The following is a 112,635-nucleotide window of genomic DNA, read 5'->3' on the forward strand; positions in this document are numbered from 1 at the left end:
CCGGAAAGAATGGCAAGTTGATGCCGAGTTCAAAGAACAGCGCGGCATACAGCAGCGAAAAACGCAGGCCAGCAGGCATTCGCCCTCAACAATGATGTCATGAGCATCGGACATCTTTGGTGAGGCTGCCATCCATCTGCGCATTAGTACAGACGGCGAGGTGGCGAACTTGTTGATTGCTGTTCAGAAATTCCATTGATACGCAATGTGTCCGGTAAGAGCCGTCACGTTAAATCCAGGGCGACCGGACGCAGCTATGCCTTCACCTGCAGATCAGGTCTACACCTGCAGATACTGCAGAATTTCGCCGAGGCTCACCACCTGGTTGAGCAACTTGAGCGGCAGCCGTTTCGGCGACATGGGCAGTCCGACAGCCGCTGCCGCCCTGACTTCGCTTGGGGCACAGCCCATTTCGCTTCGAAAGGACCGACTGAATGTCGCAGCGTCTGCGAAACACAGCCTCTCGGCGATCCGAGCGATACTCGTCATCGAATTGGGGTCAGACAGCTCCTTGTAGGCTGCCAACAGCCGCTGGCGCTGGATGTAGCGCGCCACTCCGTGCAGCGGCTCAAAAAGGACGTAGAGTTTTGAACGCGAGAGGCCGAGTTGCCGGCACAGCTTGTCCGGCCCGAGATCGGGAGCTTGAAGCTCGTTGTGGATCATCTGGCGGGCACGCTCGAGCATCGTTGCCGCGATATGGCCGTGAGCTTCGGCGACACGGTCAGCTGTCGGCGCCAGGCAGGCTGAGATCATCGCGCGCATCGCCTCGATGGCCTTGGGCACCTCATGTCCCGGTATGTGTGGCAGCCGGCGTTCGAATGAGATCAGGAAGTCGGCGAGCAGCCCGCCCAGACCGTCCGGGCTGACACTCCCTGGGTGCTTGTCGAGTACGCCTGCCAGAGGCCGCAGCAGGTCGCGCGGGATGTAGACGGTAGACACGCTCGAATCTGCTGCTGCGCCATCATAAGGGCGACCAAGCGAGCGGAAATGGACCTGGCGGCGAGGGACGTTTTGATCCTGTGCGGCATGCATTGCGCTTTCCGGCAGCACGAGGCACCAGTGGTCGAGTGGATCCTTGCCCAGATGATGCCATCTGCGCGGCACTTTGGGACCAGGCATGTACGACGTGGTGAAGGCGAGCTTGCCCAGGTCCCAGATTTGCTGCTCGAAGATGAAACCCTGCCGCGCTTCTGGACTTATGGAGACGTCGATCACCGAAGCATGGAAGGAGCGCCATGCCTCAAACTGGTGCTCGACCGGCAACTCGCGCGTATCGAATTTCAGCGTGGCAAGCAGTCCTGCTTCGTTCATGAAGTCTCCAAGATGCGGGTCGAACAAGCGGTCGCAACTTGAGGTGGAGAATGACTGAGCGCAGGCCGGTCGGCAATAGGACGGCGATCTCTTCGCGGCGATCGATGGCGAGATCAAGCCGGACTACGCACGCCCAAGCGGAAGGAAATGACGGTCGCGGGCGGCTCCGCCTCCCGGTGCGCCGCGCGTTCCTAATTCCAGGTGTCTGCCGGCAGTGCGTTCGAGGCTCCCCATCTCGGCAAACGCACTGCCGGTTCCGGGTTCGAACATCGCTCACGTTTGGGTCACGTCGGTGCAGCCAGCGATGCAAAGTGGATGACCATGACCAGGCAATAAAAGATGCCGGCAATTCGGTCGTGCGTCGTACCTCGCTATCCAGCTAAGAAATCGACAGGATTTCGAGTTCGCGCTGCCCTAGCTGCACAACATCGCCAACGGTTTTGCCAATCAGCGCGATGGCAACCGGCGAGCCATGCGATATTGAAGCTTCAGACGGGTTGGCTTCATCCTCACCGACGATGCGGAAGGTCTGGGTGCGGCCGTCATCACGCTCGAACGTAACGGTGTGACCGAAGGCGACCACTTCATTGGATGCAGGCATCGGCATGAGCTGGGCCGTTCGGACGCGCTCGGCATAATAGCGCATGTCTCGAAGCGGAACCGCCGACTGCCTTCGCCGCTCGTTGACATCTTCCAGCACGTTGGCTGCGTCGAGAGCCTGCTGGGCGCGCGCCAATTCATCTTGCAGCATCTTGAGACCCGCCTCGGTGACGAGGTTGATCCGGTCGGAGATGGGGCGAGCCGGCAGGATGGTTTCCGATGCTGCCTCGGCGCTTTCCTCCTTGGCAAATGCTACGCTCATTGGTCGGGACTCCCCTTCGAACACCCTCAGCAATCGGATAACCTAGAGCCGGCAATAAAGCTCCCACAATTTGACGGCTGGTCTCGGCCCAAAGTGGAGCAGCCAAGAGAGGTGAGGCTGGTGGATAGCCGGACTACAGAGGTCGATATAGGGATCGAAATGCGATCAGCGACCGCTCGGCTCGCCTTCTCCCGGAGTGGCTGGCCAAATCGGCCAACTCCAGCTTAACTCGGCAAGGAGCTCAGGAGTAGACACTCATGGCAAAGCACCGGATCTATACGACCGCCTTCGCAAGCATCTATCCTCTCTACGTCGCGAAAGCAGAGAAAAAGGGACGTACAAAAGCAGAGGTTGATCACGTCATCTCTTGGCTTACGGGCTATGATCAGAAAGATCTAAAGGCTCAACTGGAAAAACAGACTGATTTTGAAACATTCTTCGCAGAGGCCCCCAAAATCAATCCGTCGCGAGCCTTGATCAAGGGCGTTATTTGCGGTGTCCGCGTGGAGGATATCGAGGAGCCAACCATGCGAGAAATTCGCTATCTGGATAAACTGATTGATGAGCTGGCGCAGGGAAAAATGATGGACAAGATCCTGCGAAGAAATTGAACTAGAGAGCCGTCAATCTCCGTCCATTTGAGATTGTCTCAGGTTTCTGGCCGTTGCATGGCGGATGCGATAGGCCTGCCAAATGCAAACCAGGCAGCAGCTCGACATCGGAATGGGCGTCGATACCGGGAGCTTCCCGGATTCGCGCCGAGCCGTGCTGACAGCCGTTCAAACCACCTCGGGTACCATCTCGCGCAGTACACGGCGCAGGATGTTTCGGGTGGCGATTGTGGCGGCTGAGGGCGCGCGGTCGCGGGCGGTGACAAGCCGCACCTCGCGTACGATGGCCGGTTCGACCAAGGGACGCGCTACGATGCTGCGGCCCTTCAGCGCCGCCAGAGAATAAGCAGGCAGGATCGCTATCCCGGCACCGTTTTCGGCCAGCGAAAGAGCCGTATTTATCTGGTGCACTTCCAGTTGGGGCCGCAGTGGCAGCCCGGCCGACTCGAAGCCGAACTCGGTCAGCAACCGAATGCTGCTCTCACGCGTCAGTGTGATGATCTGGTGATCTCGAAGCTCGGCCCAGCGGATCTGCTGGCGTCCGGCGAATTCGTCATCGGGGGTGCAGAAAACCATCAGGCTATCCTGCAGCCCCGGCTGAGAGTCGAGCCCCGCTTCGCCCGGAGAGAAAGTACCGACACCGAGATCGCAGCGGCCGCTTCTTACCTGCTCGACAATGATGTCGGTGCTGACATCCTCGATGCGCAGGACTAGCTCGGAATGTGCAGCCGCAACTTCGCGTAGAACGCGCGGCAGGATCGTGCCGGCGATAAGCGGTGGCGCGGCAATTCGCACGAGGCCGCGTTTCAGGCTGCTGAGGTCGCGCACATATTCGGCTGCGCGATCGATTTCGTTCAGGCCGGCAAGGGCACCGGTTGCGAAGGCACGCCCGGCGTCGGTCATATCGACCCGCCGGGTCGTGCGGTCGAAAAGCCTTGCACCTAGCACCAATTCGAGATCGCGGATCGTATGCGAGAGATTGGCTTGAGAGGTCTGCATACTCTCGGCCGCGCGGGAGAAATTTCCCAACTCGACCACAGCCTTGAAGGATTCGATTTGACGCAAAGTCGGGCGCATCGGCAAACTCACTTATGTCCTATCCTTCATGAATATATACCGAATGTTCGCCTTCACACATGAAAAAAAATGGGGCCCGATGTCACAGGATTTGTCACGGCAGTGATTGAGGGGAGGAGATGTTTTTGGGCGGCCATGAGCACTGCCTGAGCCAAGTTTGCCGCGCCAGAACGGGCCCACTCTTCCTAGACAAGCACGCTACCGTCCGGTGCCGGACGACGATGAGGAACGCATATGAAATACACCCGCAAGGATGCCAAGGCCCATTCCCGCGCCACAATGCGCGGCGTCTGGGCTGCCGCCAACACACCGTTCCATGCTGACGGCTCGATCCACGAGGACCTCTACCGCCGCAATGTAGATCACTGGATAAACGATCTTGGCATCGATGGGCTGTTCATCGCCGGCAAGCAGGGCGAGTTCTTCTCTATGTCCATCGACGAGCGCAAGCGCATGTTCGATCTGTCCGTCGAGATGGCTGGCGACAAGGCGCAGACCATCATGTCCTGCTCGGATCAGAACATGGACGTGGTGATCGACCTTGCAAAGCACGCGCAAGCCTGCGGCGCCGACTACATCGTCGTTCATGCTCCGGTGTTGCATTTCCTGAAGGCACAGGACGAAACGCTAACCCGCTACTATGAAACCATCGCGTCGAAAGTGGACATCGGCATAGCGCTCTGGTCGCATCCCGACAGCGGCTACCTGATGAGCCCGGAACTGTGTAATCGCCTTGCCGATATCGAAACGGTCGTAGCGATCAAATATTCGGTGCCGCGAGACATGTACAAGAATCTGACCGCGCTTGCCGGCGATCGTATCCTTGTGTCGACAGCCTCCGAGGAGGAGTGGCTCGACAATATCCTCGAACTGAACTGGCAGCTTTATCTCTGCTCATCGCCGCCCTACACGCTGCAGACCAAGGCAGATCGGCGGATGCGCGACTACACCGATCTGGCCTTTGCCGGCAAGGCGGAAGAGGCGCGCGCAGTCAGCGCCAGTCTTCAGCCCGTTCGCGATGCGATCCGACGGACCCGTCCGGCAGAGAAGCTGCACTCCCATCAAAAATATTGGCAGGAACTTTTGGGCCAGGCCGGTGGTCCGGTGCGGCAGCCGCTCCTCGAATTGACCGAAGGACAGAAGCGCCAAACCCGCGAGGCTTTCGAGGCCTGCGGACTGAAACTTGCCTAAGCCACCAGGAGAGGATGAGATGAGCAAACTGAGCGCCTTTAATCTGCAGAAATGGATCGACGAGCACAAGCATTTGCTGAAGCCGCCGGTCGGCAATCAGCAGATATGGAAGAATGCCGACCTGATGGTGACCATTGTCGGCGGGCCAAACAAGCGCACCGACTATCACGACGATCCGGTCGAGGAGTTCTTCTATCAGCTGAAGGGCGACATGCTTCTCAAGCTGCACGATACCTCGACCGGCGAATTCTACGACGTGCCGATCCGCGAAGGCGATATTTTCCTCCTGCCGCCCCATGTCCGCCACTCCCCGCAGCGCCCGCAGGAAGGCTCTATCGGCCTCGTGATCGAGCCCTCCCGTCCTGAAGGCGCGCTGGATGCCGTGGAATGGTACTGCTTCGAGTGCACGCATCTCGTGCATCGCGCCGAGGTCGATCTGGAATCGATCGTCGATGACCTGCCCCCGATCTACGCCAACTTCTACAACCACAAGGCGTTGCGCACATGCCCGAACTGCGGGGCGGTGCATCCGGGCAAGGAGCCGCCCGCAGGCTGGGTCCAGCTCTGACTATGACCTCCGACAGCACCGTTTCAATCGGGGCTGATAGGCAAAAGACTGACAATAACAAGCAACAGGGGACCTCGCATCGTGAAGAAGACCATTCTCGCATTCAGCCTCTTCGTGGGCCTTGCAACCTCGGCCCTTGCCCAAGAGCCGGTGAAGATCGGCGTCATCACCACACTTTCCGGCCCGGGTGGCTATCTCGGCAAGGACGTCCGCGACGGCATGCAGCTTGCCATCAACGAGGAAGGCGGCAAGCTCGGCGGCGTGCCGGTCGACCTTATCGTCGAGGATGACGCAGCCAAGCCGGCGAATGGCCGCCAAATTGCCGAAAAATTCATGAACGAGCAGGGCGTCAAGCTGCTGTCCGGCATCATCTTCTCGAACATCGCCGGCGCGACCGTGCCGGACATCGTCGACAATGGCGCCCTCTATATCAGCGCCAATGCCGGCCCTTCGGGTCTCGCCGGCAAGGAGTGCAATGAGAACTACTTCGTCGTCTCGTGGCAGAACGACACGCTGCACGAGGTGTCCGGCATAGCGGCCAAGGATCTCGGCTACAAACGCGCCTTCCTGCTGGCGCCGAACTACCAGGCCGGCAAGGACGCGCTCGAAGGTTTCAAGCGCACATTCAATGGCGAAATCATCGGCGAGATCTACACCCAGCTGGAGCAGACGGACTACTCGGCTGAAATGGCGCAGATCCGCGCCGCGGCACCCGACGTGGTCTATCAGTTCCATCCGGGCGGGCTCGGCATCGCCTTCGTGCGCCAGTACCAGCAGGCCGGTCTTCTGGGCAAATTCCCTATGGTGCTTTCGGAGGCCAACGCCGATGGCGTAATGCTGAAAGCCCTTGGTGACGCGGTGATCGGCCAGGTCGCTACCAGCCATTGGGCCGAGGACCTGGACAACGAGGCGAACAAGGCCTTCGTTTCGGGCTGGAAGGCCGCCTATCCCGACCGTCCGCTGACCACTTACGCATCGCAGGGGTATGACACCGCGAAGCTGATCGCCTCTGCTCTCAAGGCAACCGGCGGCGTCGACGACATCGATGCGGTCCGCACGGCGCTGAGAAAGGCAGATTTCGTCTCTGTCCGGGGCGATTTCGCGTTCGGCCCCAACCAGCATCCGGTGCAGGACTGGCACCTCCTGGAGGTGGTCAAAGGCGAGAATGGCGTGGCGACCACGGTGACCCGCAAGAAATTGGCGGAAGATATTGGCGACAGCTATTCGGCCGCCTGCAAGCTCTGACCTGCACCAGCCACCGAACCGGCCGAACTGGGTGCGCAAGCTGCGCATCCACGGATCGCATTACCCAGCGCAGGGCTTGCCGATATGACACTCATTCTCGAACAGCTTCTGAACGGTTTGCTTTACGGCATCACACTGTTCCTGCTGGCTGCCGGTCTGACCCTGATCTTCGGCATCATGGGCCTGATCAACCTCGCCCATGGCTCGCTTTACATGGTGGGTGCGTTTGTGGGGGCCTGGGTGGCCAGCCAGACAGGAAGCTTCTGGCTGGGCCTGCCTGCGGCGCTGGCCGGCGCCATGCTGGCCGGTTTTGCGATTGAACTGGGTGTCATGCGACGGCTGTATGCGCGCGACCACCTGGATCAGGTGCTAGCGACCTTTGCGCTGATCCTGATCTTCAACGAGCTCACCGTCCTGCTTTTCGGCCGTGAGCCGATGTTCGTCGAGCTTCCCGCCTCGATCGCAACGCCGATCGAGCTGCTGCCCGGCCTGGTTTATCCGCCCTTCCGTCTTTTGATCATCGCAGCCGGCCTTGGAGTGGCCCTGGGCTTGTATTTCCTGATCAATCGGACGCGCATCGGCATGCTCGTGCGCGCCGGCTCGACCAATCGCGACATGGTCCGCGCGCTCGGTGTTGATATCCGGCTGCTCTACACGATGATCTTCGGCCTTGGCGCGCTGCTCGCGGGACTGGCGGGTTTCATGACCAGTCCGGTGCTGGCGGTCCAGGTCGGCATGGGCGAGCAGATCCTGCTGGCAACCTTTGTCGTGGTGGTCATCGGCGGCGTTGGTTCGATCAAGGGCGCCTTCGTGGCCGGCATCCTGCTCGGCATCGTCGACACATGTCTGCGTGCATTCCTCCCAGGAGTGTTGCGCGAGATCATGGCCGGTCCGGAGGCTGACGCTCTGGGAGTCGGCATCGCATCCATGGGAATTTATCTGATGATGGGTATCGTGCTTCTGTTCCGGCCCCAGGGCCTGTTTCAGGCAGGCGGCTGAGCATGCGGCAACATCTTATCTTCATCGCAGCGGCGATCGTGTGCCTGTCCGTCCTGCCCTTGGTGGCAGAGGCGACGGGCCAGCTGGCGCTGGTCGGCCTGACGTCGCGCATCATGATCTATGCGATTGCAGCAGCCAGCCTGAACTTCATCCTCGGCTATGGCGGGATGGTTTCGTTTGGCCATGCGGCCTTCTTCGGTATCGGCAATTACGTGGTTGGCATCCTGTATTTCCACCATGCCGAGGGCGTGCCGCTCTGGGGCTTCATCCCCGGTTCCAACCAGCTTTTGATAACGCTGCCAACAGCGGTCCTCGTGGCTGGGTTCGCGGCGCTGGTCATTGGCTCGCTGGCGCTGCGCACCAGGGGCGTGCAATTCATCATGATCACGCTGGCGTTTGCGCAGATGCTCTATTTCTTTTTCGTCTCGCTCAAGACCTATGGCGGCGAGGACGGTGTCATCGTGCGGGGCGCCAATGATCTCTTTGCGCTGAGCCTGCGCGACAAGACAGCGATGTATTACGTCATCCTTGTCGTGATGGTGTTGTTCTTCGCATTTCTTTGGCGGGTCGTGCACTCCTCGTTCGGCACGGTCCTGTCGGGCATAAGGCAAAACGAACGACGGATGACCGCGATGGGCATCAGCTCCTATCGCTACAAGCTTTACGGCTTCGTCCTGGCCGGAATGGGCGCAGGCCTCGCCGGAGCTTTGATGGCGGTGTTCATGCGCTTTGCCAGCCCGGACACGCTCCATTGGACCAAGTCCGGCGAACTGCTGATCATGGTCATCCTCGGCGGTGTCGGCACTTTCTTCGGCCCAATCTTGGGCGCGGCGGCCTTCCTGATCCTGCAAACCTACCTCGCTGCCTGGACTGAGCACTGGCAGCTTGCCATGGGTCTGATCCTGCTGGGGATCGTGCTTGGCACCAAGGGTGGCGCCAAGGGGCTGTTCGACTCCATTGCCCGTAAGCTTCGGACGGAGCCAAGATGAACACCATCCTGGCAATCGACGATCTGGTGAAACGTTTCGCAGGTCTGACCGCGACAGATCATGTGTCGTTGAACGTGGCGACCGGGCATATCCATGCCTTGATCGGCCCCAACGGGGCCGGCAAGTCCACGCTGATCAACCTCCTCTGTGGCGAGCTGATCCCCAACGAGGGGCGGATAACGCTTCTGGGTGAAGACATTACCGCGTGTCCCGCCGCGGAGCGGATGAAGCGCGGCCTTGCGCGGACATTCCAGATCACGAACCTGCTGAACGATTTCACCGTGCAGCAAAACATCAGCCTGGCGGTGCAAGCGAGGCAGGGAAACAACTTTCGCATCCTCGATACCGCGCGAGGGCGTGTTTCCATCCTGACCGAAGTGGATGAACTTCTAGCTGCCAGCCGCCTCGAGCCGCGTCGCGATGTGGTGGCGGGCAACCTTTCGAGCGGCGAACGCAAGCAGCTCGAGCTAATGATGGCGCTTGCTGGCCGGCCGAAGCTCCTGCTTCTCGATGAGCCGATGGCGGGGCTCGGCCGTTTGGAAAGCCAGCAGATGATCGAGACCCTGCGAGGTCTCCGCGGCAAGGTCTCCATGCTCCTGATCGAGCACGACATGGAAGCGGTCTATGCGCTGGCCGACCGTATCTCGGTCCTGGTCTATGGGCGGGTGATCCTGACCGGGACCGCCGACGATATCCGGGCCAGCGATGAAGTGCGGGACGCCTATCTGGGGTTGGAGGACGAACTGTGTTGAAGGTGCAGGGGCTCCAGGCTGCCTATGACCATGGCCAGGTGCTGTTCGATGTAAGCTTCGAGGTCAATGAAGGCGAACTCGTCACATTGATGGGCCGCAACGGGATGGGCAAGACCACCACGATCCGCGCCATCATGGGCCTTGTTCCGCCTGCGGGCGGACGGATCGAGATCGGGGGTCACGAGACTACCGGATTTTCCCCGGAGCGGGTGGCGCGGCTTGGCGTTGGCCTCGTGCCCGAAGGAAGGCAGGTGTTCCCGACGCTCACCGTGCGCGAGAATCTGGTCGCGACCGCTGCCAACCGCTCGGGGCGTTCGGACCCTTGGACTCTCGAGAAAGTCTATGGACTTTTCCCTCGTCTGCGGGAGCGGACGAGCCAGATTGCAGGGACGCTCTCTGGCGGCGAACAGCAGATGTTGGCGGTTGGGCGTGCGCTGATGACCAATCCGCATCTTCTCATCCTCGACGAGGCGACCGAGGGGTTGGCCCCGGTGATCCGGCTGGAGATCTGGAACTGCATCACCCGATTGCGCGCGCTTGGCCAGTCGATCCTGTTGATCGACAAGAACTTGGCAGTGCTGAAGAAACTCGCGGACCGGCATTACATCATAGAAAAAGGCCACGTCGTCTGGTCCGGCACCGGCACCGATCTCACGCGCGACCATGACAAGGTGCATTCCTATGTCGGTGTCTGAGGATATCTGCCTCATCGGATGGGGCGCGATCGGTGCCCGGGTGGCAGCGCTCCTGGCCGAGCGACGGAGCCCGGTTCGTATCGTTGCCGTGGCGGTGCGTGATGCGAGCCGCAGTCGTCGGGACCTGCCCAAGGAAGCGGCTTTGATTTCCCATCCGGCGGAGCTGGCGGGTGTCAAAGCGAAACTCGCCGTCGAGGTCGCGGGGCGTGACAGCGTCCTGCCCTGGGGTCGCGTGGTGCTTGAGGCCGGGATGGATTTCGCCATTTCCTCGACCTCGGCCTTTGTCGATGATCGCGTGCTGGCCGAGCTGACAAAACTGGCCCAGGCTCGTGATGCAAAGCTTCTGGTGCCGCCGGGCGCCTTGGGCGGGATCGATGCGCTGGCTGCGGCTGCGCGGCTGGGCCTTGCCTCGGTAGAACACCGGATCATCAAACCGGCGCGAGCATGGGCCGGCACCATAGCCGAGAACCGCTGCGACCTTGAGGCGCTAACCGAACCGACGGTGTTCTATGCGGACACTGCACGGGCAGCGGCCGATGCCTTTCCACAGAATGCGAACGTGGCGGTGATCACCTCGCTGGCGGGGATAGGTCTCGACCGGACACGGGTCTCGCTTGTTGCTGATCCGACCGCGCTTTTCAACACACATGAGATACACGCTGAAGGCGATTTCGGGCGGATGGAAATCCGACTGGAAAACCGCCCGCTGGCGACCAACCCGAAATCCTCGGAGATGACCGCGCTGAACCTGGTGAGGCTGATCGAGAACCGGGTGCTGCCGCTGCTGATCTGACCACACCTTGATATGGGGTCTGCTGCGGATCCGGTCACCGAGACATGGCAGTGCTTTCCATGTCCATGAATGCGGACCGCAGCGCCCCCATTCACCTAGCGCCGCTCACGGCAAGATCATGAGCTAGCGGCGGCTGCGATGTGGCCCGTGCGATACCCCCCCACCTACTGGCGCCGCCCCCTGCGCTCTGCCCGACATTGGCTCCTCAGTGGCGGCTGAAAGCGGCACGCCGATCGAACGTGCCTCATCGCACCGCCTGTTACCCGCGTGCAGGTCTTAGGCTGGCGCTGTTCCGTAAGGCGCATGGGAAAGAAGGGCGTGATGCAATGCATCTCCCATCCCGGTTCGCCACAACCAATTCATGTGAAAAATGACATAGATTTATATGAGTCTTGAGAATTGTCTCATGAGTGGGAAAGGGCGACTATTCTGCACGAACTGAAGCATCCATGGCTCGGGTTCATCGATTTCGAAAGCCGTCGAGTACATTAGGGACTATTTTCATGCAGATTTCCGATGTCCGTCTCTTCATCGGCGGCGAGTGGCGCAAGACCAAAGAAACGCTTCCCGTCATCAACCCCGCCGACGAGCAAATGATCGGCACGGTCGCTGTGGCCGAGACCTCCGATCTCGAAGCCGCGGTAAGCGCCGCTGCCGAAGGCTTCCGTGTCTGGTCCCGCACCTCGCCGGCCGAGCGCGCCCGCATCATGCTGAAGGCTGCGGCGCTGATGCGCGAGCGGATCGAAGAGATCGCCCTCTCGATTACCCTGGAGAACGGCAAGACCCTCAACGAAGCACGGCTTGAGGTAATCCGCGGCTGTGAATTCTTCGAATGGGACGCCGGCGAAGCGGTACGCTTCTACGGCAGGGTAATCCCGAGTGCGCCTGGCATCCGCTACATCGTGCTGCACGAGCCAATCGGCCCGGTAGCAGGTTTTGCGCCCTGGAATTTCCCGATGAGCCAACCGGCGCGCAAGATTGCCGGGGCGTTGGCAGCGGGCTGCTCGATCATCCTGAAATCCTCGGAAGAGACGCCGACCGGCGCTACCCATATCGCCAGAGCGTTTGTCGATGCAGGACTTCCTGCCGGCGTTCTGAACCTGGTCTATGGCATCCCGTCGCGGATATCGGAGTTTCTGATTCCGCGTCCCGAAATCCGTGCCATCGCGTTTACTGGCTCGACGCCGGTCGGCAAGCATCTCACCGAGTTGGCGGCGCGCTACATGAAACCCGCGCTGATGGAACTGGGCGGCCATGCTCCGGTAGTCGTCTGCGAGGATGCCGATCCGGTCGCTGCCGGCATTGCTTCCGCCAGTCGAAAATATCGCAACGCTGGTCAGGTTTGCACGTCGCCGACGCGGTTCTTTGTGCATGAGGCGCTTTATGATCGCTTCGTCACCGCCTTCACCGAAACCGCTGCCAAGGTACGTGTTGGCAATGGGCTGGATCCCGAGACCACGATGGGGCCGGTTGCAAACAACCGCCGCATCGCTGCGCTGGAAGAACTGGTGGCGGACGCGCAGTCGCGCGGCGCACGCTTGCTCTTCGGTGGCAGCCGGCTCAAGAACAATGGATATTTCTTCCCACCGACGGCACTCGCCGACTTGCCCGACGATGCTCGGGTGATGCGTGAAGAACCCTTCGGCCCGCTGGCAGTGATCAATCCGGTTGTGTCGATCGACGAGGCCATCGACAAGGCGAACAGCCTGCCCTTCGGGCTTGCCGCCTACGGCTTCACCAACTCGGTCGCAAATGCCGACAGGCTGATGAGTGGGCTCGAGGCCGGCAATATTTCGATCAACACGCTTGAGGCTTCGGTGGCCGAGACGCCCTTCGGGGGGGTCAAGGAAAGCGGCCTCGGGCGGGAGGGCGGTACCGAGGGACTGCATCATTATACGGTGGTCAAGAACGTCTCGTGCCGGATCCTTTGATTGGCGTGCAAGGCACGGGCCCTTTAGCGCGGATTAATCGGAAGAAGTTATGGAGCCGCGCTGCCTACTGATTGAGGGCCGCAACGAGGCCGGACAGGTGGAGTACGCCGAGAACCGGCGCGACAGGGAGAATAAAATGATCGACCGACCAGAAAGCGACGTGGATTTGTTCACGACCGAGGTCATGAAGGATCCTTATCCGGTCTATCGTATGTTGCGGGACCTTGGACCGGCGGTTTGGCTGGCCAAGCACCAAGTCTGGTGCATCACCCGATATGAGGGGGTTAAGCGTGTGCTGGGCGACTACCGCACCTTCACCACTTCGAAGGGCGTGGCGATGGACCCTGCGGTGAACGAAGCGACCTCCGGTCCCGGCCGCGCCAATTCGCTGACCAGCGATCCCCCGTTGCATGACGAAATTCGCCGCGTCACAGGCGCGCCGCTGACGCCGCGGGCGCTGGCGGAGATCAAAGAGCAGATCGAGACCACCGCGCGTAATCTGGTCGACGATCTATGCAAACGGCGCACGGTGGACGGTATGGTCGATGTGGCGCAAGTACTGCCGCTGACCATCGTCTCAGAAATGGTTGGCCTTCCAGAAGAGGGCAAGAAGTCGATGCTGCGTTGGGCGGCGGCGACCTTCAACGCTATGGGGCCCATGAACGAGCTTGGTTCGGAGGCGCTGCCACAGATTCGCGAACTGCATCAGTTCTGTATCAACGATGCGGTACCGGGTAAGCTCAAGGCCGACGGCTGGGCCGATCGGATCTACCAAGCTGCGGCGCGGGGCGAGATTCCGGCACAACAATGCCCCGGCATGATGCGGGAATACATCGGCCCGAGCCTGGATACGACAATCTTTGCCACCGGCCATCTGCTGCGCCACCTGGGCGACAATCCGGATCAGTGGCAGCTTCTTAGAAACAATCGGTCGTTGCTGCCAGGTGCCATTAACGAGGCACTGCGGATGGAGGCTCCAATCCGGCTGTTTAGCCGCTATGTTCGCGCCGAATCGACGTTCGACGAAATCGTCATTCCGGAAGGCGCACGGCTTCTGGTGCTTTATGCCTCGGCCAACCGCGACGAGCGGAAATGGCAGGATCCGGACAGGTTCGACATCACGCGCAAGAACGGCGACCATGTGGCGTTCGGCTTCGGCATTCACACTTGCGCTGGCATGCACCTAGCCAAGCTGGAAATCACCTCGCTGCTGAACGCCATGCTCGACCGCATCGCGAGGTTTGAGGTCGGCGAACCAGTGATCTCGATGAACAACACACTGCGCGGATACGATCGTCTGCCGCTGACAATCTATCCGGCTGAAGTTGCGGTGTGAGGTAGTTGGCATGATCGAGGAAAATATCATGCAGCGCGCCGATCCCGAATGGCAGCGCGTCCGCATCGCCGGCCGGGTCAAGGAATCGGAACGGATCATCTCCCTGGAACTGGTGGCTGCAAGCGGTGGCGATCTTGCGCCGTTCGAGGCTGGCGCGCATGTCGACGTGCGGATCAGCCCAACAACTACGCGGCAATATTCGCTTCTGAACAATCCTTCCGAGCGGCATCGGTACCGGATAGGAATCTTGCGCGAACGCGAGTCCCGTGGGGGGTCGGAAACGATCCACGGTTCCTTCTTGCCGGGGCTGGAAATCGAGGTCTCACCACCGCGAAACCATTTTCCGCTCAACCCGGATGCCAGCGAGGTTCTGTTGCTCGCTGGCGGTGTTGGTGTGACGCCGATCATGTCGATGGCACAGAAGCTTGCCGAAGATCGCGTACCCTTCACCATGCATTATTGTGTGCGGAGCGAAACGTGCACCGCTTTTGCCCGTGAACTGTTGGACGGACCATTCGGCGATCGGGTGGTCCTTCATATCGATACGGGACCCGAAGCGCAGCGGTTCTCCGCCATGGATGCTCTCAAGGGAGTGCAGCCGGGCTCGCATCTCTATGTCTGCGGTCCTGGAGGTTTCATCGATCATGTAGTGAAGATGGCGGCGTTCGCTGGATGGGAAGGGCACCAGATCCATCTTGAGCGCTTTACCGCCGCTCCTTTGGTCTCTGAGGCCTTTACAGTCGTGGCGCAGCGTAGCGGCATTGAGGTTCAGGTCTCTGTTGGCCAGCGCATTTCGGAGGCCCTGCGCGAGGCTGGCGTCGAGATCGAAATGTCTTGCGAGGCAGGTGTGTGCGGCACCTGTTACACGCGGGTGCTGGAAGGGGAGCCCGACCACAAGGACAGTTTCCAAACCAATGCCGAATTGGCTGCGAACGAGGGAATAGCAATCTGCTGCTCGGGCTCGAAGTCGCCTCGGCTGGTGCTTGATGTCTAAACATCGGCGAAGGTAGGGACGATCTCGCAGCAATGACATTTTGACGGCGGATCGCAACAACTTCTAGCTTACGAAGTTCGGGGCGGAGATCGAAGCGGTGATGGAGGCTGTTGGGCCTGATGCCGGTTTTGTGGAACGCAGTTAACCGAGACTAATTCTCGGCCCTGGTGCACCTCTGGCGAGTGAGCCATCGGAAGCCGATCGCCTTAGACTCCGGCTTCCACATTCCAGCGAACCTGAAGACGTTCTTCAGGAGCTCTTTCCGATCGCGTGGATCATCCCACGCAATTCTGCCATTGCCTTGACCAGTCCGATAGGCGTGTATCCCGGTACGAAGTCCGCTCTTTCCTGATCGTAGAGGATTCGACAGGCGTGGTCTGCGCGGTAGGGGATCTCCCAGTCGGCAATGCCTTGCCTGCGCCTGCGTGCCTCTTCCGCCATCAGAAGCGTGAGAACATCGTGGAGGTCGAACGCGCCTGTGCCGCCCAGATGCTCAGCCTCGGTGAAGCTTCCGAATTCGTCACGGAAACGTATGCGCCGGGGATGGGCATAAAAGATGCGCTGACCGAACCTGTCGATGAAATCCGTCAGCACATTGTCGCGCCTGCTGGCGAGAGAACCCGAGCAGAAGATCATGCCGGCGCGCGGCGACGACACGCCATCGAAGATTCTCGCAAAATCTTCCAGGGTGCTGGCGATGCGCGGCAGGCCGCACAATGGAATCGGCGGATCGTCGGGATGGATGGCAAACACCGCTCCCTCCGCCTCGCACGTGCGCGCCACCTCGCCGAGGAACTCGATCAGGTTTTGCCGATAGGCTTCGGTTCCCACCTTTTGATAGGCACCGAGCAATGAATGGAACTCGCCGCTGCCATATTGCCCGGGACCGCCTGGCAGGCCGCGCGTAAGCATGGTCAGCAACTCCTGCCACCGTTGCGCTGGTGTTTCGTGATGGCGCCGGCGGGCCGCCACGGCGAGTTCCGGATCGATCTCCTCCTCGGCGCCGGGCCGCTTCAGCAGATGGATGTCGAACACCGCAAAATCGACAGCATCGAAGCCCAACGCCTCGGCGCCGCTTTCAAGCCTTGTGTCCAGCCCGGTCCGAACCCAATCGAGCAGCGGCATCACGGTAAAGTTGATACGGCGTACGCCCGCTTGCGCCAGCCGCCGCACCGTTTCCTGGAAATTTGCGGTCAGCCTCGCGCTGCTCTGGCGGCCCAGCTTGATGTCGTCGTGAATGGCGATGCCGCCGAGCGTATCCCATTCCAGCGGTGTTTGCCCGGTGGGAGCGGTCTGGACAAGTCTCTTCAACTCGTCGATAGCATCTGCCTCCCACAGGCATCCAGGGGGCAGGTGGGACAGGCTGGCTTCGATGCTGGTCGCACCCGACTGGCGTATCCAGTCGATCGTCATCGGATCCTGTGGACCGAACCACCGCCATGTTGCGCGCATCGAGTTGTTTCCTCCCTTACTGAAATGAATTTTTGGACCGCTGAAAGAAAAATTTGCACCATGGCGCGCACGCCCGAAGTAATCCCTGCCGAGGCTCCATGCTGAGCCTGCGCGAAATACTGGATTGGGAAATCCTCTCCGGCCACACGGTCATAGCCGGCACAGGCTCTCTGGCCGTCGATGTCCGGTCGGTCACCGTCATCGACGCTCCTGATGCGGTGAACTGGGTAAAGCCGCACGAATTCGTCGTGACCAGCACCTATCCGGTCCAGCAAAGCCCGGATGCGCTGGTTGTCCTGATCGAACAGCTCGCCGCGCGCAATGCCGCGGGTCTTGGCGTCAAGCTGACGAGGTACCTGCGCGAATTTCCCGACAACGCGTACCGCCGCGCCGAGGAGCTTGGATTTCCGATCATTTCCCTGCCGGGGCCGCTGGCGTGGAGCGATCTGATCGGCAGGGTGTTTTCCCATGGCGGTCAGCAACAGGGCAAGGAAGCGGCTTATCTCAGCGCCATCTACCGCGCCTTTTCGCAGCATCGGACGGGCATTGGCTCGCTGCGCGAGCTGTTCGAACTGGTGGCCGGCTTCATCAATCTGCCGGTGGTCCTTGCCCTTGAAAATGAAGCGGGCTTGCAGATCGAAAGTCGGGGGGTCACGGCGGCGGAGGCTGAAATGCTGGCGGAAGCCCTCATCGAGGGTGCGGCGACGGGCGCCCAGCCGGACGACGTACCTCTGCGCATGACGGTCGCTGGCACGAAGGTCGTGGTGGCGCGTTCGGGAATGGGGGCGAACGGCGGCGGCATGGTGGCTGTCATCGAGCGCGAACTGAGCGCTTCCGAGCCCGACCTCGAGTGCTTGCGCCTCTCCGTACACCTCCTGCTGACGCTGGTGGACGCCAATGCTGGCACGCGCGCCAATCTTGCGAGCAATGCAAAACTGCTCGGCGATCTGCTTGATCCCATGCTTTCGCGCGAAGCCAGGAATGTTCTCATTGCCAAGGCTCTGCCTCCGGCAAATGGATGGCATGCGGTGGTTGCCCGCATTTTTGATGCCGATACGCTCGATGGCGCACTGTTCAGGCTGCGCCTGCGCCAGTTTTCGCGGCGCCACAAGGCGTTGTTGCTCGAGGAAGAGGATGGCAGCGAGTACGTCATTGCCGTGCCGGTGCCAGGAGCCGATCCCCGTTCCAGCGAAGCCGTGCTGCGCGAACTGCATCAGGTTTTCGAGCGGCAACTCGAACACGCCGATGGCCTTCTCTATGGTCTTGGCCAGTCCGGACCGGCGGACCTGTCCGAGGTAGCTATCCTGCGGCGTGAGGCCAGGGAAGCAATGACTTTCGGCATCAGGCTGAACGGCTTCAATCGCATCAGCCGGCATGAGGACATGCTGCTGCTGCGGCTGCTCGCGCATCCGTCCGTCATCGAGGAAAGCCGCCCTGGCTTCCTGCGACTTCTCGAACCGCTGCTGGCCATGGGCGACCAGGGAGCGACGCTCATGGAAACGATGAAGGTATGGCTGCGGGAGGATGAAAGCATGCCTCGCACCGCCGAGCTTCTGGGCCTCCATGTCAACACGGTCCGCCAGAGGCTGGAGCGATGCCGCTCGGTGCTCGGCCTGACCGATTTCAGGACCGATACGCGGCTTCGCCTTTACGCGGCACTGCAGCTTCTTCCCATGCTGACGAACGCAGAGGGCTGAAGCAGAAACGTTCCTGCCAGCCCTCCGCGCTGTGCTCATTGGACGATGTTTTCCAGCGTCCCGATGCCCGAGATCTCGACCTCGATCCGGTCGCCAGACTGCATCGGGCTCACACCCGAAGGGGTTCCGGTGATGATGACGTCGCCCGGCTCGAGCGTCATGATCGAGCTGACGAACTCGATGATGAAGGACGTCGGGAAAATCATGTCTGCCGTGGTCGAGTCCTGCCGGACTACCCCGTTCTGGAGGAGACGGATGCTCTGGGCATCAGGGTTCAGATCCGTTTCGATCCATGGTCCCATGGGCTTGTAGGTGTCGAACGACTTGGCCCGCGTGAATTGCTTGTCCTTGAGCTGGAGGTTGCGGTTCGAAACGTCGTTGGCGCAGGTGTAACCCAAAACGACCGATGCAGCCTCGGCTGCCGGAACGTTGCGGGCGCGTTTCTTGATGACAATGGCAAGCTCGGCCTCGAACTCGACGCGCTGCTCGTGACTGTCCAGAACGATTGCCTCGCCGGGGCCGATGATCGCCTGCGGCGAGCACATGAACAGCATCGGTTCGTCGGGGAGCGGCAGGCCGGATTCACGGGCGTGCAGGACGTAGTTGAGCCCGACGCAGACCAGTTTGCCCGGCTTCACCGGAGCAAGAAGCTTGACCGCGGCAAGCGGCAGGGCATCCGCCGACGGCACAATCTCGCCGAAAGGACCGTCGGGCAGGGTGCGCACCCCATCGTTGTCGAGCAGGCCCCAATGCTCGGCGCTGTTATGGGCAAAGCGTACGATCTTCATAACTATGTCCTGTGTGGGTCAGTGCTTGTCGTAATGTCGATTCAGCCAGCGGATGGACTGCGCCATCGCCGCTTCGGCGTCGGGAACCTGGAAATGCTCGGCGGTGATCCAGCCGTCGTAGCCGATCGCGTCGAGGTCGTTCAGGGCGGCGGCGATATCCCAGTCGCCATGGCCGACGGCCCGGCGGTCGCTGTCGCAGACATGGTAGTGCCAGAACAGGTCGCCAGCCTTCCGAAGGCTGTCGCGATGCACTTCCCCTTGGATGGTGATGTGGGCCAGATCGAGCATCAGGCCGATGTTCGCCCGCTCAAGGCCTCGCACGAAACGCAGGGCTTCGGCCGTGCCCATCAGGAAGTTTGCATATTGATGGTTGACGGGCTCCAGAACGATGGACGTATCGGGGCGCGCGTCCGCGGCCGCCTGCATCCCCTCGATGACCCACGCTTCGGTCTGGTCGCGCGCGATCCCGTCGAGATAGCGACCGCGCATGCGCCCGACATTGACCATGGCACCGAAGCGTGCCGCCAGGTCCATGGCCGCGATCATTCGCTCCAGCGTCTCGGCCCGGCGTGCCGGATCGGGGTCGGCAAGGGAGAGCTTGTCCTCGCCGTAGACTTCACCCGTGCAGATGGCTGGCATGGCGAGGCCCGCATCTGCAAGCTGACGCTCGATCAGGCCATGATCGAGGGCGCGGGGATCGCGCACGAGGAGCTCGACGCCGTCATAACCCAGTTCGCGGATTCGGGCGAAACAGGCCGAAGCGTCGCCCTGTATCGCGGTGACCCGTGCCGGCGCCACTTCCGGAGTGGCGTACATGTAAGCGAGCTTCATTGCATGAAACTCAGGTCGTTGCGCTTGACCATCTCCGCATGGATCACTTCCTTGCGCAGCACGCTGACATTGGGGATGGCGAACTCCTGTATGTGGAAATATTCGGCCTTGCCTTTTTCGCCGCGCGCGGTGCGCATCACGAGATCGACCAGTTCCTCCCCGACCTGGCGCAGCGATTTCGTGCCCTCCAGAATGTCGCCTGCGCTGATGTCGATGTCGTCGGGCATCTCGCGGAAGACGCGGTTGTTGGAGCTTACCTTCAGAACGGGGGCGATGGCCGAACCCGAAGGCGTGCCCTTTCCAGTGGTGAAGAGCACCATGTGGGCGCCACCGATGATCTTGCCGGTCACCGACGATATGTCATAGCCGGGCGTGTCCATGATGATGACGCCCTTCTCGTGAGGTTGCTGGCCGTAGTCGACGACCTCGGTGATCGGGCGCGTGCCTGCCTTGTAGATGCAGCCGAGCGACTTTTCCTCGATCGTCGTCAGCCCTCCCTCGATGTTTCCGGGCGAGATGAACACGCCGCTGTCGTCCTCGGTGCTCATCGACAGCTCGATCTCGTAGGCCTTGATGCGGCGCATGAGTTCGTCGCGCACCTCGGGCGTCTTGCCGCGGCGATAAAGGACGCTTTCGGCGCCGACCATTTCGGTGAGCTCCGACAGGATGACCGTTCCGCCTGCGTCGACGATGATGTCGGCGGCCTCGCCCACGGCTGGGTTGGCCGTGAGCCCGGAGAAGGCATCCGAAGAGCCACATTCGAGGGCAATGATGAGTTCGGATAGATCGCCTTCGTCCGTCGGCTGTACCGCCAGCTCGGCCGTCATGCGTTCCACGATCTCTACCCCGGCGTCCGAGGTCGTGCGCGAGCCGCCGGCTTTCTGGACGACCAGCCGCTCGACCGGTCGCCCCGATGCCTTGATGGCATCGAACACTTTCGAGCCGGATGCGGTTTCGCAGCCGAGGCTCACCACCAGCACCGCACCGACATTCGGGTGCACGCCATGGCCGATGAAGGCCTCTTCGGTGGTGCGGTTCTCTTCCGCGTCGAAGGTGCAGCCATAGGGATGCATGAATGTCGCGGCACCGGTGCGGTTGGAAATGTCCATCGCGACACGGTTGACGCAGGCCACTGTGGGGATGACCAGCACATGGTTTCGGATGCCGATGCGGCCGTCTGGCCGACGATAGCCTTGGAACTTCATGACAGCGCTCCTTTCAGCCTATGAATGGCGCCGGGCCTTGACGCCCCAGCAGTTGTGCGTGTGAACATGACCGCCCTCGGCTATGTCCGCGGTCGCTTCGCCGATGACCTCGCCGTATTTCAGGATTTGCTCGTGTTCCTGGATCGGCCGGATTGCGAGCTTGTGGCCCGCCGGCATGTCGTTGCGCGCGATGATCTCGCGGGTTTTCCCCTGTCCGGTGATCAAGACGGCATCGCCGGCCGCGACTGGCCCGGTCAGCGTCGCGACATGATCCTGCGCACGTATAAGAATTGCCGTTACGGGCATCTCAGGACATCTCCATTGAAGCTTCGTTGAAAAGGGTCGGGATCGCGGCCAGAAGCTGCTTGGTGTAGTCGTGACGCGGGGAGGACAGTACCTGCGATCCCGTTCCGGTCTCGACGATCTGGCCGTGCTGCATCACCGCGATGCGATCGCACATCCGCGCTGCGACCCTGAGGTCATGGGTGATGAAGAGCATGGCGAAATCGAGTTTCTTCTGAAGCTCCTCGAACAGGTCGAGCACCTGCGCCTGAACCGACACATCGAGCGCCGACACGGGTTCGTCCGCGACGATGAGGACCGGGTCCATCGCCAGCGCCCTGGCGATGCCGACGCGCTGGCGTTGTCCGCCGGAAAATTCATGCGGATAGCGGTTGGCCGCATCTGGCTTGATGCCGACCAGTTCCAGCAGTTCGCGGGCACGGCGCCAGGCTGCGTCGCGTGCAACGCCCTGCGTCATGGGACCGATGGCGATCGACTGCCCGATGCTCATCTTCGGATTGAGCGACGAGAAGGGGTCCTGGAAGATCATCTGCACACGTCCGCCACGCTTGCCCTTCATCGCGCGGTGCCGGTTCAGCTCCTCGTCGGCAAAGACGAGGCTGCCGCCGTCGGGGGCTTCCAGCCCGACCACGCATCGTCCCAGCGTGGATTTGCCGGAGCCGGATTCGCCGACGATCCCGAGTGTCGAGCCCCGTTCGAGCGTGAAGCTGACACCCTTCAGGGCTTCCAGCTTGCGTTGCGCCTTGAACAGCCCCGACGACAGGAAGTAGGTCCGCTGGAGGTCCTTGGCTTCAAGCAGCGGCCTGGCCGCATTCTCGGGGCGAGGCGTCGCCGTTCCGGTGGGAATGGCCTCGATGAGTTGGCGGGTGTAGGCGGAGGCGGGGTTGCTCAGCACCTCGCGCGCCGGACCCTGTTCCTCGATGACGCCATTGCGCATGACGATGACGTCGTCGGCGATCTCGGAGACCACGCCGAAATCATGGGTGATGAAGAGCACGCCCGTTCCACGCCGCTCGCGCAGCGAAGCGATCAGCTTGAGGATCTGCGCCTGGGTTGTGACATCCAGCGCGGTGGTCGGCTCGTCGCAGATCAGCAGGCGCGGCTCGAGCATCATCGCGCAGGCGATCACCACGCGCTGGCGCTGCCCGCCCGAGAGACGGAAAGGGTAGCTCTCATAGAGCTCCTCCACCCGCGGCAGTCCGACGTCACTCAAGGCGGCAAGGGCACGGCGGCGACGTTCGACGGCGGGCAGGGACAAGTGGACTTCCAGCACCTCTTCGAGCTGCGCCCCGATCTTCATCAGCGGGTTCAAGGCGGCCATCGGCTCCTGGAAGACCATGCCGATCTCGCGGCCGCGCAAGGCGCGCATTCCCGCCTCGTCGAGTTTGAGAAGATCGAGCTCGCCGAAATGGATCGATCCGGCTTTCGCCTCCAGATGCGGACGTGGCAGCAGACCCATGATGGCATCGGCAACGGTGGATTTGCCGGAGCCGGACTCACCCACGATGCAGACCGTGCGGCCCGGCATGAGGTTGAAGGATGCGCCGGAGACCGCGAGCTGGCGATCCGAGCCCTTGGGCAGCGAGATGTCGAGCCCCTGGACCCTGAGCAATGGAGTGGCGTCGGTCGACATGGCCATCACCTGTTGCGCGAATGGATGTTGAGAGCGTCATTGAGCGCTTCGCCTAATACGTTCAGCGCCAGCACGGTTATGGCGATGGCAAGCCCCGGGAAGGTTGCCATCCACCATGCCTGGCGCAGAACCGTGCGCGAGGCGCCGATCATGAAGCCCCAGCTCATCTGGTTGGGATCGCCAAGGCCGAGGAAGCTGAGGCTCGACTCCAGCAGGATGGCGGTCGCCACCATCAGAGAGCCCATGACGATGATGGGAGAGGCCACGTTGGGCAGAATCTGCCGGAACATGATGGCGAGCGCGCTTTGGCCCTGAAGCTTGGCCGCCAGCACGAAATCGCGGCTGCGCAGCGACAGGAACTCCGCCCGCACGAGGCGCGCGACCGGCGGCCAGGAGACGATGCCGATCGCCATGACGATGGAGCCCACGGAAGGTTGCAGGACAGCGACAAGAACCAGCGCCAGCGCGAAGCTTGGCACGACCTGGAATATCTCGGTGAAGCGCATCAGCGCGCTGTCGACGTGGCCGCCGCCATAGCCGGCGATTGCGCCTATGACGACACCAATGAACACCGAAACAACCGTCGAAACCAGCCCGATCAGCAGCGAAACCCGGCCGCCCCACACCAGGCCCGCGAGAATGTCGCGGCCGGTGGTGTCGGTTCCCAGCGGAAAACGCATGTCCGACATTGGGGGCAGAAAGGGGCGTCCGCCCATTGCCCATGGCCCGCGCGGGAACAGCAGCGGCGCCAGCAACGATATTGCGACGATGCCGAAGATAACGATCACGCCGATCCACACTTCCGTGCGGGTGAACATGCGGCGAAGGACGGAGTTCGCGATCACAGTGCAATCCTCGGATCGATCACGGTGTAGATGAGGTCCGTGATGATGTTGAAGACGATGGCCAGCGCCGCCGCGACCAGGAAGGCGCCGAGCAGCAGGTTGTAGTCGCGTTGCAGCAGTGCATCGAACATGAGCCTGCCGATGCCGGGCCAGGCGAAGACGGTTTCGGTCATGATCGCGCCACCGACCATGTTGCCGGCCTGCAGCCCGGCAAGCGTCACCACCGGCAAAAGGGCATTGCGCAAGACGTGGCGGAACTGGATCCGCGTTTCGCCGGCACCTTTTGCGCGTGCGGTCTTGACGAAGGCCATCTGCGCCATTGCCATCATGTTGGCGCGTGTCATGCGGGTGTAGACGGCGATGTAGAAGAAGGAGAGGGCCAGCGTCGGCAGGATGAGATGCTTGGCGACATCCAGTGCGGCGGCCATGCCGGTAAGGTTGGCGCCGACGGAGCTGTAGCCGAATGCGGGCAGCCAGCCGAGCTGAATCGAAAAGACCAGAACCGCCATCAATGCCAGCCAGTACATGGGCGCGGCGTAGAAGATCAGCGCGGCAAAGCCGATCGCCCGGTCCACCCAGCCGCCGGGTCGGCGGCTGGCGAGCACGCCCAGCCCCACCCCGACAACCAGCGAAAACACGAAGGCGCAGACCGTCAGCAACAGCGTTGCAGGCAGCCGGTCGGCAATCAGTTGCGCAACCGTTTCCTGCTGGCGGTAGGAAAAGCCGAGGTCGAGCGTGCCAATGCGCGAGATGTAGGTCCACCACTGCACGAGAAGCGGCTGGTCGAGCCCGTACTGGATGCGCAATGCGTCCAGGAACCGCTTGTCGACCGCGCCCGCTTCGCCCGCCATCACGGCGACGGGATCGCCCGGCGCGGCGCGGATCAACAGGAAATTCAGGGTGGCAATGACAAAGAGCGCAACCACGCCCTGCACGATGCGCCCCAACAGAAATTTCAGACGGTTCACACTCTTCGCCCCTGAACAAAACCTCATGGCAGCCCGGGAATGCCGGGCTGCCAACTGACGCTGTTTGCGCGTCCTATTCGACCCGGGCGCGCCCGAGGCTATCGTTGAGGCCGACTGCCGACGAGATCAGGTTCTTGATGTTCGAGCGGTGGATCGTCGGCCAGATCATCTCGAACAGCCAGGCGAGGGGGACTTCCTCGGCGATAAGCGCCTGGGCGTCCTGATAGATTTTCGCACGCTTTTCCGGATCGATCTCGATCGCACCCGCGTCGAACAGCTTGTCGAGTTCAGGGTTGGAGAAGGCCGAAACGTTGTTCCAGGGCGAACCCTCGATGATGTTGGATGTCGTGTAGAGACGTGCGACACCCAGCGCCGGGTCGCCATACTGCGACATGTACGAGAAGGCGATGTCGTAGTCCTTCTCGCCCAGGCGCTGGTTCCAGCCAGCGACGTCGGTGGCGGTGAGCTCCACCTGGATGCCGGCCTCGATGAGGTTCTCTCGCGCGATTTCCGCAAGCCGCTGCCAGGTTTCGCCATAGGGCAGGGGCAGCAGGCGGATCGGGCTGCCGTCATATCCGGCTTCGGCGAGCAGTGCCTTGGCCTTCTCGACGTCGCGCGGGTACTGCTTGATGTTTTCCGAATAGAACCTGGTCGAGCTGTTCCATGGGCTCGGCGCGACCTTGGCATAGCCGAAGAAGGCGATGTCGCGCATGTTCTCGCGGTCGAGCGCATACATGATCGCCTGACGGATGCGCTTGTCCTGGATCCACTTGGACCCGTTGTTGAGCCACAGGAAGCATTGCGACCCCTGGAATTCCCAGCCCTTGGTCGTCAGTTCCGAGTTCGGCAATTCGGCGAGACGCTGCACGTCGAAATATTCGACAGCGCCGCCCGGCAGAACGTCGACCTTGCCGGTTTCATAGGCGGTCGCGCGGCTGGCGCCATCGGGGATGACGTGGAAATAGACCGCGTCGATCGTCGGCACGCCTTCCTCGTGATAGGTCTCGTTGGCGACCAACTTGAGGTACGAGCCCCTCTGCCATTCACCGAACTTGAGCGGACCGGTTCCGATGGGAGCGTTGTTGACCGGATTGGTGTTGTAGTCCGTGCCTTCGTAAAGATGCTTCGGAAGCATCGGCATCGAGCCGACCTCGAAGGACTGGATGAAGGGCGCGAAGGGGGTCTTCATCTTGAAGTCCACCTTGTAGGGCCCGTCTGCGGTGATGCTCTCCACTGCCTTGAGGAAATTACGGACGCGCGGATGGGTCTCGCGCAGCATCTTGTCGACGCTGAAGACCACGTCTTCCGAGGTGAAGGGCTTGCCGTCGTGCCACAGCACATTTTCCTTCAGCTTGAAGGAATAGAACATGCCATCGGCTGCTTCTTCCCAGCTTTCGGCCAGCAGCGGGTGCGGTTTCAGGTCGGCGTCGAAACGCAGCAGACCTTCGAAGATGTTGCCGCCGACCATCTGCGAGGGCACGTTCTGATAGATGCCGATCATGATGCCGGGCGGCTCGGGCTGGACCACCACATTGAGCACGCCGCCCTTGGCTTGCGCCTGGGCCATGAGGGGAATGCCGCTGAGCACCCCGGCGCTGACGGTGGCAGCGGAAATCTGCAGGAATTGACGACGATCGAGTGACATTGAAACTCCTCCTGGAAAAAATCGTTGGTCCCTCTTGGCGGGAACTTGGATGTTGGGCGCCGGCCCTGACGCTCAGGATCGGCGCGGGACGTCTCCCCCGTTATTCGGGCGAGCGCAGAAAGCGGCGGGCCATTCCCGTGTAGATGCGGCGGGAGGCCAGAAAATCCGAAAGGTCGAGGCTCTCGTCCGTCTGGTGCGCCTCTCCGGGGTCGCCGGGGCCCAGTATCAGGATGTCGGCGCCGAGAGATTGCAGAACCGAGCCGTCGGTGAAGTAGCTGGCGCCACCAGCTTCGCCGGCAGGCGCGCCCAGTTCATGCCTGATGTCCAGAGCCGTGCGAACGATCGCACTGCCGGCTGGAGTGTCGAGCGCCGGCAGGGAGTTGATCGTCTCGACGACGATCCTTCCGCCCTCGTATTCGGTTTCGATTTCACGCGCGATCGTTCGTATCGCCGCGAGGATGTCGTCGTGGCTCTGCCCCGGAAGGGTGCGCATGTCGAATTCGGCGACCGCGCGGTCGGGGATGACGTTGACCTGCGTGCCGCCCTGCAGGCGGGTGAGGCAGATGGTCGGCCGGCCCAGAAGCGGGTCGGATGCGGCGAGAGCGTCGAGTTCGAGCAGCCTTTGGCGAAACCGGACCACCATTTCCAGCGCATTGAGACCCATCTGCGGCATCGAGCCGTGGCTCGTGCGCCCGGTTGCCGTGAAGCTCAGCCACAGCGCGCCCTTGTGGCTGCGCACCGCCCGGTTGGAGGTCGGTTCGGCAATGATCATGGCGTCGAACGGGGCGAGGCTGCCGTCGCTGGCCATCAGCCTCGCGCCTTCGGAGCCGGTTTCCTCGCCATAGGTCACGGCCAGCGAAAGCCGGCCCGACCAGTCATCACGGGCGTGCAGGTCGAGGAAGCTGGCGATGAGGGCGGCAAGGCCGCCCTTCATGTCCGCGCTGCCGCGCCCATAGATGCGGCCACCCGCGACCGTCCCTCCGAATGGCGACTTTTTCCATTCGCGGTCGCCGAGGGGCACGGTGTCGCAATGCCCGCAAAAGACCAGGTGCGGGCCCGCACGGCCGCTGTCGAGGCTCGTGACCAGATTGGCGCGTCCGTCATCCCCCTGGATCGTTGTCGATGCGACGCCACGCTCGGCAAGATAGCTGTCCAACTCGGCCACAAAGCCTTGTTCACGGCCCTGCAATGCCGTCGTGTTGTGCTGCAACATCCACTGCAGGAGAGATATGCAATCGTCATCCGACAGGATGCCCGACTGGATAGTCGAAAGCGAACTGTCTTGTCTGGCAGGTTCTGGACGGGATTGAAGCACGTTTGTTACCTCGTTGGATAACAAACAGCGTAGTCACTCTCGTCATATGCTGTCCATTGTGCTTTTATACATTGAGGATATTCTTAAATGTATAAATGTACATAACAAGATTGGAATTAGGTCGAGGGATTTGACTGGTCGCACTTGGCATTGCCGCCAGTAGCCTCCGAGCGAAAATTGGGAAATAGCCCGAGGGCGGGCTGAAGCAACAGGGGTACGAAAGGGTCTTGTCGTCCTCCCAGGGCCAGGTTGACGCAGTCAATTGACGTCCTGCAGGCCCCTGATCTTTTCATCGAAAACGCCGCTTGACCTTCCAGTGCTGGAAGGGTGCAAGGTCCAATTCACGGAGAGAGTAACTCGGGGGGAGAATTACATGTGCTCTAATCATCAGCATCACGACGACGTCGCGGCGGACGCTTCGGTCAAAGGCGTGACCTTCAAGGTCGACGACATGACCTGCGGTCATTGCGCCGGCATGATCAAGAAGGCGCTCGAGCACACCTTGCCGGGTGCTGCGTTTTCGATCGATCTTGCAAGCAAGCAGGTGACAGTCGCCGGCGATGCAGCGATTGCCGAAAAGGCCATCCAGACAGCCGGCTACCAGCCCGAGCGCCTCGCTCACTGATCTATTCGGTGCCGGGCTGCCCGGCACCCGACCACTGACACACGGGGACGTCCGCGCGCCACAGGCGTGCGGCGAACGTTTTCGGCTACCCTGCGAGATGTGCAAGCGCAGCAGCGGGCCCATGGAATGAACTCCGGCAAGAGGCCAAAATGCGCGACGAAACCCGTCTCCTTCACACCGCTGTCGACGAACAGCCCTTCAACGCGTTGACGCCAGCGGTCCACCGCGGCTCGACCATCGTGTTCCCGACGGTTGAGAGTTTCCTCGCCCGCCACACGCAGTTCTACGACGGCTATTCCTATGGGCTTTATGGCCACCCGGCCTCCAGAAACCTGGCGACCCAGATCGCCGCGCTCGAAGGCGGCGCCCGCAGCCTCATCGTGCCGTCGGGCATGGCGGCGATCATGGTCACCAATCTGGCGCTGCTTCGCGCCGGCGATCATGTTCTCTTGCCGGACGCCGTCTATGGACCGTCGCGTTCGTCAGCCGAAAAGTTCATGTCGGGTCTCGGGGTCGACGCAACGTTCTATGATCCGCTGATCGGCGCCGGCATCACCGCCCTGATGCGCCCGAACACCAAGCTGGTGTGGGTGGAATTGCCGGCCTCGTTTACGATGGAGGTCCAGGATCTCCCGGCGATAGCCAAGGCCGCCCATGCCCACGGCGCGCTTGTCGCCGCCGACGGCACCTGGGCCTCGCCGCTGGGTTTCAAGGCGCTGCACCATGGCGCCGACATTGCGGTGCAGGCACTGTCGAAACATATCGGCGGCCACTCGGACCTGCTGCTGGGCAGCGCCACGGTCGCCTCGGAGGAGTTGTACCGGCGCATCAAGGACGCCAGCCGCTTCCTCGGGCTGGGCGTTTCACCCGACGATTGCTTCCTGGCGCTGCGCGGCCTGGGCACGCTAGCCGCCCGGCTGGAGCGCCAAAGTACTGCCGCCTTGAAGATCGCCGAGCGTATTGCCGAACATCCGAGCGTTGCTCGCGTGCTCTATCCACCGCTGCCCGGCGATCCGGGGCATGCGATCTGGCAGCGTGACTTCCGAGGCGCGAGCGGCGTCTTTTCCGTGGTTCTGCAGCCGCGTGACGATCGCCATCTGTCGACCTTCATCGAACAATTGCGCCTGTTCCGTATCGGCGCGAGTTGGGGCGGCCTCCACAGCCTGGTCGCGCCCGTGCAACTCGAAGGCGCCCGCACAGTATCACCCTGGCGCGAAGAGGGGCCGCTCGTTCGCTTCAGCATCGGCCTCGAGCATCCCGACGACCTGTTGGAGGACATCGAACTCGGGCTCGACCGCTACGGCTTCCACCGGGAGGCGGCAGCCGAATGACCAAGGCTCTGGGCGCGCTGCGCTCCGGGAAACAGACGCGAAAATAAGATCACTGGGAGGAGGAGAACTGTCATGAAAAGACATGCGTTTTGGGGACTCGTCGGACTGGGCATCCTGGCCACGCCGGCTCTCGCCGGCGAAGGCGACAGGGTCAATGCGATCAAGTCGCGCGGTGAACTCGTTTGCGGCACCAGCACCGGCACGACCATCGGGCTGAGCACGCTCGACGCGTCGGGCAAGTGGGCCGGCCTTGAGATCGACTATTGCCGCGCGGTCGCTGCGGCGATGTTCGGCGATGCCACCAAGGTCAAGTTCGCACCGCTGGAATTCAAGAACGCGTTCGCCGCCCTGCAATCGGGCAGCGTCGACATGCTGGCACGCGCGGCGGCCTGGACCTACTCGCGCGACACGGAAATGAAGTTCGACTATGCCGGCGTCTATATGTATGACGGCCAGGGTTTCCTGGTGAAAAAGAGCCTCGGCGTCAGCAAGCTCGCAGAACTCGGCGGCGCCTCGGTCTGCGTCTCTGCCGGCACCACGTCAGAGCTCAACCTGTCCGATTATTTCAGGTCGAACGGCCTCGAATACACGCCGATCGTTGCCAACAGCCGCGAGCAGAACCTCGCCAATCTCGAGGCCGGGCGCTGCGACGCCTACACCAACGAGCGTGGTGGACTGGCCGCAAGCCGCCTCGGACTTGGCGCTCCCGACGACTATGTGATCCTGGAAGAGATCATCTCCAAGGAGCCGCTGGGCCCAATCGTCCAGCAGGACGACCCGGCATTCCGCGACATTGCCAGTTGGACCCTGTTCACCCTGATCGCCGCCGAGGAAAAGGGCATCACGTCAGCCAACGTAGCGGAGATGGCCGCTTCATCCGAGAACCCCGAGATACAGCGCATGCTCGGCAAGACCGGCGATTTCGGTGCCAAGCTCGGCCTGGCCAACGACTGGGTGGTGAAGGTGATCTCGTCCGTCGGCAACTACGGCGAGATCTTCGACCGAAACCTCGGCAATGGCAGCCCCGTCAAGCTGGCGCGCGGCCAGAACGAATTGTGGTCCAACGGGGGTCTCCTTTACGCTCCCCCAGTGCGCTGAGGTCACCCATGGCTGCCTCGGACCAGGACATGGCTTCAGGCCTGTGGAGCGGCGCGGACGGCAGCGATGCCGATGCGCGTCCCCAACTCGGCCCGAGGCAGCGGTGGGCGCGACGCAAGGCGATCCTGCAGCAGGCGGCGGTGCTGTTGCTCGTCGCCACCCTGGCGGTCCTCTTGGTCCGCAACACCGTTGCCAACCTTCAAGCCCGCGGCCTGGCCTCGGGCTTCGATTTCCTCTGGCAGGAAGCCGGCTTCAAGATGGCGTTCAGCCTGATTGCGGTCGAGCCGACTTCCACCTACGGCCGGGTGTTCCTCGCCGGTCTGCTGAACTCCCTGCTGGTCGCGGCGATCTCCATCGTCGCCACCACCATCCTGGGATTCATCATCGGGCTTGCGAGGGTCTCCCCCAGCACCCCCGTGCGCCTTGTCGCCAGGGGCTATGTCGAGGTCGTGCGGAACCTGCCTCTTCTGCTGCATCTGCTGCTTTGGCAGACGGTAATCCTGCGTTCGCTGCCAACCGTGCGGGAGGCGATCGGATTTGGCGACGTCGCCTTCCTCAGCAACCGCGGTCTCTACCTGCCGGCGCCGGTCGCCGGCGGTGCCGCCGCGATCCTGACGGCGGCCGTCATGGCGGGCCTGGCTGCGATCGTCGTGGGATGCGTGGTCCGGCGGCGCGCCCGGGCGCGCGGCGAGACCCCGCCGCGCTTCGGTCTGGCGCTCGTCGCCGGCGGCCTTGTCGGCAATGCCGCCGCGATCTCTACCCTCGATTGGCAGATCCCCATGCTCGCCGGCTTCGACTACCGCGGCGGGCTCAAGTTGATGCCGGAGTTCGTATCACTGGTTGCAGCGCTTATCATCTACAACGCCGCCTTCATCGCCGAGATCGTCCGGGCGGGCGTGCAGTCGGTCGGACGGGGACAGAAGGAGGCGGCACTGGCACTTGGCCTGTCGTCGAAGCTGATCCTGCGGCTGGTCATTGTCCCCCAGGCGCTGCGGGTCATGATACCGCCGCTGGCCAACCAGTATACCCACCTCATCAAGGCGTCGGCGCTTGCCACCGTGGTGGGTTTCCCTGATCTGGTGAACGTCTTCCTCGGCACGTCGCTCAACCAGACCGGCCGGGCCGTTGAGATCGTCCTCATCACAGCTTTCGTCTATCTCACTCTCAGCGCCTCCGTCGCGCTGGCGACGAGCGCCTATGCACGTCGCGTCAAGCTGGTGGAGCGCTGATCAATGGCCACGTCTTCGCTTGTTCGCTCCCCGGTTTCGCAATCGCCGGTGACGGCCGCACGTCGACTGCTTGCGGTCGTCGTTGCCAATCCCTTCGGCACGGCGGTCAGTCTCGGCCTGGCCTACCTCGCCTGGACGCTGGGCGGGCGGATCGTCGACTGGGCCTTCGTCGAGGCCACGTGGGTCGCCTCAAGCCGGGCCGAATGCAGCCCGGACGGCGCTTGCTGGGCCTTCATCGTCAACCGGCTTCCGCAGTTCGCCTTCGGCTTCTATCCCGAGGCAGAACGCTGGCGGGCCTGGATCGTGCTGCTTGCCCCGCCGCTGCTGCTGGCACTTGCGATGGCGCCCGACTTCAAGGGTCGGCGCAAGGTCCTGATCGGGGGATTCTGCCTCTATCCGGTCGCTGCCTTCGTGATGCTTTCCGGTGGCGTGCCGGGTCTCCAGCCGGTTGCCTCGGACAAATGGGGCGGCCTGCTGCTGACGATGGTGGTCGGCATCGGCGCCTTCGTGTTCTCGTTCCCGATCGCGATACTTTTGGCGCTGGGACGAACCTCGCAACTTCCCGCGGTGCGCCTGCTCGCCACCGGCTTCATCGAGTTCTGGCGCGGCATGCCGCTCATCGCCATCCTGTTCATGTCGGTGATCATGCTGCCGCTGTTTCTGCCACCGGGCGTCGAGTTTCCGCGCCTGACGCTCGCCATGACCGGCATCACGCTCTATTCCGCCGCCTATCTCGCCGAAGTCGCGCGGGGCGGCCTGCAGGCCGTCGGGCGCGGCCAGAGCGAAGCGGCAAACGCGCTCGGCTTCGGCTTCTGGGCGACCCAGGGCTACATCATCATGCCCCAGGCCCTGCGCGCTGTGCTGCCTGGCATCGTCAATTCGGCAATCTCGCTTCTCAAGGACACGACCTATGTCATGGTCGTGGGTCTGTTCGACCTGCTCAACATCGTCACGGCGGCCCTGTCGGATCCGAACTGGCTGGGTCTCGCCACCGAAGGCTACGTGTTTGTCGGCCTCGTGTTCTGGTCGCTGTGTTTTGGGCTGTCGCAGGTAAGCGCCCGGCTGGAACGTGATTCCGAGCGCGCCCACTCCCGCGCGCCAAGCGGCGAAAGGAAACCGCAATGAGCGTCAATGCCACCATAGCGGTGCGTTCGTTGTCCAAATGGTACGGTTCGTGGCGTGCTCTTCGCGACATTTCCCTGGATATCGCAGGCGGCACCTGCACCGTCCTCTGCGGTCCCTCGGGCTCCGGAAAATCGACGCTGCTCAGGTGTCTCAACGGGCTTGAGGAATGGCAGCAAGGCGAGGTCGCGATCGGCGGCGTCGCTGTCGGCTACAAGGCCCGTGAATTGCGCCGTCTGCGCCGCGACGTCGGCATGGTGTTCCAGCATTTCAATCTGTTTCCGCATCTGACGGTGCTGGACAATGTCACGCTGGCGCCCCGGATCGTTCGCGGCAGGAGGCGTGGGGAATCTGAAGATCATGCCATGCATCTTCTCGAACGCGTTGGCGTTGCCGAGCATGCCGGCAAGCTTTCTTCCGCCCTTTCCGGAGGCCAGCAACAACGCGTCGCCATCGCCCGCGCTCTCGCCATGCAGCCCCATGTCCTGCTGTTCGACGAACCGACATCGGCGCTCGACCCGGAATCCGTGAAAGAGGTGCTGGACGTGATGATCGACCTCGCCAGGTCCGGCACCACCATGGTGGTCGTGACGCACGAGATGGGGTTTGCCCGTCGGGTCGCCGGGCGCGTGATCTTCATGGACAAGGGAAGCATCGTCGAGACCGGTGCGCCTGACGAATTCTTCGATTGCCCGTGCACCGATCGCGCCAAGGCGTTCCTCGGCGACATCGTCAACCGTTGACGACCTGGCGGCTGACGGGACCGGTCTTTGCGGCGATCTGGACTGTAGCAAGAGGCCTGCCATGCAACCGTCCTGCCACAGCCGCGTTGAGGTTCATGGATTTCATGCCGAATGTCTGGATCAAGAAGGGAGACTTCTCGCTGCGCGAGGTTGTCTCGGTCCCCGATGCGGCCGAATTTCTCGAGGCGTGGCCGCACGACAAGCGCAATCCGTTCTTCTACCTGGCCGAGAACGCCATGCAGGCCGCCATCAACGGCTCCATCCCGGTCGAGGAAGCAAGAGACGCGTTCGAGACGTTTTGCACTGAGGCAGGAATACTGGCCGACGAACCGCCGAAGGGCTGAATTGGGCCTGCCTCCATTCTTGACGGGAAAGGCTGCCGTCGCCATTTCTTTGTCAGCTTGTCGCGGCCATCGCGGCAATGTCCGCTTGCTCGAGAAGACGGTCGAGGACCGAGGAGGAAGTGATGACCGCAAAAGCCTTTTCCCGCCCGATCTTCGTCAAGAACGAGGATCAAACCATCCGCGAAATCGCCTGTATCACCGATGCGCTCGAATTCCTGACGAAGTGGCCGGAAAACCGGCGCGGCCCGATCCACAACACAGCCGTCCGCGCATGCCAAGCAGCGCGCGAGGGCCGGCTGACCGTTGACGGCGCGCGCAACGCGTTTGCCGGTTTTGCCCGTTCAGTGCGCATTCGCGAGGCCGGCCCGGTGTCTGTCGAGCCGTGGATGATCACGCCAAAGCGTGGCCGCATGCCGATCTAGATTGGCGATGTCGAGGACAGGTTTCGCAGGCCGTAAACCGGCGTACCCGGCCTCAGCAATTGTGGATGCCCGGGCGCTGTCACGGCATAGCGAAGCCGTTCAACGAGCGGCAAAGCGCCTGTGCAAGATGGCGGTCATGTCCCGGGCAAGTTCCGCCACGATGCCGCCTCCCTCCCAGGAATAGAGCGACACGACCATCGACGGTTCGGAGCCGAAAGCGGCGGACTGGCGGACCCGGCGGCCGGTCGTGGTGCCGACCGGAAGCAAGGAGAGGCCGAGACCGGCCTCCACGGCTGACAGGACGCTGCTCAGGCTGCTGCTCGTGAACGCGACGTACCAGCGCAGGCGTTCGCGGTCGATCCGCTCGAACATCGCATCGCGATACAGCCCGCCCGGCGGAAAGGTGACGAGCGGCAAGGGTTCGGGCCAATTGGGACTTGCATCGGCGCTTTCGAACCAGGCGATGGCCTCTGGGAATGCGGCGCGATGATCGGCGCTTGGCGTAGCTTCCTTGACCACGACGATGTCGAATTCTCCGCCGCGATAGCGCTTCGTCAGGTCGAGGCTGAGGCCCGCGGTGACATCGAGGCGTACTTCGCGGTGCCTTTTTGCAAATTCCGCGAATGCGTTCGTCATGGTGCCGGTCGCTATGTCGTCGGGCAAGCCGATGCGGATCGATGCGGTTCCGGCCGTGTCTGCAAGCAGGAGTTCGGCTTCACCCTGGAGCAACAGGATGCGCCGCGCGTGCCCGATCAGGCGTTCGCCGGATGCTGTGGTCCTGACCGGCCGCGCAGCCCGATCGATCAGCTCCCGGCCCACAGCATCCTCGAGCCGGGCCAGTTGCTGGCTGATCGTCGATTGCGTCATGTGCAGGCGGTCGGCGGCAAGCGTGAAGCTTCCCGTGTCGGCGATGGTCACAAAGGCGCGCAGCAGCCGAGGATCCAGCATATCAGTTCATTATCATCGTGCATGATTATCATTCATATATCCCATTTGCGCATGAAATACCAAGGCGCTAGGCAAGGACGAGCCTTCACGGCTCGCTCCATTGCTCTCATCGCTTTCGCGCAGTGGCCCAAGAGGCCGCGCCGTTACAGGTTTTTCCGTGCTGGCATTCAGGCAAAAGCAGCTTTCGGCCCCCGGCGATGGCCTTCACGGCCGGCAACGCACCATCGCAACCTGCGCCGTGCTGCTGAACGTATGCATGGCCAACCTCGATACGGCCATCGCCAATACGGCCCTGCCGACGATCGCTCGCGACCTGAACACGACCGAGGCCCAATCGATCTGGATCGTCGGCGCCTACCAACTGGCGATGGTCGCTTCGCTGCTGCCCGCCGCCGCACTTGGCGAAATCGTCGGTCTCCGGCGCATCTCGATGGGGGGGCTGGTGCTGTTCACGCTGGCCTCGCTGGTCTGCGGCCTTGCGCCCTCGCTCGAATGGCTGGTGGCGGGGCGCGTCGTCCAGGGCGTGAGTGCTGCCGGCATCCTGGGTACCGGGGTGGCGATGATGCGCTTCATCTATCCGCACGCCCTGCTGGGGCGCGGCATGGGCCTGAATGCCCTGGTGGTGGGGCTTTCGTTCGCGGCAGGGCCGTCGGTCGCCTCTGCCGTTCTCAGCCTGACCAGTTGGCACTGGCTGTTCCTGATGAAGGTGCCGCTTGGCCTGATCGGCATCGTGATGGGGTTGTATGCGCTGCCGCCGACGATCCGCAGCGCCCGGCGTTTCGACGGCTGGGCGGCAGCCTTGTGCGCGCTGTTCCTGGCGACGACGGTGTTTGCGCTGAACACGGCCGCACAGGGGGCGTCGTGGGGAACTGTGGCGACCAACGCCACGATCGCCATTACCAGCCTCGCGGTTCTCTTGAAACGTCAGGCCAACCGCCCGGCACCGATCCTGGCCATCGACCTGCTGCGAAAACCGATCTTCGCCCTGTCGTCCGTCGCCTCCTTCTTCACCATGATCACCCAGGCGCTGGCGTTCGTATCCTTACCGTTCCTCTTCCAACTGCTCGGCTATACGCAGGTCGAGACAGGCTTCCTGATCACGCCATGGCCCGCCTTGCTTGCATTTTCGGCCCCGCTGGCCGGCCGCTTGTCCGACCGCATTCCCGCCGGCTTGCTGGGCGGCGTCGGCCTCGCCGTGCTGAGCCTGGGCATGCTCCTGCTGGCAGCGATGCCGCCCGAGCCGGATGCACTGGATGTCGCCTGGCGCATGGCTGTCTGTGGCGCAGGCTTCGGCTTTTTCCAATCGCCCAACATGCGCACCATGATCACGTCCGTGCCACCCGAACGCAGCGGCGGCGCTGGCGGCATGTCCAGCGTCATCGGCAATCTGGGCCAGGCCTGCGGTGTCGCAATCGTGGCCGCACTCTTCAATCTGTTCGGCGCACACGGAGCGGTCATCGCCCTGTGGCTGGGCGCAGCATTTGCATTGTTGGGCAGCGGCGCCAGCTTCGTGCGGCTGCGCTACCGGCCCGCCATGGGTCTCGAACCGCTCAAGACACTGCAGGATCGAGCATTCTCCTGAAAGGGTGCGCATTCAGCAAATCACTGCAAATTATCCAAACATTTAATTTCAGAATGCTGGTGGCTGCGCCATATAGACAAGATCATGACTGCAAGGTCGGAGGCCGCCATTGGCGGCTCGTTTGCGGGGTCAAAAAGAATGCAGCGATAGTCTGCAGCGCAAATGGAAGAAGAAGGAAGTCGCATGGCGGACTTAAGATTTCGCGCGGGTTGGAGTGCAGCGTATAGCCTGCTCGCCCTGTTGTTCATGTTGTTCAATTCCATTCCCTCGTCTGCTTCAGGAGAGAACATGACCGAGTTTCAATTGCATGCGGCGGCGGCCAGCGACGATGTTGCGGCCATCGGGCAGCTTCTGTCGAACGGTGCCGAGATCGACACCCGCGACAAGGATGGGCGCAGCGCGCTGCTGGTCGCGACGCATGGCAACAAGGTGAACGCCGCCAAGGCGCTGATCGAGGCCGGCGCCGACGTCAACCTCAAGGACAACATCAATGACAGCCCCTACCTCTATGCGGGCGCGCGCGGACATATCGAGATCCTGAAGCTGACGCTGCAGCATGGGGCCGACCTCAAGAGCACCAACCGCTATGGCGGAACGGCGATCATTCCAGCCTCCGAACGGGGACATGTCGATACGGTGCGCACGCTGATCGAGGCGGGCACCGACGTCGACCACGTCAACAATCTCGGCTGGACCGCGCTGCTGGAAGCCATCATCCTTGGCGACGGCGGGCAACGCCATGTCGACATCGTCAAGCTGCTGGTCGACGCCGGTGCCGACGTCAACCTCGCCGACAAGGACGGTGTGACGCCGCTCAGCCATGCGCGCTCCAGCGGTTATGACGCCATGGTTGGACTGCTTGAAAAGGCCGGCGCCAAGTGAGCGAAATCGACAGCTTCCTTGGCGAGGCGATCGCCCTGGCATTCGACAATGTCGAGCAGGGCGGGCGGCCGTTTGGCGCTGTCGTCGTCAAGGACGGCGCAATCGTCGCCCGCGCGGTGAACCGCATGCTGGCCGACAACGACCCGACGGCGCATGCCGAGCTTCTGGCCCTGCGCGCCGCGGGCAAGGCACTTGGATCGCCACGGCTCGACGGCTTGTCCGTCTATGCAAGCGGGCAACCCTGTCCAATGTGCCTAGCCGCGATGCGCATGTCCGGCATCAAGGACATCGCGTTCGCCTATTCGAATGAAGACGCCGAAGCCTTCGGCCTGTCGACCGCCGCATATGCTGCCGAGCTGTCGAAGCCGCTCGACCAGCAATCCGGGATCAGGCACTGTCCTCCGAAGGCCGAGGACGGGCGCAATCTCTATCAAGCCTGGCAGGCGCGCGCCGAGTCGAAGTCGTAGGCCAATGCCGGCGCTGCGCCATCAGTGTCGCACTGATGGCGCCTTCATCGACGTCCGCCGCATCATCACCGAAAACACACGCCGCGGGGCTACGCTTCGATGGCGACGATGGCCTCGATCTCGACGGTGATGTTGTCGGGCAACGAGCCAAACCCGACGGCGGAGCGGGCATGGCGGCCACGCTCGCCGAACACCTCGAGCAGCAGATCCGAACAGCCGTTGATGACCTTGGGGTGCGCAGCGAAGTCCGGCGTCGCGTTGACCATGCCGAGCAGCTTGATGACCCGGCGAACCCTGGACAGGTCGCCTGTTGCCGCGTGGAGGATGGAGAGCAGGTTGAGGCCTGTCAGGCGGGCATCGTCATAGGCCTGTTCGATGCCGATCTCGGCGCCGACCTTGCCCGTCCGCAAGGTGCCGTCGGCGAGCTTCGGCCCTTGACCGGAGAGGTAGAGAATGTCGCCCTCGCGGACGAACGGGACATAAGTGGCAATGGGCGAGGGCGGCGGCGGCAGGGTGAGGCCGAGCGCGGCAAGCCTGTCATAAGGGGTCATCGATCAGTCCTGGTATGTTTCTGCAAGTTCCGCCTGGCGGATGCAGGCGACGCTGTGGCCGGGGCCGACCGTCTCGCGTGTCGGGACGGTTTCGGCGCAGGCTGCTATCGCATGCGGGCAGCGCGTGCGGAAGACGCAGCCGGATGGCGGGTCGAGCGGACTTGGGATGTCGCCCTGCAGGATGACCCGCTCGCGCCTGACGTTGGGATCGGGCACCGGTGCGGTTGCCAGCAGCGCCCGCGTATAGGGATGTCTGGGTTTGGCATAGACGGAGCGCGCCGGCCCCTGTTCCATGATGCGGCCGAGATAGAGCACGACGATCTCGTCGCAGAGATACTCCACCACCGTCAGGTCGTGGGAGATGAAGATCATGGTCAGGCCGAGTTCGCGCTGCAGCTCCTGGATCAGGTTCAGCACCTGCGCCTGCACCGAAACGTCGAGCGCCGACACCGGCTCGTCGGCGATGATCAGTTCCGGCTCGACCGCGAGCGCGCGGGCAATACCGACGCGCTGGCGCTGGCCGCCGGAAAACTCGTTGGGATAGCGGCTTGCATGCTCTGGGGACAGGCCGACGCGCGTCAGAAGCTCCTCGATCCGGGCCTGGCGGGCAGCCCCCTTGGCGAGGCCGTGGGTGTCGATCGCCTCGCCGATGATGTCGCGGACCCGCATGCGCGGGTTGAGGCTCGAATAGGGGTCCTGGAAGATGATCTGAAGGCGGCGCCGGTAGGCGCGCAGGGCCTTCTCTGGCAGGCTGAAAAGGTCGACGCCGTCGAAGATGGCTTTGCCCGACGAGGGCTCGACCAGCCGCAGCAGGCAGCGCCCGGCAGTGGTCTTGCCCGAGCCGGATTCGCCGACGATGCCGACGATCTGGCCGCGCCGGACATCGAAGGAGATGTCTTCGACCGCCTTCACCGGGCCGCTGCCGGTCAAGAACTGCTTGCTGAGCCCGCGCACCGACAGCAGGATGTCGGCATCGTCAGGCGCTTGCGTCGTGTGCGTCGTGTCGGTCACAGAAGTTCGTGCCTCCAGCAGCGGGTCAGGTGTTCGGGCGAGGCGTTGAGCAGGTCCGGCGGGACCGATTCGCAGTGCGCCTCGGCAAGCGGGCAGCGCGGGGCGTATGCGCAGCCGGCCGGCAGCGCCAGTACGCTCGGCACGCTGCCGGGGATCGGGTTGAGCATCTTGCGCGTGCCGTCCTCGGCGCGGTCGCGCTTGGCGTCGGGGATGCAGGCGAGCAGGCCCTTGGTGTAGGGATGGCGCGGCCTGGCGAACAGGTCGTGCACCGGCGCCTGCTCGACGACGCGGCCGGCATACATGACCGCCACCTCATGGGCGATCTCGGCGACGACGCCGAGATTGTGGGTGACGAACAGGATGCTCATGCCGATCTCGCGCTGCAGCCGGCGCATCAGGTCGAGGATCTGCGCCTGGATTGTGACGTCGAGCGCGGTGGTCGGCTCGTCGGCGATGAGCAGGGCAGGATTGCAGGCGAGTGCCAGGGCGATCATCACCCGCTGGCGCATGCCGCCGGACATTTCGTGCGGGTACTGGTCGAGGCGCTTGTCGGGCGCCGGGATCTCGACAAGTTCGAGCATCCGCCGGGCGCGAATGCGCGCCTCGTGGCGGCTGATCGGCTCGTGCAGGCGGATCATCTCCATGATCTGGTCGCCAACGGTGTAGAGCGGGTTCAGGCTCGTCATCGGCTCCTGGAAGATCATGGCGATCTCCTTGCCGCGGATCGCCCGCATCCGCTTGTCGCTCAGCGTGGCGAGATCGACGACGCCGCCGTCGCGCATGCGGTAGAGCAGGCGGCCGCCGACGATGCGGCCGGGATGCGACAGCAGGCGCATGATCGACAGGCTGGTCACCGACTTGCCCGAGCCGGACTCGCCGACGACGGCGAGCGTCTGGCCACGACGGACGGTGAGGGTGACGCCGTCGACCGACTTGGCGGTGCGTGTACCCATGATGAAGTGCGTGCGCAGGTCTTCGGCCCGCAGCACGATGTCGTCGGCGAGCGCGTCTGGATGATTGTCTGCGTTGGGTGTGGACATGGCCATGTCAGAGATCCTTGCGCAGGCGCGGATCGAGCAGGTCGCGCAGGCCGTCGCCGACAAGTTGAAGCGAAAGCACGGTGAGGATGATGGCGAAGCCGGGGAAGATCGTCATCCAGTCGGCCTGGCCGACATATTGGCGGCCGGCCGCGATCATCGTGCCCCAGGTCGGGATTTCCGGGCTGACGCCGACGCCGAGGAAGGACAGGCCGGCTTCGGCCAGCATCGCGTAGGCGAAGATGAAGGTCGCCTGCACCAGGATCGGCGAGACGAGGTTGCGCAGGACATGTCGCGTCATGATGCGCCATGTCGGCACACCGAGGGCGCGTGCGGCCTCGACATAAGGGAGTTCGCGGATCACCAGCGTCGAGGCCCGTACGACGCGCGCCAGGCGCGGGGCATAGACCACGCCGAGCGCGATGATGACGGTTGCCAGCGATGGCCCGAGTGCTGCGACAAGGGCGATGGCCAGCAGGATGTCGGGGAAGGCCATCATCGCATCGATGATACGCGAGACGATCCCGTCCGCCTTGCGGAAGAAGCCGGCGACCAGGCCGAGCGTGATGCCGACGGTCGCGGCAAGTGCAGTGGCTGCCGCGCCGACGAGCAGCGACAACTGCCCGGCATAGATGGTGCGGCTGAAGACATCGCGGCCGAACTCGTCGGTGCCGAAGAACCATGTCGAGCTCGGCGGCTTGAGCCGGTTGACGATGGACAGCTTGCTTGGCGAATAGGGCGCGATCAGCGGTGCGAGTACGGCAAGCAGGGTGATCGCCACGATGATGGCGAGGCCGATCGCAAGCGTCTTGCGCTGCAGGATGAGCGTCGAGATGCGTGGGGTGTCCACGCTGGGGGCGGATGCGGCGGCCATCAGTAACGTACCCGGGGATCGATCATGAGGTAGAGCAGGTCGATGCCGAAATTGATCAGCACGTAGATCGCTGCGATGACGAGCAGGGCGCCCTGGATGACGGGATAGTCGCGCCGCAGCACGGCCGACACCACCAGGTTGCCGACACCAGGCAGGCTGAACACGGTCTCGGTGACGACGGCGCCGGAAACCAGCAGGGCGGCGGTCAGGCCGATGACGGTCAGCACCGGGATCAGCGCGTTCTTGAAGGCGTGCTTCATGATCACCCGGAATTCGCCCATGCCCTTGGAGCGGGCCGTCCGGACATAGTCGTCATTGAGAACGTCCAGCATCGAGGCGCGGGTAAAGCGGGTGATCAGCGCCGACGAGACGACACCGAGCGCGACTGCCGGCAGTACGAGGTGGCTCATGCGCGTCAGGAACGAGGCATCGGGGCCGCCATAGCCGGCGACCGGGAACCAGCCGAAGCGGACGGCGAAGACCTGGATCAGGATCAGGCCGAGCCAGAAGCTCGGGATGCTGGCGGCGAGCATGGTGAGGGTGGTCACCGCCTGGTCGAAGAAGCTGCCGCGCTTGTAGGCCGACATGATGCCGACGGGCAGTGCTATGGCGCTGGCGATCAGGATCGCGAAGATGGTGAGGAAGAAAGTCGGCTCGGCGCGATCGAGCAGGGCGCTGGCGACGGGCATGTCGAGGAAGATCGAATGGCCGAGGTCGCCGCGGGCGAGCTGGGCGAGGAAGTAGACATATTGTATGGGCAGCGGCTGGTCGAGGCCGAGGCGCACCCTGAGCACCTCGATATCGGCAGGCGTTGCGTCCGGGCCGAGCATGACTGCAGCCGGATCGCCGGGCGCGACGCGGACGATGACGAAGACGATCGTGACGACCGTGAACATCACGGTCAGCATGCCGAACAGGCGTTGCAGGACGTATCGTGTCATCGATCGGCTCCCATTGACCCGCCGGCGCGACCTTGGCCGCGCCGGCGGAGATTGTTCTTGTTACTTGGCGATATAGGCGTTCCAGAAGTACGGCCAGGCCGACGGCGTGAAGCCCGCGAGCTTCGGCGACTTCGCCGACAGCGCGTTGAAGTCGCCGACCTTGTAGAAGGGGGCCTCTTCATAGATGAGCTTCTGGATGTCGGCGAAGATCGCGACGCGCTTCTGCGGGTCCATCTCGGTGTTGAGGGCGACGACGAGCTTGTCCTTGGCCTCGCTGGCCCACCAGCCCGGATAGGACGAAGGCAGCGGTGCGATCAGCGCCGGATCCGGCAGGAACGGGCTGTGGGTGATGAAGATGTCCCACAGCGCCGGCTCGGCACGGCGTTGCACCAGCGTCGCCCAGTCGACGACGTCGAGCTGCACCGCAAGGCCAGCGGCCTTGAGGTATTCGGCCGCGACCTGCGCCATCTTGTAGTGGAATTCATACTGACGGCTGGTCAGGATGCGGACCGGCTTGCCATCGTAACCGGCTTCGGTGGCAAGCGTCTTGGCCTTTTCGGGATCGGCCTGGTTGTAGCCTTCGATGCCGGCGTCCGAACGCCACTGGTAACCGTCGGGGTAGAGCGCGCCGTCAAGGGCGAAGAACTCGGGCTTGCCGAACGCGGCTGCCATCATGTCCTCGGCGTTGAGGGCTGCCTGCACGGCCTTGCGCAGGCCGGGCTTGGTCATCATGCCTTCCTTGTTGTTCATGATGAACATCGGCCAGCCGAAGGACTTGAGCACCAGCGGCTCGGTCTTCTGCTGACCGTTCAGGCGGTCGAACGCCTCGACCGGCAACAGGTCGGCATAGTCGTATTGACCGGCGATAGCACCTTCGACGCGGGTATTGGCGTCCGGCACTGGCACGAAGCGGATCTCGTCGAGATACTGCTTGCGGGCGCCGCCGAAGCCGTCGGGCTCGCCTTCGCGGGCCTTGTAGCCGTCGAAGCGGACGAGCTGGAGATACTGGTCGGCCTTGCGCTCCTTGATCATGTAGGGACCGGTGCCGACATATTCGGCGAGCGTCTCGGCGATCTTCTCCGACGGCAGCACCACGGCGGCCGAATTGTTGAAGGCCAGCAGTGCGGTCAGCGGCGCGAAAGGCTGCTTGAGCGTGACCTGGACGGTGTAGTCGTCGACGGCTTCGAGCTTATCGACATTGGCGGCGACCAGCTTGCCGCGCGAGGCAACCTCGAGCCAGCGCTTGAGCGATGCGACCACGTCCTCGGCGGTCATCGCCGAGCCGTCGTGGAAGACGATGCCCTGGCGCAGCTTGATGGTGTGGACCTTGCCGTCGGCCGACACCTCGGGCAGCGCCTCGGCCAGCAGCGGCGCGACGTTCCAGTCCTTGTCGAAGGTGTAGAGCGTCTCGAAGAAGTGCTGGGTGACCATGCCGAGCAGGTCGCCCGTTGCGGTCATCGGATCGAGCGTGGTGAGTTCGCCGATCGTCGCGACGTTGACGACGCCGCCGCGTTCCTGTGCAAAGCCTTGTGTCGCAACAAGCATGCTTACGCTTGCCAGCCCTGCGATAGTCAATTTCTTCAGCATGGTTCCCTCCCTATATCCAATTAAAAGTTGCCGGTAATTCTCAATTCGCCTTTGTCAGCGACCTCACCACGCGCTCCAGTTCGGTCACGACCGCGTCGGTGATCAGTTCGCCCTTGCGGGCGCTCGCCGTGGACGGATCGCCGACCACGCCGGTTCCGCCGGACATCTGATGCATGGTGCGGAAGAGCGCTCCACGGCTTGCCCGGATCATGTCGGCGTTGGCCCAGTCGTAGGTCTCGACATAGGACATGTCGCCGATCAGCTCGCGCCGCACGTTTTCGGGGGCGGCGAGCAGCATCAGTGAAGTCTCGAATTCACAGGCGTGGTTGACGCCGGCAAAGCCGCTCTCGCGGATCGCTTCAAGTTCGGGCGCCACCAGCCGCCACCAGGTGAGCATGGCGATGGTGCACTCGCGATGGCTCGAACCGAAGCTCTCGAGCAACACCTGCCCGACGGCCTGGTTGCCGCCATGGCTGTTGAAGATGACGAGATTGGTGAAGCCATGGCGCACGACGCTTTCCAGGATGTCGCCGACATAAGCGAGGAAAGTCTCGTGGCGCACGGTCAGCGTGCCGGCAAAGTCCATGTGGTGCTCGGAGCAGCACACCTTGACCTGCGGCAGGATGAGCACCTTGTCGCCCATGCGCTGTTCGAGCCGGTCGAGGAAGTGGCCGCCGATGGCGACGTCGGTGTCGATCGCCAGATGCGGGCCGTGCTGCTCGATGGCGGCGACGTTGATGATGACCGGAATGGAGCGATCCAGTCCGGCAAACTCGTTGGTGGTGAGCTTTTCCCAGCGCATCTGCTGTCCCTCAGGCGATCGTGCGTTCGGAGGTGCGGAAGCGGGCGAGGGCGGCCTCGTCGAGCTTCACGCCAAGTCCCGGACCGTCGGCCGGAATGCCGACATGGGGCGGCTCGAAGGCGAGCGGGGTTTCCAGCAGGTCATGCGTACGGATCATGCGGCCGAAGATGTCGCCCGGCCACACACAGCTCTTCGCCGCCGCCGACTGGTGGACATACATCGCCTCGAGGATGCCGAGATCGATTTCCGATCCGTGCCAGCAATAGAGGCCGGCGGTTGCGGCGATGTGATCGAGCACCTGGAACTTGGCGAGGCCGCCGTTGAAGTTGAAGCCGTCGACGGCATTGTGGGCGATGGCGTTGATGGCGTCGTGCGGCCGCTGGCCCTGGAAGACGTAGGGCAATGAAACGTGCAGCACGATCGGGATCGAGGAGAAGCGGCGCAGTTCGGCGAAGTCGAGCTGCATCCAGCGCGGCAGCGGGTCCTCAAGCAGAAGCACGTTGCCGACGGCTTCGAGCTCGCGGATGATGCGGCGGGCGTTGCCGGCGTTCTCCCAGCGCTGGTTGGGATCGAAGATGACCTTCATGCCCGGCGCGTGCTGCTTGATCTCGGCGCACCAGCCGGCGACGTCGTCTTCGAGGTCGCACTTGAACTTGATGACCTTGTAGCCCTGCTCGTGGTAGCGCTTGACCCAGGGGCCGACTTCTTCCTGCGTGCGGTGGCTCGACCATGCGCTGACAGGCACGCGGTCGCGGATGGCGCCGCCCAGCAGGCGGTGCATCGGCACGCCGAGCGACTTGGCATAGGCGTCCCAGATCGCGCATTCGAAGCCGTCATATTCGCGGCACAGCGGCAGCGGCAGGTCCTGCAGCGGCAGGTCCATGATCGACTGGCCGAGCAGGTTGGCGCAGATCGCCTCGATGCGCGGCCATTCGTGGTCGCGGTAGAACTCGCCAAGGCCGACGGTGCCGTCGGCTAGCGTCATGCGCAGGACAAGCTTGGGCAGTTCGTCGAACTGCATGCTCCAGGCCGCCTTGCCGCCGACGGGCAGCATGTGAAGCGGTTTTGCCAGGCTGTCCGAGTTGATGACACCCTTGTGCGCCGGCACGATGACCTCGTCGAAGCGGAAGGAAACAATGGTTTTGTCGGCTATCGGCATGGTCGGCTTTCGGATGGGCTGAGGTGTTGTTTCATCGAAGGATGTAGTTTTATTACTCACATGTCAACGCATGCGGAGTAAAATTTCACACCCTGTGCAAAGCGCGGGAGCGTCCGCCATCCGTGGGATGCGGAAAGCTCGTTATCTATTTGTCTTTGCTGAATAAAACTATCTCACGCCGAGATGCTGCGGCTCTCGCTGCGGTGTCCGGAATTGCGGTGCGGGCCGACCGATTAGTCGCCGATGGGCTGGTTGTCGGTGCTGCCGTGCAGTGCGACGAGCGTTGAACGCGCCCGCCACAGCTTCTTGCCGACCGTGCTGCGGCGGCGTGCACCGATCAGCGTCGAGATGCAGTCGAGCACGAACAATTGCCCGTAGCGTCCACGGTTCGGCATGTAGAAGAATTTCTCCTCGTCGAAGGCGACGAGGGGCACGTTGACGGTGGCGTGGCTGGCCAGGGGGCTGCCGGGATGGGTGACGGTGACCACCTTGGCATTGAGTGAGGTGGCGAGTTTGGCGCTGTCGATCAGCGAGAGCGGCTTGCCGGTGACCGAGAAGATGAAAAGCACGTCGTCGGCTTCTACGGTCGAGGCGATAATGCGTTGCTTGTAGGGGTCGGCGGTCGCCGAAACTGCCAGGTCCAGGCGAAAGAGCCGGTTTTCCGCTTCGCGTGCGACGTTTGCCGAACTGCCGCCGACGCCGAAGCAGAAGATGCGGCGCGCCTTGTGGAGCAGTTCCGATGCCTGCTCCAGCGCAGCCGGGTCGCGCTGCGAGAAGGCCACGGCGAGGGCCTGGATCGTCGCCTCGTAGACGTTTTCGGCGACGTCGGGGCCCGTTTCCGCCGCCCAATTGCGCTCGCCGACGATGTACATGCGGCCGACCGCATAATCCTGCGCCAGCCTGATCTTGAAATCGGTGAAGCCGTCGCAGCCGATGCGCCGGGTGAAACGGATGATGGTCGGTTCGCTGACCTTTGCCCTGGCCGCAAGTTCCTTGATCGGTAGCCGCGTCGCCGCTTCGATGTCGTCGAGAATTGCGTTGGCGATCGCACGGTCGGCCGGGTTCATGTCATCGTTTTCGATGCGGAGCCGGTCGATCAGGTTGGCTTGATTTCCCATATGGCCTTCATCGATTTGACGAGTCTGTTTGTCTCATCGTTACCATAAGCGGCTCTTGGAACAACCATCCGGCCGAACAGGGAGGGGCGGGAGGCGGTTTGCCGGGCCCGGCAGCCACGGTCGCGGGGGGCGAGCGCCGAGCCGCCCGTGTTCAAGCTTTCGGAGTGCAGACCGTCGAACGCGTCAGGAAGCGCTTCTCGCGGCCATTGTCGAGCGAGAACATGCCGCCGCGGCCGGCAACGACGTCGATGATCAGGTCGGTGTGTTTCCAGGCTTCGAACTGCGAGGCACCGATGTAGACGGGGGTCTCGCCGACCGTTCCGAGCAGCACGTCGTTGTCGCCAACGATGAAATCGCTGCGCGGATAACACATCGGCGAGGAGCCGTCGCAGCAGCCGCCGGACTGGTGGAACAGCACCGGCCCGTGGTCGGCGATGATTTCGGCCAGCAGGGCGAAGGCCTCAGGCGTGGCGGAGACCTTGTCGAGGGACATCTTTTCAGGCATCGCAGGAACTCCCGCACTTCAGGCGCAGTCGGCGCGGCATTTCTGCCGCGCCGCGCCCTGGGAGGCGATCAAAAGAAGCCGAGCTTCTTCGGGCTGTAGCTGACCAGCATGTTCTTGGTCTGCTGGTAGTGGTCGAGCATCATCTTGTGCGTCTCGCGGCCGATGCCCGACTGCTTGTAGCCGCCGAAGGCCGCGTGCGCCGGATAGGCGTGGTAGCAGTTGGTCCATACGCGGCCGGCCTGGATGGCGCGGCCGAAGCGGTAGAGCCGGTTGGCGTCGCGGCTCCAGATGCCGGCACCGAGGCCGTAGAGCGTGTCGTTGGCGATAGACAGCGCGTCGTCGTCGTCCTTGAAGGTGGTGACCGACACCACCGGGCCGAAGATTTCCTCCTGGAAGATGCGCATCTTGTTGTGGCCCTTGAACACGGTCGGCTTGACGTAGTAGCCGCCGGCAAGGTCGCCGGGCAGATGCGCGCGCTCGCCGCCGGTCAGCACCTCGGCACCTTCCTGACGGCCGATGTCCATGTAGGACAGGATCTTCTCCAACTGCTCGGACGATGCCTGCGCGCCGATCATCGTCGCCGGGTCGAGCGGGTCGCCCTGGACGATCGCCTCGACGCGCTTCAGCGCCCGCTCCATGAACTTGTCGTAAATCTTCTCGTGCACGAGAGCGCGGCTCGGGCAGGTGCAGACCTCGCCCTGGTTGAGCGCGAACATGACGAAGCCTTCGATCGCCTTGTCGAAGAAGTCGTCGTCTTCCGACGTCACGTCCTGGAAGAAGATGTTGGGCGACTTGCCGCCGAGTTCGAGCGTCACCGGGATCAGGTTCTGGCTGGCATATTGCATGATCAGCCGGCCGGTCGTCGTCTCGCCGGTGAAGGCTATCTTGGCGATGCGCGGGCTCGAGGCCAGCGGCTTGCCGGCTTCGAGACCGAAGCCGTTGACGATGTTCAATACGCCGTCGGGCAACAGGTCGCCAATCAGGTCGGCCCACAGCATGATGGAGGCGGGGGTCTGTTCGGCCGGTTTCAGCACCACGCAATTGCCGGCGGCAATTGCCGGCGCCAGCTTCCAGCAGGCCATCAGCAGCGGGAAGTTCCATGGGATGATCTGGCCGACGACGCCGAGCGGCTCGTGGAAATGGTAGGCGACGGTGTCGTCGTCGATCTGCGACAGGCTGCCTTCCTGGCTGCGCAGGACGCCGGCGAAATAGCGGAAATGGTCGATGGCCAGCGGCACGTCGGCGGCAGTCGTCTCGCGGATCGGCTTGCCGTTATCCCAGGTCTCGGCGAGCGCCAGCAGGTCGAGATTTTCCTCCATGCGGTCGGCGATGCGGTTGAGGATCAACGCGCGGGCGGCTGGGCTGGTCCTGCCCCAGGCGTCCTTGGCCTTGTGGGCGGCGTCGAGCGCTGCCTCGATGTCGGCGGCGTCGGAGCGGGCGATTTCGCCGAGCGGCCGGCCGGTGACCGGCGAGATGTTCTCGAAATAGCGGCCGGATTTCGGCGCGACCCACTGACCGCCGATGTAGTTGTCGTAGCGCTTGGCGAAGGGCACCTTGGCGGTGCGCGAAAACTCGACCTTGTTCATGAACTTCCTCCCGAGAAGCAACGCTGCGGGATGCAGCGCGTCGGGAGGAGCGTCGGAGAATATCCGGGCCGTGTCAGCCGGGGCAGGAGAGATCGCCGGTGCCAACTGTCGCAGAACTGCGACAGTTCCGGGCAGCAAGGTCAATGCGTGCGGCGGATGCCGAGGCGATTGAGCTTGCGGTGTAGGGTGGCGCGCGAAATGCCGAGCTTCAGGGCCGCGGCGGAGACGTTGCCGTCGGCGCGGGCAAGCGCCCGGTGAAGTGCTGCGCGTTCGGCTTCGTCGAGGTCTTCGGCGGCCCGCATGCTGCCACCGACGATGTCGGCGACCGGCAGCCGCCGCTCGAGCCTGTCCTTCGTGATCCCATAGGTCAGGCGCGCCTGCCTCGTCGCGCCGATGAGCAAATCGTCGGCATCGACGGCAATCATGCCGCCGGGACTGCGGTCGACCTCAGGCGTCAGGATGATGCGAGCATGAGGGAAGGCGAGGCGGAAATTGTCGGCCTCGATGCGGCGCGCGGCGTCGCCGACTGCAAGGGCGATCAGATTGACGAAACCTTCGGTCAGGTCGGCCCGGCAGGACGATACGTCGAGGGCCGCGGCGACATTGCCCTGATGGTCGTAGATCGGGGCCGTCGTGCAGGAAAGTGCCGTGTTGCGCGAGAGGAAATGCTGGCCTCGATGGATGGTCAGCGGCCGCTGCTCGACCAGGCTGGTGCCGATGGCGTTGGTGCCCTCGCTTTCCTCGCTCCAGACCGTGCCCGTCCAAAGACCCCAGTCATGGAAGGTCTCGTCATCGGCGACGGCGCCGCGGCGCTCGACCGGGATACCGTTGCGGTCGGCCAGAAGCACGCAGCAGCCGACGCCGCCGACGGCGAGATAAAGCCGGTCGAGGCTGGCCTGGGCTGCTGATATCAGCGGCTCGATGCGCTGCCGGGCGAGCGACAGCTCGACCTCGGTCAGCCGCTCGGGCGGGCTTCGGTGCGTCGGGTCGAGACGGTGCTGCGACGAACGTTGCCACGAAGCGACAAGCGCCGAGCGCGCAGCGTCGCTCGACTTCAGTGCCGCCTGGACCTTGTCGGCATGCTCGACGATTGCGGTGCCTCTCATCCTCTCCTCCGACGGTGGTCTGCACCCTTCCTTGCCGTTCCCGCACAGTCGTTGCCCGCTTCCGCGCCCCGGTCAATTGGCCCTTAGACGCATACGGCCATGCTGGCCGGCGGAGCCAGTGCCTCGCCGGCCAGGTGGTTGGGCTGGACGTCAGGACTTGTGATGGACGTCCTGCAGCCCGTAGACCTCAGTGGCGATCCCTTCCTGGCGCGCCTTGATCTGCAGGGAGAGATACTGCGAGTAGTGCCTGGACTGGTGCAGGTTGCCGCCGTGGAACCACAGCGCTTCCTGCTGGGTCGGCTTCCACATGTTGCGCTGCTCGCCCTCCCAGGGGCCGGGGTCCTTGGTCGTGCTGGAGCCGAGTCCCCAGCACTTGCCGACCTTGTCGGCGACATCCTGGTTGATCAGGTCGGCCGCCCATCCGTTCATCGAGCCGTAGCCGGTGGCATAGACGATGAGGTCGGCCTCCAGTTCGCGCCCGTCTTCGAGAACGATCGAGGTTTCCGTCAGTTTCTCGACGCCGACGCCGCTGACCAGCTTGATCCGGCCGTCGGCCACCAGGTCGCAGGCGCCGACGTCGATGTAGTAGCCGGAGCCGCGCCGGAGATATTTCATGAACAGCCCGGACTCGTCGTCGCCGAAGTCGAGCATGAAGCCGGCATCTTCGAGCCGCTGGTAGAAGGCTGCGTCCTTCTCCCGGATCTTGTCGTAAATCGGCACCTGGAACTCGTGCATGATGCGATAGGGCAGCGAGGCGAAGATCAGGTCGGCCTTGCGCGTCGTCATGCCCGAAGCGACGGCGCGCTCCGAATAGAGGTCGCCGAGCCCGATCTCCATCAGCGAGTCCGACTTGACGATGTGGGTGGAGGAGCGCTGCAGCATGGTGACGTCGGCGCCGCCTTCCCAAAGGGCTGCGCAGATGTCATGCGCGGAATTGTTGGAGCCGACGACCACGACCTTCTTGCCCTTGTAGGCGTCGGGTCCGGGGTGCTGCGAGGAGTGCTGCTGCTCGCCCTTGAAGACGTCCTGGCCCTTGAATTTCGGGACGTTGGCCTTGCCCGACATGCCGGTGGCCAGCACCAGCTGTTTCGGCTTCAGCGCGATCTCCTGGCCGTCGCGCTCGACCACGACGGTCCATTCCCCGGCAGCCTCGTCATAGCTGGCGGACTTGCAGGTGGTCGAGCTCCAGTAGTTGAGCTCCATGACCTTGGTGTACATTTCCAGCCAATCGCCGATCTTGTCCTTCGGCGCAAAGACCGGCCAGTTCTCCGGGAACGGGATGTAGGGCAGGTGGTCGTACCAGACCGGATCGTGCAGGCAGAGCGACTTGTAGCGCTTGCGCCAGCTGTCGCCGGGCCGCTCGTTCTTTTCGATGATGATGGTCGGCACGCCCAGCTGCCGCAGCCGGGCGCCGAGCGCGATGCCGCCCTGGCCGCCGCCGATGATGACGGTGTAGGGCTGGGTGGTGAAGCCGAGTTCGGCGGCTTCGGCCTCGCGCTTTTCCTTCCACGTCCGGCGGCCGGCGTCGCTGCCATGTTCGGCGCCCATCGGGCGCAACAGGCCCTTGGGTTCCTCGTGGCCCTTCAACTCGCTCATGGTGGTCAGCAGCGTCCATATCAGGCCGTTCTTCAGCCTGATGTGGCCATAGCCGCGCGCCACCGCGGTCTCGAACTCGAACCAGCCGTCGGTGACGCCGTCGTTCTGGCTGGCCAGTTCCTTCTCATCCTGGCGGAACCGGCCCGGCTTGATCGAAGCGAGCTGGCTCTTCAGCATGTCGCGGACCTGGTCGTGGCCCTCCATGGTCTTGAGGTTCCAGGTGAACGTCACGAGGTCGCGCCAGTAGCAGTCCGCCTGGAACAGGTTCACGGCGGCGTCGATGTCGCCGCTTGCGAGGGCCTTTTCCAGCTTGCCGAGAATGCTGTCGATCTTGGTCTGGGGGCTGTCGTCGAGCATTTTGTCTTCCTCCGAATTGCCAATGATTGTTTGCTGGGGAGCGGCGCTTGGCGTCGCGCGATCCCGGGGCGGGGACTGGCGAGATCAGGATCTCGCAAGTGTTCCCGAAGGGGCCAGCAGGGCGTGGATGCCCGAACTGTTCGACATGGCGTTCCTCCGATTCCAGTCGCTCCATGCACAGCAAGTGCCGTGCCAAGTCGCGGATGGCGGGAAAGCCCGGTATTCCGGGGGGAGGTGGGGCAACACCTGTTGCAGCGCGCCTGGCGCACGCCACAGCTGTTGCAGCAGTCGCTGCAACAGCTCAGTGGAGCGCGGTCAGCCCGTAGCGCTTGATCTGGCGGTGGACGGTGGAACGGTCGAGGCCCATGCGGCGGGCGGTTTCGGAGACGTTCCAGTTGCACGCGGCAAGCATCGCCTGCAGTGCGGCCGGGCCGGAGTCCGCATCGTCCAGGCGGTCGGTCACCTCGGTCGCCGGCGCCATGGTCTCGGGCAGATCGCAAAGCTCGATCACGCCGTCCTGGCAGAGCGCTGCCGCAACCGCGATGACGTTGTCGAGTTCGCGGATGTTGCCCGGCCAGCCATGGGCGCGCAGGGCGAGCAGTGCCGCGGGCGCCATTGTCAGCGTTTCGCCGTCCAGGCGATGGCGGGCGATGACCGTGTCGAGCAGCCAGTCGAAGTCGCGGCGCTCACGCAGCGGCGGGATGGAAAGTGTCGCGGCGTTCAGGCGATAGTAGAGGTCCTCGCGGAAACGCCCTTCCTGCACGAGCGAACTAAGGTCGCGGTGAGATGCCGAGATGACCCTGAGGTTGACCGGCTTCGGCCGCGATGCGCCGACGGGAAGCACCTCCCTTTCTGCCAGTACGCGCAGGAAGCGGCTTTGCAGCGGAAGCGGCATGTCGCCTATCTCGTCGAGGAACAGCGTGCCGCCGTCCGCCTCTTCGATCAGCCCCTTGCGGCCCTTGGCCGAGGCGCCGGTGAAGGCGCCCGGCAAATGGCCGAACAGCTCGCTTTCGATCAGTTGCTCGGGGATGGCGGCGCAGTTGATGGCGACGAACTTGCCCTTGGCGGCAGCGCCGTCGTGGATCGCCTTGGCGAGATATTCTTTGCCGGTGCCGGTTTCGCCCTGGAGCAGGATGGGCAGCGGCCTGCCGGCGAGCTTCGCCGCCTTGGCCTGGAGTGCCGCCATCTGTGGATCGCCGCCGCTCAGGCCGCGCAGCGAAACCGGGATCTGGTCGCGCGCCATTGTTGGCGCCTGGACCTTGTGGTGCGGCTCGATGGCGTGGGCAAACAGCGCGTTGCCGTCGCGGGCGAAGACCAGCCGGTCCTGCGTCGGCCGCCGCCGGGTGAGATCCGGCAGGTCGTCGATCTCCATGTCGAAGAAGCGCGCGATCGGCTGGCCGATCAGGCCGTCCGGCTGGCGCCAGTCGAGCCCGACCGAACGCGCCAGGATCTTGGCGCCGCCATGGGTCATGCCGATGATGCGTCCCGCGCCGTCGATGGAAATCGCGGCCTCCGGGTCGACGTCGAGGAATTCCGGCGACCGGGCAAAACGCAGCACCCATTCGTCGCGGGTCTGGGCCATCAGGTTGGCGAGTTCGATGCGGCGCACGGTGGCAGCTACCAGATGCAGCGCCAGATTCTGGCTGGTCTTGCGGATCGGCGAACTCAGCAGCGAAATGTCGAGCACCGCGGCAAGGTCGCCGCGGATGTCGTAGACCGGTGCCGCCGTGCAGGACAAAGGCGTATGGGTGTTGTCGAAATGGTCGGTCTGGTGGATGGTCAGGGCCTCGCCCGCCTCCAGGCAGGCGCCGACGGCACAGGTCCCGGCGCGCGCTTCCGACCATTCCGAGCCAAGGTAGAGGCCGGCCTTGCGCAGGTTGTTGTCGAACAGCGGGTCGCCGAGAAACTCGACGGTCACGCCCTTGCGGTCGGACAGCAGCAGCACGTAGTTCTGGCCGGCGACCTGCCGGAACAGGTTTTCGAGGCCGGAGCGGGCGATGGCGATCAGCTCCTCCGACTGCTGGCGATGCTCGCGCAGTTCGCCGTCGGGCAGGATATAGGCTTCGCAGGCCTGCGTCGGGTCGAGACGATGCTGCTCGATGCAGCGCAGCCACGACTTGACCACCTGCTCGTCGCGCCCGGTCGAAGCTCCAAGGCTGACGCTTTCGATCTCGCGAATATGGTCGGAATGCGAAAACATCGGCAATTGCGGCGCGCCTCCCAACGCACCGCCCTCCCATTTTCTCCTGATGCCACATGACTGCATGGCCTCAGGGCATTGTAAAGGAGACTAAAGACCGAGGGGGTGCGGTGCGGGCGGAGAGCCGCGATGCCGGGGCAGGCGGCACGTTATCGGAACAGTTGCAGGATCGATTGGGGGTTGGCGTTGGCGATCTGCAGCGACTGGATCGCCAATTGCTGCTGGGTCTGCAGCGCGGTGAGCCTGGTCGACGCCTTGTCCATGTTCGCATCGACGAGCTGACCGACCCCGCGACTGAGCGAATCCGAAAGGCTTTTTGCGAAATCGGCCTGCAGGTTCAGGCTCTTTTTCAGGGCGCCCAGTTCGCTGGCAGCGGTCATGACCTTCTTCAGCATGCCGTCGAGACCGGAGATGTAATTGTCCAGATTTGCCGACGGAGCGGAGACGTCGACGTCCATCAGGTCGAAGTCAGGCAATATCCCGACATTGTCGGCGACATCCCTCAAGGCGATCGTGGATCGCGCGCCGGCGTTCGGATGCACCGTGTCGTCGATGAGCAATCTTACAAAGTTGCTGGTTGCGACGACGTTGATGCCCTGGCCGTCGAGTGCGTGGTCGAGCAGGACAGCAAGCTGGTCGGGATCGGCCACGATGCCGTCGGTGGTTCCGAGAGCCACGTCGACCATGGCACGGTCGATGGTGATCCTGACCGGCGTGTTGCCGCTGACTTCGATCTCGAAGCTGAATTCCACATCGTTGTGGACGCGGAAGGGGCCGGCGAAGAGAAGGCCTGTTGTCGCGTAACTGTCGCGGATGTTTCCAGCCAGCGGATTTTCCAGACCCGCAGCCTGTCCGCCGATGGTCTCGGTCAGCGCCACTGAGACGCTTGAACCCGACTCTCCCGTCAATTCCTCGCTCCGGATTGCGAACCTGCTCCCTGCGATACTGACGACAGCGGGCGCACCGGCGTCGTTGAGCGCCGCCTCGAGTACTCTCTGCATCTCGGCGATGGTGTTGATCTGGCCATCGGTGGTTCCGAGTTCGGCGCTGACCAGCGCCTTGTCGATCACGACATCGAAAGTCTGCCCGGCCGCATGGAGGCCTTCGTCCAGCGTCAAGGTAAAGCGTATCGCCTCGGTGTCGCCAATGGCGACAGCACCGGTGAAGCCGAAGTCCTGGAAGCCCATGGCCCCATTGGTGTTCAGGCTCTGGCCGCGCTATCCGCCGATGTCTCCCAGGCTCCTGGGATCCGCCTGCAGCGCACCGCCGCCACCGACATTGAACAGGCTCGTGCGGAGGAGGTTCACGTCAGTCTTGCCGATCGAAGCATGGCCTTCCGGTGACCTGACGAACGAAGACACGATTGCCGTCTTGTAGTCCGAGAGTTCGGCCAGATTGCCGGGATGTTCGGTGTTCAGCCAGTTCGCTCCGTTGAAATTGGCGGAGGTTGCGATACTTGCGATCTGCTGTTTCAGGTTTTCCAACTCGGTCTGTATCTTGGCCCGGTTGTCCGGTTGATCCTTGGCGAGGATGACCTTGGCGCTGAAATCCGAAAGCAGTCCTACGGTCGAATCGAGGGCGGTGTAGGCAATGTCGGCGCGCGCGATGCCGAGGCCAAGGGCGTCGGAAACGGTCGACAGCGCCATGTTGTCGGAACGCATGGTGGTGGCGATCGACCAGTAGGCTGCATTGTGCGACGCTTCGGAAATGCGAAGGCCGGTGCTGACCTGGCCTTGCGTCGCCTCAAGGCTCGAGCTTGCGGCCTTCAATGCCTGCAGGGCGGTCATTGAAGAGGAATTCGTCAATATGCTTGTCATGCTGATCTGCAAAGTTATGAAATAGTATTTTCGAGTAAATGCAAAGTTTATTTCGTCAACAAATGGATATGGTATGGTTAATAAATCGTAAACGACGGCCGAAGTCTTGATGGAATTTGCCCGCCGTCGCTCCTGGCGGCGCGCCTGCACATTGCACTTCCGTCCAGGCCATGGCGGCGCCTGCTGCGACCCCATCGCTGCTTCGTACAAGCAGAATCGCCTGCCGGCAGAGTTGCAAAGATGATCTGTTGGAGTAACCTTCCCGTCGCGAATGCACTTTCCTGTCCAAGGCACATGAGGGGATCATGACCCAGGACCAAGGAAACTCCGGCACCGTTCGGCCTGGTGTTTCCACGCGCCGCAAAGAGCTCTTGGCGTTCCTCGTTCTGGCCTTCGGAATCTGGCCCATCGTCGCTGTGGGCGTCGTCGGCGGCTACGGCTTCATGGTCTGGATGTGGCAGATCATCTTCGGGCCGCCCGGGCCTCCGGGAGGTTGAGCCGATGGCGGTGCCGGCCAGCATCAGCCGCAGGTCGTTCCTGACCGGGCGCGACGAACAGCCGGTGCGAAGAATCCTGCCTCCCGGCATGCTTGAAGATGGGCTTGCCTCCTGCACCGGTTGCGGTGCCTGTGTCGAAGCCTGCCCGACCGCCATCATCGCGCTGGTCGAAGGCAAGCCGTCGCTAAATTTCCAGGCCGGCGAGTGCCTGCTTTGCGGCGACTGCGCCACGGTTTGCCCGGAACCCGTTTTCGACCGCGCTGCGCCGCCCGCCTTTTCGCATGTCGTGGCCATTTCAGACGCCTGCCTGGCCCGCAGCGAGGTGTCCTGCATGACTTGCCGCGACGCCTGCCCGGAAGCGGCGATTGCATTTCGGCCGCGCATCGGCGGACCATTCGTGCCGGAGTTGAACGAGAGTGCCTGCACCGGCTGCGGTGCCTGTATTGGGCTATGCCCGTCGCAGGCGATTGCGGTCGCGTCACGCATGCCGGAGGCCGTCGATGGCTGACGAAAGACGCTACCACCACATATCGAGCGCGGTGATCGCCGTCATGCCCGGGCGGCTGGCCGAAGTGGCCGATGCGATCGTCGCCATGGGCGGCCCGGAAATCAGGGCGCAGGAAAACAACCGCATCGTGGTCGTGATGGAAGGCAAAAGCGCCGGCGAGCTGGGCGCGCAGCTCACAGCGCTTGGCGCCCTCGACGGCGTGGTCGCGGCCAACATGGTCTTTGAACATATCGAGGAACTGGAGGGCTCGGCACCATGACCGCAGAATTGAACCGACGCGAGCTCCTGAAGGCGCAGGCGGCTGCCGTTGCGGCTGCAACGGCAGGCATTGCACTGCCGGCGTCGGCGCAGCCCATCCCCGGCGGGGTCGGCTCGCTGGAGATCAAGTGGTCGAAGGCGCCGTGCCGCTTCTGCGGCACCGGCTGCGGCGTCATGGTCGGCGTCAAGGACGGCCAGGTGGTCGCCAGCCATGGCGACACCCAGGCCGAGGTCAACCGCGGCCTCAACTGCGTGAAGGGCTATTTCCTGTCCAAGATCATGTATGGCGCCGACCGGCTGACGACGCCTTTGATGCGCAAGCGCAACGGCGTCTACGACAAGGACGGCGAGTTCGAGCCGGTGAGCTGGGACGAGGCCTTCGGCCTGATGGCCGAGCGGGTCAAGGCGGTGCTCAAGGAGAAGGGACCAACGGCACTAGGCATGTTCGGCTCCGGCCAGTGGACCATCTTCGAAGGTTACGCCGCGACCAAGCTGATGCGCGCCGGCTTCCGCTCCAACAATCTCGATCCCAACGCCCGCCACTGCATGGCATCCGCCGCCTACGCCTTCATACGCACCTTCGGCATGGACGAGCCGATGGGCTGCTACGACGATTTCGAGGCTGCCGACGCCTTCGTGCTGTGGGGCTCGAACATGGCCGAGATGCATCCGATCCTGTGGACGCGTCTGGCCGACCGGCGATTGGGACATGAGCACGTCAAGGTGGCGGTGCTGTCGACCTTCACCCATCGCAGCATGGACCTTGCAGACATTCCTGTCGTGTTCAAGCCCGGAACCGACCTCGCCATCCTCAACTACATCGCCAACCACATCATCACGACGGGCCGGGTCAACGAGGACTTCGTCAAGAACCATACCGTGTTCATGCGCGGCGAGACCGACATCGGTTACGGCCTGAGGCCGGAAGATCCGCGCGAGGTTGCCGCCAAGGGCGCGGCCAATGCCGCAAACATGGAGCCGACGGACTTCGAGGCGTTCAAGAAGCTGGTTTCGGAATACACGCTGGACAAGGTCGCCGAACTGACCGGCGTCGAGAAGGGATTTCTCGAAGAGCTTGCCGAACTCTACGCTGATCCCGGCCGCAAGGTGATGTCGCTGTGGACGATGGGCTTCAACCAGCATGTGCGCGGGGTCTGGGCCAACCAGATGGTCTACAACCTGCATCTGCTGACAGGCAAAATCTCCGAGCCGGGCAACAGCCCGTTCTCGCTGACCGGCCAGCCCTCGGCCTGCGGCACGGCGCGCGAGGTCGGTACCTTCGCCCATCGCCTGCCGGCCGACATGGTGGTCACCAATCCCGAGCACCGCAAGCACGCCGAGGAAATCTGGAAGCTGCCGCCCGGTCTCTTGCCCGACAAGCCGGGCTTCCACGCGGTCGAGCAGGACCGGATGCTCAAGGACGGCAAGCTCAATTTCTACTGGGTGCAGGTCAACAACAACATCCAGGCTTCGCCCAACAGCAGCAACGAGGCCTATCCCGGCTATCGCAACCCGGACAATTTCATTGTCGTCTCCGACGCCTACCCGACCGTGACGACGATGTCGGCCGACATCATCCTGCCCGCCGCGATGTGGGTCGAGAAGGAGGGCGCCTACGGCAATGCCGAGCGCCGCACCCATGTCTGGCATCAACTGGTCCAGGCCCCCGGCGAGGCGCGCTCGGACCTTTGGCAACTGGCCGAGTTCTCGAAGCATTTCACCACCGACGAGGTCTGGCCGAAGGAAATCCTCGACGCCAATCCGGACTATCGCGGCAAGACGCTGTTCGACGTGCTGTTCGGCAACGGCAATGTCGACAAGTTCCCGCGTAGCGAGATCAACCCGGACTACGCCAACAACGAGGCCACCGAGTTCGGCTTTTACATCCAGAAGGGCCTGTTCGAGGAATATGCCACCTTCGGCCGCGGTCACGGCCACGACCTGGCGCCCTACGACACCTATCACGAGGTGCGCGGGCTGCGCTGGCCGGTGGTCGACGGCAAGGAAACGCGCTGGCGCTACCGGGAGGGCCTCGACCCTTATGTGAAGCCGGGCGAGGGGGTCAAGTTCTACGGCCGCCCCGACGGCAGGGCGGTGATCCTTGCCGTGCCCTACGAGCCGCCGGCGGAATCGCCCGACGAGGAGTTCGACATCTGGCTGGTCACCGGGCGCGTGCTCGAGCACTGGCACTCCGGCTCGATGACGCTGCGCGTGCCCGAGCTCTACAAGGCATTCCCCGGCGCGCGCTGCTTCATGAATGCCGACGACGCGCGCAAGCGCGGCATCAACCAGGGCGCAGAGGTGCGGGTGATCTCGCGGCGCGGCGAAATCCGCTCGCGCATCGAGACGCGCGGGCGCAACCGGATGCCGAGCGGGGTGATCTTCGTGCCGTGGTTCGACGCCAGCCAGCTCATCAACAAGGTCACCCTCGACGCCACCGATCCCATCTCCAAGCAGACGGATTTCAAGAAATGCGCAGTCAAGATCGTTCCGGTCGCATGAGCTTGCGGCGCAGCGTCCCTGCGCTTGTCTTCGTCACGCTGTTCTGCGCGGGCACGGCTGCTCTGGCCCAGATGGCCGCCGACAAGTCCCCCGAACTGACGGGGCCACCGTCGCCGATGGAGACGATCCCGGCGGCGCCGGTTCCCAAATGGGTGACCGACGACGTTCGCAAGATGCGCGCCTATCCCGAGCAGCCGCCAGTCATCCCGCATTCGATCGAGGGCTATCAGCTCTCGGTCAACACCAACCGCTGCCTGTCCTGCCACAAGCGCGAGTTCACCCAGAGTTCGGGCGCGCCGATGATCAGCGTCACTCACTACATGACGCGCGAGGGTCAGATGTTGGCCGACGTCTCGCCGCGGCGCTATTTCTGCACCGAATGCCACGTGCCGCAGGCGGATGTGCGGCCACTGGTCGAGAACCGTTTCAAGGACATGAGCGAACTGGGCTTCAAGCCCGCCGGCAGCGAGTAGGCCCATGCAACGATTGAAAGAGTGGCTGCTATGGGCGTGGCAGATCGTCAGTACACCGGCCGGCACGCTGAGCCTCGGCTTCCTGACGCTCGGCGGCTTTGTCGGCGGCGTCATGTTCTGGGGCGCGTTCAACACCGCGCTGGAGGTCACCAACACGGAGAAATTCTGCACCTCGTGCCATGAGATGCGCGACAACGTCTACCAGGAACTGACCCATACGATCCACTTCGCCAACCGGTCAGGCGTGCGTGCGTCCTGTCCGGATTGTCATGTGCCGCACCAATGGACAGACAAGATCGCCCGCAAGATGCAGGCCTCGAAGGAGGTCTGGGGCAAGATTTTCGGGACGATCGACACCCGGCGCAAGTTCCTCGACAAGCGACTGGAGCTTGCCCAGCACGAATGGGCGCGGCTGAAGGCCAATGACAGCCTCGAATGCCGCAACTGCCACTCGTCGGTGGCGATGGACCTGACGCGCCAGACCCAGCGCGCCGCCGAAATCCACACGCGCTACCTGCTTTCCGGCAAGGCGACCTGCATCGACTGCCACAAGGGCATCGCCCACGAACTGCCCAACATGAAGGGCATCGCACCCGGCTGGCAGGTGCCGCCGGAACTGCAGGGCAACCAGTTGCCGCAATCCTCGGCCGTCGATGCCCTCGACCGCTACGTCAAGGCTTCCCATGCCGGCTTGCCCATGGAAGCCATGGCGCTGGACTGAGGCCGGCGCAATCCGCGTTCTGTTTGTCCGCGCGCAATGATCGCGAGGCCGGAAACGTCCATTGTCGTGGCTTCACAAGCGGCGAGCGACGATGAAGCCACGTTTCAACGACGACATGAGCATGGACGCGATCATGCGCCAATGGCCGGGAACCATACGCGTGATGCTCGGCCACGGCCTGATCTGCGTCGGCTGCCCGATCGCCTCGTTCCACACCGTTGCAGATGCCGCGCGGGAGCATCACCTGGACGAGGACGTGCTGGTTCGCGACCTGACGAGCGCGATGAAGTGAGGACGCAGACTGCCCGTCAGCCCTTGTCGGCGCGCCCTTCGGCCAGCGCGAACAGCCGGTGCGGCTCGACCACGGTGACCTTTTGGCGTCCGCTTTTGACCAGCCCCTTTTCCTCCCAGGCGGTGAGCAGCCGGCTGACGGTGTGCAGCGTCGTGCCCGTCATCTCGGCGATGTCCTGGCGCGAAATCGGGAAGTCGATGAGGATGCCTTCCTCGGTCTTGCGTCCCGTCTGCTTGACCAGCCGCAACAGCGCGTGGGCGACGCGCTGCTCGACCTGCTCGGTGGCCAGCTCGACGACGCGGGCCTGGGCCTCCTGGAGCCGGGTGCCGACAGTCTTGTAGGTGCCCGTGGCAAAGCTCGGAAAGGACCCGGCCAGGTCGGGCCACAGATTGCCCGGCCAGGCGAGCACGACGCAGTCGACGGCGGCAACGGCGCTGGCGGGGTAGGTGGTGCGTCCCAGCGCATGAGCGATGCCCATCAGCTCACCCGGGCTGATGTAGCGGACGATGACCTGCTGGCCGTCCGGCGTCGTCTTGACGACGCGAACGTGGCCGTCGAGCAGGAGGAAGAAGGAGTGCGCGTCACCTTCCTGCTCGAAGACCGTCTGGTCCTTGGCGATGCGCAGCGAACGCGCCTGCTGGAGGACACGGTCGAGATCCGCCGGGGTCATGCCCTGGAAGACGGGCAAGCCGGCGATTAGCGAGCGGTCAAGACGGCTCATTTCAGTTGCTCCTGCGAGTGCCCGATCCTGCTCTCCGAAACCACAGATCATCTCGCTGCGGTTTGCGCTGGATCAAAGTGTCCCCAGCAAAAACGACATAGGCAAGGCCCAACGGCTGGAGCCGTCGTGAAAGGAAAGAAAAGATCATGAAATACGCCATTGCCACCGCAGCCGCGTTCGCAGCCATGCTTCTGGCCGGTGTCGCGCAGGCCGCCGAAATCGAGATCCAGATGCTCAACAAGGGCGAAAAGGGCGCGATGGTGTTCCAGCCCGATTTCGTCGTTGCCGCACCCGGCGATACCATCACCTTCGTGCCGACCGACAAGTCTCACGACGCCGAAAGCATCAAGGGCATGATCCCGGAGGGGGCGACGCCCTTCAAGGGCAAGATGAATGAGAAGATTTCCGTCACCCTCGACAAGGAAGGCGTCTACGGCGTCAAGTGCACGCCGCACTACGGCATGGGCATGGTGGCACTGATCGTGGTCGGCAAGCCGACCAATCTCGAGCAGGCCAAGGCCGTCAAGCAGATGGGCAAGGCCAAGAAGTCGTTCGAAGTGCTTCTCGCGCAGGTGCCCGCAGGCAACTGAGTGCGGGGCATTCAAATCTGTCTCTAAGCCAGCCGGGTGGAGTGGTTCCACCCGGCATTTCCCGTTGGAGGGGCTGTCATGGCTATTCCACGCGTTCGGCCGGGAAACTATCCCGCCGTGCTTTCCTACGGCTTTAGGCCGTTCTTCCTGCTCGGCTCGCTCTATGCGGGCCTGACCATCCTGGCGTGGTTGCCGATGCTCTACGGGCGGCTGGAGACGGCGAGCGTCTTCACCCCGGTCGACTGGCATATCCATGAAATGATCTTCGGCTATGTCGCGGCCATCGTCACCGGGTTCCTGCTCACCGCCATCCCCAACTGGACGGGCCGGCTGCCCGTGCAGGGGCTGCCGCTGGCGGTACTGGTGGCGATCTGGCTGGCCGGCCGTTTCGCGGTGTTCTTCTCGGCCGACATCGGCTGGCTCGCCGCCGCCGTGATCGACAGTTCGTTCCTGCTGGCGGTCGCCGTGGCAGCCGCCGTCGAGATCATCGCCGGCCGCAACTGGCGCAATCTCAAGGTGCTTGTGCCGGTCGGCGTCCTGTTTGCCGCCAATGTCGCCTACCATCTCGAAGTGCATTTCAACGGCGAGGCCGACATCGCCCGGCGGCTCGGGATCGGCGCGACCGTGGTGCTGATCATGATCATCGGCGGCCGCATCATCCCGAGCTTCACCCGCAACTGGCTGGCGCGCCAGGCTCCGGGGCGGTTGCCGGTGCCATTCAACCGCTTCGATGCTGTCACGATCTTGGGCTCGGCAGCCGCGCTTCTGGCCTGGACCTGCTTCCCGGATCATGTGGCGGGCGGCGCAGCACTGCTCGCGGCAGGGGCGCTCAACGTGGCAAGGCTCAGTCGCTGGGCCGGCGAGCGCACCTGGCACGATCCGCTGGTGGTCATCCTGCACGTGGCTTATGCCTTCGTGCCGGTCGGGTTCGTGCTGGCAGCGCTTGCGGTCCTCCTGCCCGAAGTCGTGGCACCGCCCGCAGGCCTACATGCCTTCGGCACCGGCGCAATCGGCGCGATGACGCTTGCGGTGATGTCGCGGGCTACGCTTGGGCATACGGGACACGCGCTGCATGCCGGCAACGCCACCTGCATGGTCTTCGTTGCAGTCGTCGCGTCGGCAATCCTCAGAATCGCCTACGCTTTCCTGCCCGGCATGACACCGCTGCTGCATGTCTCGGCTGCTGCTTGGACGCTCGCTTTCCTGGGCTATGCGGCAGTCTATGGCGGCATGCTGCTGCGTCCCAAGCTGCGCGCGCGGCAAGCCAACCCTGCACCGTCGTGACAAGGTTGGCCTGAACTGCCGGAAACTAAGAAGGCCCGGATCTCCATCGGAGGTCCGGGCCTTTGCCATCGGATCGCCTAGCCGGTGGCGCCGCGCCAGAGCGCCTTGAAGGCCGACAGCATCGACGGACGCTCCCTGACGAGGCGGATGCCGAGGTTGTCGGGCGGCAGGCCTGCCGCACAGCCGCCGCTCTTGCCGTCGCGGATGAAGAACGACATGTAGCCGCGATGCTTGCCGGCGACGACCCGCACGCCGCAATTGTCTGTGCTGGTGTCGACGCGCCCGTTCCTGTCGAGCGCCACCCGGCGGTAGCAGGTCGTCGTCCATTCCCAGACATTGCCGCCGACATCGTGTAGGCCGTTGGAATTGGTGCCGAAATGTCCCTGCGGCTTGGGCTCGGGATCACGGCCTTTCGCTGCCTCGGATTCGCTGCGGTAGCGCGCCAGCCAGCGGGCAATGGCGTCGCTGCCGCCGTCGGGGTCGATACCCTCGTCGCTGAAACGTTCGGCTGCCGCGAACGCCCACTCTTCGTCGGTCGGCAGCCGCCAGCCTTCTCCCGTCTTGTGCGACAGCCACTGGGCGTAGGCGTTGGCATCGCGGAAGCTCACGCCCGTCGCGGGCAGGTTTTGCCGGTGCTGGACGGCGCCATCCGCCTGATCACATGCGCCATCGGCGACGCAGAGGGCATAGTCGGCAGCGCTGACCTGATAGGCCATGATGTCGAAGGAACGGCGGAAGCGGACGCGATCCTCCGGCGCATCGACCGGGCGCTCGGCGGTCTGGAACTCGCCGGGCAGCCTGTAGGCCAGCCGCCCGGGGGCAATGGCGACCGTCTGCGGCGAGGCCATTGCCGGCGGGGCGGCGGGCCCGGCTGGATCACGGGTCAGGTAGACGGCCAGCGCGATGGCGGGGATCACGAGCGCTGTGGTCAGGAGAAAGCCGGGTTTCATCGATCTCATCCTTAAAAAAACGGCCCGCAGGCATGCCGGCGGGCCGAGTTGGACAGTGAAAGGAGCCTGCCGGTCAGTTGGTCGGGATCGGACCGGGTGCCTGCACCTGCTTCATCAGGTCGTCGTCCCATTCACCCTCGACCATCACGTGGGCGGTTGCGCCGAGTTCGGCAGCCTCGATCAGGTTGTGGTTGACGTAGGCGTAGATGCCCGGCTGCAGGAAGGTGTAGAGCGCCGCGCCCGCAGATCCGCCGCGGATGAACCAGGTCTCCAGGTCCTTGGCCGGGGCATTGACGAACTTGCCTTCTTCCCAGACATGATCGCCGTGGCCGCCGATCAGGTGGGGCCGGCTGTCCCGGTTGGCCTGGGCGTGGACGAACAGCACCGTTTCACCGACCTTGGCCTTCAGCGCGTTGTCGCCGGTCAGCGAACCGACCTTGCCGTTGAAGACGACGTGGGTCGGGATCAGCCCGCGCATCACCTTCAACGTCTCGTCATAGCTGTCGCCGAGGCTCTCGTACTTCTTGTACTTGCCGTTCTCGTCGCGCGGCACATAGAGGTCGTGCTCGCCGATGTAGAAGATACGATCGTACTTCAGCGGCTTGCCGGCCCCGTCCTTCAGCCCGTCGCGCGGCAGGACCATGACGGCGCCGCTCATGCCGGAGACGACGTGCCAGGGGATCATGCCTGTCGGCGCGCAGTGGTAGACAAAGGTGCCGGTGCGGGTCGCCTTCCAGCGCAGCACGGCCTGTTCGCCCGGGTTGACGTGGGTCAGCGCACCACCGCCCAGCGCGCCGGTGGCGGCATGGAAGTCGATGTTGTGCGGCATCTCGTTGGTTTCGGGATTGACCAGCGTCAGTTCGACATAGTCGCCCTCGTGGACGATCATCAACGGGCCGGGCATGGAGCCTTCGTAGGTCATCGCCTGGAGCGTCGTGCCTTCGTCATCGATCACCATCGGCAGTTCCTTGATGGTCATCCGGTATTCGATGACCTTCGGGCCGCCCTTGGCGATCTGGTCGTGAGGGTGGGCGAAGGGCGGGGCAACAAGGTCGACGCTGACACGCGGCAGGCCGGCAATGTCGGCCACCTTTGCCTGTGCCAGCGCCGGGGTTGCGATGACCGAGCCCAGGAGCGCGGCCGCTGCCGCACCTGTGGCCGTTCCCAAGAGTGCTTCGCGTCGCGTCAACATTTCAGTTCTCCTTCGTTATTGGCGTTGCCTGTTATTACGGTCAGGAGGATAGGCGGCTTGCGGCAAGCGATCTTTGTTGCAGCGCAAACAATTGTTGCAGTGCCGCAACTTGGTCTGCCCTTGCGGAAAATGGCGGGTCGGCAGTAGAGCGCCGCCGCAATGCTTGGCCGGGCGGCCAGGGCAGCTTCCCGCGTGGGATGCCGCGTCAGTCGGGGCAAGGGGGCGTGCGCAGGGCGGCGAGCAGGTTCTGCTCGCATGCCACATGGCGGCGAACGGCCAGGAAATAGGCGCGCAGCATGTAGCCGATCGCATCCCAGGAGCGCTTGCCGCCGCCGCGCGAAAGGGTGACGAGGATCCGGACGATTTCGTCGGCGGCAGCATGGTCCTGTGCATGTTCCCGGCGCAGCCGCTCGATCGTCGCCCCGGTGCCGGCAGCCGGCAGGCGACCAAGGGCGGCGGGAAAGAGGATTTCCTCCTCCAGCCTGTTTGCCGCCGCGATGGCCGGCTTGAGCTCGGCGGCAATCTGCCGGCAGAGCCTGCGGTCGGGACGGGGAAGGGAATCGGCGACGGCTTCTAGCCTGTCGCAGATTTGCAGTGTCGCGCGATAAAGCCCGTTCAACTCGGTGAAACCAGCCGTCGAATTGGGATCGTTCATCGCCACCGGCCCTGCAACGTCTACTGGTTGAAGAACAGCACCGCCGCGATGGCGATCGATGCGAGCACCGCGGACGCAGCTCCCGTGCGCTGCAGGACGCCCATGCGATAAAGCAGCAGCGCGAAGCCGACGATGATCGGCGTGGCGACCGAAAGGCCGAATTGGGCGTTGCTCATCGCGGGCTCCATTGCTCGATGCCGATGCCGCGATGTCGCAGATTTTCGCGCCCGTCACCTTGCGCAAACGCAAAGAAGCCCTGCCGCCGCCTGCCTAAGAAGCAGCATGGACATGACCGTTTCGACGCATGTGCAGGAAGGCGAAGCGCTGGACGTCGGCGATTTCCTGCTCTGGATCCTGGTGTGGAGCGAGCTCGCCGCCTTCGGCATCCTGCTTGTTGCCTTCATGGTCGCCGGCATCGTGCAGGCGGACCAGTTCGCCGCAGCGCGCGTGCACCTCAACGTGCCGCTCGCCGCGCTGAACACCGCCGTGCTGCTCACCAGCGGTTGGCAGGCGGCGCGCGCGGCGCGGCCTGGAGCGACGCGCGGCCAGGCCAGGGGCGCGCTTGTCGTGGCTGCACTGTTCGGCTTGCTGTTCGTTGCCATCAAGCTGTTCGAATACAGCGGCGAGATCGGCCATGCCGGAGATGAAGCCTATGGCGTGTTCTTCGAGCTCTACTTCCTGCTGACGGGTTTCCACCTGCTGCACGTCGCCTTCGGCGCGCTGGTGTTGCTCCTCGTCAGCTGGCGGACCAGCCGTGCCAACGTCATCCTCATCACCACGCTGTGGCATGTCTTCGATCTGATCTGGATCGTCATGTTCCCGCTCGTCTATCTCGTGTGAGCGGCATGGCGGACGGCTCTTCCCGGCGGCTTGCCCGCTCCTGGCTTATCCTTCTCGCCCTGACCGGGGCGAGCGTGCTGGCCGTGCGCTTTGGCGGCGCGGCGGGCGGGACCGCGTTCGTTCTCGGTCTCTCCATGCTCAAGGTCCGCCTCGTCATCTTGGATTTCATGGGCCTGCGCGGCCAGGCGGCGATGTCGCGTGCGCTGCTGGGCTGGTGCCTGGTGCTGGCGCTGGGCGGTGCGGCAAAGGCGATCGCTGTCGTGATGTCGGCCGGCTGAGCCGCGGGCGACTTGTTTGCCAAAACGCAAAGAAGCTCTTCCCCAAACCCATAGAAGGTTCCGGTCCGGGTAACCGGAGACCGCCGGGCTTTGCCTGTCGGGAGGGAAAACGATCGGGCCGAACCGCTGGCGCGGCCTCTGTCTGGAAAGGATCACGTGATGGCAGAACGCCTCACAAAAACGGGGGCTCGAAACGTCTTCTACGGCGGCTCGATCTTCTTCTTCGCAATCTTCGTCGGGCTGACGGCCCACAGCCATTTCTACATCCGCACGACCTCCACGGACGAGAAGACGCTGACGGACTCCGTCGCGCGCGGCAAGCATGTGTGGGAGAAGAACTCCTGCATCAACTGCCACACCATCCTGGGCGAGGGCGCCTATTTCGCGCCCGAACTCGGCAATGTCTGGAAGCGCTACGGCGGCGAGAGCGACCCCGAGGGCGCGCGCGAAACGCTCAAGGCCTGGATGGCGGCGCAGCCGTCCGGGATCGAGGGCCGGCGCCAGATGCCGCAGTTCAACCTCAACGACGAGGAACTGAACGATCTCGCCGATTTCCTCGAATGGACCAGCCGTATCAACACCCAGAAGTGGCCCCCGAACGAGGCAGGCTGAGGCGCCTAGGAGAGAGACATGAAATATGAAACGCAAAAGGTCGCGATGACCTATTTCTACGGCGCCCTGGTCCTGTTCCTGGCCCAGGTCGCCTTCGGCGTGCTTGCCGGCCTCGTCTATGTCGTGCCCAACACGCTGTCGGAGCTGTTGCCGTTCAACATCATCCGCATGATCCACACCAATGCGCTGGTGGTCTGGCTGCTGATGGGTTTCATGGGCGCAACTTATTACCTATTGCCCGAGGAAACCGAGACCGAGCTCTACAGCCCGAAGCTGGCGATCCTCCAGTTCTGGATGTTCTTCATCGCCGCGGGCATCGCCGTGGTCGGCTACCTGTTCCGGATCCACGAGGGCCGCGAGTTCCTCGAACAGCCCTTCGTCATCAAGGTGGGCATCGTCGTCGTCGTGCTGATGTTCCTGTTCAACATCACCATGACGGCGCTGAAGGGGCGCAAGACCGCCGTCACCAACATCCTGCTGTTCGGGCTCTGGGCGCTGGCGATCTTCTTCCTGTTCTCGTTCTACAACCCGTCAAACCTGGCGCTCGACAAGATGTACTGGTGGTACGTCATCCATCTCTGGGTCGAAGGTGTGTGGGAGCTGATCATGGCATCGGTGCTCGCCTTCCTGATGATTAAGCTCAACGGCGTCGACCGCGAGGTCGTGGAGAAGTGGCTCTATGTCATCGTCGGCTTGGCGCTGTTTTCCGGCATCCTCGGCACCGGCCACCACTATTACTGGATCGGAGCGCCCGGCTACTGGCAGTGGATCGGCTCGCTGTTCTCGACGCTCGAAGTGGCGCCGTTCTTCTCCATGGTGCTGTTCACCTTCCACATGACCTGGAAGGCTGGCCGCAACCACCCCAACAAGGCAGCGCTGCTGTGGTCCATCGGCTGCTCGGTCATGGCCTTCTTCGGCGCCGGCGTCTGGGGCTTTCTGCACACGCTGTCGTCGGTGAACTACTACACCCACGGCACGCAGGTGACGGCGGCGCATGGGCATCTCGCCTTCTTCGGCGCCTATGTGATGCTCAATCTCGCCATGATGGCTTATGCCATTCCCGAGATCAAAGGTCGCGCGCCCTACAATCAGTGGCTGAACATCACCAGCTTCTGGATGATGGTCACGGCGATGTCGGTGATGACCTTCGCGCTGACCTTCGCCGGCGTCGTCCAGGTGCATCTCCAGCGCGTTCTGGGCGAGAGCTACATGGACGTGCAGGACCAGCTCGCCCTGTTCTACTGGGTGCGCCTTGGCTCCGGCGTCGTCGTGGTCGTCTCGGCGCTGATGTTCATGTGGGCCGTGCTGGTGCCCGGACGCCAACGCAGCGAGAAGCCCGCCCGCTCCCTGCAACCCGCCGAATGACACCGACCTCCGGCCCCGGTTCGTCCGGGGCCGGACATCCCGCACCTGCGACCGCTTCCCACGGAGTTCCCCCGATGACCATCGCCCCCATGACGGCCAAGTTGCCGAATGTCCGCCCCGCCGCCGACAGCCCGGCCTATTACAGTCCCTCCGGCAATGAATGCAGCCTGTTCGAGCGCGCCTGGGCGCGGCGGCTGCCGCTGTTGCTCAAGGGCCCGACCGGATGTGGCAAGACCCGCTTCGTCAGCCATATGGCGGCGAAGCTCGGCCTGCCGCTGTCGACGGTCTCCTGCCATGACGACCTTGCCGCCGCCGACCTCACCGGCCGTTACCTCTTGATGGGCGGCGATACCGTCTGGGTCGACGGGCCGCTGACCCGCGCCGTGCGCGAGGGCGGCATCTGCTACCTCGACGAGATCGTCGAGGCGCGCAAGGATGTCGCCGTGGTGCTGCATCCGCTGACCGACGACCGCCGCATCCTGCCGCTCGAGCGCACCGGCGAGCAGTTGGTCGCGCCGGCGAGCTTCATACTCGTCGTCTCCTACAATCCTGGCTACCAGAACCTGCTGAAAAGCCTGAAGCCGAGCACCCGCCAGCGTTTCGTCGCCATCGAGTTCGACTTCCTGCCCAAGGCCGAGGAGATCGCCGTCGTGTCGGCCGAAAGCGGGCTTGCCGAAGGCCAGGTCGCGCCGCTGGTCGAACTCGCCCGGCGCATCCGCGCGCTCAAGGGCCACGACCTGGAGGAGGGCGCATCGACCCGCCTGCTGGTCTATTGCGCCACGCTCATCGACGCCGGCGTGCCGGCGCGCGAAGCGGTGCTTGCCGCGATGATCGAACCGCTGACCGACGAGCCCGACGTCAAGGCGGCTCTGGTCGAGCTTGCCGATTCCTTGATCCGCTGAGGCCGGCCATGCTTGATTTCCTCGAGCTGGAAGAGACGGTCGGCCGCGCCTGGCATCGCCTGATCGGCCACGTCCAGACCTGGCCGCGCCATCCCGAACATGCGGTGCATCTGGCCGCCATGCAGCCGGTGCTTGCCGTCTGCTTTCGCGGATTCGGCGGCGAGGGTGCCGTCCAGATCGCTGCCGTGCGCGGCAAGACCTCGGGCCATCGCCTCGGCTGGCGCCAGCGCATGGGGCTCGGCGAGGAAAAGCTCGCCCAGCCGGCGCGCGACGGCTCGTCGCTGATGCTGCCGGCAGTGATCGACCTGTTCCCCGATAAGGGGTTCAACCGCGATCTCTATGTCTGGCTTTCCGCCTATATGGCCCTGATGCCGCTCGATCCCATCGTCGAGATCGATCCGCTGCTGCGCGACCTAGAAGCCTTGCGGCGCGCGGAGGCGACGGTTGCCAGCGTGACAGAAATCTTTCCGGGGCTTTGGCGCCGCTATCGGCGACTGGCGGCGGCCACGCTTGCCGCCCGCCATCGCGGCCCGCTGCCCTCGGTCGAGGCGCAGGTCGAAGGGCGCGTGGCCAGCCTGCTCAGGCACCAAGCCGGCCTGCCGGACGATACCCTGCCGGCGATCTTCCCGCACCGCGCTCCGGCGGGATACCTGCCGATGCTACCCGTACCCTTGTGGCCCGACGCGCTGCTTCGGCCGGAGACCTCGCCCCGCCGCGGGGAGGACGAGCCCGTCACCGGCGGCCGCGATGCCAGTGGTGTCGAGATCGAGCGCCAGGTCGCGGTGCGCGAGAACCAGGAGGCGCGCAAGGACGACCGCAGCCCGTTCATCCTGAACCGCTTCGAGAAGATCCTCGCCATGGCCGAGATGGTCAATGTCGACCGGCCCTCCGACGACAGCGACGACGATGCCAAGGCCGCCGAAGACCTCGACGACATGACGCTCGGCGAGCGCAAGGGGCGCCCGGCCTCGCGCTTCCGCTTCGATCTCGACCTGCCGCCGGAAGCGCTGGACCGCAGCCCGTTGACTGCGGAACGTACCTATCCTGAATGGGATTTCCGGACCGGCACCTATCTCCCCGATCACTGCCGGGTTCTGGCCGCGCCTGCTGCGGAAACCGGGATGGCCGGCGAGCCCGATCTCGAGACCCGGCGCCTCATAAGACGCGTGCGCCGCCAGTTCGAGGTGCTGAGGCCGCGCCATGAGGTCCTGCGCGCCCAACTCGACGGCGTCGACCTCGACCTTGATGCCGTGGTGCGAGCCCGTTGCGATCTCGCCGCCGGCGGCCAGGGCAGCGACCGCATCCACCTGATGAGCCGGCCCCAGGTACACGATCTTGCGGTCACCATCCTGGTCGACGTGTCGCTCTCGACCGACGCCTGGTTCGACAATCGCCGGGTTCTCGACGTCGAGAAGGAAGCGCTGCTGATCCTTGCCAACGGCCTCGCCGCCTGCGGCGACAACCACTCGATCCTGACCTTCACGTCGCGGCGGCGCGACTGGGTTCGCATCGAGGTGGTCAAGGCCTTCGACGAGTCGATGAGTTCAACCATCGAGGCGCGTATCGCGGCCCTTAAGCCGGGCTATTACACCAGGATCGGGGCGGCCATCCGGCACGCCACGGCGGAGCTGGCAAAGCAGCCCAATCGCAAGAAACTGCTTCTGGTGCTGACCGACGGCAAGCCCAACGACCTCGACCATTATGAAGGCCGTTTCGCGCTGGAGGACAGCCGCCGCGCCGTCATCGAGGCCCGCCGCAGCGGGCTTGGTGTCTTCGGCGTGACTGTCGACCGCGAGGCGAAATCCTACGTTCCGGCGCTTTTCGGCCAGAACGGCTACGCCATGGTCGGCAACATCGCCAAGCTGCCGGCCGCACTTCCCGCCATCTATCGCAGCCTTGCAGGCTAGGGGGACAAGGCCGCGATGGCGAAAGGCCCGGCGCGCCAGAGCCGGGCCTTTTTTGCTTTTGATGCAAAGTAAACGTCAGGCGCCGCGTTCTGTCGCGCCCCGCACGCGAGCGTTGAGCCGACCTAAGCCGCCTTGCTGTGCGTGCGCGCCGACTGGTCGAGATAGGCGTCGAAGGCCGCCGCGACCGCGCGGATGACGAAGCGGTGCTCCCGGCTGACGCGAACCACGCCATCGGCAATCGTTACCACCCCGTCGGCGGCCAGTTCCTTCAGCCTGATATTGCCGGCAAGCAGCGCCGATGGGTCAACGCCATGCGTCCTGCAGATCGCGCCGACGTCGGCGTTGAAATCGCACATCAGCCGTTCGATGATCTCGGCCCGCCACCGGTCTTCTGCTGTCAGGCGATATCCCTTGGCGGTCGCGAGCTGTCCCGAAGCGATGTGCTGGGCATAGAGGCCGGGCGCTACTTCATTCTGCACGTAGCCGTCCTTCATGCGGCCGATCGCCGACGCGCCGAAGCCGATCAGCGTTTGGCAGTTGTCCGTCGTGTAGCCCTGGAAATTGCGCCTCAGCTTGCCCGCTTCCTGTACCTGGACGAGATCGTCGCCCGGCAGGGCGAAATGGTCGAGGCCGATCTGCCGGTAGCCGGCGGCGGTCAGCGTCTCGGCAATGGCTTCTGCCTGGGCGTTGCGGGCGGCACCGTCGGGCAGGGCGGCCTCGTCGATCATGCGCTGGTGCTTCTTGAAAGAAGGGATATGTGCATAGCCGAACACCGCAAAACGGTCGGGCAGCATGGCCATGGCTGCATGGGCGGTGTCGATGCAGGACTGCACCGTCTGGTGCGGCAGGCCGTAGATCAGGTCGAAATTGATGCCGCTGATGCCGGCGCGGCGCAGGTTGTCGGTGGCTTCCGCCGTCTGCTTCTGGGTCTGGATGCGGTTGATCGCCTTCTGCACCACGGGATCGAAGCTCTGCACGCCCAAGCTGGCGCGGGTGACGCCCGCCGTGCCGAGCGCCAGCGCCATTTCAGCCGTCAGGCGGCGCGGGTCGATCTCGACGGCGATGCCGGTCGTGTCGGAGAAGTCGTAGTGGTCGCGCAGCAGCGCCGCCAGCGCCAGGAACTCCGCCGGCGAGACGATGGTCGGCGTGCCGCCGCCGAAATGCACTTCGCCGACCGGCAGCCGGTGCGGGATGCGCGCCGCCACCATGCGGATTTCGTCGCTCAGGACGGCCAGGTAATCCAGGATCGGCCGGTCCTGCCTGGTGATGGTGGTGTGGCAGCCGCAGTACCAGCACATCGAGCGGCAGAACGGGATGTGCAGGTAGAGCGACACCGGGTCGTTGCCTGGCAACTGTTGCAGCCAGTCGCCATAGGCGCCCGTGCCGATGGCCGGCGAGAAGCGCGGCGCGGTGGGGTAGCTCGTGTAGCGGGGCAGGCGGGCCTCGCCATATTTCTCCAGTATGGTTGCGGTCATGGCTTTTCCAGTTCTGTCGCTGTTGCTTCCGACTGATCTAGGCCGCCGGCTGCCCGGTCTCTTTGCGAAATGCCAAGCTGGGGCCATTTCCCCGAATTGTTTGCGTTTCGGCAATCTCGGCCTTCGCCTTCCGCTCTAGGGTTTCCCGCATCCGGGGGCAGGGCGGCCGCTTCTCCCGGCATTTCCTGTTGCGGGCCGGAGGACAGAACAACATGGCAATCGCAGAAGCCGGAAGCATCCCCGTGATCGATGTCAGGACCATTCCGAGGATGGAACGCCATCCCAGGATTTTCGCCATGGTCGATGGGCTGGCGCCTGGCGCAACGTTCGTGCTGGCCAGCGATCACGATCCGCGCCCGCTGCATTACCAGCTCGAAATGGCGTTCCCGACGGAACTCACCTGGGAGTATCTGGAGCAGGGCCCCGATCTCTGGCGCGTCGAGATCGGCCGCAATGACGGGCAAGGATGCGATTGCTGCTGCGGCAGCCACTGAACCAGAGCGGCTGGCAAGCCGCTAGCCCTGACGCCATCGCTGCTTTGGCAAATAATCGGAGAATGCTCGGACTTGGGCGCGGGCGTTTTCTGGCACAGGGACGGGTTTTGAACTAGTATCCGCGGTCGGCGCCGTCGCGTGTCGCGGCTGCCGGCGGAGGATGGCAATGCGCAAGCTCCAGTCTCAAGGCGTTCACCACATCACACTGGTCGGCGCCGACAGGAAGACGTCGATCGACTTCTGGGAAGGCGTGCTCGGCATGCCTTTCATCTTCGAACAGCCCAATCTCGACAGGGCCAGCGAAAGCCACCTCTATTTCGACCCTGGCGACGGACGCCTGATCACCATCTTCACCGACGAGAACCGCAAGCCGGCACCGGAACGGACCCCGACGGACATCGGCTGCGTCCACCACATCGCGTTTGCGGTCTCGCGCGTGACCTTCCTGCAGGCCGTCGCCCGTCTCGACGAGCGCGGCATCAGGCACAGCGGCGTCAAGGATCGCGGTTTCATGGATTCGATCTATTTTGAGGATCCGCTCGGCCTGCTGATCGAACTCGCCTCCTATCGTTTCGAGCCGCCCCACGGTCACACGCATGCCGACGTGCTCATGGAGGCGCACAAGGTGAGGGTTGCCCGCGGCGACTACAACATTGCCGAGATCCACCTGGCCGACGCTATCGAAGCGCTGGTCGAGGGGAGCCGCGCGACCCTGTCGTCCGACCGGACGCCGAAGGATCCCTACACCAAGAGCTGACACACAAGCAGGGAGCGATGACATGCCCGACATCAAGCTCAACGTGATCAAGCCCAGCGTCAACAACATGGCCGCGCGCGTGTTCGTCCGTGCCGCCGGCCTCGACTTCGCCGAGAACGACGTGTTCGGCCAGACCAGGTCGCCTGAATACCTGGCCATTTGTCCCGCGCATCTGACGCCGATGATCGAGACGGCGGAGCTTCCGAACGGTGCGCTCTGGGAGAGCTGCGCGATCATGCAGTATCTCAGCAACAAGCACGGGCTGGAGGGGCTTTATCCGAGCAGCCCGGAAAAGCGGGCGATGATCGACAGCGCCATGTTCTACCTGATCGGCACGTTCTACCCGTATCTCGCACGGGCGACCTATCCGGCGCTGAATTTTCCGCAATATCCGGGCGAGGTCGGCCACAGCGATGCCGATCCCGACACCAAGGAGAAGGCGCGCAAGGCGGCCGTCGAGGCACTCGCCGAACCGCTCGATGTCTTCCGCACGTTCTACATCAAGGACAAAAGATTCATCGGCGGCGACAAGCCGTCGATCGCCGACATCCGGTTCGCAGCGACGCTGGAATTCCTGGCGGTCATCGACTATCCGCTGCCGGCCTGGGCGAAGGACTATGTCGCGGCGATGGAGGATGCGCTCGGCCAGGCCTATGCCGAGCCGGCCGCCGACGTCCGTGGCTACATCGGCTATGTGAGATCGCAGGCCAGCTGACGCAGCAGTTCCAAGACCTCGATTGCCGCATTGCACAATTAACGGCGGCGCGCAAAATAGGGCATGGCCGCCAAACCTCTCGCCGTGCTCGTCATTGACGAAAACCGCATCCGCGCCTCGATCATCGAGGCGGGGCTGCGCGAGGCCGGCCATGACGAGGTGACGCTCGTCCACGATGTCGCCGGCATCGCCCGGCGCATCGCCGAGATCAATCCCGACGTCATCGTCATCGACCTGGAAAATCCCAACCGCGACATGCTGGAGAACATGTTCCAGCTGTCGCGCGCGGTGAAGCGGCCGATCGCCATGTTCGTCGACCGCTCCGACAGCGCCTCGATCGAGGCGGCGGTCGATGCAGGCGTGTCGGCCTATGTCGTCGACGGCCTGAAGCGCGAGCGGGTCAAGCCGATCCTCGACATGGCAGTCAGCCGCTTCAACGCATTTTCGCGCCTGTCGCGGGAACTGGAAGAAGCGCGCAGCGAACTCGAGGACCGCAAGGTGGTCGACCGGGCCAAGGGCATCCTGATGAAGTCGCGCGGGGTCTCCGAGACGGAGGCCTATGCGCTGCTGCGCAAGGCGGCGATGAACCAGAACCGCAAGCTGTCGGAGATTGCGCAGAGCCTTGTGACTGCGGCCGGGCTGTTGGGAGACGACGCATGACCGATGCCCGTTTCGAGATTTCTGCCGGCTTCCTGCCGTTGCTCGACAGCGCCCTTCTGGTCGCGGCCAGGGAAAAGGGGTTTGCCGCAGCCGAGGGCATCGCGCTCACCCTGGTGCGCGAGACCTCATGGGCCAATATCCGCGACCGGCTCGCCGTCGGGCATTTCCAGGTGGCGCATATGCTGGCGCCGATGCCGATTGCCTGCAATCTCGGCCTGACGCCGCTGGCCGCGACCACCGTCGTGCCTATGGCGCTGGGGCTCGGCGGCAACGCCATTACCGTTTCGAATGCGTTGTGGCGCGACATGGTCGGGCATGGCACCAGCGCCGATCTTTCGCCGCGCGCTGCCGGCGACGCGCTCAGGGGCGTCGTTGCCGATCGTGTCCGCGCAGGTGCCGCACCGCTGCGTTTCGCTGTCGTGCACCCGCATTCGGGCCATAACTACGAACTGCGCTACTGGCTCGCCGCCTGCGGCATTGACCCCGATCGCGACATCGAGATTGTGATCCTGCCGCCGCCGCTGATGGCCGATGCGCTGGGATCCGGTTCCCTCGACGGCTTCTGTGCCGGCGAGCCCTGGAATACCGCCGCCGTCATGCTCGGCCATGGCCGCATTGCCACGGTGAAGGCCAAGATCTGGCGTTCCAGCCCGGAAAAGGTGCTGGGGGCAGATGCGCGCTGGGCCGAGGCCAACTCCGATGCGCTGGCGGCATTGCTGCGCGCCATCCATCACGCAGCGCAGTGGTGTGCCTCGCCAGCCAATCACGCCGAACTGGCAGGCATCATGGCAGCTCCCGCCTATGTCGGACGACCGGCGGACTGGATGTTGCCGGCGCTCTCGGGCCAACTCCGGACGTCGGCGGACAGTTCCGTCGAGGTCGACGACTTCTTCATGCCGCAGGCGAGGGCGGCGACGTTTCCGTGGAAGAGCCACGCATTGTGGTTCTATAGCCAGATGGTGCGTTGGGGGCAGGCCGGGCATTCGACCGAGAATGCCGCGATCGCCCGTGACACCTACCGGCCCGACCTTTATCGCGCCGCGCTCAAGCCGCTGGGCGCGGCCTTGCCGGGCGCCAACGCCAAGGTCGAGGGCGCGCTGCCCACGCCAACTCCGGTCGGCTCGGCTGGGGCCAGTCTCGTGCTCGGCCCCGACGGCTTCTTCGACGGCGGCTTGTTCGATCCCGACGATCTCGACGGCTACATCGCGGCTCAGCGAATGGCAGGCGGCGGCTGAACTTTTTTGTGCACTGCACATAAAACAGGCAGATGTCGGTGCCGGTTGATCATCGTTTGACCGCCGGCATTTTGACGGCTGAGATCCGTCGATCATGTAAGCATCTGAAAATGAATGGAAACGCCTCGCGCTGCCAAACTGGCACGGTTTGTGCGTTGCAATAGGCGAGGCCGAAAGGCCAGACATATCGGCGTCCAATGGCGGGCGTCTCAGGCAAAGCTGCCGACCAGACGACCGCGATCCCGGATGTACGGACGCGCGACCCTGGCCGGCAGCTTTTTTGTTTTCGCGATCCAGAGAAGCGCGGCGCCTCCCACGCCGCACAACGGAGCCGACAATGACTGCAACCCTCCAAGCCGCGCCCAGCCAGGACAATGCTCCGGTCAGGGCGCTTGCCATCTCCACCCTCGCTTTCACCGTCTGCTTTGCCGTGTGGACAATCTTTTCGATCATCGGCGTGCGCATCAAGCAGGAGCTGGGCCTCTCCGAAACCCAGTTCGGCCTCCTCATCGGCACCCCGATCCTGACCGGCTCGCTGGTGCGCATCGTGCTCGGCGTCTGGACCGACCGTTTCGGCGGGCGCCTCGTTTACACCGCAACCATGCTGGCGGCGGCCATCGCCACCTTCCTGCTCGCCTTTGCCCAGACTTACACGCAGATGCTGATAGCCGCCCTCGGCGTCGGCCTCGCCGGCGGTTCCTTCGCCGTCGGCGTCGCCTATGTCTCGCGCTTCTTTCCCGCGGGAAAGCAGGGCACCGCGCTCGGCATCTTCGGCGTCGGCAATGTCGGCGCCGCCGTCACCAAGTTCCTGGCGCCGTTCGTCCTGCTTGCCGGCGGCTGGCAGGAGGTGGCGCTGATCTGGGCCGCTTGCCTCGGCTTCATGGCCTTCATCTTCTGGTTCGCCAGCGAGGACGACCCGGTCATCCGCCAGCGCCGTATCCATGGCGCAGAGCCAAAGAGCTTCTGGAACGAATTCGCACCGCTCAGGAATGTCCAGGTCTGGCGCTTCGGCCTCTATTATTTCTTCTCGTTCGGCGCCTTCGTCGCGCTGGCGCTGTGGCTGCCGCGCTATCTGATCGGCGTCTACGGCTTCGACATCGTCACTGCGGGCATGATCGGCGCCGCCTATTCCATCCCGGCCAGCATCTTCCGCGCCTATGGCGGCGTGCTGTCCGACCGGATCGGCGCCCGCACGGTGATGTACTGGACGTTCGGTGTCTCGGCGAACGCCACGCTGATCCTGTCGCTGCCGACGGCCGACTATGTCGTGCATGGTATCAGCGGGCCGATGTCGTTCCATTTCGAGGTCGGGCCGGTGGCCTTCATGGTCGTCGCCTTCGTCCTCGGCTTCTTCATGAGCCTGGGCAAGGCCGCCGTCTATAAGCACATCCCGGCCTATTATCCGGAGAATGTCGGCGCAGTCGGCGGCCTTGTCGGCATGATCGGCGGCCTCGGCGGCTTCATCCTGCCCATCGCCTTCGGCGCGCTCAACGACCTCACCGGCTTATGGTCGAGCTGCTTCATGCTGTTGTTCGCCCTCGTCGTCGCTTCGCTCGTCTGGATGCACCTGTCGGTCCGCAGGATGTCGCGTGACACCGCCGACGAGCCGCTGACCTTCGCTGCCCAGTGAAACCGTCAAGGAGCACCGTTATGACCGAGAGACTTGTCATCATCGGCAACGGCATGGCCCCCGGGCGCATGCTGGAGTACCTGCTGGAGGCGGCACCCGGCCGCTACCAGGTCACCATCTTTAACGCCGAGCCGCGCGTGAACTACGACCGCATCATGCTGTCGCCGGTTCTGTCGGGCGAGAAGGGCTATGAAGAGATCATCATCCACGGCGACGGCTGGTACATCAAGCACGGCATCACCCTCTACAAGGGCCACAGGATCGTCGCCATCGACCGCGCGGCCAAGACCGTCACGTCAGATCATGGCGTGACCGAGCCATATGACAAGCTGGTCATCGCCACCGGCTCGGTGCCCTTCATCATCCCGGTGCCAGGCAACGACATGGCCGGCGTGCTGAGCTACCGCGACCTCGACGACGTCAACGCCATGCTGCTTGCCGCCCAGTCGCGGGCCAAGGCGATCGTCATCGGCGGCGGCCTGCTCGGCCTCGAAGCCGCCGCCGGCCTGCAATCGCGCGGCATGGATGTGACAGTGCTGCACGTCATGCCGACGCTGATGGAGCGCCAGCTCGATCCGGCCGCCGGCTACCTCCTGCAGAAGGCGGTCGAGGCACGCGGCATCAAGGTCATGACCAAGGCCAACACCAAGGCCATCGTCGGCCACGGCAAGGTCGAGGGCGTCGAGCTTGACGACGGCACCATCATCCCGGCGACGCTGGTGGTGATGGCGGTCGGCATCCGTCCCAATGCGGCGATCGCCAAGGACGCAGGCATCGACACCAATCGCGGCATCGTCGTCGATCACGGCATGCGGACCTCGGACCCCGACATCCTGGCACTCGGCGAATGCGCCGAGGTCGGCGGCCAGGTCTACGGGCTTGTCGCGCCGCTCTACGAGATGGCACGCGTGGCAGCCGCCCACCTCGCCGGCGACGAGACGGCCGGCTTCGTCCACTCCGACACGCCGACCAAGCTCAAGGTCACAGGCATCGACCTCTATTCGCTCGGCGACTTCGCCGATGGCGACGACCGCGAGGAGATCGTGCTGCGCGACGCCGCGGCCGGCATCTACAAGCGGCTGGTGCTTAGGGACAACCGCGTCATCGGCACGGTGCTCTACGGCGAGACCGGCGACGGCGCCTGGTTCAACGACCTGAAGAAGAAGCAGACCGACATCTCGGAGATGCGCGATACGCTGATCTTCGGCCAGGCCTATCAGGGAGGATCGCCGCTGGACCCTATGGCGGCCGTTGCGGCACTGGCGGATGATGCGGAAATCTGCGGCTGCAACGGCGTCTGCAAGGGCAAGATCACCGACACCATCGCGGAAAGGGGGCTGACCTCGCTCGACGACGTGCGGGCGCATACCAAGGCGTCCGCCTCCTGCGGCTCCTGCACCGGGCTGGTCGAGCAACTGATGACGCTGACGCTGGGCGACAGCTACAACCCCGCCGCCGTGCAGCCGATGTGCAAGTGCACCGACCTTGGCCATGACGACGTGCGCAGGCTGATCAAGGCCAAGGGGCTGAAGACCATCCCCGAGGTGATGCAGGAGCTGCAGTGGAAGACGTCCTGCGGCTGCGCCAAGTGCCGGCCGGCACTCAATTACTACCTCGTCTGCGACTGGCCGGACGAATATGCCGACGACTACCAGTCGCGCTTCATCAACGAGCGTGTCCACGCCAACATCCAGAAGGACGGCACCTATTCGGTGGTGCCGCGCATGTGGGGCGGGGTGACCAACGCCAACGAACTGCGTGCCATCGCCGATGTCGTCGACAAGTTCGAGATCCCGCTCGTCAAGGTCACCGGCGGCCAGCGCATCGACATGCTCGGCATCAGGAAGGAAGACCTACCTGCGGTCTGGTCCGATCTCGGCAAGGCAGGTTTCGTCTCGGGGCATGCCTATGCCAAGGGGCTGCGCACGGTGAAGACCTGCGTCGGCTCGGACTGGTGTCGGTTCGGCACGCAGGACTCGACCGGCCTCGGCATCCGCATCGAAAAGTTCATGTGGGGCTCGTGGACGCCGGCCAAGCTCAAGATGGCGGTGTCGGGTTGCCCGCGCAACTGCGCCGAGGCGACCTGCAAGGACGTCGGCGTCATCTGCGTCGACAGCGGTTTCGAGATCCACTTCGCCGGTGCCGCCGGCCTCGACATCAAGGGCACCGAGGTGCTCGGCCTAGTGAAATCAGAAGATGAGGCGCTCGAGGTGATCGTCGCGCTGACACAGATGTATCGCGAGCAGGGCCGCTATCTCGAGCGCATCTACAAATGGGCCAAGCGCGTCGGGGTGGCCGAGATCAAACGCCAGGTCCTCGACGATGCCGAGAAGCGCAAGGCCTACTACGAGCGTTTCGTTTTCAGCCAGAAGTTCGCCCAGGTCGATCCATGGTCGGAGCGGGTCTCCGGCAAGGACAAGCACGAGTTCCGGCCGATGGCGTCCGTCGGCTTTGCGGAGGCAGCGGAATGAGCGGGATGGATTGGATCGCGATCGGCACGTTGGCCGACATACCGTTGCGCGGCGCGCGCTGCGTGAACACGCCCCAGGGCAGGATCGGCGTGTTCCGTACCGCCGAAGAGCAGGTCTTCGCCATCGAGGACCACTGTCCGCACAAGGGCGGGCCGCTGAGCCAGGGCATCGTGCATGGCGCGTCGGTGACCTGCCCGCTGCACAATTGGGTGTTTTCGCTGGAGACTGGCAAGGCCCAAGGCGCCGACGAAGGATCGGTCAGGACCATCCCGCTCAAGGTCGAGGACGGGCGACTGTTCATTGCCCTCGACGTCCTGGCTTCGAAGGCTGCCTGACCATGACGGATGCACGCGAGGTGAGGACCGCCTGCCCCTATTGCGGGGTGGGTTGCGGCGTGCAGGCGCGGGTCGCCGCGGACGGCACGACGTCCGTGCGTGGCGACCCCGGCCATCCCGCCAATTTCGGCAAGCTCTGTTCCAAGGGGTCGGCGCTCGGCGAAACGCTGGGCCTCGACGGACGCGTGCTCCATCCCGAGGTCGCCGGTCGTCGTGCCTCCTGGGAAGACGCGCTCGATCTGGTGGCCCAACGGTTCTCCGAGACCATCGCGCAACACGGCCCGGATTCGGTCGCCTTCTATGTCTCGGGCCAATTGCTCACCGAGGACTATTACGTCGCCAACAAGCTGATGAAGGGGTTTATCGGATCGGCCAATATCGACACCAATTCGCGCCTGTGCATGGCCTCCAGCGTCGCCGGCCACAAGCGGGCCTTCGGCGAAGACATCGTGCCGGGCGTCTACGAGGATTTCGAACAGGCCGATCTCGTCGTGCTGGTCGGTTCCAACACCGCCTGGTGCCATCCGATCCTCTACCAGCGCCTGCTCGCGGCGCGGGCCGAACGCGGGACGAGGATCGTTGTCATCGATCCACGACGCACGGCGACCGCAATGGAATGCGACCTGCATCTGCAGCTCAAGCCCGGCACCGACGTGCTGCTGTTCAACGGCCTGCTGGCGCATCTCGCGAATACCGGCGCCGCCGACCAAGCCTATGTCACTGCCCATACGTTGGGCTTCGAAGCGGCACTCAGTCTTGCAGCGGCCGACGCTCCCTCGGTGAAGCGCGTCGCCGAGGGCTGCGACCTTGCACCTGCGGAGGTCGCCGCCTTCTACGACCGGTTCGCGGCGACCGAGCGCACGGTCACAGTCTACAGCCAGGGCGTCAACCAGTCGGCACACGGCACCGACAAGGTCAACGCCATCATCAATTGCCATCTCGCCACAGGCCGTATCGGCAGGCCGGGCATGGGGCCGTTTTCGGTCACCGGCCAGCCCAACGCCATGGGCGGCCGCGAGGTCGGCGGGCTCGCCAACCAGTTGGCGGCGCATATGGGATTCGACGATCCATCGGCGCCCGATCGCGTCGGCCGTTTCTGGGCAACACCCGCAATCGCCCGCAAGCCGGGCCTCAAGGCCGTCGACATGTTCGAGGCGACAGGCGACGGACGCATCAAGGCGCTGTGGATCATGGGCACCAACCCGGCCGTCAGCATGCCGGATGCCGGCAAGGTTCGCGCGGCCTTGAAGTCCTGCGACTTCGTCGTGGTGTCGGATGTCACCCGCACCGATACCAGCCATTTCGCCAACGTGCTTTTGCCAGCGGCAGCCTGGGGCGAGAAGGACGGCACGGTCACCAATTCCGAGCGCCGCATATCGCGCCAGAAATCGTTCCTGCCGATGCCCGGCGAGGTCCGTCCCGACTGGTGGATCGTCGCCGAGACCGCCCGGCGCATGGGGTTTGCCGCCGCCTTCGATTATGCGAACCCTGCCGCGATCTTTCGCGAGCATGCAGCGCTTTCCGCCTTCGAGAACGACGGTGGGCGCCTGTTCGACATCGGCGGCCTCGCCGATCTCACCGACGCCGAATACGAGGCGCTCGCGCCGCTGCATTGGCCGCTACCCTCGGATGCTTCGGCCGGCGTGCAACGGTTGCTCGGCGACGGCAGGTTCCCCACCGCGGACGGCCGTGCCCGTTTCGTGCCGGTCCGCCAGGAAGGCGCGGCACTGCCGGTCGACGCCGCTTTCCCGCTTGTCCTCAACACCGGCCGGTTGCGCGACCAGTGGCACACAATGACGCGCACGGGCCGCGTTCCCAGGCTGATGGCCAATGCGCCGGAACCGGCGATCGAGCTGAACGCTGCCGACGCCGTCGCGCTGGGGATCGCCGATGGCGACCTCGTCCGCATCGAAAGCCGCTATGGCGGCGCTCGGGCCAAGGCTGTCACCAGCCCCGGCCAGCGCAAGGGCGAAGCCTTCCTGCCGATGCACTGGAGCGGCCGCTTTGCCGCCAATGCCTCGGCCGGATCACTGTCGGCGCCTGTCACCGACCCGTTTTCGGGCCAGCCGGAGCTCAAGCACGTGCCGGTGCGGATCTCGCGCGAGCCTGTCGCCTGGGCCGGCGTGCTGATGACCCGCCGCGACCTCAGGCCGACAGGTTTTGTCCACTGGAGCCGCGCAGCCGTCCAGGGTGGCTGGGTCTACGAACTGTCCGGCACCGAGCCGCCGGAGCAGGGCATCCTGCTCGCTCGCCGTTTGGTCGACGTGGTGCCGGCCGACCAACTGCTCGAATATACCGACAGGCGCAGCTCGACATTCCGCGCCGCCGCGACCGATGCCGAGGGCAGGCTCACCGAGGCGCTGCTGGTGGCGCCGCACGGCCACCTGCCGGAGCGGGGCTGGCTGCAGTCGCTGCTCGCTTCGTGCCAGCCGCTGTCGCCGCTCGACCGCCGCGCGTTGCTGTCGGGGCGTGCGCCGATGCCGGTGCCGTCGGTCGGCCGCATCGTCTGCTCGTGCTTCAATGTCGGAGTGAACCAGTTGGCCACCGCGATCTCGGGCGGCAGTACAAGCGTCGACGAGATCGGCAAGCTGCTGAAAGCCGGCACCAATTGCGGTTCGTGCCGCTCGGAGATCCGGGCGATGCTCGATGCAAGCCGGCTTCAGGCCGCTGAGTGAGCTTCTTCAGCCGCTTGCATGGGTTATATGCTGGAAACGGCGGAACATGCGCCAGCCGGTGGCCGCCAGCCTGTCGGCGGGCGGCGCGACCGGCAGGACCGGCTGGGTCAGCAGGCGGCGCAAATCCGCCGGCCCGACCTCGCTGGTCATGACGATGCGCGACAGCGTGAACGGGTCCTCTGTCGTCGAGGTCAAGGCATGGCGCACGCGGCAGGCCGACTGGAAACCCGCGCCGCGGACCAGTGCGCGCGTGGTGCGGCTGGAATAGCCATGGGGATAGGCAAAGCTGTGCACCTGCCGCTTCAGCCCGTGTTCGAGGGCGAGCTTGCTGTCGAGGATTTCGCGCGCGGCCTCGACCGCCGACAGGATGTCGAGCTGCGGGTGGTTGACGGTATGGGCGCCGATCTCGATGCCTTCGCAGGCGAGACCGCGAAGTTCGTTCCAGTCGAGCATGCGGCGCTCGCCCTCGCCACAGGCGGCTAGCCATTCGCTGGTCTTTCCGACGAAGCCGGAGACGACATAGAGCGTGGCGGCGAAGCCGTATCGCTCGAGGACCGGCATGGCGCCGGTGAGAAAATCGCACAGGCCGTCGTCGAAGGTGATGGCTACGGTGCGCGGCGGCACGGGCCTGTGCTCGCGGAAGATGGTCGCTAGCGCCGAGATCGTCACCGGGCGGAAGCCGCCCTCGACGAGAACCTTCATGTGCTGGTCGAGTTCCTCGGGCGTCATCATCCAGCGCCGGTAGGCCGGCGCGCAGTCGGTGTCGACGCTGTGATAGAGCAGGATGGGCACGGTTGGGCGCATGGCGGTCGACCCTCCTTTGGCGTAGACGTCTTGGCCGTTTTCCGGACGGGTGACACCGGATGTCGGGCGCCGCGAAGCGGCGTAGCGGCTGCGCAGATAATTTGGAACGCCGGCCGCGATGCCCAGGCGCTCGCGCCAGATTAGGGTGCCGGGATAGTCGCCCGGCAGGCGCTGGTTCTTGGGCGAGGTCGGCCCGGCCATGTGGGCAATGCCCGCGGGCATGGCGCGCGCCAGTTGCAAGGCTGCCGGCGGATCGTCGACGACGACCTTGGTCAGGTAGGCGCCGAGGCCCATGCCATAGCCGAAGGCCTGGCGGCGCATACCGTCCTCGCCGCGGCGATGATGATGCCAGACAAGCGCGCGCGGTTCATAGACCAGCTGGAAGCCAGCCTGGACGACGGCGTAGAATGAGGCGAGGTCGTCGCCGCCGCGGGCAAGGGTGCCGGCGCCAAGGGCGGAATCGAAGCCGCCGATCTGGCGCAGCGCCTCGGTCCGGAACGCCATGTTGGCGCCCGATCCGAACTGGCCGGCGGTGAAGGGAAACAGCGAACCGGAAGGCCGGTTCCCGGCAAGGTCGAAGACCTTGCGCGCAAAACCCTTGCCGAAGCCGCCGTGCCGCTCCGTCCAGAACTGCGCCCGGGTATCGAGTTCCGCGGGCAGGATCAGGCCGGTGACGCAGCCGACCCGGCCGGCGCGGTCGAAATTCGCCGCCATCGCCGCCACCCAGTTGGGATCGACGATGACGTCGTCGTCGGTGAACAGCGCAAGCTCGGAGGAGATGTCGGCGAGGCCGGCATTGTGGGCGCGCCCGAGACCGGGCACATCCTCCCTGACATAGCGTACCGCCTTGCCCCTGGCATAGCGCGTGGCGATCAGGTCGGCGGTCTGGCGATCTGACGGTGCATTGTCGACGACGACGATGTCGAAGGGCTCATAGGTCTGGACAAGCAGCGAATCCAGGCAGCGCGCCAGGCTTTCGGCGCGGTTGCGGGTGGCGATGACGACGCTGGCGAACGGCCCTTCCTTCTTCGGCAGCGGCGCATCGTGCTGCAGCGCGCTGTTCTGGACCGCCTTGTGCTCGGCGATCCGCGCGCGCAGGTCAATAGTGGTCAGCACGTCGCCGTCGAAGGCAAACTCCATGGTCGAGACCGGGCGCCCCATCCGCCGGACGAGGCAGAATACGCCGCCGTAGCGCTCGCCGCTGATGGGGTCGAGCATCTGCACGTCGTTCATCGGCCGGCAGACATCGATATCGAGGACCTTGATCGGGCGGAACTGCGCTTCGCTCATGCCTGCCTCCATGCCCGGTTCAGCCGCGCGCCGAAATACCCCCAGACGGTGTAGCCCAATCCGAAAACGATGCCGCCGGCCCGCGCCAGCGCCCATGGGTCAAGCTTGAGAACGCTATCGCCCAGTGCGCGCAGGATCCCTGCGGGCAGCACGCGCATGACGTAGCGATGCTCGCTGGCGAGCCCGTCCTGGGCGCCCACCGCCTTGACGACCTGGGTCTTGGAGCGGCCCTCGGCGAGGCAACGCTTACGGAAGTAGCGCCAGCCGGCGCGCTCGGCTGTGACCTGATGGTGCACGCTCATCTGGGGGTCGTAGAGGATGAGGGCGCCCGGCATGGCCTGCGTGGCGCGGATGCAAAGCTCTGTCTCTTCGCAGCCGGCAGCATCGGCGGCGGTACGGCCGATGCCCTCGCGAAAGCCGCCGGTCAGGTCGAAAACGGTCCGGCGGAATGACATGTTGCAGCCGATGGGATTGCGCACCGGCTCGATCCGGTCCGGCTGGCCACGATAACTGCAGCCGACAACCCACTGGAATTCTTCGGGAAACCAGCGCGGCCGGTCGACCTGCCACAACGGCAGCACACGGCCGCCGACGCCAATGACCGAGGGGTTGTCGTAGTGAGGCAGCATGCGTGCCAGCCAGTAAGGATCGGCGATGGCATCGTCGTCGAGGAAGGCCAGGATGTCGCCGCTGGCGCGCCGGAGGCCGGTATTACGGGCGCCGGAAAGGCCGCGCGCGCCTTCATTGACGATCACGGTCAGCCTCGGATAGGCGGCAAACACGTCCAGCCACAGCGGCGTGTTGTGGTCGATGACCACGATGACCTCGGTCGGCTTGCTGCGCTGGGCGAGTACGGAGGCGATGGCGCGGTGAAGCTGCTCCCGGCGATCGTCGGAATAGGCACAAATGATGACGGATACCTTGTCCCCCGAAGCCGCCATGACCGCCCGCCTAGATGCTGGGTTGTTGCAGTCCGGCTGCTGCGCGGCGGCGCGCCGGCACCTTGGGCAGTGGTGAGATGCCCAGCCTGACAATCGTCTTGAGCACGCGCCAACCATCGGGGAAGGTGCGCAGGTTGCTGGTTCCGTGGATGCGCGGGAATTCCTTGCTTGCGACCTCGAATACATTGAGCTCGGCGCGAAGCGCCTGCACGTTCATCTGGGTCTCGATCTCGAAACCGGTCGCCTGTTCGAGGTTGAGGCAGGGCAGCACGTCGCGCCAGAAGGCGTTATAGCCGTAGCAGAGGTCGGTGAACTTGCCGCCGAAGCGCAGGCGCACAAGGCGGAGCAGGCCCCAGTTGCCGAGCTTGCGATACCATTCCATGTCGGTGGTGTCGCCACCCTGCATGAAGCGCGAGCCCTTGACGAAGTCGGCGCCGGCAAGCAGGGCGCCGACGAAGGCCGGGATTTCGCCGGGATCGGCGGAGCCGTCGGCGTCCAGAGTGATGATGATGTCGCCCTTGGCTGCGCTGAAGCCGGTGTACAGCGCTGCACCCTTGCCGCGCTTCTCCTGCTGCAGGACAATGATGTCAGGCAGCAGTTCGCGTGCAACGGCGATGGTGTCGTCAGTGGAATTTCCATCCACAAGGATGACTTCGTCGACCCAGGCAGGAATGTGAGGAAGAACGTGCGGCAAGTTCTTTGCCTCGTTCATGGCGGGGACCACCACGCTGATCCGTGCAGTGCCGCCGAGAGGCATTCCTGCTGCCTTGAAGATTTCCATAGCAGGTCGCTGCGGGAATGCTGCCGCCGTCATAACGCTTACTCCAACCCAAAGGTGGCGGCATTACCTGACGACTACGCGAACCAAACAGACCGGACGCAGAATAGCACCCTGGTGAAAACGACAATTTCGCAACCAGGTTGTTCCCGTGGAAAATCTGGACGCAAGTGCTTGTAAGCCCCACTCGCCAACTGAACTTTACCAATTTGTTTACCTTTTGTAAACCATGGTTAATATTCGTATCTATAGAAGGAAAATCAATATACATCTTAAAATATCGTACTTGTATGAGCGTGTTAGATTTATGATTTGTGCGAGGTTATCTTTGGTCTAGATTGATTTATGCGGATCGAAGTTCCAAATTTACGCTTATGTTCGGTTGGGTTGCAATTCGTCACTTTTATATTATGCATCGCTTTAATAACGTTTCTATCAGCCGATACCTCGCAAAATGCATTCCGGCCGCTCGAATGCGTCGTAAAACCCGTGCTGGTTGCATTTTTTGGGAACGTTCACTCGGCTGGTCGCAATATTGTGATCGGTGGCAAAAAGAGTGCGCCAAGGCCGCGTCGTGCTGCGTGGTGTGGCCCGGCAGCTACTTTCCACAGCTCATTGTAGCCGCGGCGCATATAGTGCGCGCTAGCGAATGACGCTCGACAGTCCGCATGGTAGGTTGTCGTTAGATGACATGCGGCGGGGTTAGTCCAAATACGGCATATGATTGCAGTGCCGCTTTCCATTCCGCGTAATGCGGATTGTTCGAGGGTTCAATTTGCCTAGTTCGCACCAGCCTGCAGATCCCAGCAAACACGACGCCGTCGATGCCTGGGTTGTCCTGATGAAAAAGTGGGACGCCGCCTACAAGGATTATCTATCCGCGCGTAATGCGCGAGCTGCGGGCGAGGCCAAATCGGGTGATCCGAGCCCGGAATTGAAGCACCGCGAGGCCCAGGCGCTGGCATTGCTTGCCGAAATCAAGGCGGAGATGGACAAGGTTGTCGCCGACACGCGACAGCGTCGCGAGCCGATTGGCGAGTCCATTGTCGTGGGAACCATCACCACCGGCGAGGTCGAGAGCGAAAACCCTGGCGAACCGGGGACAAACCCATCCGAACGCTGACTCCGTTTCGGCCGGCCGGAAAGTTCCGTCCCGGCCGCTTGCACGCGTCGCCGATCTCGCTTGTCACTCCGGCCGCAGGAAGCGGCCGTTGACCCAGCCCTCCTGACCGCGGTAGCGCACCTTGCACCAGCTCTGGCCGTCCTGGCAGCCGAGATTGCGCAGGCCGCCGGCGTCGAACGGTATCTCGGCAACGACGAAGCCGCGCGGTGAGGGCGTCGTGCGCATGTTGAGCACATCATCGGGCGTTACGCCGACGACGCGCCAGGAGCGCGGTCCCGGCAACGGCTCCGGACCGGGGCCAGGTGCTTCGCCGCGTCCGGCAATGCGGACATCGAGCGAAAACGGTGCCGGGCGGTTGCGCCGCGCTTCGGCGCGCACGAGATAGATCTGGATCGTATAGACGCCGGAGGCCGGCAGCCGGCCGTCCCATTGGGTCTGTTCGCGGGCGATGGTCCGGCCGCGCGGATCGAGCACGTTGAAATAGAGGAAGGTGTTGCGCGAATTGAGGTCGAGGCTCATGCGCTGGCCGGCGCGCGCCTCGAGCCTGTAGGAGGCGCTGATGCGGCCGATGACGATGCCGCGCACCGTCGTCTGCGTCGCGCCAGGGCGCATGCGCAGCGTTTCCACGCGCTCCTGCGCCGCCGCAACCTGCGGGAGGGCCGGCGCAAAAGCCAGCATGAGTGCCAGAAATAGACTGCTACGTCGCATCATCTCGGTCCCCGAAAGAGAATCTGCTGCGATCCTAGCGCAATGGTTGCAGGAAGAAAGCCTGGCTGCTGCAGTCTGTCGTCGCTGCAGTGCCTGCGGTCCGGGTCAGCCGCCGCTGATGGCGGTGAGCACGAACACCTCGACGCCGGGCCTGAGCTTCGTCTTCAGCGTCGCGCGCTCGCCTTCGACGAAGACGTTCATGTGCTTGCGGATGGCAGGGCGGCTGTCGCAGATGCGGTCGCGCATGCCAGGCCAGCTTTTGTCGAGTTGGTCGACCATCTCCTTGACCGTTGAGGCCGTCATTTCCACCCGTCGCGGCGCACCTGGGAACAGGTCGACGAGCACGCCGGGAAGCCGCACCACGATGGGCGCGGCTTCAGCCTGATGTTTCCCGGTGCGGGATGGGGCGTCGCCGAGCATCTGCCTTTTCCCGTCAGTCCACCACAAGCGTTTCCACCGACAGGATCGAGGGCAAGTGCTGGGTGACGTTCACCCAGCTTTCGCCCTCGTCGGCGCTGGCGAACAGCGCGCCCGAACTGGTGCCGAAATAGACGCCGGCCGGTTCCAGCCGGTCGGTCGCCATCGCCTGGCGCAGCACGCCGATATAGGCGTTTTCCTGCGGTAGGCCGCTGCGCATCGCCTGCCACTCGCGGCCGGCGTCGCGCGTCCGCCACACGGCTGCCTTGGCGTCGGGGACATAGCGGCCGGCGGAATCGCCGTTGAGCGGCACAAGGTACAGCGTTTCGGGATCGCGCGGGTGGGTGGCGGCCGGAAAACCGAAGGTCGACGGCAGGCCCTTTTCGATGCTGACCCAGCGCTTGCCGCCATCGTCGGAGCGGTACATGCCGCAATGGTTCTGCTGGTAGAGCCGGTCGGGCATACCTGGCGCCATCACCAGATTGTGCACGCACTGGCCGAATTCGGGGTAGTTCTCGCCCTCTGGCATGAAGTCGGCACGGGTGCCGAGATTGCGCGGCTCCCAGCTCTTGCCGCCGTCGCCGGTATAGAACACGCCGGCGGCCGAGATGCCGATCCAGATGCGGTCGTGATCGTTGGGGTCGATGACCAGCGAATGCAGGATCAGGCCGGCGCCGCCGGGGTTCCAGTGCGGCCGGGAAGGGTGCTTCTGCAGGCCCTTGACATGTTCCCAGCTCTGGCCGCCGTCGTCGCTGCGGAACAGGCCGGCGGGTTGTACGCCGGCAAAGAGGCTGCCATTGCCTTTGGCGAGGCTCCACACCGCCTTGATCGGCTCTTCGCCCTCGGCATAAGCGAGCCCGTCGCTCGAATGCGTCCAGGTTTCGCCAAGGTCGGTCGATTTCCACACCGCGGGGCCGAACCATTCGTTGCCGCCCGCGCCCCAGATGGTGCCGGTCTTCGGGTCGGCGACGACATGGTTCATCGGCCAAGTCTCGCAGAACGGCCCGCGCAGCTTCCACGAACGCCTTTCGGCATCGCTTTCGGCGATGAAGGCGCCTTTCTTGGTGCCCAGCAGGACAAGGACCTTTGCAGCCATCGTTCTCCTCCTACGGATGCGCGAACCTCAGAAATTGAATCCGGATCGGCGGCTATCGCATTCGAATATATGGCGTTCCCATCCGCCTGTGGCTTGCTTGCCGGCGCACCGGCTCCTCTCCGGTGCTTCCCGTCCATCAGGCGGAAGAGAGGAGTTTAGCGGCATTGCCGCAGGCCGAACAGCTTGCGGTCAGCGATCTGCTGACAAACGGCGCTGGGCCATCGCACGGCGGGCAGGGACATTCAGGTTGACACCCGGCCATAATTCAATACCGGTCGAGCGTTAGATACATATGCTTCGCTTCTTCGGGAGATCAATCAGATGACCATCAACGTCGCTCCGGTGGGCTTGACGCGCGATCTCGTCGAGCGCGAAAAGTCGGGCAAGCCGATCCGCATCGGGCTGATCGGCTGCGGCGAGATGGGCACCGATATCGTGTCGCAGGTGGCGCATATGCCCGGCATCGCGGTTGGCGCCATTTCCGAATTCCACCCCGAGCGTGCATTCAAGGCGGCCGAGATCGCCTATCAGGAAAGCGGGCATGCGCGCGAGGCGACGAGCACCTCGGCACTCGCCGATGCGATGGAAAGCGGCAAGATCGCCGTGACCAACGATGCCGACCTCATCCTCAACAGCGGCCTGATCGACGTCGTCATCGATGCGACAGGCGTTCCGGCAGTCGGCGCCGAGATCGGCCTGCGCGCGATGGAACACGGCAAGCACCTGGTGATGATGAATGTCGAGGCCGACGTCACCATCGGCGCCTATCTCAAGAGCGAGGCAGCAAGGCTCGGCGTCACCTATTCGCTCGGCGCCGGCGACGAACCATCGTCCTGCATGGAACTGATCGAGTTCGTCTCGGCGATGGGCCACACCATCGTCGCCGCCGGCAAGGGCAAGAACAATCCGCTCAACATCGACGCCATCCCCGACGACTATGCCGAGGAGGCCAAGCGCCGCAACATGAACGTGCGCATGCTGGTCGAGTTCGTCGACGGCTCGAAGACGATGGTCGAGATGGCGGCGATCGCCAACGCCACGGGCCTGGTACCCGACAAGGCTGGCATGCACGGACCTTCGGCCACTTTGCGCGAACTCAACAAGGTGCTGGTGCCGCAAAAGGACGGCGGCGTGCTGACAAAAGTCGGCGTCGTCGACTATTCGATCGGCAAGGGCGTCGCCCCCGGCGTCTTCGTCATCGCCGAGATGTCGCATCCGCGCATCCGCGAGCGCATGGAAGACCTCAAGGTCGGCGAGGGGCCTTACTTCACCTTCCATCGTCCCTATCACCTGACCTCGCTCGAGGTGCCGCTGACCTGTGCCCGCGTCGTGCTGCATGGCAAGGCCGACATGGTGCCGCTGTCGAAGCCGGTGGCCGACGTCTGCGCAGTGGCCAAGAAGGACATGCAGCCGGGCGACAAGCTCGATGCCATCGGCGAATATTGCTACCGGTCGTGGATCATGACCGCGCCGGAAGCCCGCACGGCCAAGGCCATCCCCTGCGGCCTGCTGCAGGGCGGCACCGTGACGGCGCCGATCAGGAAGGGCGAGTTGATCACCACAGCCAACGCCGCCGTCGCACCCGGCTCGAAGATCGCGGAGCTGCGCGCAAGGCAGGACAGGCTGGTGTACGGGGCCGAGGGCTGACGGCAAGCGCGAGACGGGCGTCCCCATACCTGCCGTCGTTCGCCGTTCACAACCCGTATCGACTCTTTGCCGTTGTCGCCGCAGGATGCCCCTTGGTGAACTTGTGGGGACGGGTTCGGCATGGCGGGAACATTCGACAGGCCAAGGGTCGTGGATCGCCGTGGCTTGCTGTGGCTGCTCGGTGCGGCCGCAGCGCTGTCGGTGACTCCAGGCTGCGCGCGCTGGCGCCCCGAGCCCGGGCGCTGTGCGCTGACATCTGCCGATCCTGTGATCGACGTCCACTGTCACTTCTTCAATGCCTCGGACGTGCCGGTGCGAGGCTTCGTCGAATATGTCGCGCTCGGCGAGTTGCGCGATGAGTTCTTACCGCGGGCCGACGTCCAGACGAAAGGGCTCTTCAATGGCCTGATCGCGTTTCTGGTCGATATCCTGAGCCGCGGCGCGAAGGACGCGCCCACCGAAGCTGCCCGGTTGCGGTCCGGGACACCGCTCGAGCCTGCTTCCGTGGTGCAGCAACGCAAGACCCAGATACTTGCTGACGCAATCCAGGAAATGGACCGCCGGGCAAGAGGCATCGAAACCTTCGGCAGGGGTGTCGAAGGTCTTGACGTCGAACCCGATTATCCGGCGCTGATGGAGCAGTTGGCCAAGGATGCCGCCAGGCCGCAGGCGTTCAGTCGATCCCGGGCGTTGTCCCGCGTAGGCGCGATCGGGCTAGCCAACGACCTGCAGCGCCAGCCAAGCGAAATGCAGCGCTACATCTATTTCGCGCTTTTGCTGCTCGACGATCGGGAAGCCATTGCACGCGAATACCTTCGCGTCTTTGCCCCGTCGGGTTGCGTTTCCTTGGTGACGCCAAGCTTCCTCGACATGGAGAACTGGCTCGGAAACAGCCGTGCACGGTCATCCATCGCCGAGCAAATAGAGGTCATGGACCTGCTTCAGGTCCAGATCGCGCGCACAACCGAGCTGCACATGCACAGCTTCGTCGGTTTCGATCCATGGCGTGAGGCCGAGGGCGGCGGCTCGCTGAAGCTGGTCAAGCGGGCAATTCTCGACTGCGGCTTTGTCGGGGTAAAGCTCTACCCGCCAATGGGTTTCCAGGCGTTCGGTAATGGAGAGATCAAGTTTCCCAAGGGCGCGCCGAGAGGGATGGAGACCGCGCTTCGCAGGCTGTACGCATGGTGTGAATCGAACGACGTGCCAATCATGGCGCATTCGGAAAACAGCCTCGGCTCGCTTTGCGGCTACGGCCATCGGGCCAGCCCGTCCTGGTGGCGAGAGGCATTGCGCGAATTTCCGAAATTGCGCGTCAATCTGGCTCATTTCGGCAGCTTCGACGAATTGCGCACCCAGCCGACGCCAAAGAGATGTTCCAAGGACGCTTTTGGGAAGGACGCCTGGGAGTTCATCGTCGGTAAGACGATATCAGAGGACGGCAGGGAACATCTCTTTGCCGATCTCGGCTACCTCTACGAACTGACCAGTCCGCAGTTCGATGACCGGACGCGCTCCGAGATCAGGGGTTATCTCAAGCAGTTCCAGTCACGCTACGACCCTGATGTCCGGCATCTGCTCTACGGTACCGATTGGACGATGATCGCCAAGGAACTGGACAACAACAACTACATGTCTAGGCTCGGTGCGCAGCTGAAGGCTGCTGGTTACACGCCCGAGCAACAGCAGAACATCTACTGGCGCAACGCAGCGCGCTATCTCGGGCTCGGAAAGACCGACAAGACGCGCAACCGTCTGCGCGACTACTGCCTGAACCGCAAGATCGATGCGGACTGGCTGTCGGCATTCGACCAGTAGCCGAAAAACTGCCCTCCAGCGGGGCTGAACGCGTCGAGTAGCGACCAGCCCCTTTCTCGATCAACCCACTAGCCACGCCTGCATGCGGCGAGGATCGCTTCCCGCAGGTCCTCGCCGGTGATCGGCTTGTGGAGAATGCGAGCCCCGCTGGCGCTGACCTCCTTGAGCCGTGCCGGCGAGGTATCGCCGGTGACGATGATGGCGGGGACGGAGCGTCCGACATGGGCGCGAAGAGCCTGGATCGCATCGAAGCCGGTGACGCCGTCCGCGAGGCGGTAGTCGGCGACGATCAGGTCGACAGGAGCTTCGCCGGCGGCCAATGCCTTGACATGGGCGCCTTGCGCTTCGGCGGCGGAGCGGCCGGCATAGACCCGATGCCCTTCCAGGCTGAGCAGCTGCACCATCGCGTCGAGAACGTCGTCCTCGTCCTCGACGACCATGATGCCGGCGGCAATGCCGGCAGGAGGCATCGCCTCGATCAGCCGAGGTGCTGCCGTCGTGCGGATATTGGGAACCGCGATCGAGAACATGGAGCCGCGGCCCGGCGTTGAGACCAGCCTGAGCGGATGCTTCAGCAGTTGGGCCGTGCGGCGGACGATCGCGAGCCCCAGGCCCAGGCCTTGCGTCCTGTCGCGGGCCGGATTCTGCAATTGCACGAATTCTTCGAAGACCATTGTCTGCTGATCCCCGGGAATTCCCGGGCCTGTGTCCAGAACCTGTATTTCCACGAGGTCGCCGCGCCTGCGGCAGCCGAGCAGGACGCTGCCTTCCGTGGTGTAGCGAAACGCGTTCGACACGAGGTTGTTGAGGATCCGCCTGAGCATCATCGGGTCGCTTTCGACCCTCAAGCTGCTGTCGGCCACGCGCCATGCGAGGCCGCGCTGTTTCGCTTCCCCGGCAAATTCGTCGTGGAGGTCGCGGAAAAGCTGGCGCAACGGCACCGTCTCGGGGGTGACGGTGACAATGCCAGCGTCGAGCTTGGAGATGTCGAGCAATGCGTTCAGCAGCCCGCTGAGGTTGCCGACGACCGACTTCGCCCGGCTTGCCAGGTTGCGGGCGTCGCCCGAAGGCACGTCGCCGCGCTGCCCCAGCATGGCGAGCGTCGAGACCAGCAGGCTCAAAGCATGGATCGGCTGGCGCAGGTCGTGGCTGGCCGCCGCGAGGAAACGCGTCTTGGCACGATCGGCCGTTTGTGCGCGGTCGCGTTCTTCCTCCAGGTGCACGACCAGGCTTTCGTTCTCCAGGCGCAGGCTGATGGTTTCGCGCAACATGCGATAGGTGATGCGGCAATAGTAGAAATTGATGGCCACAAGCGACGCGAGCAGGAACAGGAAGGCGCCGGAGAAGTCGCTTTCGGCTGTGATGCAGCGAATGGCGACGGGGATGACGGTTGCGAGGATCGAACCGATGAGAGCCGGCGGGAAGGCCGACAGCGACGGCACCGTGCCACAGACGAGGCCAGTCAGCACGATGACGGTGAAGGACAGCACGGCCGGTTCCTCGGGCAGGAAGCCGGCCCAACCGAGCGCGCCCCATAGCAGGCCCGATACCCACGAAAAACCTGCTGCGAGCCATGCCCAGGGCATGAGCGAGCCGGAATCCAACCTGCGCCGAAAGAAGCTGCGCGACGCAAGGACGCGTGTTGCGGTAAGCAGATACAGCGCACCTAACCAGGTGGCCAGCCAAGTCGTGGAAACGGCATTGCTGAGCACGTATACGGCTGCCAGCGAAATGACGATGTTGGAGATGACCACGCCATAGGAATTGCGATACAGAAGCTCGATGAGGGCATGGCGTATCTTGGCTTCTTGCATCGTATGTCTCCGGCTTCCGGATGGATATTGACCCGACGGTCGCACCCGTGACGATTGATCTATCTGCAACTTGTTTCCCATAGGTTGGCGACCGGACAGATAAGCCTGCTATGGTCGCCGCATGAATCGCCCACTCACCGCCATCCTCGCCGACGACCATGCCATTGTCCGCGAGGGCCTCAAGCTGCTCATTTCGGCAATGGACAACGTCTCCATCGTTGCCGAGGCAGCAGATGGCGAGGCCTTGTTGAGGCATGTCCGGGAAGCGCGCGCGGACCTGCTGATCCTCGATCTCGGCATGCCGGGCGTGGCCGGCATACAGTTCATCTCCGACATCAGCGCCTTGGCGCCCCGCATGAAGATCCTGGTCCTGACCGCAAACATCGAGCCGCGGACGGTGCGTGCCGCGATCGAGGCGGGCGCCAGCGCCTATCTGACCAAGGACGGCGATCCCGAGGAACTGGGGGCGGCGATCGAGGCGGTGAAGAAGGGCGGAACATATCTGGCGCGAACCGTCCGCTTCGCGATCAGCGAGCCGAGCCGAAACGGCGGGCCCACGCAGGAAATCGTGTCGCCGATCCCGCTGACGCGACGCGAGCGTCAGATCCTGGGGCTGGTGGCGCATGGCATGACCGCGCGCGAGGTGGCCGAACGGTTGGGCATCAGTCCCTTGACCGCCCGCAAGCACCGGGAAAACCTGATGCGCAAACTCGATCTCCATAGCGCCGCCGAACTGACCACCTATGCGGTTCGCCTGGGGTTGCCCGCGGGCTGAACCCGGCAGTCCTGGTAGTATTGCCTTAACCATCTCCACATTGGTCGAAAGCGCGGGCGAACCAAATACGGCACCTGCCGTATGTTTTCGCGCCGGGGCCACGCCTATTCCTCCCAGCGGCTTAATCGTCGGGGGAGGAGCCGTGATGTTGTCGCTGGAGCTTTTGGTTCCGTTCGCTGTCGCAACGCTTGCCTTCGCCTGCATGCCGGGTCCCGCGATCCTCTACATGACCGCGCAGACCCTGGCGCATGGCCGCCAGGCCGGGCTGATGGCCGCGCTCGGCATTCACCTCGGCTGCTACGCGCACATCGTGGCGGCGACCGCCGGCCTTGCCTCGCTCATCACCCATGCGCCCGTCGTCTACGAGGCCATCAAGCTTGCGGGCGCTGCCTATCTGGTGTGGCTCGGTGTCACCATGTTCCTCGGCTGGAACAAGACCTCGGAAGACAATGGCGATGCAGGGTCGAGCACGCTGCGCGACAGCATCGTGGTCGAGGTGCTCAATCCGAAGACCGTGCTGTTCTTCCTGACCTTCCTGCCGCAATTCGTCGATCCGGCGGCGACCATGCCGCTGTGGCTCCAGTTCATGATCCTCGGCATGATCGTCAATCTCGTATTCTCGATGGCCGACGTGGCGGCCGTCGGCATCGCCTCGCTGGCACTTGGCCGGGTCAGCAAAGGCAAGGCGGAGTGGATGGTTCCCAAGGCCTGCGGCTCGATCCTGATCGGGCTCGGCGTGGTGCTGGTCAGCCAGCACCAGTGACAACGCTTGCAGGGCACGCCTGTGAAGACCGGCAGGGGCGGGCCGCATGGTGCGAGCCTTGTCCCATGACGATGCGGGGCCAGGGTAGGCCAGGACCAGCCATCATTGCGCCCAGCCGCCGCCTTGGGTGGATAGTTCAGCGCCGCCATGCCAAAGTCGTGGCAAGATTACAGCCATGAAGGGCGCTCACTGTCTTCAGTTGGCAGTGTCGTTTGACAAGAGCCAATCGATAGGGGCTGCTTCCTTCTTCCCATCCGCAACCGATGTTGAGGATCTACAAGATGACGGGCATACGAACCTACCTGCTGAGCTTCCTCCTCCTTGTTCCCGCTCTCCTTGCCGGCCTTGGTGGCGCCAGTCTGGCGCATGACTACCCCGTCGCGGCGCCGGCCGAGCCTCTCGTCGCGCCGACAGGTACCGTCCTGTTCGAAAACGTCAGGATATTCGACGGCAAGGCAAGCACGCTGTCGCCGACGTCGAATGTGCTGGTCAACGGCAACCTCATCGAGCGCATCTCGACCGCCCCCATCGAGGCGGCGGGCGCAAAGGTGATAGCGGGCGGCGGCCGCGTGCTGATGCCCGGCCTGATCGATGCGCACTGGCACGCGATGCTGATCGCGTCGACCCCGGCAGAGGCAATGAGCGACATCGGCTTTGCCAATCTCGCCGCAGGCGACGAGGCAACGCATACGTTGATGCGTGGCTTCACGACGGTGCGCGACGTGGGCGGTCCGGTGTTCGGTCTCAAGCGCGCGATAGACAGCGGAATCGTCGTGGGACCGCGCATCTATCCATCCGGCGCCATGATCACGGTGACCAGCGGACATGGCGACTTCCGGCAATTCAGCGACCTGCCGCGGACGATCGGCGGCCCGTTCACGCCCATGGAGAGAAACGGAGGCAGCATAGTCGTGGACAGCCCGGATGAGGTGCGCTTGCGTGTCCGCGAGCAGTTCATGCAAGGGGCCGCCCACGTCAAGCTAACAGCCGGCGGCGGCGTGTCCTCGCCATTCAGCCCGCTCGATGTCACCACCTTCACCGAACCCGAATTGCGGGCCGCGGTCGAGATCGCCGAGAATTGGGGCACTTACGTCATTGCGCACGCCTTCACGACGGACGCGATCAAAATGGCAATCGCGGCCGGCGTGAAATGCATCGAACACGGCTTCCTCATGGACGAGGAAACCGCCAAGCTGATCGCCGAGAAGGATATCTGGCTGAGCTTGCAGCCGCTTCCGGAGATGATGAGGCTGGGTCTTCGGGAAGGCTCGGTCGAGCGGGCCAAGGCGGAAGAGGTGTGGCCGGGCATCGGCCGGACATACGAACTGGCGAAGAAGTACAAGATCAAGACGGCATGGGGGACGGACGTATTGTTCTCCCGCGATCTGGCGCGGCAGCAGGGCGCAATCCTCGCTTCGCTCATCCGCTGGTACACACCTGCCGAAGCCCTCGTGATGGCGACCGGGACCAATGCCGAATTGCTGACACTTTCCGGGAAGCGCAACCCTTATCCCGGAAAGCTGGGCGTGGTGGAGGAAGGCGCGCTGGCCGATCTGCTCCTTGTCGACGGCAATCCGCTCGAGGATCTCCAGCTGGTCGCCAACCCCGAGACGAGTTTCCTGGTCATCATGAAGGATGGCCGTATCTTCAAGGATACCCTGCCGAACTGATGGCTCGTCCGCCCGAACCAGTTCAAGCCCGCTATCTGGGCGGTCGTCAACGTGTTTTCGGCGACCGCGAGGAACTGTCGGGACCGAGCCTGACTCTGATAATTCACTGGAGAGCCTGAGGACCTTCAGGCAGCTCGGCAAGTTCCGCGCAGAGTGTCAGCGCCGCCATCACGACATGGGTCCTGTTCCATCCTGCCATTTCCGCAATGCTCAGGAGCTTGACCAGCGAGGGTTCGAGCGCGAACTGGCATTGGGCCAGATACTCCCCGTCCTCCGGTTCCAACGTCGGGCTGTTGATGCGCAGGGGCTTGGTCATTGGCGTCACTTCAGGAATTCCAGTCCAGCAATAGATGCGAAGTCGGATCGCTATGTCTCCCGCGCAAGCCGATCGACTGTGGGGCAATGATCTAGAGCATTGACATAGGTGAAGATAATGAATTCCAGTCTACTCACTTGAGTGGAATTCATGTGTCATGACGAAAAAGCGGTCGATGCCCCATTTACGGGCGCTTCAGTCCTTTGAAGCCGTTGCACGGCATCTTTCCGTTTCCCATGCGGCCCAGGAGCTTGGCGTGACGCAAAGTGCTGTCAGTCACCAGATCCGGCGCCTGAGCGAAGAACTTGGCGAGAGGCTGGTGGAGCGGCAGGGTCGCGGCCTCGTGCTGACCGAGGCCGGGCGTCGCCTGGCGCTGGAACTCGATCGTGCCTTCGATCTCATCGAGCGCTCGACATCGCAGATTGTCGGAGCTGCCAATGGAACGGTACGTCTCGCCGCCTACGGGACCTTCGCCAGCGGTTGGCTCGTCGGGCGGCTGCCTGAGTTTTACGCCCAACACCGTGACATCGATCTGCAGCTTATCACGGTCAGCGAGGAAGATGAGCTAAGCGACAGGGTGGCCGATGCTTTCATTACGTCCATCCCTTCGCAGCGCGGATATCGAAGCATTCTGCTCAAACAAGACCAACTGATCGCGGTCGCTCGCCGAGATCTGGGTCCCTGGCCGTGCCCCTTGATCACGACCGAAGTTTCGCCGTCTGCGGTAGGCGCCGATTGGATCGATTACTGTCGCCACAACGGCCTCGAGCTTTCGACCTTCCAGAAGGAGAGCTGGAAGCTGTGCACGCATTACCAGCTGGCGTTCGATATGGCCCGAGCCGGCATTGGTGCTGCGCTGGTTCCCGACTTCCTTGGCGAACGGGCGATCGCCGAAGGAACCTTGCAAAGAGTGCTCGGCGAGCCGATGCCGACCGGGTCGAGCTACTACCTGTCCATCAAGTTCAGCCGCAGCCAGGAGCGGGCGCTGGCGAGTCTGACGCAATGGCTCCGCGCGGCCGCGCGATAGCGCCGGGGAATGATGAACTCATGTCATGGCCGGAGCATGCATGGGTGCCGGCGCTCCCGGGCAATTCGCCTAAGCCTCGAGCGCGCCTGACCGGGCGTCGTTGCTCGGCCGCGTGCCGACCAGCTTGACCAGGTCGTCGCCGGCGCGGGTGGCGCGGTGCGAGCGGCGGGTCAGGATGTAGCCGTCCTGCGGCGCCAGCACCTCCACCCTGCCGCCATCCTCGCCGGGCGCGCGCACGATGGTGGCGAGGCGCGTGCCCGCCTTGACCCGGTCGCCCGGCTTGACGTCGTAGAGGATGGCGCCGGCGCAAGGTGCCGGCACCATCTCGATATGCTCGATCGGCGCCACCACGCCGTCGAATGCCTTCCTGGTTTCGACCGACGTGTCCTCGATCACCCCGCGCGCCACCAAGAGCCGGTAAAGGCCTTCGCCATCGGCCTCGGCGATGCCGGGATAGACGTCGGAGGTGCCGCGATATTCGACCGTGGTGACGACCCGGCTTTCGAGCCTGGCTTGCCGGCGCGGCATCTTGAGGTAAGGGTGCAGCGACGCTTCGTCGAAGGACGAACCCGACTTCCCGCCCCACAGGATCACCGCGTCGACGCCCATGTTCGCCGCGCAATCTTCCATCGCCGGCCACAGCTCCTCCGGCACGTAGAGATAGGCGACGCCTTCGTCGTCACAGTGCAGGTCGAGCACGATGTCATGGCCGACCGAAAGCTTGAGCAGCCGCGCCTTGAGGCGCTTGTCGGCCGACATCGCCACATCGTCGCCGGGCAGAAGCGACACGTCCGGCCTGTCGAGCAGCGGGAAATCGCGGTTGTAGTTGGTGCGCGTGCCCAAATCGAAGCGCCCCTGCGCGGCATGGAACAACAGCTGGTTGGCGCCGATCGGGTTGGCCCGCGGCACGATGGTCAGGTTGCCGCGAATGCGCCCTTCGGCGGCTGCCCTGCGCAATTTCGGCATCAGCGCGTCGATGGCAACGACACCGGGCAGTTCGTCGCCATGGAGTGCCGCCTGGATATAGGCCGAGGGCGCCTCGGTCGACGATCCCGAGATGCGGTAGACCGGCATTTCGTAGGCGATGCCTTCGCTGTCGCCACGGATCGTCTCGACGCTCTTCTTCATTTTTGTCCCCGAATCTTCTGGTCCGAACGATAGATCATCGCGCAGCGACGCCGTCCTGATCCAGCAGAGAGCGTCCGCCACGCCAGACCCTGGGTAAGTTCACGTGGTTGCCGCGCCCCACTGCTTCATCAGCGCCACGGAGCGCGCGAGCTGCGGGGCGGCGTGGAACTCGTGGCCAAGTGTCGCCGCCGCGCGCCAGGGCCAGCGTGGATCGGCAAGCAATGCGCGACCCAGCGCCACCATGTCGGCGCGGCCTTCGCGCACGATCGCATCGGCCTGGGCCGGCTGGTCGATCATCCCCACCGCACGCACCGGAATGCCGGTCGCCTGCTTCACGGCTTCGGCGAGATGAACCTGGTAGCCGGGGCCGGTGCGCAGGCTCTGGTGCGGGGAGTTGCCGCCGCTGGAGCAGCAGATATAGGCGATTCCCGCATCGCGGTAGGCCTTGGCCACCTCGATCGCCTCGTCGAGCGTGAAGCCACCCTCGACCCAGTCGGTCAGCGACATGCGCGCGCCCAGCATCAGGTTGGGTACGGCATCGGCTACGCGGCGGGCGATCTCGATGGCAAAGCGCATGCGGTTTTCCAGCGAACCGCCCCATTTGTCGGTGCGATGGTTGGACAGCGGCGACAGGAACTGGTGCAGCAGGTAGCCATGGGCCGAATGCAGCTCGATGAAGTCGAATCCGGCGCGCTCGGCCCGCTTCGCTGCCTCGACGAAATGTCCGACGGTCTGCTCGATCTCGGCCTCGCTCAGCGCATGCGGCACCTGCCAGCCGTCGGCATAGGCAATCGCCGAGGCAGAGACCACCGGCCAGGCATCCTCGTTTGGCGCCAGCGGGCCCGAGCCTTCCCATGGACGGCGGTTGGAGGCCTTGCGTCCGGCATGGGCCAGTTGCACGCCGAATTTCGCACCGGGCGTTGCCACGCGCCTGGCGGCGTCCAGCGTCCGCTTCGCCGCCGCCTCGTTGGCATCGGAGTAGAGCCCCATGCAGCCATGGCTGATGCGGCCGCGGCGCTCGACGTCGGTCATCTCGACGGTGATCATGCCGGCGCCGGACATCGCCAGGTTCATCCAGTGCTGCAGGTGCCAGTCCGTGGCGGAACCATCGTCGGCCGAATACTGGCACATCGGGGCAACGGCGATGCGGTTGGGGAGTTCGAGCTGGCCGAGGGTGATCGGCGAGAACAGATGGGCGGTCATGGCGGCTCCGATTATCAAGCCGTGCGAATGTAAGGCGTTGGCGATTTCCGACAACCGTATTGCATGGGGCCAGCGCGTGTTATCAGTCGCCGCGACGATAGCGCTTGCCAGCAATGGGTGACCGAATGACGACACGCGACCGGCTTGAAGCGATCCTTGGGCGGCTTGCCGCCCGCGCCGGTGACGAGCGCGTGTTCATGAAGCTTTATGCCGAGGCCGCGCGCGCGGCTGCCGACGCTGCCGATGCGCGCGCCAGGGCAGGGCTATCGCTCGGACCGCTCGACGGTGCCATCGTTTCGATCAAGGACCTGCTCGACGTCGCCGGCGAGCCGACGCTTGCCGGTTCGCTGATGCGTCGGGATGCTGCGCCCGCGCAAGCGGACGCGCTGGTGGTCCGGCGCCTGCGCCGTGCAGGGGCGGTCATCATCGGCAAGACGGCAATGACCGAATTCGCCTTCACCGCGCTCGGCATCAACCCGCATTACGGCACGCCGGGTAATGCCGCCGATCCGGCGCTGATCCCCGGCGGTTCGTCGTCGGGCGCCGGCGTTTCCGCCGCCGAAGGCTCCTCCGACATATCGATCGGCTCGGATACCGGCGGTTCGGTGCGCATCCCGGCCGCGCTCAACGGCGTCGTCGGCTTCAAGCCGACGGCGCGGCGCGTGCCGCTCGACGGAGCGTTTCCCTTGTCGCCGTCGCTCGATTCGCTCGGGCCCCTGGCAAGGACGGTCGGGGCTTGCATCGCTGCCGACGCCGTCATGGCCGGCAAGGAGTTTTCCGCGCTTGCGCCGCTGTCCCTGTCTGGCCTGCGCATCGGCGTGCCGCGCGGGCGGCTGATGGAGCATTGCGACGCCACCGTTTCCGCCGCCTTCGAGCTGTCGCTCAAGCGGCTTGCCGCAGCCGGCGCACGGGTCGAGGACCTTGCCATTGACGACCTGCTGCTGGCCCTGCGCGAGTCGACGCGCACGGCCTCGATCGCCGCCATCGAGGGCGCCGAGATCCATGCCGACTGGCTGTCGGTGGGCGCCAAGGTCGCTGTCGACCAGCATGTCAGCGGCGGGCTCGGCCGGGCGCTGCAGGTGCCGGCGGTCGCCTACATCAGGACCATGCGCCGCCGCGCCGAACTGGTGGCCGCCATGGACGCACGGCTGTCCGTCGTCGACCTCATGGTCCTGCCGACCACGCCGGTCGTCGCCCAGCCGATCGCCGAGATGCTGGCCGACGAGCGCCATGGCGACCGGATCGAAGGGCTTCTGCTGCGCAACACGCAGGTCGCCAACCAGTTCGACCTCTGTGCCCTGTCGCTGCCGATGCCGGGCACTGCCCTGCCATCCGGACTGATGCTTGTCGGCCGCCACGGCCACGACCGTCGCGTGCTTTCTGCCGGGTTGGCAGTCGAGGCTTTGCTGAACGCCTAGGCGATGACCGTGCCGATCACCGACGACGGCATTTTCATCCGCTGGCGCGCCGGGGACCAGTGAAACGGCCTGCCGCTGGCTCTTGCGGAGCCGGCCCGAATAGTGGTCATCTTGGCGCTGCACCAGTGCGTGCCGGAATCGGACGAGGAGTTTTGAGAGATGCCGTCGACAATGAAGGGACCAGCGATATTCCTCGCCCAGTTCGCCGGCGATGCGGCGCCGTTCAATTCACTGAAATCGATTACATCGTGGGCCGGCGGGCTCGGCTACAAGGGCGTGCAGATCCCGACGCCCGATGCGCGGCTATTCGATCTCGAGAAGGCGGCGACGTCGAAAACCTATTGCGACGAGATCAAGGGCGTCTGCGCCGAGGCCGGCGTCGAGATCACCGAACTGTCGACCCATCTCCAGGGGCAGCTGGTGGCGGTGCACCCCGCCTATGACGCGCAGTTCGACGGATTTGCGCCGGCGGCCTTGCACGGCAAACCGAAGGAGCGGCAGCAGTGGGCGGTCGAGCAGATGAAGCTTGGTGCTAAGGCTTCGCAGAATCTCGGTCTCGCGGCCTGCGTGTCCTTCACCGGCGCACTGGCGTTTCCCTATCTATATCCGTGGCCGCAGCGGCCGGCGGGCCTGATCGAGGAGGCGTTTTCCGAGCTGGGCAAGCGCTGGACGCCGATCCTCGACGCCTATGACGAGGCCGGCGTCGACCTTTGCTTCGAACTGCATCCGGGCGAGGATACCTTCGACGGCGCCACCTTCGAGATGTTCCTCGACGCGGTCGGCGGCCACAAGCGCTGCAACATCAACTACGACCCGTCGCATTTCCTGCTGCAGCAGCTCGACTATCTCGCCTTCATCGACATCTACCACGAGCGCATCAAGGCATTTCACGTCAAGGACGCCGAGTTCAACCCGACGGGGCGCCAGGGCGTCTATTCCGGCTACCAGGGCTGGCTCGGCCGTGCCGGCCGCTTCCGCTCGCTCGGCGACGGCCAGGTTGATTTCTCCGGCATCTTCTCGAAGCTCGCCCAATATGGCTACGACAGCTGGGCGGTGCTTGAATGGGAATGCTGCCTCAAGCATCCCGAGGACGGTGCCGCCGAAGGCGCGCCTTTCATCGAAAGCCACATCATCCGGGTGACCGACAAGGCCTTCGACGATTTTGCCGGCGGGACGAGCGATCGGGCGATGCTGCGGGCGATGATGGGGATCGAGTAGGACGTACGTCCCGCGGCCACCTTCTCCCTGTCGGGGAGAAGTGGCAAGTGCGCCGCATCAGACCTCCTCTCTAGGTCGGCCGAGCGAAGCGGAGGCCGGGTGAGGGGCAACATATCAAGGGGAGAACACGACATGGTCGGTGCATCGAAATCCGGGAATGGCAGCGGCCCGATCCGCTACGGCATGGTCGGCGGTGGGCAGGGCGCCTTCATCGGCGGCGTGCACCGCATCGCCGCGCGCATGGACGGCGATTTCCAGCTCGTGGCGGGCGCGCTGTCGTCCAACCCCGAGCGGGCCAAGGCTTCGGCTGCCGAAATCGGGCTCGACCCCGAGCGCAGCTACGCCTCCTTCGCCGAGATGGCCAAGGCCGAGGCCAAGCGCCCCGACGGCATTGAGGCGGTCGCCATCGTCACGCCCAACAACATCCATTTCCCTGCCGCCAAGGCGTTCCTCGAAGCCGGCATCCACGTCATCTGCGACAAGCCGCTGACCGCGACGCTCGCCGAGGCGAAGAAGCTGGCTGCACTGGTCGAGAAGACCGGCAAGGTCTTCGTGCTCACCCACAACTACACCGGCTATCCGATGATCCGGCAGGCGCGCGAGATGGTTGCCAAGGGCCAGCTCGGCGACATCAGGATCGTCCAGGCCGAATACCCGCAGGACTGGCTGACCGAGGACCTCGCCGCAACCGGCCAGAAGCAGGCGTCGTGGCGCGGCGATCCCAAGCAGTCGGGCGCCGGCGGCGCCGCCGGCGACATCGGCACCCACGCCTACAATCTCGCCCGCTTCGTCAGCGGGCTCGAGCTGGACTCGCTCTCCGCCGATCTCGACGCCTTCGTGCCCGGCCGCCTGCTCGACGACAACGTCAACGTCATGCTGCGCTTCAAGGGCGGAGCCAAGGGCATGATCTGGGCCAGCCAGGTGGCGCCGGGTCACGAGAACGGGCTCAAGCTGCGCGTCTACGGCTCCAAAGGCGGCATCGAATGGGTGCAGGCCGACCCGAACTATCTCTGGTACACGCCGTTCGGTGCGGCCAAGCAGCTGATCACCCGCGGCGGCGTCGGCGCAGGCCCTGCCGCAGCACGGGTGACGCGCGTGCCGTCGGGCCATCCCGAAGGCTATCTTGAAGGTTTTGCCAACATCTACCAGGAGGCGGCTCGGGCCATACGCGCGGCGCGCAAGAAGGGCGGCAAGCCTGCCCGGGACGTGATCTACCCGACCGTGCAGGACGGCGTCGAAGGCGTCGCCTTCATCGAAGCCTGCGTGCGCTCGTCGAAGAAGAACGCCGCCTGGACGAAGCTGTGAGGGGATGCGGGCGAGGGTAGCTCGACAGCATTCCTTTCAGTGTCGACCGTCTGGATTGGTCTGCCGTTGCGGGCCCAAGAGCTTGGCCATCAGCGCTGCTGCTTGTCAGCTAGCGCTACGTCTGGTTACCTTCGCTTGATGCCCTAATCAGGAGAGTGCAATGCTTAGATCTTGGTTTCTGCCGCTAGGACTTGCTGTTGGCCTGCTCGCTTCACCGGTGGCGCTTCCTCCAGAGGCAATTGCCCAATCCAGTGTCAACATCGACATCAGCATTGGGACCAACCTCAACAGAGGCCGCGGGATATCCTGCAACCAGGGTGAAAGGCTGCTGCGCAATCGCGGTTTCCGAGATGTGCGCCGTGTCGACTGCCGCGGCCGGTTCTTTGTCTACCGGGCATGGCGCGGCAACACTCGCTTTGAGATCGCCATTCGACAACGCGATGGTCGCGTGGTCGATGTGCGTCGAATTGGTCGAAGATAAGCAGGGCTACGATCACCTCGACAGGTGTCGACAGCGGTGGGAGGAGGATGCGCGCCTCAACGGGAGGGGCGAATGGCGCGTGTTAGACGGTTCTTCACCAACCTGTTTGTCAACTTGTTGATAGCGATGGCTGTAGTCATCTCGATCATCGCAGTCCCGCTTTCCGTGGTGGCTTTTTTGTTTACCGCTGCAACGGCGAATAGCGACCCGAACGAGCAGTATGAGGCGGTCATCATGTTCGTCTTGATGATGGGCGTGATCGGGGTCGTCGTCGCGGCGTGGGCAGTTTTGAGAAATCGACAAAGATCCATTCAATAGTAATTGCTGCGAACAATCTCGACTATAGACTAGCTTCCAAATACTCAGGCCGGCTGGACCGCTCGCTTCCCACCCCGGCTTGGGCAATTCCGATGTCAGATCGTTGGACAACAATGTTAAGCAGCGCGAGCCATCACAAGCGGCTTGTCTGTGAACTATACGTAGACAACCAGTTTGTTCTCCTCGTCTCAAACGAAGACGGGGAGCTTGAGGTAGAGATTGCGCCGACGGCTGCCTTTTCGCTCCCCCTTAACCAATTCGAGCGCGCGATTCAAACCTGCGTGGAGCGATTGCGAGACGCATGAAGATGCGACGGTAACGTGCGGGTCGATGCGCGAGCCAGGGGGGTAAGAACCGAGATGGGCCTGTTTTCGACTATTTTTCGCCCCCTGAAGCTGGCCTTCACAGGGACGCTTGTCCACCAGATGGACACACCAATCTCAAGTGGGCTGACCTTGTCGCTGCGTCTGAAGCGCGATGGGCATGGGAAACACTATGTAGTGCTCGCTGGCTTCGCAGGAGGCGAGTATCAATACTACACGCTCGAATTGGCAGAATTCGCACAATTTGCCAGTTCAGTTGACGCTATCGAAGCGTCGATTGCAGCCAACGTCCTTCCGCCGTCCTGATCTCGGCTGAGATTGGCCGGGGATCACCCGCTCGGCCGGGAATTCGTCTGCTCAACCATCTCAAGTGTAGGGCTCACCAAAAGGAGCCCCCCCTATGCCCAAACCGTTTCGCTCTCTAGTTCTCAATTTCATCGCCGCTCTTGTATTAGCGGCGGCGGACTTCATTCTAAGGCGGCCTGGGCTTGTAGCTCAGGCCCAGCTTGCACCACGAGGAACAAACGAATGCCGCGACTGACCAACACAGCGCCCAACCGCGTGCTTCAGGTCGATACGCAAGTGGTCAACGAAGAGCCGCTACTGGCCCTGCTCAATCTTGAAACCGACGACGGGGCAGTCGAGCTTGCCATCAACCGCTCAGTGGCCGAACTGATGGTCGACCAGTTGATGACCTTGCTGGGGTATGACGAAGACGAAGAGTGACCAGGCCGGCGGGAAAGCGCGTGAACCTTGCCGCCCACACCGATTGCTCGGCCGAGCCAGACGCTACATGGCTCACTTACGGGTGGTCGTGTCCGTCCTGATGCCGCCCATATCGAGGCGAAAGACTACGATAAGATCGGCAAGGAAGAGTCAGAACTCGCAATCGAACTTGCCAAAGAACTACTCAAAGCCGTCTACCAGTACACTTCATTGGTACAAAGGCTCACTGCTCTCAATAAGGCAAAGCCCACTTAGCATCATTCCCCGGCGACGAAGCGCTGATGCTTGCCAGTTAGCGCCACGTCTGATTACCTTGGGTTGTTTTCAGTAGGGGATTTCTGGTTGTTGCGTGCATTGAACTACCCGCTACTTCTTGTTCACGCTGCAGCTTGGGTGCTGCTTGCTGTTCTCGCTGCCCAAAACACTGGTCCCTATACGTTCGCCAGTTGTTGGCCCGTTATTCCGACCTACTTTCCACCAGTTACCCTTGCCTACCTGGCGGCGGCGGCTTACTCGATTTGCATATTGACGGTTTCGGTTTTCACAGCGCGCTTTCGTAACACAATACACCTCAAGATCGCCGCTCACCTATTCATAGTCGTGGTGGGCATTGTAGCGTGCTATCAGGCTGCTCGCGCTGCTGCTGCTGGTCCGGTCAGTTGCCTCTGACCAACGCGACGAACGGACTGGACCGCTCGCTCCCCACCCCGGATGACAACATGCGAATAAAGTTGGCTGTAACTGTTGCGATTGGAGTGTTCACCCCCGCCGTCGCAGCATCATGGGCAACTCCCCCTTCAGGGCAGAGCGGCGAATGGACGGTCAAAGGCATCTGCAAAAGGCTGGTTGTTGCCAACGAGAACTTGCTGTCGGATTGTACTGGTGAGGTAACGCGAACTAGGACGTCCGACGGCGTCGTGACGCTTCAATTCTCGACCGGGAGAGGAAAGCTAATCTTCCGTGCAAGGGAAAGCACCGCACGGCTTTGGCAGGGGTACCGATCGGTTCTTGAAGTTTACGAGATGGCTTTCGAGGCTCCCGGACAGGGAGCCATCGCCGCATACGGCAGTTGCGAATATGGTGCCCCTTATGTCGGACAGGCCACTATCAACTGTCGTGGCGGCAACGGCAGCTTTAAGACATGGGCCGCCACCGTTAAGACGGACGGGCCGTTGCCTGTCCCTGACAGCGAATACATAGCTCCTCGGATCAACAGTGTTCACGATTGATGGGCTGGGATGCGGTGGTTACCCGCAATCGCGCTCAGCCGTTCCCTTGGTTATGAGCCAAGCGAGCGTTTCAGAAGGCCGCGTTCTATGAGATATTTCTGATGCCGATCTCTTACCAGAGCCGCAATGGCGACCAGGGCCGTGCAAGCAAAGCCCACGCCCAGAAACCAACCTACCGGTCCCAAAAGCCATCCGGTGGTTAGAACCACGATGGCCACTGCTACGATGGCAC

109 protein-coding genes (1 of these 109 cut by a window edge) are annotated in these 112,635 nt (G+C 63.8%); 62 read left to right on the forward strand and 47 right to left on the reverse strand.

The genetic code is table 11. From position 1 onward, the window contains the following. From GGQ99_RS01165 to greA, 3 genes are all read right to left on the reverse strand, one after another. Positions 1-79, reverse strand: the start of a protein-coding gene (locus GGQ99_RS01165; RefSeq protein ID WP_183260086.1) for an MFS transporter. The gene continues 1,091 nt to the left of window position 1, outside the view; only the first 79 of its 1,170 coding nucleotides appear in the window; its start codon is at positions 77-79; its stop codon lies off the left edge, out of view. A 200-nt stretch (positions 80-279) separates the two neighbouring features. Continuing rightward, on the reverse strand, positions 280-1,338 hold the full coding sequence (locus tag GGQ99_RS01170) for a helix-turn-helix domain-containing protein (protein WP_183260088.1): 1,059 nt from the start codon (positions 1,336-1,338) through the stop codon (positions 280-282). A 352-nt stretch (positions 1,339-1,690) separates the two neighbouring features. Further along, positions 1,691-2,173, reverse strand: coding sequence for a transcription elongation factor GreA (gene greA / locus GGQ99_RS01175; protein ID WP_183262319.1), 483 nt, complete (start codon positions 2,171-2,173; stop codon positions 1,691-1,693). A gap of 257 nt (positions 2,174-2,430) precedes the next feature. On the opposite strand from greA, the gene GGQ99_RS01180 reads away from it, so the two are divergent. Then, positions 2,431-2,784, forward strand: a complete 354-nt coding sequence (locus tag GGQ99_RS01180) for a DUF2200 domain-containing protein (RefSeq protein ID WP_183260090.1) — start codon at positions 2,431-2,433, stop codon at positions 2,782-2,784. A gap of 168 nt (positions 2,785-2,952) precedes the next feature. Here GGQ99_RS01180 and GGQ99_RS01185 read toward each other — a convergent pair whose 3' ends face one another. After that, complete coding sequence (locus tag GGQ99_RS01185) at positions 2,953-3,873, reverse strand: LysR family transcriptional regulator (RefSeq protein WP_245439772.1); 921 nt, start codon at positions 3,871-3,873, stop codon at positions 2,953-2,955. Between the two features lie 222 nt (positions 3,874-4,095). On the opposite strand from GGQ99_RS01185, the gene GGQ99_RS01190 reads away from it, so the two are divergent. The 11 genes from GGQ99_RS01190 to GGQ99_RS01240 all read left to right on the forward strand — a co-directional run bounded on the left by GGQ99_RS01190 (position 4,096) and on the right by GGQ99_RS01240 (position 15,354). Further along, positions 4,096-5,052 carry a dihydrodipicolinate synthase family protein gene (locus GGQ99_RS01190; protein ID WP_183260092.1) on the forward strand — a complete coding sequence of 319 codons (957 nt, stop codon included), beginning with the start codon at positions 4,096-4,098 and terminating at the stop codon, positions 5,050-5,052. A gap of 19 nt (positions 5,053-5,071) precedes the next feature. Beyond that, on the forward strand, positions 5,072-5,620 hold the full coding sequence (locus GGQ99_RS01195) for a 3-hydroxyanthranilate 3,4-dioxygenase (RefSeq protein ID WP_108607468.1): 549 nt from the start codon (positions 5,072-5,074) through the stop codon (positions 5,618-5,620). Between the two features lie 81 nt (positions 5,621-5,701). Further along, on the forward strand, positions 5,702-6,865 hold the full coding sequence (locus GGQ99_RS01200; protein WP_183260093.1) for an ABC transporter substrate-binding protein: 1,164 nt from the start codon (positions 5,702-5,704) through the stop codon (positions 6,863-6,865). A gap of 84 nt (positions 6,866-6,949) precedes the next feature. Then, positions 6,950-7,864 (forward strand): branched-chain amino acid ABC transporter permease, encoded by a 915-nt coding sequence (locus tag GGQ99_RS01205; protein ID WP_108607470.1) that lies wholly within the window; start codon positions 6,950-6,952, stop codon positions 7,862-7,864. 2 nt (positions 7,865-7,866) lie between these two features. After that, on the forward strand, positions 7,867-8,853 hold the full coding sequence (locus GGQ99_RS01210; RefSeq protein ID WP_108607471.1) for a branched-chain amino acid ABC transporter permease: 987 nt from the start codon (positions 7,867-7,869) through the stop codon (positions 8,851-8,853). Then, on the forward strand, positions 8,850-9,605 hold the full coding sequence (locus GGQ99_RS01215; protein WP_108607472.1) for an ABC transporter ATP-binding protein: 756 nt from the start codon (positions 8,850-8,852) through the stop codon (positions 9,603-9,605). Before GGQ99_RS01210 ends, GGQ99_RS01215 begins: the two co-directional genes overlap by 4 nt. Further along, complete coding sequence (locus GGQ99_RS01220; RefSeq protein WP_108607473.1) at positions 9,599-10,300, forward strand: ABC transporter ATP-binding protein; 702 nt, start codon at positions 9,599-9,601, stop codon at positions 10,298-10,300. Before GGQ99_RS01215 ends, GGQ99_RS01220 begins: the two co-directional genes overlap by 7 nt. Continuing rightward, on the forward strand, positions 10,287-11,093 hold the full coding sequence (locus tag GGQ99_RS01225) for an aspartate dehydrogenase (protein WP_183260095.1): 807 nt from the start codon (positions 10,287-10,289) through the stop codon (positions 11,091-11,093). Before GGQ99_RS01220 ends, GGQ99_RS01225 begins: the two co-directional genes overlap by 14 nt. Before the next feature lie 503 nt (positions 11,094-11,596). Next, the gene (locus GGQ99_RS01230; protein ID WP_183260097.1) at positions 11,597-13,024 is read left to right on the forward strand and encodes an NAD-dependent succinate-semialdehyde dehydrogenase; all 1,428 of its coding nucleotides are present in this window, start codon (positions 11,597-11,599) and stop codon (positions 13,022-13,024) included. A 136-nt stretch (positions 13,025-13,160) separates the two neighbouring features. Further along, positions 13,161-14,360, forward strand: a complete 1,200-nt coding sequence (locus GGQ99_RS01235; RefSeq protein WP_183260099.1) for a cytochrome P450 — start codon at positions 13,161-13,163, stop codon at positions 14,358-14,360. A gap of 10 nt (positions 14,361-14,370) precedes the next feature. Next, the gene (locus GGQ99_RS01240) at positions 14,371-15,354 is read left to right on the forward strand and encodes a PDR/VanB family oxidoreductase (RefSeq protein ID WP_210307723.1); all 984 of its coding nucleotides are present in this window, start codon (positions 14,371-14,373) and stop codon (positions 15,352-15,354) included. Positions 15,355-15,603: 249 nt separating this feature from the next. Here GGQ99_RS01240 and uxuA read toward each other — a convergent pair whose 3' ends face one another. Then, the gene (gene uxuA, locus GGQ99_RS01245; protein WP_281379855.1) at positions 15,604-16,806 is read right to left on the reverse strand and encodes a mannonate dehydratase; all 1,203 of its coding nucleotides are present in this window, start codon (positions 16,804-16,806) and stop codon (positions 15,604-15,606) included. A gap of 98 nt (positions 16,807-16,904) precedes the next feature. Between uxuA and GGQ99_RS01250 the strand changes: the two genes are divergently transcribed. Next, positions 16,905-18,503: a PucR family transcriptional regulator gene (locus GGQ99_RS01250; RefSeq protein WP_183260103.1), complete on the forward strand. Its 1,599-nt coding sequence runs from the start codon at positions 16,905-16,907 to the stop codon at positions 18,501-18,503. 35 nt (positions 18,504-18,538) lie between these two features. Here GGQ99_RS01250 and GGQ99_RS01255 read toward each other — a convergent pair whose 3' ends face one another. From GGQ99_RS01255 to GGQ99_RS01295, 9 genes are all read right to left on the reverse strand, one after another. After that, on the reverse strand, positions 18,539-19,291 hold the full coding sequence (locus GGQ99_RS01255; protein ID WP_183260104.1) for a fumarylacetoacetate hydrolase family protein: 753 nt from the start codon (positions 19,289-19,291) through the stop codon (positions 18,539-18,541). Positions 19,292-19,309: 18 nt separating this feature from the next. Next, positions 19,310-20,122 carry a sugar phosphate isomerase/epimerase family protein gene (locus GGQ99_RS01260; RefSeq protein ID WP_183260106.1) on the reverse strand — a complete coding sequence of 271 codons (813 nt, stop codon included), beginning with the start codon at positions 20,120-20,122 and terminating at the stop codon, positions 19,310-19,312. Continuing rightward, complete coding sequence (locus GGQ99_RS01265; RefSeq protein ID WP_108607481.1) at positions 20,119-21,327, reverse strand: UxaA family hydrolase; 1,209 nt, start codon at positions 21,325-21,327, stop codon at positions 20,119-20,121. Before GGQ99_RS01265 ends, GGQ99_RS01260 begins: the two co-directional genes overlap by 4 nt. 18 nt (positions 21,328-21,345) lie before the next feature. Beyond that, positions 21,346-21,633, reverse strand: coding sequence for a UxaA family hydrolase (locus GGQ99_RS01270; RefSeq protein WP_108607482.1), 288 nt, complete (start codon positions 21,631-21,633; stop codon positions 21,346-21,348). A 1-nt stretch (position 21,634) separates the two neighbouring features. Further along, positions 21,635-23,263, reverse strand: a complete 1,629-nt coding sequence (locus tag GGQ99_RS01275) for a dipeptide ABC transporter ATP-binding protein (protein ID WP_183260108.1) — start codon at positions 23,261-23,263, stop codon at positions 21,635-21,637. Between the two features lie 5 nt (positions 23,264-23,268). After that, a complete protein-coding gene (locus GGQ99_RS01280; protein WP_183262321.1) occupies positions 23,269-24,081 on the reverse strand; it encodes an ABC transporter permease in 813 nt (270 codons plus the stop codon). Between the two features lie 23 nt (positions 24,082-24,104). Next, a complete protein-coding gene (locus tag GGQ99_RS01285) occupies positions 24,105-25,076 on the reverse strand; it encodes an ABC transporter permease subunit (protein ID WP_183260111.1) in 972 nt (323 codons plus the stop codon). Positions 25,077-25,149: 73 nt separating this feature from the next. Next, complete coding sequence (locus GGQ99_RS01290) at positions 25,150-26,721, reverse strand: ABC transporter substrate-binding protein (protein WP_183260112.1); 1,572 nt, start codon at positions 26,719-26,721, stop codon at positions 25,150-25,152. Positions 26,722-26,821: 100 nt separating this feature from the next. After that, the gene (locus GGQ99_RS01295) at positions 26,822-27,934 is read right to left on the reverse strand and encodes a M20 family metallopeptidase (protein ID WP_183260115.1); all 1,113 of its coding nucleotides are present in this window, start codon (positions 27,932-27,934) and stop codon (positions 26,822-26,824) included. A 475-nt stretch (positions 27,935-28,409) separates the two neighbouring features. On the opposite strand from GGQ99_RS01295, the gene GGQ99_RS01300 reads away from it, so the two are divergent. The 8 genes from GGQ99_RS01300 (at position 28,410) to GGQ99_RS01335 (ending at position 34,950) form a co-directional block, all read left to right on the forward strand. Continuing rightward, positions 28,410-28,661 carry a heavy-metal-associated domain-containing protein gene (locus GGQ99_RS01300; RefSeq protein ID WP_108607486.1) on the forward strand — a complete coding sequence of 84 codons (252 nt, stop codon included), beginning with the start codon at positions 28,410-28,412 and terminating at the stop codon, positions 28,659-28,661. A gap of 149 nt (positions 28,662-28,810) precedes the next feature. After that, the gene (gene metC, locus GGQ99_RS01305; protein ID WP_183260117.1) at positions 28,811-29,992 is read left to right on the forward strand and encodes a cystathionine beta-lyase; all 1,182 of its coding nucleotides are present in this window, start codon (positions 28,811-28,813) and stop codon (positions 29,990-29,992) included. A gap of 72 nt (positions 29,993-30,064) precedes the next feature. After that, positions 30,065-31,090 (forward strand): amino acid ABC transporter substrate-binding protein, encoded by a 1,026-nt coding sequence (locus tag GGQ99_RS01310; protein WP_108607488.1) that lies wholly within the window; start codon positions 30,065-30,067, stop codon positions 31,088-31,090. A 29-nt stretch (positions 31,091-31,119) separates the two neighbouring features. Further along, positions 31,120-32,319 carry an amino acid ABC transporter permease gene (locus GGQ99_RS01315; protein WP_183260119.1) on the forward strand — a complete coding sequence of 400 codons (1,200 nt, stop codon included), beginning with the start codon at positions 31,120-31,122 and terminating at the stop codon, positions 32,317-32,319. A 3-nt stretch (positions 32,320-32,322) separates the two neighbouring features. Further along, positions 32,323-33,444, forward strand: a complete 1,122-nt coding sequence (locus GGQ99_RS01320) for an amino acid ABC transporter permease (RefSeq protein ID WP_183260122.1) — start codon at positions 32,323-32,325, stop codon at positions 33,442-33,444. Beyond that, the gene (locus tag GGQ99_RS01325) at positions 33,441-34,184 is read left to right on the forward strand and encodes an amino acid ABC transporter ATP-binding protein (RefSeq protein WP_183260124.1); all 744 of its coding nucleotides are present in this window, start codon (positions 33,441-33,443) and stop codon (positions 34,182-34,184) included. The genes GGQ99_RS01320 and GGQ99_RS01325 overlap by 4 nt, the downstream gene beginning before the upstream one ends. Positions 34,185-34,279: 95 nt before the next feature. Then, the gene (locus tag GGQ99_RS01330; protein ID WP_183260126.1) at positions 34,280-34,528 is read left to right on the forward strand and encodes a DUF982 domain-containing protein; all 249 of its coding nucleotides are present in this window, start codon (positions 34,280-34,282) and stop codon (positions 34,526-34,528) included. A gap of 122 nt (positions 34,529-34,650) precedes the next feature. Next, positions 34,651-34,950, forward strand: coding sequence for a DUF982 domain-containing protein (locus tag GGQ99_RS01335; RefSeq protein ID WP_183260128.1), 300 nt, complete (start codon positions 34,651-34,653; stop codon positions 34,948-34,950). A 99-nt stretch (positions 34,951-35,049) separates the two neighbouring features. Here the strand turns inward: GGQ99_RS01335 and GGQ99_RS01340 are convergent, their stop codons facing one another. Next, complete coding sequence (locus GGQ99_RS01340; protein WP_183260130.1) at positions 35,050-35,898, reverse strand: LysR family transcriptional regulator; 849 nt, start codon at positions 35,896-35,898, stop codon at positions 35,050-35,052. A gap of 157 nt (positions 35,899-36,055) precedes the next feature. Between GGQ99_RS01340 and GGQ99_RS01345 the strand changes: the two genes are divergently transcribed. The 3 genes from GGQ99_RS01345 to GGQ99_RS01355 all read left to right on the forward strand — a co-directional run bounded on the left by GGQ99_RS01345 (position 36,056) and on the right by GGQ99_RS01355 (position 38,829). Beyond that, positions 36,056-37,480: an MFS transporter gene (locus tag GGQ99_RS01345; RefSeq protein ID WP_183260132.1), complete on the forward strand. Its 1,425-nt coding sequence runs from the start codon at positions 36,056-36,058 to the stop codon at positions 37,478-37,480. Positions 37,481-37,768: 288 nt separating this feature from the next. After that, positions 37,769-38,362, forward strand: a complete 594-nt coding sequence (locus GGQ99_RS01350) for an ankyrin repeat domain-containing protein (RefSeq protein ID WP_246389373.1) — start codon at positions 37,769-37,771, stop codon at positions 38,360-38,362. Further along, positions 38,359-38,829, forward strand: coding sequence for a deaminase (locus tag GGQ99_RS01355; protein ID WP_183260136.1), 471 nt, complete (start codon positions 38,359-38,361; stop codon positions 38,827-38,829). Before GGQ99_RS01350 ends, GGQ99_RS01355 begins: the two co-directional genes overlap by 4 nt. A gap of 89 nt (positions 38,830-38,918) precedes the next feature. Here GGQ99_RS01355 and GGQ99_RS01360 read toward each other — a convergent pair whose 3' ends face one another. The 16 genes from GGQ99_RS01360 to GGQ99_RS01435 all read right to left on the reverse strand — a co-directional run bounded on the left by GGQ99_RS01360 (position 38,919) and on the right by GGQ99_RS01435 (position 57,286). Further along, positions 38,919-39,380, reverse strand: a complete 462-nt coding sequence (locus tag GGQ99_RS01360) for a RidA family protein (RefSeq protein ID WP_183260139.1) — start codon at positions 39,378-39,380, stop codon at positions 38,919-38,921. Positions 39,381-39,383: 3 nt separating this feature from the next. Then, positions 39,384-40,346, reverse strand: coding sequence for an oligopeptide/dipeptide ABC transporter ATP-binding protein (locus GGQ99_RS01365; protein ID WP_183262322.1), 963 nt, complete (start codon positions 40,344-40,346; stop codon positions 39,384-39,386). A gap of 41 nt (positions 40,347-40,387) precedes the next feature. Continuing rightward, on the reverse strand, positions 40,388-41,431 hold the full coding sequence (locus tag GGQ99_RS01370; protein WP_183262323.1) for an ABC transporter ATP-binding protein: 1,044 nt from the start codon (positions 41,429-41,431) through the stop codon (positions 40,388-40,390). A gap of 7 nt (positions 41,432-41,438) precedes the next feature. Beyond that, positions 41,439-42,302, reverse strand: coding sequence for an ABC transporter permease (locus GGQ99_RS01375; protein ID WP_183260140.1), 864 nt, complete (start codon positions 42,300-42,302; stop codon positions 41,439-41,441). After that, on the reverse strand, positions 42,302-43,243 hold the full coding sequence (locus GGQ99_RS01380; RefSeq protein WP_183260142.1) for an ABC transporter permease: 942 nt from the start codon (positions 43,241-43,243) through the stop codon (positions 42,302-42,304). The genes GGQ99_RS01375 and GGQ99_RS01380 overlap by 1 nt, the downstream gene beginning before the upstream one ends. Before the next feature lie 60 nt (positions 43,244-43,303). After that, positions 43,304-44,827, reverse strand: coding sequence for an ABC transporter substrate-binding protein (locus tag GGQ99_RS01385; protein ID WP_406874022.1), 1,524 nt, complete (start codon positions 44,825-44,827; stop codon positions 43,304-43,306). A 43-nt stretch (positions 44,828-44,870) separates the two neighbouring features. Beyond that, positions 44,871-45,632: a creatininase family protein gene (locus GGQ99_RS01390; RefSeq protein ID WP_183260146.1), complete on the reverse strand. Its 762-nt coding sequence runs from the start codon at positions 45,630-45,632 to the stop codon at positions 44,871-44,873. Between the two features lie 10 nt (positions 45,633-45,642). Next, the gene (locus GGQ99_RS01395) at positions 45,643-46,791 is read right to left on the reverse strand and encodes a mandelate racemase/muconate lactonizing enzyme family protein (protein ID WP_108607502.1); all 1,149 of its coding nucleotides are present in this window, start codon (positions 46,789-46,791) and stop codon (positions 45,643-45,645) included. 233 nt (positions 46,792-47,024) lie between these two features. After that, positions 47,025-47,909 carry a MurR/RpiR family transcriptional regulator gene (locus GGQ99_RS01400; RefSeq protein ID WP_108607503.1) on the reverse strand — a complete coding sequence of 295 codons (885 nt, stop codon included), beginning with the start codon at positions 47,907-47,909 and terminating at the stop codon, positions 47,025-47,027. A 151-nt stretch (positions 47,910-48,060) separates the two neighbouring features. Next, complete coding sequence (locus tag GGQ99_RS01405) at positions 48,061-48,414, reverse strand: DUF779 domain-containing protein (protein ID WP_246389375.1); 354 nt, start codon at positions 48,412-48,414, stop codon at positions 48,061-48,063. Positions 48,415-48,482: 68 nt separating this feature from the next. Beyond that, on the reverse strand, positions 48,483-50,000 hold the full coding sequence (adh, locus tag GGQ99_RS01410) for an aldehyde dehydrogenase (RefSeq protein WP_183260148.1): 1,518 nt from the start codon (positions 49,998-50,000) through the stop codon (positions 48,483-48,485). Between the two features lie 140 nt (positions 50,001-50,140). Next, positions 50,141-51,106 carry a helix-turn-helix domain-containing protein gene (locus tag GGQ99_RS01415; RefSeq protein ID WP_183260150.1) on the reverse strand — a complete coding sequence of 322 codons (966 nt, stop codon included), beginning with the start codon at positions 51,104-51,106 and terminating at the stop codon, positions 50,141-50,143. Between the two features lie 150 nt (positions 51,107-51,256). Next, entirely contained in the window at positions 51,257-53,059 is a 1,803-nt protein-coding gene (locus GGQ99_RS01420) for an NAD(P)/FAD-dependent oxidoreductase (protein WP_183260152.1), read from the reverse strand. 301 nt (positions 53,060-53,360) lie between these two features. Continuing rightward, positions 53,361-55,259 (reverse strand): sigma-54-dependent Fis family transcriptional regulator, encoded by a 1,899-nt coding sequence (locus GGQ99_RS01425; RefSeq protein ID WP_183260154.1) that lies wholly within the window; start codon positions 55,257-55,259, stop codon positions 53,361-53,363. A gap of 149 nt (positions 55,260-55,408) precedes the next feature. Continuing rightward, positions 55,409-56,446, reverse strand: a complete 1,038-nt coding sequence (locus GGQ99_RS01430) for a flagellin (RefSeq protein WP_183260156.1) — start codon at positions 56,444-56,446, stop codon at positions 55,409-55,411. A 30-nt stretch (positions 56,447-56,476) separates the two neighbouring features. Continuing rightward, positions 56,477-57,286, reverse strand: coding sequence for a flagellin N-terminal helical domain-containing protein (locus GGQ99_RS01435; protein ID WP_183260159.1), 810 nt, complete (start codon positions 57,284-57,286; stop codon positions 56,477-56,479). 95 nt (positions 57,287-57,381) lie between these two features. Here GGQ99_RS01435 and napE point away from each other — a divergent pair, with 95 nt between their 5' ends. The 7 genes from napE (at position 57,382) to GGQ99_RS01470 (ending at position 62,327) form a co-directional block, all read left to right on the forward strand. Next, the gene (gene napE, locus GGQ99_RS01440; protein ID WP_108607510.1) at positions 57,382-57,573 is read left to right on the forward strand and encodes a periplasmic nitrate reductase, NapE protein; all 192 of its coding nucleotides are present in this window, start codon (positions 57,382-57,384) and stop codon (positions 57,571-57,573) included. 4 nt (positions 57,574-57,577) lie between these two features. Beyond that, complete coding sequence (gene napF, locus GGQ99_RS01445) at positions 57,578-58,081, forward strand: ferredoxin-type protein NapF (RefSeq protein ID WP_183260161.1); 504 nt, start codon at positions 57,578-57,580, stop codon at positions 58,079-58,081. Beyond that, entirely contained in the window at positions 58,074-58,340 is a 267-nt protein-coding gene (locus GGQ99_RS01450; protein WP_183260163.1) for a chaperone NapD, read from the forward strand. The genes napF and GGQ99_RS01450 overlap by 8 nt, the downstream gene beginning before the upstream one ends. Beyond that, complete coding sequence (gene napA, locus GGQ99_RS01455; RefSeq protein ID WP_183260165.1) at positions 58,337-60,841, forward strand: periplasmic nitrate reductase subunit alpha; 2,505 nt, start codon at positions 58,337-58,339, stop codon at positions 60,839-60,841. Before GGQ99_RS01450 ends, napA begins: the two co-directional genes overlap by 4 nt. Continuing rightward, positions 60,838-61,314 (forward strand): nitrate reductase cytochrome c-type subunit, encoded by a 477-nt coding sequence (locus GGQ99_RS01460; RefSeq protein ID WP_425486768.1) that lies wholly within the window; start codon positions 60,838-60,840, stop codon positions 61,312-61,314. Before napA ends, GGQ99_RS01460 begins: the two co-directional genes overlap by 4 nt. Before the next feature lie 4 nt (positions 61,315-61,318). Next, entirely contained in the window at positions 61,319-62,035 is a 717-nt protein-coding gene (locus GGQ99_RS01465; protein ID WP_108607515.1) for a cytochrome c3 family protein, read from the forward strand. A 91-nt stretch (positions 62,036-62,126) separates the two neighbouring features. Beyond that, positions 62,127-62,327 (forward strand): DUF1858 domain-containing protein, encoded by a 201-nt coding sequence (locus tag GGQ99_RS01470; RefSeq protein WP_108607516.1) that lies wholly within the window; start codon positions 62,127-62,129, stop codon positions 62,325-62,327. A 16-nt stretch (positions 62,328-62,343) separates the two neighbouring features. On the opposite strand, the gene GGQ99_RS01475 is transcribed toward GGQ99_RS01470, so the two are convergent. Next, complete coding sequence (locus GGQ99_RS01475) at positions 62,344-63,048, reverse strand: Crp/Fnr family transcriptional regulator (protein WP_108607517.1); 705 nt, start codon at positions 63,046-63,048, stop codon at positions 62,344-62,346. Between the two features lie 146 nt (positions 63,049-63,194). Between GGQ99_RS01475 and GGQ99_RS01480 the strand changes: the two genes are divergently transcribed. Beyond that, a complete protein-coding gene (locus GGQ99_RS01480) occupies positions 63,195-63,638 on the forward strand; it encodes a pseudoazurin (protein WP_183260170.1) in 444 nt (147 codons plus the stop codon). Positions 63,639-63,716: 78 nt separating this feature from the next. Then, the gene (locus GGQ99_RS01485; protein ID WP_183260172.1) at positions 63,717-64,922 is read left to right on the forward strand and encodes an NnrS family protein; all 1,206 of its coding nucleotides are present in this window, start codon (positions 63,717-63,719) and stop codon (positions 64,920-64,922) included. 77 nt (positions 64,923-64,999) lie between these two features. On the opposite strand, the gene GGQ99_RS01490 is transcribed toward GGQ99_RS01485, so the two are convergent. The 4 genes from GGQ99_RS01490 to GGQ99_RS01505 form a co-directional block, all read right to left on the reverse strand. Next, positions 65,000-65,872 (reverse strand): SUMF1/EgtB/PvdO family nonheme iron enzyme, encoded by an 873-nt coding sequence (locus tag GGQ99_RS01490; protein WP_183260181.1) that lies wholly within the window; start codon positions 65,870-65,872, stop codon positions 65,000-65,002. Positions 65,873-65,945: 73 nt separating this feature from the next. Continuing rightward, on the reverse strand, positions 65,946-67,064 hold the full coding sequence (gene nirK / locus GGQ99_RS01495) for a copper-containing nitrite reductase (protein WP_183260183.1): 1,119 nt from the start codon (positions 67,062-67,064) through the stop codon (positions 65,946-65,948). A gap of 205 nt (positions 67,065-67,269) precedes the next feature. Then, on the reverse strand, positions 67,270-67,719 hold the full coding sequence (locus tag GGQ99_RS01500) for a hemerythrin domain-containing protein (protein WP_183260185.1): 450 nt from the start codon (positions 67,717-67,719) through the stop codon (positions 67,270-67,272). A 20-nt stretch (positions 67,720-67,739) separates the two neighbouring features. Continuing rightward, the gene (locus tag GGQ99_RS01505; protein ID WP_156381067.1) at positions 67,740-67,895 is read right to left on the reverse strand and encodes a hypothetical protein; all 156 of its coding nucleotides are present in this window, start codon (positions 67,893-67,895) and stop codon (positions 67,740-67,742) included. Between the two features lie 106 nt (positions 67,896-68,001). Here GGQ99_RS01505 and GGQ99_RS01510 point away from each other — a divergent pair, with 106 nt between their 5' ends. From GGQ99_RS01510 to GGQ99_RS01535, 6 genes are all read left to right on the forward strand, one after another. Further along, the gene (locus GGQ99_RS01510) at positions 68,002-68,559 is read left to right on the forward strand and encodes a cytochrome c oxidase subunit 3 (RefSeq protein WP_425486769.1); all 558 of its coding nucleotides are present in this window, start codon (positions 68,002-68,004) and stop codon (positions 68,557-68,559) included. Between the two features lie 5 nt (positions 68,560-68,564). Continuing rightward, positions 68,565-68,837 carry a cytochrome C oxidase subunit IV family protein gene (locus GGQ99_RS01515; protein WP_183260189.1) on the forward strand — a complete coding sequence of 91 codons (273 nt, stop codon included), beginning with the start codon at positions 68,565-68,567 and terminating at the stop codon, positions 68,835-68,837. A 159-nt stretch (positions 68,838-68,996) separates the two neighbouring features. Next, on the forward strand, positions 68,997-69,449 hold the full coding sequence (locus tag GGQ99_RS01520; protein WP_055970023.1) for a c-type cytochrome: 453 nt from the start codon (positions 68,997-68,999) through the stop codon (positions 69,447-69,449). An 18-nt stretch (positions 69,450-69,467) separates the two neighbouring features. Beyond that, entirely contained in the window at positions 69,468-70,814 is a 1,347-nt protein-coding gene (locus GGQ99_RS01525; protein WP_183260191.1) for a cbb3-type cytochrome c oxidase subunit I, read from the forward strand. A gap of 89 nt (positions 70,815-70,903) precedes the next feature. Then, entirely contained in the window at positions 70,904-71,716 is an 813-nt protein-coding gene (locus GGQ99_RS01530) for a CbbQ/NirQ/NorQ/GpvN family protein (protein WP_183262325.1), read from the forward strand. Positions 71,717-71,724: 8 nt separating this feature from the next. Beyond that, positions 71,725-73,623 (forward strand): nitric oxide reductase activation protein NorD, encoded by a 1,899-nt coding sequence (locus tag GGQ99_RS01535; RefSeq protein WP_183260193.1) that lies wholly within the window; start codon positions 71,725-71,727, stop codon positions 73,621-73,623. Between the two features lie 122 nt (positions 73,624-73,745). Here the strand turns inward: GGQ99_RS01535 and hemN are convergent, their stop codons facing one another. After that, positions 73,746-75,098: an oxygen-independent coproporphyrinogen III oxidase gene (hemN, locus tag GGQ99_RS01540; protein ID WP_183260195.1), complete on the reverse strand. Its 1,353-nt coding sequence runs from the start codon at positions 75,096-75,098 to the stop codon at positions 73,746-73,748. Positions 75,099-75,310: 212 nt separating this feature from the next. Here hemN and GGQ99_RS01545 point away from each other — a divergent pair, with 212 nt between their 5' ends. The 9 genes from GGQ99_RS01545 to GGQ99_RS01585 all read left to right on the forward strand — a co-directional run bounded on the left by GGQ99_RS01545 (position 75,311) and on the right by GGQ99_RS01585 (position 86,070). Further along, the gene (locus GGQ99_RS01545; protein ID WP_183260197.1) at positions 75,311-75,592 is read left to right on the forward strand and encodes a DUF2249 domain-containing protein; all 282 of its coding nucleotides are present in this window, start codon (positions 75,311-75,313) and stop codon (positions 75,590-75,592) included. Between the two features lie 166 nt (positions 75,593-75,758). Further along, positions 75,759-76,349, forward strand: a complete 591-nt coding sequence (locus GGQ99_RS01550) for a VOC family protein (RefSeq protein WP_183260199.1) — start codon at positions 75,759-75,761, stop codon at positions 76,347-76,349. Positions 76,350-76,371: 22 nt separating this feature from the next. Further along, entirely contained in the window at positions 76,372-77,064 is a 693-nt protein-coding gene (locus GGQ99_RS01555) for a glutathione S-transferase family protein (protein ID WP_183260201.1), read from the forward strand. Between the two features lie 63 nt (positions 77,065-77,127). Continuing rightward, positions 77,128-77,724 carry an ANTAR domain-containing response regulator gene (locus tag GGQ99_RS01560; protein WP_108607531.1) on the forward strand — a complete coding sequence of 199 codons (597 nt, stop codon included), beginning with the start codon at positions 77,128-77,130 and terminating at the stop codon, positions 77,722-77,724. Then, the gene (locus tag GGQ99_RS01565; protein WP_183260203.1) at positions 77,721-78,959 is read left to right on the forward strand and encodes a CmpA/NrtA family ABC transporter substrate-binding protein; all 1,239 of its coding nucleotides are present in this window, start codon (positions 77,721-77,723) and stop codon (positions 78,957-78,959) included. Before GGQ99_RS01560 ends, GGQ99_RS01565 begins: the two co-directional genes overlap by 4 nt. 337 nt (positions 78,960-79,296) lie before the next feature. Next, positions 79,297-80,589, forward strand: a complete 1,293-nt coding sequence (locus GGQ99_RS01570) for an MFS transporter (protein WP_183260204.1) — start codon at positions 79,297-79,299, stop codon at positions 80,587-80,589. Between the two features lie 20 nt (positions 80,590-80,609). Beyond that, positions 80,610-83,060, forward strand: coding sequence for a nitrite reductase large subunit NirB (gene nirB / locus GGQ99_RS01575; RefSeq protein WP_183260207.1), 2,451 nt, complete (start codon positions 80,610-80,612; stop codon positions 83,058-83,060). 5 nt (positions 83,061-83,065) lie between these two features. Continuing rightward, entirely contained in the window at positions 83,066-83,395 is a 330-nt protein-coding gene (gene nirD, locus GGQ99_RS01580) for a nitrite reductase small subunit NirD (protein WP_183262326.1), read from the forward strand. Between the two features lie 2 nt (positions 83,396-83,397). Then, entirely contained in the window at positions 83,398-86,070 is a 2,673-nt protein-coding gene (locus GGQ99_RS01585; protein ID WP_183260209.1) for a nitrate reductase, read from the forward strand. Between the two features lie 6 nt (positions 86,071-86,076). Here GGQ99_RS01585 and GGQ99_RS01590 read toward each other — a convergent pair whose 3' ends face one another. The 3 genes from GGQ99_RS01590 to GGQ99_RS01600 are packed head-to-tail and all read right to left on the reverse strand — an operon-like array spanning position 86,077 to position 89,919. Continuing rightward, entirely contained in the window at positions 86,077-88,164 is a 2,088-nt protein-coding gene (locus GGQ99_RS01590; RefSeq protein ID WP_183260211.1) for a glycosyltransferase, read from the reverse strand. Continuing rightward, positions 88,161-89,105: a glycosyltransferase family 2 protein gene (locus GGQ99_RS01595; RefSeq protein WP_183260213.1), complete on the reverse strand. Its 945-nt coding sequence runs from the start codon at positions 89,103-89,105 to the stop codon at positions 88,161-88,163. Before GGQ99_RS01595 ends, GGQ99_RS01590 begins: the two co-directional genes overlap by 4 nt. A gap of 10 nt (positions 89,106-89,115) precedes the next feature. Continuing rightward, a complete protein-coding gene (locus tag GGQ99_RS01600) occupies positions 89,116-89,919 on the reverse strand; it encodes a glycosyltransferase family 2 protein (protein WP_108607539.1) in 804 nt (267 codons plus the stop codon). Positions 89,920-90,724: 805 nt separating this feature from the next. Between GGQ99_RS01600 and GGQ99_RS01605 the strand changes: the two genes are divergently transcribed. Continuing rightward, positions 90,725-91,006: a hypothetical protein gene (locus tag GGQ99_RS01605; protein WP_108679441.1), complete on the forward strand. Its 282-nt coding sequence runs from the start codon at positions 90,725-90,727 to the stop codon at positions 91,004-91,006. A gap of 63 nt (positions 91,007-91,069) precedes the next feature. On the opposite strand, the gene GGQ99_RS26050 is transcribed toward GGQ99_RS01605, so the two are convergent. The 3 genes from GGQ99_RS26050 to GGQ99_RS01620 form a co-directional block, all read right to left on the reverse strand. Further along, the gene (locus GGQ99_RS26050; protein ID WP_183260215.1) at positions 91,070-91,717 is read right to left on the reverse strand and encodes an SH3 domain-containing protein; all 648 of its coding nucleotides are present in this window, start codon (positions 91,715-91,717) and stop codon (positions 91,070-91,072) included. Between the two features lie 102 nt (positions 91,718-91,819). Further along, the gene (locus GGQ99_RS01615; protein WP_183260217.1) at positions 91,820-92,134 is read right to left on the reverse strand and encodes a MoaD/ThiS family protein; all 315 of its coding nucleotides are present in this window, start codon (positions 92,132-92,134) and stop codon (positions 91,820-91,822) included. 13 nt (positions 92,135-92,147) lie between these two features. Beyond that, positions 92,148-93,227: a WD40/YVTN/BNR-like repeat-containing protein gene (locus tag GGQ99_RS01620; RefSeq protein WP_183260219.1), complete on the reverse strand. Its 1,080-nt coding sequence runs from the start codon at positions 93,225-93,227 to the stop codon at positions 92,148-92,150. Positions 93,228-93,548: 321 nt separating this feature from the next. Here GGQ99_RS01620 and GGQ99_RS01625 point away from each other — a divergent pair, with 321 nt between their 5' ends. Both GGQ99_RS01625 and GGQ99_RS01630 read left to right on the forward strand, forming a co-directional pair. Next, complete coding sequence (locus GGQ99_RS01625) at positions 93,549-94,874, forward strand: NAD(P)H-dependent oxidoreductase (protein WP_183260221.1); 1,326 nt, start codon at positions 93,549-93,551, stop codon at positions 94,872-94,874. Positions 94,875-94,994: 120 nt separating this feature from the next. Further along, complete coding sequence (locus GGQ99_RS01630; RefSeq protein WP_183260223.1) at positions 94,995-96,689, forward strand: amidohydrolase family protein; 1,695 nt, start codon at positions 94,995-94,997, stop codon at positions 96,687-96,689. Positions 96,690-96,757: 68 nt separating this feature from the next. Here the strand turns inward: GGQ99_RS01630 and GGQ99_RS01635 are convergent, their stop codons facing one another. Next, positions 96,758-98,503 (reverse strand): ATP-binding protein, encoded by a 1,746-nt coding sequence (locus GGQ99_RS01635; protein ID WP_183260224.1) that lies wholly within the window; start codon positions 98,501-98,503, stop codon positions 96,758-96,760. Between the two features lie 121 nt (positions 98,504-98,624). Between GGQ99_RS01635 and GGQ99_RS01640 the strand changes: the two genes are divergently transcribed. The 3 genes from GGQ99_RS01640 (at position 98,625) to GGQ99_RS01650 (ending at position 101,711) form a co-directional block, all read left to right on the forward strand. Next, on the forward strand, positions 98,625-99,278 hold the full coding sequence (locus tag GGQ99_RS01640) for a response regulator (RefSeq protein WP_183260226.1): 654 nt from the start codon (positions 98,625-98,627) through the stop codon (positions 99,276-99,278). Between the two features lie 145 nt (positions 99,279-99,423). Further along, positions 99,424-100,041, forward strand: coding sequence for a LysE family translocator (locus GGQ99_RS01645; RefSeq protein ID WP_183262327.1), 618 nt, complete (start codon positions 99,424-99,426; stop codon positions 100,039-100,041). Between the two features lie 281 nt (positions 100,042-100,322). Next, positions 100,323-101,711 carry a metal-dependent hydrolase family protein gene (locus tag GGQ99_RS01650; RefSeq protein ID WP_183260228.1) on the forward strand — a complete coding sequence of 463 codons (1,389 nt, stop codon included), beginning with the start codon at positions 100,323-100,325 and terminating at the stop codon, positions 101,709-101,711. Positions 101,712-101,814: 103 nt separating this feature from the next. Here GGQ99_RS01650 and GGQ99_RS01655 read toward each other — a convergent pair whose 3' ends face one another. Next, positions 101,815-102,027 (reverse strand): hypothetical protein, encoded by a 213-nt coding sequence (locus GGQ99_RS01655; protein WP_108607550.1) that lies wholly within the window; start codon positions 102,025-102,027, stop codon positions 101,815-101,817. A 157-nt stretch (positions 102,028-102,184) separates the two neighbouring features. On the opposite strand from GGQ99_RS01655, the gene GGQ99_RS01660 reads away from it, so the two are divergent. Beyond that, the gene (locus GGQ99_RS01660; protein ID WP_183260229.1) at positions 102,185-103,054 is read left to right on the forward strand and encodes a LysR family transcriptional regulator; all 870 of its coding nucleotides are present in this window, start codon (positions 102,185-102,187) and stop codon (positions 103,052-103,054) included. 69 nt (positions 103,055-103,123) lie between these two features. On the opposite strand, the gene GGQ99_RS01665 is transcribed toward GGQ99_RS01660, so the two are convergent. Further along, positions 103,124-104,182 carry a M14 family metallopeptidase gene (locus tag GGQ99_RS01665; RefSeq protein WP_183260231.1) on the reverse strand — a complete coding sequence of 353 codons (1,059 nt, stop codon included), beginning with the start codon at positions 104,180-104,182 and terminating at the stop codon, positions 103,124-103,126. 99 nt (positions 104,183-104,281) lie between these two features. After that, positions 104,282-105,385 (reverse strand): NADH:flavin oxidoreductase/NADH oxidase, encoded by a 1,104-nt coding sequence (locus GGQ99_RS01670; RefSeq protein ID WP_183260233.1) that lies wholly within the window; start codon positions 105,383-105,385, stop codon positions 104,282-104,284. Positions 105,386-105,510: 125 nt separating this feature from the next. Between GGQ99_RS01670 and GGQ99_RS01675 the strand changes: the two genes are divergently transcribed. The 7 genes from GGQ99_RS01675 to GGQ99_RS01705 all read left to right on the forward strand — a co-directional run bounded on the left by GGQ99_RS01675 (position 105,511) and on the right by GGQ99_RS01705 (position 111,174). Beyond that, the gene (locus GGQ99_RS01675) at positions 105,511-106,803 is read left to right on the forward strand and encodes an amidase (RefSeq protein ID WP_183260235.1); all 1,293 of its coding nucleotides are present in this window, start codon (positions 105,511-105,513) and stop codon (positions 106,801-106,803) included. Between the two features lie 159 nt (positions 106,804-106,962). Beyond that, the gene (locus GGQ99_RS01680) at positions 106,963-108,021 is read left to right on the forward strand and encodes a sugar phosphate isomerase/epimerase family protein (protein WP_183260237.1); all 1,059 of its coding nucleotides are present in this window, start codon (positions 106,963-106,965) and stop codon (positions 108,019-108,021) included. Between the two features lie 132 nt (positions 108,022-108,153). Then, positions 108,154-109,326: a Gfo/Idh/MocA family protein gene (locus tag GGQ99_RS01685; RefSeq protein WP_183260238.1), complete on the forward strand. Its 1,173-nt coding sequence runs from the start codon at positions 108,154-108,156 to the stop codon at positions 109,324-109,326. 160 nt (positions 109,327-109,486) lie between these two features. Then, positions 109,487-109,807, forward strand: coding sequence for a hypothetical protein (locus GGQ99_RS01690; RefSeq protein WP_183260240.1), 321 nt, complete (start codon positions 109,487-109,489; stop codon positions 109,805-109,807). A 72-nt stretch (positions 109,808-109,879) separates the two neighbouring features. Further along, entirely contained in the window at positions 109,880-110,125 is a 246-nt protein-coding gene (locus tag GGQ99_RS01695; protein ID WP_183260242.1) for a hypothetical protein, read from the forward strand. Between the two features lie 359 nt (positions 110,126-110,484). After that, positions 110,485-110,754, forward strand: a complete 270-nt coding sequence (locus GGQ99_RS01700) for a hypothetical protein (protein WP_183260244.1) — start codon at positions 110,485-110,487, stop codon at positions 110,752-110,754. A gap of 222 nt (positions 110,755-110,976) precedes the next feature. Beyond that, on the forward strand, positions 110,977-111,174 hold the full coding sequence (locus tag GGQ99_RS01705; protein ID WP_183260246.1) for a hypothetical protein: 198 nt from the start codon (positions 110,977-110,979) through the stop codon (positions 111,172-111,174). The last annotated feature ends 1,461 nt before the right edge of the window (positions 111,175-112,635 follow it).

Source organism: Aminobacter niigataensis (assembly GCF_014200015.1).
Taxonomy (GTDB): domain Bacteria; phylum Pseudomonadota; class Alphaproteobacteria; order Rhizobiales; family Rhizobiaceae; genus Aminobacter; species Aminobacter niigataensis.

Coding starts and splice junctions, on each gene's coding strand:
- greA (WP_183262319.1), bottom strand. CDS start 2,173: ATGAGCGTAGCATTTGCCAAGGAGGAAAGCGCCGAGGCAGCATCGGAA.
- GGQ99_RS01180 (WP_183260090.1), top strand. CDS start 2,431: ATGGCAAAGCACCGGATCTATACGACCGCCTTCGCAAGCATCTATCCT.
- GGQ99_RS01190 (WP_183260092.1), top strand. CDS start 4,096: ATGAAATACACCCGCAAGGATGCCAAGGCCCATTCCCGCGCCACAATG.
- GGQ99_RS01195 (WP_108607468.1), top strand. CDS start 5,072: ATGAGCAAACTGAGCGCCTTTAATCTGCAGAAATGGATCGACGAGCAC.
- GGQ99_RS01205 (WP_108607470.1), top strand. CDS start 6,950: ATGACACTCATTCTCGAACAGCTTCTGAACGGTTTGCTTTACGGCATC.
- GGQ99_RS01210 (WP_108607471.1), top strand. CDS start 7,867: ATGCGGCAACATCTTATCTTCATCGCAGCGGCGATCGTGTGCCTGTCC.
- GGQ99_RS01215 (WP_108607472.1), top strand. CDS start 8,850: ATGAACACCATCCTGGCAATCGACGATCTGGTGAAACGTTTCGCAGGT.
- GGQ99_RS01225 (WP_183260095.1), top strand. CDS start 10,287: ATGTCGGTGTCTGAGGATATCTGCCTCATCGGATGGGGCGCGATCGGT.
- GGQ99_RS01230 (WP_183260097.1), top strand. CDS start 11,597: ATGCAGATTTCCGATGTCCGTCTCTTCATCGGCGGCGAGTGGCGCAAG.
- GGQ99_RS01235 (WP_183260099.1), top strand. CDS start 13,161: ATGATCGACCGACCAGAAAGCGACGTGGATTTGTTCACGACCGAGGTC.
- GGQ99_RS01240 (WP_210307723.1), top strand. CDS start 14,371: ATGATCGAGGAAAATATCATGCAGCGCGCCGATCCCGAATGGCAGCGC.
- uxuA (WP_281379855.1), bottom strand. CDS start 16,806: ATGCGCGCAACATGGCGGTGGTTCGGTCCACAGGATCCGATGACGATC.
- GGQ99_RS01250 (WP_183260103.1), top strand. CDS start 16,905: ATGCTGAGCCTGCGCGAAATACTGGATTGGGAAATCCTCTCCGGCCAC.
- GGQ99_RS01255 (WP_183260104.1), bottom strand. CDS start 19,291: ATGAAGATCGTACGCTTTGCCCATAACAGCGCCGAGCATTGGGGCCTG.
- GGQ99_RS01260 (WP_183260106.1), bottom strand. CDS start 20,122: ATGAAGCTCGCTTACATGTACGCCACTCCGGAAGTGGCGCCGGCACGG.
- GGQ99_RS01265 (WP_108607481.1), bottom strand. CDS start 21,327: ATGAAGTTCCAAGGCTATCGTCGGCCAGACGGCCGCATCGGCATCCGA.
- GGQ99_RS01270 (WP_108607482.1), bottom strand. CDS start 21,633: ATGCCCGTAACGGCAATTCTTATACGTGCGCAGGATCATGTCGCGACG.
- GGQ99_RS01275 (WP_183260108.1), bottom strand. CDS start 23,263: ATGTCGACCGACGCCACTCCATTGCTCAGGGTCCAGGGGCTCGACATC.
- GGQ99_RS01280 (WP_183262321.1), bottom strand. CDS start 24,081: ATGTTCACCCGCACGGAAGTGTGGATCGGCGTGATCGTTATCTTCGGC.
- GGQ99_RS01290 (WP_183260112.1), bottom strand. CDS start 26,721: ATGTCACTCGATCGTCGTCAATTCCTGCAGATTTCCGCTGCCACCGTC.
- GGQ99_RS01295 (WP_183260115.1), bottom strand. CDS start 27,934: ATGTTGCAGCACAACACGACGGCATTGCAGGGCCGTGAACAAGGCTTT.
- GGQ99_RS01300 (WP_108607486.1), top strand. CDS start 28,410: ATGTGCTCTAATCATCAGCATCACGACGACGTCGCGGCGGACGCTTCG.
- metC (WP_183260117.1), top strand. CDS start 28,811: ATGCGCGACGAAACCCGTCTCCTTCACACCGCTGTCGACGAACAGCCC.
- GGQ99_RS01310 (WP_108607488.1), top strand. CDS start 30,065: ATGAAAAGACATGCGTTTTGGGGACTCGTCGGACTGGGCATCCTGGCC.
- GGQ99_RS01315 (WP_183260119.1), top strand. CDS start 31,120: ATGGCTTCAGGCCTGTGGAGCGGCGCGGACGGCAGCGATGCCGATGCG.
- GGQ99_RS01320 (WP_183260122.1), top strand. CDS start 32,323: ATGGCCACGTCTTCGCTTGTTCGCTCCCCGGTTTCGCAATCGCCGGTG.
- GGQ99_RS01325 (WP_183260124.1), top strand. CDS start 33,441: ATGAGCGTCAATGCCACCATAGCGGTGCGTTCGTTGTCCAAATGGTAC.
- GGQ99_RS01330 (WP_183260126.1), top strand. CDS start 34,280: ATGGATTTCATGCCGAATGTCTGGATCAAGAAGGGAGACTTCTCGCTG.
- GGQ99_RS01335 (WP_183260128.1), top strand. CDS start 34,651: ATGACCGCAAAAGCCTTTTCCCGCCCGATCTTCGTCAAGAACGAGGAT.
- GGQ99_RS01340 (WP_183260130.1), bottom strand. CDS start 35,898: ATGCTGGATCCTCGGCTGCTGCGCGCCTTTGTGACCATCGCCGACACG.
- GGQ99_RS01350 (WP_246389373.1), top strand. CDS start 37,769: ATGACCGAGTTTCAATTGCATGCGGCGGCGGCCAGCGACGATGTTGCG.
- GGQ99_RS01360 (WP_183260139.1), bottom strand. CDS start 39,380: ATGACCCCTTATGACAGGCTTGCCGCGCTCGGCCTCACCCTGCCGCCG.
- GGQ99_RS01370 (WP_183262323.1), bottom strand. CDS start 41,431: ATGTCCACACCCAACGCAGACAATCATCCAGACGCGCTCGCCGACGAC.
- GGQ99_RS01375 (WP_183260140.1), bottom strand. CDS start 42,302: ATGGCCGCCGCATCCGCCCCCAGCGTGGACACCCCACGCATCTCGACG.
- GGQ99_RS01380 (WP_183260142.1), bottom strand. CDS start 43,243: ATGACACGATACGTCCTGCAACGCCTGTTCGGCATGCTGACCGTGATG.
- GGQ99_RS01390 (WP_183260146.1), bottom strand. CDS start 45,632: ATGCGCTGGGAAAAGCTCACCACCAACGAGTTTGCCGGACTGGATCGC.
- GGQ99_RS01395 (WP_108607502.1), bottom strand. CDS start 46,791: ATGCCGATAGCCGACAAAACCATTGTTTCCTTCCGCTTCGACGAGGTC.
- GGQ99_RS01400 (WP_108607503.1), bottom strand. CDS start 47,909: ATGGGAAATCAAGCCAACCTGATCGACCGGCTCCGCATCGAAAACGAT.
- GGQ99_RS01405 (WP_246389375.1), bottom strand. CDS start 48,414: ATGCCTGAAAAGATGTCCCTCGACAAGGTCTCCGCCACGCCTGAGGCC.
- adh (WP_183260148.1), bottom strand. CDS start 50,000: ATGAACAAGGTCGAGTTTTCGCGCACCGCCAAGGTGCCCTTCGCCAAG.
- GGQ99_RS01415 (WP_183260150.1), bottom strand. CDS start 51,106: ATGAGAGGCACCGCAATCGTCGAGCATGCCGACAAGGTCCAGGCGGCA.
- GGQ99_RS01420 (WP_183260152.1), bottom strand. CDS start 53,059: ATGCTCGACGACAGCCCCCAGACCAAGATCGACAGCATTCTCGGCAAG.
- GGQ99_RS01425 (WP_183260154.1), bottom strand. CDS start 55,259: ATGTTTTCGCATTCCGACCATATTCGCGAGATCGAAAGCGTCAGCCTT.
- GGQ99_RS01430 (WP_183260156.1), bottom strand. CDS start 56,446: ATGGGCTTCCAGGACTTCGGCTTCACCGGTGCTGTCGCCATTGGCGAC.
- napE (WP_108607510.1), top strand. CDS start 57,382: ATGACCCAGGACCAAGGAAACTCCGGCACCGTTCGGCCTGGTGTTTCC.
- napF (WP_183260161.1), top strand. CDS start 57,578: ATGGCGGTGCCGGCCAGCATCAGCCGCAGGTCGTTCCTGACCGGGCGC.
- GGQ99_RS01450 (WP_183260163.1), top strand. CDS start 58,074: ATGGCTGACGAAAGACGCTACCACCACATATCGAGCGCGGTGATCGCC.
- napA (WP_183260165.1), top strand. CDS start 58,337: ATGACCGCAGAATTGAACCGACGCGAGCTCCTGAAGGCGCAGGCGGCT.
- GGQ99_RS01460 (WP_425486768.1), top strand. CDS start 60,838: ATGAGCTTGCGGCGCAGCGTCCCTGCGCTTGTCTTCGTCACGCTGTTC.
- GGQ99_RS01465 (WP_108607515.1), top strand. CDS start 61,319: ATGCAACGATTGAAAGAGTGGCTGCTATGGGCGTGGCAGATCGTCAGT.
- GGQ99_RS01470 (WP_108607516.1), top strand. CDS start 62,127: ATGAAGCCACGTTTCAACGACGACATGAGCATGGACGCGATCATGCGC.
- GGQ99_RS01475 (WP_108607517.1), bottom strand. CDS start 63,048: ATGAGCCGTCTTGACCGCTCGCTAATCGCCGGCTTGCCCGTCTTCCAG.
- GGQ99_RS01480 (WP_183260170.1), top strand. CDS start 63,195: ATGAAATACGCCATTGCCACCGCAGCCGCGTTCGCAGCCATGCTTCTG.
- GGQ99_RS01485 (WP_183260172.1), top strand. CDS start 63,717: ATGGCTATTCCACGCGTTCGGCCGGGAAACTATCCCGCCGTGCTTTCC.
- GGQ99_RS01490 (WP_183260181.1), bottom strand. CDS start 65,872: ATGAAACCCGGCTTTCTCCTGACCACAGCGCTCGTGATCCCCGCCATC.
- nirK (WP_183260183.1), bottom strand. CDS start 67,064: ATGTTGACGCGACGCGAAGCACTCTTGGGAACGGCCACAGGTGCGGCA.
- GGQ99_RS01500 (WP_183260185.1), bottom strand. CDS start 67,719: ATGAACGATCCCAATTCGACGGCTGGTTTCACCGAGTTGAACGGGCTT.
- GGQ99_RS01505 (WP_156381067.1), bottom strand. CDS start 67,895: ATGAGCAACGCCCAATTCGGCCTTTCGGTCGCCACGCCGATCATCGTC.
- GGQ99_RS01510 (WP_425486769.1), top strand. CDS start 68,002: ATGGACATGACCGTTTCGACGCATGTGCAGGAAGGCGAAGCGCTGGAC.
- GGQ99_RS01515 (WP_183260189.1), top strand. CDS start 68,565: ATGGCGGACGGCTCTTCCCGGCGGCTTGCCCGCTCCTGGCTTATCCTT.
- GGQ99_RS01520 (WP_055970023.1), top strand. CDS start 68,997: ATGGCAGAACGCCTCACAAAAACGGGGGCTCGAAACGTCTTCTACGGC.
- GGQ99_RS01525 (WP_183260191.1), top strand. CDS start 69,468: ATGAAATATGAAACGCAAAAGGTCGCGATGACCTATTTCTACGGCGCC.
- GGQ99_RS01530 (WP_183262325.1), top strand. CDS start 70,904: ATGACGGCCAAGTTGCCGAATGTCCGCCCCGCCGCCGACAGCCCGGCC.
- GGQ99_RS01535 (WP_183260193.1), top strand. CDS start 71,725: ATGCTTGATTTCCTCGAGCTGGAAGAGACGGTCGGCCGCGCCTGGCAT.
- hemN (WP_183260195.1), bottom strand. CDS start 75,098: ATGACCGCAACCATACTGGAGAAATATGGCGAGGCCCGCCTGCCCCGC.
- GGQ99_RS01545 (WP_183260197.1), top strand. CDS start 75,311: ATGGCAATCGCAGAAGCCGGAAGCATCCCCGTGATCGATGTCAGGACC.
- GGQ99_RS01550 (WP_183260199.1), top strand. CDS start 75,759: ATGCGCAAGCTCCAGTCTCAAGGCGTTCACCACATCACACTGGTCGGC.
- GGQ99_RS01555 (WP_183260201.1), top strand. CDS start 76,372: ATGCCCGACATCAAGCTCAACGTGATCAAGCCCAGCGTCAACAACATG.
- GGQ99_RS01560 (WP_108607531.1), top strand. CDS start 77,128: ATGGCCGCCAAACCTCTCGCCGTGCTCGTCATTGACGAAAACCGCATC.
- GGQ99_RS01565 (WP_183260203.1), top strand. CDS start 77,721: ATGACCGATGCCCGTTTCGAGATTTCTGCCGGCTTCCTGCCGTTGCTC.
- GGQ99_RS01570 (WP_183260204.1), top strand. CDS start 79,297: ATGACTGCAACCCTCCAAGCCGCGCCCAGCCAGGACAATGCTCCGGTC.
- nirB (WP_183260207.1), top strand. CDS start 80,610: ATGACCGAGAGACTTGTCATCATCGGCAACGGCATGGCCCCCGGGCGC.
- nirD (WP_183262326.1), top strand. CDS start 83,066: ATGGATTGGATCGCGATCGGCACGTTGGCCGACATACCGTTGCGCGGC.
- GGQ99_RS01585 (WP_183260209.1), top strand. CDS start 83,398: ATGACGGATGCACGCGAGGTGAGGACCGCCTGCCCCTATTGCGGGGTG.
- GGQ99_RS01590 (WP_183260211.1), bottom strand. CDS start 88,164: ATGAGCGAAGCGCAGTTCCGCCCGATCAAGGTCCTCGATATCGATGTC.
- GGQ99_RS01595 (WP_183260213.1), bottom strand. CDS start 89,105: ATGGCGGCTTCGGGGGACAAGGTATCCGTCATCATTTGTGCCTATTCC.
- GGQ99_RS01600 (WP_108607539.1), bottom strand. CDS start 89,919: ATGACGGCGGCAGCATTCCCGCAGCGACCTGCTATGGAAATCTTCAAG.
- GGQ99_RS01605 (WP_108679441.1), top strand. CDS start 90,725: ATGAAAAAGTGGGACGCCGCCTACAAGGATTATCTATCCGCGCGTAAT.
- GGQ99_RS26050 (WP_183260215.1), bottom strand. CDS start 91,717: ATGATGCGACGTAGCAGTCTATTTCTGGCACTCATGCTGGCTTTTGCG.
- GGQ99_RS01615 (WP_183260217.1), bottom strand. CDS start 92,134: ATGCTCGGCGACGCCCCATCCCGCACCGGGAAACATCAGGCTGAAGCC.
- GGQ99_RS01620 (WP_183260219.1), bottom strand. CDS start 93,227: ATGGCTGCAAAGGTCCTTGTCCTGCTGGGCACCAAGAAAGGCGCCTTC.
- GGQ99_RS01625 (WP_183260221.1), top strand. CDS start 93,549: ATGACCATCAACGTCGCTCCGGTGGGCTTGACGCGCGATCTCGTCGAG.
- GGQ99_RS01630 (WP_183260223.1), top strand. CDS start 94,995: ATGGCGGGAACATTCGACAGGCCAAGGGTCGTGGATCGCCGTGGCTTG.
- GGQ99_RS01635 (WP_183260224.1), bottom strand. CDS start 98,503: ATGCAAGAAGCCAAGATACGCCATGCCCTCATCGAGCTTCTGTATCGC.
- GGQ99_RS01640 (WP_183260226.1), top strand. CDS start 98,625: ATGAATCGCCCACTCACCGCCATCCTCGCCGACGACCATGCCATTGTC.
- GGQ99_RS01645 (WP_183262327.1), top strand. CDS start 99,424: ATGTTGTCGCTGGAGCTTTTGGTTCCGTTCGCTGTCGCAACGCTTGCC.
- GGQ99_RS01650 (WP_183260228.1), top strand. CDS start 100,323: ATGACGGGCATACGAACCTACCTGCTGAGCTTCCTCCTCCTTGTTCCC.
- GGQ99_RS01655 (WP_108607550.1), bottom strand. CDS start 102,027: ATGACCAAGCCCCTGCGCATCAACAGCCCGACGTTGGAACCGGAGGAC.
- GGQ99_RS01660 (WP_183260229.1), top strand. CDS start 102,185: ATGACGAAAAAGCGGTCGATGCCCCATTTACGGGCGCTTCAGTCCTTT.
- GGQ99_RS01665 (WP_183260231.1), bottom strand. CDS start 104,182: ATGAAGAAGAGCGTCGAGACGATCCGTGGCGACAGCGAAGGCATCGCC.
- GGQ99_RS01670 (WP_183260233.1), bottom strand. CDS start 105,385: ATGACCGCCCATCTGTTCTCGCCGATCACCCTCGGCCAGCTCGAACTC.
- GGQ99_RS01675 (WP_183260235.1), top strand. CDS start 105,511: ATGACGACACGCGACCGGCTTGAAGCGATCCTTGGGCGGCTTGCCGCC.
- GGQ99_RS01680 (WP_183260237.1), top strand. CDS start 106,963: ATGCCGTCGACAATGAAGGGACCAGCGATATTCCTCGCCCAGTTCGCC.
- GGQ99_RS01685 (WP_183260238.1), top strand. CDS start 108,154: ATGGTCGGTGCATCGAAATCCGGGAATGGCAGCGGCCCGATCCGCTAC.
- GGQ99_RS01690 (WP_183260240.1), top strand. CDS start 109,487: ATGCTTAGATCTTGGTTTCTGCCGCTAGGACTTGCTGTTGGCCTGCTC.
- GGQ99_RS01695 (WP_183260242.1), top strand. CDS start 109,880: ATGGCGCGTGTTAGACGGTTCTTCACCAACCTGTTTGTCAACTTGTTG.
- GGQ99_RS01700 (WP_183260244.1), top strand. CDS start 110,485: ATGGGCCTGTTTTCGACTATTTTTCGCCCCCTGAAGCTGGCCTTCACA.
- GGQ99_RS01705 (WP_183260246.1), top strand. CDS start 110,977: ATGCCGCGACTGACCAACACAGCGCCCAACCGCGTGCTTCAGGTCGAT.